Below are 115,343 nucleotides of genomic sequence, written 5' to 3' on the forward strand. Positions count from 1 at the left end.
CCGCCGCCGGCGGCGGGGCCCCGGTTCGGCGGCGGGGCGGGGGGGGGGGGGGGGGGGGGGGGCCGCCCCCCCCCCCCCCGCGCCCCCCCCCCCCCCCCGGCCCCCCCCACGGCCGGATCACCTCCCCGTCCCCTCCCCACCCCCTCCGCGTCCCCTCCCCACCCCCTCCGCGTCCCCTTCCGGACCTCTTCCGGACCTTTTATGAACATCATCCGGAAACGTCCCTGCTGCCGTACCGGTAAGTAGGTCTCGGTAGGCTTCTGAGGCAAACTGTCCTGCGACTTTAGGAGCGCTTCGTGGCTTCCATCGAGGGCGTCACCGCCCGAGAGATCCTTGACTCCCGGGGCAACCCGACGGTCGAGGTCGACATCCTCCTGGACGACGGCAGCCAGGGGCGTGCCGCGGTTCCCAGCGGCGCGTCCACCGGCCAGTTCGAGGCCGTCGAGCTGCGTGACGGCGACGAGCGCTACGGCGGCAAGGGCGTCGAGAAGGCCGTTCTCGGCGTGACCGACGAGATCGCCGACGAGATCCTCGGCTTCGACGCCGCCGAGCAGCGCAGCATCGACCAGGTCATGATCGACCTGGACGGCACGCCCAACAAGGCCCGCCTGGGCGCCAACGCGATCCTGGGCGTCTCGCTCGCCGTGGCCAAGGCCGCCGCGGAGAGCGCCGAGCTGCCGCTCTTCCGCTACCTCGGCGGCCCGAACGCGCACGTGCTGCCGGTGCCGATGATGAACATCCTGAACGGCGGCGCGCACGCCGACAGCAACGTCGACATCCAGGAGTTCATGATCGCCCCGATCGGGGCGGAGACGTTCCGCGAGGCCGTGCGGATGGGCACCGAGGTCTACCACGCCCTCAAGTCCGTGCTGAAGGAGAAGGGCTACGCCACCGGCCTCGGCGACGAGGGCGGCTTCGCGCCGAGCCTGCCCTCCAACCGCGACGCGCTGGACTTGATCCTGGTCGCCATCGAGAAGGCCGGGTACGTCGCGGGAGAGGACATCGGGCTCGCCCTCGACGTGGCCGCCTCCGAGTTCCACTCGGACGGCGTCTACACCATCGACGGCAAGGGCCTGTCCGCCGCCGAGCTGATCGCCTTCTACGAGGACCTGGTCGCGAACTACCCGCTGGTCTCCATCGAGGACCCGCTGGACGAGAGCGACTGGGAGGGCTGGAACGCCATCACCCGCGCCCTGGGCGACAAGGTCCAGCTGGTCGGCGACGACCTGTTCGTGACGAACCCGGAGCGCCTGGGCCGCGGCATCGCCGAGGGCACCGCCAACGCGCTGCTGGTCAAGGTCAACCAGATCGGCACCCTGACCGAGACCCTCGACGCCGTGGACCTGGCCCACCGCAGCGGGTACCGCTGCATGATGAGCCACCGTTCCGGCGAGACCGAGGACACCACGATCGCCGACCTCGCCGTGGCCACCAACTGCGGCCAGATCAAGACCGGCGCCCCGGCCCGTTCCGACCGGGTGGCCAAGTACAACCAGTTGCTCCGCATCGAGGAGCTTCTGGACGACGCGGCCCGTTACGCGGGTCGCGCCGCCTTCCCGCGCTTCCGGCGGTAGTTTCGTCTGACGGCCCGCGCCCGCCCGGGCGCGGGCCGCACCGCGGACGAGCGCCGTTCCCCCGCCCCGATCCCGAGGAGGGGCCGGCACGCGGGGACCGGCGCGAAGAGGCCGGAACCGAAGATCGGCACCGGTGATCGGCGTCGGAGGCCGGGGCGCCGGAGATCGGTGCCGGAGATCGAGACCGGATCGACGCGGGGAGATCGTTCCCCGCCGGTGTCGCGTCCGCCGTGCGGGGCACGGCGGACGACGCCACGAGAGCGTGGAGACGGAGGAGGGCGCATGGCGACACGGCCGCAGCTGACGGGACGGGCCGCGGTGCTCGCGATCGTGGTGTGCGCGATCGCGATGAGCCTCGCCTACCCCATCAGGGAGTACGTCGCCCAGCGCCGCCAGATCGCCCAGCTGGAGCAGGAGAAGGCCAGGGAGATCGCCGCGATCAAGGCCCTGGACGACCGCGCCAAGCAGCTCCTCGACCCCGGTTACATCAAGCGGCAGGGCAGGGAGCGCCTTTTCTACTGCGACCCCGGGCAGAAGTGCTACGTCGTGATGGGAGGCTCTCCCTCGCCGGGCAAGGGCACGGCCGGCGAGCGGAAGGCCGTCGCCAGGCCACCGTGGTACGAGACGCTGTGGGACTCGGTCAAGGCCGCCGACAGCGGCGGGGGACAGAAGGCGGCCAAGGACGCCGGGTGACGCCGATACCCTGGGTGTCGTCTTTCAGGGGGTGTCACGAATGGTCGACGACCACGACGTGGCGGCGGTGGAGCGACAGCTCGGCCGGACGCCGCGAGGACTGCGCGCGGTGGCGCACCGCTGCCCGTGCGGGCTTCCCGACGTCGTCGAGACCGCCCCGAGGCTGCCCGACGGCTCGCCCTTCCCGACCCTGTTCTACCTCACCTGCCCCAGGGCCGCCTCGGCCATCGGCACGCTTGAGACCTCGGGGCTGATGCGGGAGATGCAGGCCAGGCTCGCCGACGACCCGAAGCTGGCCGAGGCCTACCAGGCCGCCCACGACGACTACGTGGCGCGCCGCGACAGGGCCGCCGCCGAGGACGGCCTGGAGCCGCTGCCCCGCGACATGCAGAGCACCGGGGGCATGCCCACCCGGGTGAAGTGCCTGCACGCCCTCGTCGGGCACGAGCTGGCCGTTCCGGGGAGCAACCCCTTCGGCCGCGAGGCCCTCGACGCGCTCGGCGACTGGTGGTCCGCCGGGCCGTGCGCCGCCCCCGCCGTCGCCCCCTGTGCCCAAGCCACGGCACCGCCCGCAGAGCCGACACCCACCGAGGCACCGGCCATAGAGCCGACCACAGCACCGGCCACAGCACCCACCGAGGCACCGGCCGTAGAGCCGACCACAGCACCGGCCACGGCATCGACCAAGGCACCGACCACGAAGGAGACCGAGTGATCCGCGTCGCCGCGATCGACTGTGGCACCAACTCCGTCCGCCTGCTCGTCGCCGACATCGGCAGGGACAGGCTGATCGACCTGGAGCGTCGGATGGAGATCGTCCGGTTGGGCCAGGGGGTCGACGAGACCGGCAGGCTGGCCCCCGAGGCCCTGGAGCGCACGTTCGCCGCCATGCGCGGCTACGCCGGGCTCATCGACCGGCACGGGGCCTCCTCGGTCCGCGTGGTCGCCACCAGCGCGACGAGAGACGCCGCCAACCGGCAGGACTTCGTGGACGGCGTCCGCGACATCTTCGGGGTGGAGCCCGAAGTGATCACCGGTGCGGAGGAGGCGGAGCTGTCGTTCGCCGGGGCCACCCGCGACCTGATGCGGTTCTCGCCCGAGACGGGCCTGCCCGCCCCCGACGGCACCCGCCCGCCGTACCTCGTGGTCGACATCGGCGGCGGCTCGACCGAGTTCGTGCTCGGCTCGGCGCGCGTGGAGGCCGCGCTGTCGGTCGACATCGGGTGTGTCAGGCTGACCGAGCGCCACCTGCGCGACGCGGGCGACCCCCCGTCGGCGAAGGCGATCGAGGCGGTGACCGCCGACATCGACGACGCGCTCGACCGGGTCGCGGCCGAGGTGCCCGTGGAGCGGGCGCTGACGATGGTCGGGCTCGCCGGATCCGTCACCACCGTCGCCGGAATAGCGCTCGACCTGCCGGAATACGATCCGAAGAAAATTCACCACTCGCGAATTACCGCAGGTCAGGTGCATGACATCGCCGAGCGCTTGCTTGGAATGACCGTTGAACGGCGGGCGGCGATTCCTCTCATGCACCCAGGAAGGGTCGACGTGATCGGAGCGGGCGCGCTCATCCTCGACCGGATAGTGACCCGGTACGGTTTCGGCGACGTGGTCGCCAGTGAGCACGACATCCTCGACGGCATCGCGTGGTCACTCTCTGATTCATAACAAGACCTAGACAATTCGCCTGTTTAAGGAGTATTGAGGAAAGCTTCCCGTTTATGGTTAGGTAAAGAAGCTTTAGTGAGGCTTTGCCGTGGGGCCCGGCACAGCTGTTGCCGGCCCGGCAACCGTCTCCTGAGCGATCTTGCTTCCCAACGAACGGAGCATCCCCTCATGAAGTCCGGACTAGCCGGCAAGCTAGCCGCAGCAGGAGCCAGCGCGGCCATGCTGGCAACCATGGCAGTAGGCATGCTGGCCACGCCCGCAGCGGCGGCCAGTGGTTCGAGCCAGGCGGGGAAGGTGGCCTCGGCCGCCGCCAAGCCGCGGCCGGCCGTCTCTGCCGGAACCCCCAAGGCATCCCCCGCGAAGTACGCGGGTGAGTGCCCCGTCAACGTGACCTTCTCCTCGAAGATCAAGGTGAAGGCCGTCAAGAGCAAGACCACGGTCGCCTACCGGTGGCTGCGCGGCGACGGCTCCAAGAGCAAGGTGAAGTCCTTCACCTTCCGCGGCAAGGGCGTCAAGAGCTTCACGGTCAAGGAGAAGGCGACCTTCAAGGGCAACGTCAAGGGCTGGCAGGCCGTCCAGGTCCTGGCCCCGCGCGCTGTGAAGTCCTCGAAGGGCTACTTCTCGGTCTCCTGCGGGTCCAGCGAGGACAAGCACGAGGTCATCACCCCCCGCGTCAGCGCCCAGGTGTGGGTCGACGAGAGCAACTGCAAGGCTGTTCTGGTCGGTCGCATCAACGCCTCCGGCGTCCGCTGGGTGCACTACCGCTGGGTCGTGAACGGCCGCGTCGTCGACCGTGACTCCGTCCGCGTCGACGACTCGCGCAAGGTCTTCCACGTGATCAGGCCCCGTGACGACTTCAGGGGCTGGGCCTCGCTGCAGATCGTCGGCCCGGTGGAGGCCTCCTCCAACCGCGCCTACTTCAAGATCTGGTGCAAGGACACGTCGCCGAAGGTCTGGGCGTCCGTCGACACCCCGGCCGCCTACGAGGGCACCTGCCCGACGACCCGTACGTTCACCGGCACGATCAGCGCGACCGGTCGCACCACGGTGAAGTACCGCTGGATCCGCGACGGTGTGGCGGGCGACTGGAAGTACGCCCACTTCAGCGGTCACGGCCTGCAGCGTGAGGGCGTGTCCGACAGCTGGAACGCCACGGCGACCGGCGAGTCCAAGCGCGCGATCGAGATCGCCGGTGGCTCCACCACCGGCGCCGCGGTGGCCAAGGTCGTCTGCAAGGTCGCTCCGACCCCCACGCCGACCCCCACTCCCACCCCGTCCCCCTCTCCCTCCGCGACCACCACCAACACGTGATGGCACGTAGGTCGAGGTAGCGCGCGCCCGGCGGCTGACGCCGGGCCGCGTCCCGAGTGAGACGGAAGGCGGCGTCCGCACCCAGCGGACGCCGCCTTTCGCGTTCCCGCGCCCGTCCGCCGGGTCCCGTGGCCCGTACGGAGCGAGCGGCCGGGCGGGATCGTGGGGCACCATCGAGGGATGACCCACGTTCCTCCCGGATCCGGCTGGCCCGACGATCCCGCCCGGCCCGACACCCCCGTCGCGCACGACCCCGCCGAGGTGCGGAAACTCGCGGGGGAGAGCCGTACCCTCGCGGAGCTCACGGCCGCGCAGTCGGTCTGCCGGGCCTGCCCGCGCCTGGTGGGGTGGCGCGAGGAGGTGGCGACGGTCAAGAGGCGGGCGTTCGCCGAGGAGACCTACTGGGGCCGGCCCATCGCCGGATGGGGCGACGAGAGGCCCGAGATCCTCATCGTCGGGCTGGCGCCGGCGGCGCACGGCGGCAACAGGACCGGCAGGATCTTCACCGGCGACCGCAGCGGCGACTGGCTGTTCGCCTCGCTGTACCGGACGGGCCTGGCCGTACAGGAGACCAGCCTCCGCGCGGGCGACGGCCAGCGGCTCGTCGGCGCGCGGATGGTGGCGGCGGTCCGGTGCGCTCCCCCCGCCAACAAGCCGGAGCCCGCCGAGCGGTCCGCCTGCCTCCCCTGGCTGTCCCGCGAGGTCGCGCTGGTCTCGGCGGACGTACGGGTGGTCGTCGCGCTGGGAGGCTTCGCCTGGCAGGCGATCTGGCCCGCGCTGAGGGACGCCGGGTACGCCCTGCCGCGGCCGAGACCGCCCTTCGGGCACGGCGCCGAGGTGGAGATCACCTCGCCGGGGGGAAGTTCCGTGCATCTTCTCGGCTGCTACCACCCCAGCCAGCAGAACACCTTCACCGGCCGGGTGACCGCCCCGATGCTCGACGATCTCTTCACCAGGGCGAACGCGCTCCGAGCCTTGTGAACTCGATCACAAAGAGAAGATCGGCGGGAATTCTGCCGAGAAGACCAGATGTTTCTAGCCGTTAGCGGAAATTCCGGTCAGGTTGCCAGATGGACGGCTGGCGTGATCGGAGGCCCGAGCGTATGCTTGTGAAAGGTTTCACAAGCTATGAAACTAAGGATGGCGTCGAAGTGAACCGCAACTCCAAGCACATCGTGGTCGTCGGTGGAGGCTACGTCGGCCTCTACACCGTGCTGCGTCTGCAGCACACCCTCCGCAGGGAACTCCGCGAAGGAAGCGTGCGCATCACCGTCCTGACCCCCGAATCCCACATGACCTACCAGCCCTTCCTCCCCGAGGCCGCCGCCGGGAACCTCTCCCCCCGGCACGTGGTCGTCCCCCTCCGCCGCGTGCTCTCGAAGGCGACGATCCTCAACGGCAAGGTCTCCAAGGTCAACCACGCGGCCAAGTCCGTCACCTTCGCCCCCAACGTCGGCACCCCGCACGAGATCGGCTACGACATCGTGGTCATGGCCGCCGGGTCGATCTCCCGTACGCTCCCCATCCCCGGCCTGGCCGACTCCGCGATCGGCTTCAAGACGGTCGGCGAGGCGATCGCGCTGCGCAACCGGGTGCTGGAGCTCCTCGACCGGGCCGAGAGCGACGAGGACGAGGAGCTGCGCAGGCGCGCCCTGACCTTCGTCGTGATCGGCGGCGGCTTCGCGGGCGTCGAGGCGCTCGCCGAGCTGGAGGACATGGCGGTCGACGCCACCCGCTACTACCGCAACATCTCCCGTAAGGACATGCGCTGGATCCTCGTCGAGGCCACCGACCGCATCCTCCCCGAGGTCGGCCCCGAGATGGGCGCGTGGACCGCCGAGCAGCTGCGCGAGCGCGGCATCGAGGTCAAGATGAACACCCGCCTCGAATCCTGCGTGGGCGGCGTGGTCAAGCTCTCCGACGGCGAGGAGTTCCAGGCCGCCACCATCGTGTGGACCGCCGGGGTGAAGCCCAGCCCGGTCGTCAACGCCGGGGACCTGCCGCTCGACGAGCGCGGCCGGATCAAGACGACCTCCCGCCTGACCGTGGTCGGCGTCGAGGACGCCTACTCGGCCGGTGACGTGGCGGGCGTGCCCGACCTGACCAACCCCGGCCAGTACTGCGCGCCCAACGCGCAGCACGCCGTACGGCAGGCCAAGGTCCTCGCGGACAACATCACCCGGAGCCTGCGCGGGAAGGATCTCGCCGACTACCGGCACAAGTACGTCGGCTCCGTCGCCGGGCTCGGCCTGCACAAGGGCGTCGCCAACGTCTACGGGATCAAGCTCCGCGGGCTCGCGGCGTGGTTCATGCACCGCACCTACCACCTGTCGCGGGTGCCCACCGTCAACCGCAAGGTCCGCGTGACGGCCGACTGGACCCTGGCGCTCTTCTTCAAGCGCGAGACCGTCTCCCTCGGCGAGATCGAGGAGCCGCGCACGGAGTTCCGCGCCGCGGCGTCCAACTGAACCCCCGCCCGCGGAGCGGGTCCGGCTCCCGAACCCGGAGGTGGGCGACGAGGCCCACCTCCGGGTTCGCCGTTCCCCGCGGTGTGCTATTCCTTGACCGGGTCCCTCCGAAGCCAAGGCGATCCACGGGTTTCCAATGGAAGTGATGCGACGGTTGCCTTGAGCAGTTACGCATGAGTGGTCCGTTACGTATGATTACGGCGCCCCCGTAGCCCAATGGCAGAGGCAAACCCCTTAAAAGGGTTCGAGTGAGGGTTCGAGTCCCTCCGGGGGCACTCATGGCGATCTGCCGAACAAGGCCCATGACCAGTGAAAACGCGGTCGTGGGCCTTTCCTCGTTATCCCGCTCTCCAAGGCCGGTGCCGAACGGCCGCGTCCGTCCATCCCAAATGCCGCCGCGAAACTTTCGGGGTTACCCAAATGTGATCAGTTTCCCTGGGGTGCTCGGGATTCGCCCAGGGGAGGCGCTTCCGCCCTTCGCGCCGTTCGCGTGGCCGGATGTGGCCAGATGCGGCCGGATGCGGTCGGATGCGTCCCAGTGCGAGCGGGTTCGGGATACGGAGCCGCCGTACCTCGCCCGTCCGGTGACCCGGGCGGCGGGCGCGTCGGCGAGGCCGGGCGCCCTCGCGCTTTCCCTTTCAATGGAGCTGACCGTAACTTAGCAATATGGACGGTGATAATCCGCTCGGAGAGTTCCTCCGCGCCCGCCGCCAGGTCACGACCGCCGACCAGGTGGGACTGCCGAGCACCCCCCGCCGGACACCCGGGCTGCGCAGGGACGAGGTCGCGATGCTGGCCGCCGTGAGCACCGACTACTACATCCGGCTGGAGCAGGGACGGGAGCGCAATCCCTCGGCCCGGGTGATCGAGGCCCTGGCCCGGGTCTTCCGGCTCGACGCCGAGGCGACGGGACACCTGCACGATCTCGTACGCCGGAGACCCTGCCAGGGACCGGCCGGCTGCGGCGACCTGCTGCGCCCGGACGTGCGGCGGTTCATGGAGGGCTGTGATCACGCGGTCGTGTTCGCGCTGAACCGCCGGCTCGACGTCCTCGCCAGGAATCCCCTGGCCGACGCCCTCTACCGGGGGCTGGGCGACCGCGACAACGCGCTGCGGCTGGTCTTCCTCAATCCCGCCGCCCGCGAGTTCTACGTGAACTGGGAGCAGCAGGCCCACGTCCTGGTGGCCCACTTCCGTGCCGCCGGGGGAGTGAGCCGCGCGGACCCGTTCGTGCTGGAGCTGGTCGAGGAGCTCTCGCGCGAGAGCGAGGACTTCCGGCGGATATGGGCCCGCCACGACGTCCGTACCAGGACGCACCGATCCGTTTCCTACCGCCACGGCGAGGTCGGCGAGCTGACCCTGCACAACGAGGTGTTCCGCGTCGGCGCCGCGGACGGCCAGCAGCTCGTCGTCGGCCAGCCCGAGCCGCGCCCCGCCTCCGAACGCGCTTTCGGGGCCCTGGGCCGGCTCGCCGGCGTCGGGACCGGCTGGCGCTGAGGGGACCCGCCCGTCCGGCGGCCGGGTGGGCGGTGCGGACGCGATCACGGTCCGATGCGCCGCGCCGCCTGGGCTTCGTGTGGGACCCAGGTATAAAATAGTAACCATGAGGAACGAGGCGAACCTGGAGCCCATGCTCCGGGCCAACGGGATCGCCCGTCAGGTGATCGCCCACATCGGGGACAAGTGGTCCCTGCTGGTGATCGCTGCGCTGGGGCCCGGGGCCCAGCGCTTCTCCCGGCTCAAGGCGCGGATCGAGGGCATCAACCAGCGCATGCTGACCCGGACGCTGCGGGCGCTGGAGCGCGACGGCATCGTCGAGCGCAACGTCTATCCGACCTCGCCGCCCACGGTGGAGTACGTGCTCACCCGGATGGGGCGCGACCTGTCGGTGGCCGTGACCGGCATCTGCGAGTGGGCGCGCCACAACCTCGACGAGGTCGAGGCGTCGCAGCGGCTTTTCGACGAGCGATCGGCGAAACAGGCGTGATGGCCGGGAACCGGGCGTGCTACCCGTTCGTTGACAACATCGGCGGTAGCCGTACGGCCACTTGGACAACATAGATATCAGCACGATACGGCCGTGTGACAACCGATCTAATACGCTGATCGCGTAGGTCGCAGCGTGGAGGCAGCGATGGAGAGCAAGAACCCCGTATTCAGTCGGCAGGGCAAGAACCAGCAGCAAGGCTGGGGCTCGCCGACCCCCACCCCTGAGCAGCTTCAGGGCATGTACAACACGCCGTCGTACGCGCCGCCCGCGCAACGGACGATGACGATCGACGACGTGGTCGTGCGTGGTTTCATCACGCTTGGCACGCTCGTGGTCTCGGCGGCGGTCGCCTGGGCGCTCAACCTCGGCATGGTCGCGGCGATCATCGGTGTCATCGTCGGCCTGGTGCTCGCCCTGATCATCTCGTTCAGGTCCAGCACCAACCCCGTGTTGATCCTCGGCTACTCGGTCGCCTACGGCGTCGCCGTCGGTGTGATCAGCCACGTCTACAACGATCTGTACAGCGGAATCGTCTTCCAGGCGGTGGTCGGTACGGCTCTGGCGTTCGCCGCGATGCTGACCGTTTACTCGCTGCGCATCATCCGCGTGACGCCGAAGTTCACCAAGTTCGTCGTGGCCGCGGGGCTGGGCCTGATGGGCCTCGTGCTCATCAACCTGGTCGCCGGTTTCTTCATCGAGGACGGCATCGGCATCCGCTCCGGTGGCGTGCTGGCGTACGTGTTCAGCATCGCCGCGATCCTCATCGGCTGCTTCTTCCTGCTCCTCGACTTCGACGAGGTCGAGCGCGGCGTGCGGAACGGCGCCCCGGAGAAGTACTCGTGGCTGATGGCCTTCGGCCTGACCATGACGCTGGTCTGGATCTACCTGGAGATCCTGCGCCTGCTGAGCTACTTCTCGAGTAGCGACTGACACCGACGCCGAGAGGCCCCGCCGGACACGTTCCGGCGGGGCCTCCCGTTTTTTCCGGACGGACACGTGAGTGAACGGAAGGCAACGGGGGATAGACGAACCGCGACGGAAGAGAGCATCTCGGGGCTTGCTATCTGGGCTTTCGTGATGCACTGTCGAGCAAAGGAGCCTATCCGTGGAGGTGCCCATGTCGTTGAACCACTCACTGGAGACGCAGAGCAAGCTGATCGCAAGGGTCCCGGACATCACGGGACGCGCACTCCCAGAGTGGTTCCAAGCAATCGACAACGGCCCGTCGTTCCTTCGCTGTGACGAGCGCGCCACCTGGCTCGCCGACGAGCACGGGCTGACCCACGGCTACGCCGCCGCCATTGTGCACGAGCACGAGCGGCATCGCCGTACCCGTTACCTGTAAGTCGCCTATCTCCGTGAAGCCCGCGCCACCCCGGTGGTGCGGGCTTTGTTGTGCGCGCCATGATGGGTTCATGGATCACGACAAGGCACGCGAGTTCATCCGCGCCAACCACCGCGCGGTCATGCTGACCTCGCACGCCGACGGACGCCCGCAGCTCTCCCCGGTCGTCGTGGGGCTCGACGCGGAGGGGAACGCGATCGTCAGCACCCGGGAGACCGCGGCGAAGGCGCGCAACCTGCGCAGGAATCCGCAGGTCTCGCTCTGCGTGACGACCGACGGGTTCTTCGGCGGGTGGATCCAGGTCGACGGCGTCGCGGAGATCGTCGCGCTGCCCGAGGCGATGGATCTCCTGGTCGGCTACTACCGCGACATCTCCGGCGAGCACCCCGACTGGGACGACTACCGGGCCGCGATGGAGCGGGAGCGGCGGGTGGTCCTGAGGATCGCGATCACCCGCGCCGGGCCCGACGTGCACGGCTGACGGGTCGTCCGGCCGTCCTCGGCCACGGCTGACCGGCCGTCCTCGGGCACGGCCGTCCCCGTTACGGCCGTCCGTCCGGCCGGCTGTCCTCGGCCACGGCCGACCGGTCGTTCCCGGGGCGGGGACACCGCGGCCGGGCGTCGGGGGCTCCGATCGCCCGGCCGGTCCGGCGGGTCCGGCGTCTCAGCTGAGGCGCTCCAGGACCAGGGCCATGCCCTGGCCGCCGCCGACGCACATGGTCTCCAGGCCGATCGACCTGTCGTGGAAGGCGAGGCTGTTGATCAGCGTGGAGGTGATCCGGGCCCCGGTCATCCCGAAGGGGTGGCCGACCGCGATGGCCCCGCCGTTGACGTTGAGCCGGTCGATGTCGATCCCGAGCTCCTGGTAGGAGGGGATGACCTGGGCGGCGAACGCCTCGTTGATCTCGACGAGGTCCACGTCGCCGATGGCCATGCCCGCCCTGGCCAGGGCCTGCTTGGAGGCCTCGACCGGGCCCAGGCCCATGATCTCGGGGGACAGGCCGGTCACCCCGGTGGAGACGATCCGGGCGAGCGGGGTGATGCCGAGCTCGGCGGCCTTGGTGTCGCTCATCACGATCACGGCGGCGGCGCCGTCGTTCAGCGGGCAGCAGTTGCCCGCGGTGACCGTACCGTCCGGCCGGAAGACCGGCTTGAGCTGGGAGACCGCCTCGTAGGTGGTCCCCGCGCGGGGGCCGTCGTCCTTGCTCACCACGGTCCCGTCGGGCAGGGTCACCGGGGTGATGTCCCTCTCCCAGAAGCCGTTGGCGAGGGCCTTCTCCGCCAGGTTCTGGGAGCGGACACCGAACTCGTCCTGCTCCTGCCGGGAGACGCCTTTCAGCCCGGCGAGGTTCTCCGCCGTCTGGCCCATCGCCACGTAGACGTCGGGCAGCTGGCCGTCCTCGCGCGGGTCGTGCCAGACCCCCTTGCCGCCCTCGGCCGCGCTGACCGAACGGGCGTGGGCGTCGCCGAACAGCGGGTTCAGCGTGTCGGGCCCCTGGTCGGAGCTGCCGTTCTTGAGGCGGGAGACGCACTCCACGCCCGCCGAGACGAACACGTCGCCCTCGCCGGCCCTGATCGCGTGCAGGGCCATCCGGGTGGTCTGCAGCGAGGACGAGCAGTATCGGGTCACGGTGGTGCCCGGCACGTTGTCCAGGCCGAGCAGGGTGGCGACCACCCGGCCCATGTTGAAGCCCTGCTCGCCGCCCGGCAGGCCGCAGCCCAGCATGAGGTCGTCGATCGTGGTCGGGTCGAGCTGGGGGACCTTGGCAAGCGCGGCCTGGACGATCTGTACGGTCAGGTCGTCGGGGCGGATGTCCGTGAGGGACCCCTTGAAGGCGCGTCCGATGGGCGAGCGCGCGGTCGCGACGATGACTGCCTCGGGCATGTGGCTCTCCTGGGTTCGTGTCTGCTCCTCAAGCGGAGCGTACCGCGCGGTATGCCGGAAGCCACGCCCGGGGGGCGTAGAAACAGAACTTTGTACGGTAAGCACAAGGCCCCGTCCGGTCCGGAGGCGGGACGGGGCCTCGCCGCGCGCCGACGTCCCGCCCGGCCGCGAAGTCCGGCCGGGCGGAAGCGGTGGCGGATGCCGGATGATCAGCCGTGCGTCCGGGCGGTCAGGCGTGCGTCCACATGGACAGTCGTGCGTCCAGGCGGTCAGGCGTGCGTCGGGCGGTCGGCCGTACATGCGGATGGCCAGTGGTTCGTCCGGGGGGACGGTCGTGCGTCCGGGCGGTCGGCCGTACATGCGGACGGTCGGTGGTCCACCCCGGGGGACGGTCGTGCGTCCGGGGGTCAGCCGTACATGCCGGGGAAGGTGCCGTCGCCGTCCTTGATCCCGTGGAGGCCGCCCTTCTCGTCGCGCCACATCCGCCAGCCGTTCTGGCTGCCGGTGAACCACAGGGGCGGGGCGCCCGAGCCGGACACCCGGGTGCCGTCGGCGAGCCTGAACTGGCACAGCGAGGCCACCGAGTAGAAGCCGGAGTTCTGGCCCTTGAGCGCGAGCGGCTTGGGGTCGGTCACGCAGAAGGACCAGGCCCGCTCGTCCTTGACGTCGGCGTTTTGGCCGGTGGGCAGGTCGAAGGCGTTGCCCGGCTTGCCGTGCCGCAGGAAGCCGACCTTCTCCATCCGGGGCGGGAAGGCCAGCCACCAGCCCGACTCGGGAACCTGCTCGGCGGAGATCTGGCCGAGCACCCGGCCGCTGCCGGCCTCCAGCCGGGCGAACCCGCCGTAGCGGCCCTCCTGGTCGACCGGGCGGACCACCGGCGCGAAGCCGGGGCTGCCGCTGGGGTAGACGCGGACCACCGACGGGCGCATCCAGTTGACCGTGCCGTCGGCGAGCTTGACGGAGAACAGGCCGAAGGCGGAGACCTTGCTCGTCTTCGGATTGGTGTAGGGGGCTACGTATCCGACGAGGTTTCCCCCCGTCGCGCCGAAGGACCAGCCCCCCGACAGGTCCACCCCGGAGCCGAGGGGCTGCTCGACGGGGGTCCGCCAGATGGTCTTGCCCGTCCTCAGGTCGTGCGCCTCCAGGACGGGGTGGCGGGCCAGGCGGAGGAACACCACGCGCGAGGCGTCGGACCACTCGGCCTCGGCGATCCCGGGGATCTTCCACATGACCTTGCCGGTCACCGGGTCGAGGACGACGACGCGGGCGCTCGCGAGCGCGGTGTTCTCGGGCACGCACACGAACGCCCCGCACCGCTGCGGGCCGAAGGTGGAGTGCACCGGGCGGCTCCACCTTCGCGCCCCGGTCCTGCCGTCGAGGCCGACGAGCGTGGCCTTCCAGCGCCCCCGTCTGGCGGGGTCGATCGTCACCGCGACGGCCTGCCCCGCGGCGGTCTCGACGATCGCGGGGGCGGGCACCCCCATCCCCGGCAGGCGGCCCGCCATGGTCGAGGGGTGGGCCCACAGCTTCCTGCCGGTGGCGAGGTCGAGGGCCACCGTCTCCAGCGTGCCGTCGGCCCTCATGGAGGTCGTCGTGGCGACTCCGGCGGCGGTGGTGGTGCGGCTGACCGCGTTCGTCTCGGTGTTGTGCCAGGTGGGATGGTCCGGGGTGGCCGCTTCCGTCGTGCCGGAGCAGCCGCCCAGGGCCAGAGCTCCGGCGAGCACCAGGGCCGGGTTCGCGAGGGGCCGGATCACGGGTATTCCACTCCAATGCGGGCGAGGCGTTACGGCTTCGCAGCGGAGGGTGACCGTGTTCAGGCGTCGTTGGGCCGCATCCCCGGCCTGCGGCCGAGCATGGTCACCCACCGTCCGTGAGGTCCGGTCGCTCGTCCGGCGACACGGGTCGCGGAGACCTCGGCGCCGGGCTCCTCCGCGGCCTTGGCCGCCGCGAGGTAGATCGACTCAGTGCGCCGGGCCCGGGGCTCGGGCCACAGCTCCAACGCACTGCATACGGACGGTAGCACCGCGTAAGCGATCTGGAGATAGCCTTGGGCAGATGGGTGATAACGATCAAGGCCGAACATCTCCGCGGGGTTCGTGTCGAACTCGGGCCCCAGCAGGTCGGCGAAGGCCACCGTCCGCCCACCGGCCTCGACCACGGCGACGGTCTGCGCGGCGGCCAGCTGGCGGCTCCAGCGCCGTGTCACCCAGCGGAGCGGCTGCGCGATCGGCCGGACCGTCCCGAGGTCGGGGCAGGTGCCCACGACCACCTCCGCCCCCGCCTCCCGCAACCGCCTGACCGCCTTCTGCAGGTGCCGTACGGCATGGGCGGGCCTGCTCTGGGAGGTGACGTCGTTGGCGCCGATGAAGACGACCGCGATCTCGGGACGTGCCTTCAGGGCCTTGTCGACCTGCTCGCCCAGCTCCGCGGAGGTCGCCCCCGACATGCCCGCCACGGTGAGCCGCACCGGCCGCTCGGCGATCACGGCCAGCCCGTTGGCGATCAGCACGGCGGGCGTCTCCGCCGGGTCGGAGGTGCCCAGGCCGACGGAGGTGGAATCGCCCAGCATGACCATCCTGAGTGGTTCGCCGCCGAACGCCCCGTACACCCCGTCCGAGGGCGGTCCCTCCATGCCGTGCGGGCGGCCGACGGCGCGCCGGGCCACCAGCGCCTCGGCCAGCAGCAGGCCGTAGGTCGCCGCGCCGAGCGCGGTGAGGCCCCCTCCGCCCAGCGCGGCCGCCGCGGCGATGCGGCGGGCTGTTCTCGCCACTCCAGGTGTCCAGATCACGTGGCGTCGCTCCCTCCGTACGGGGCGGTAGCGTTGCCTTTGGTAACACAGCCGAGTCCCCGCACCCCCATGGGATCACGGTGACCACAACAACAAGCCGACCGAGCTTTGGTATTTCGAGGTGATATCCCGGTGCGCGTACATGACTCGCTCGTCGAGCTGATGGGCAACACCCCTCTCGTCCGACTGAACAAGGTGACGGAGGGCATCTCCGCCCAGGTGCTCGCGAAAGTGGAGTACTTCAACCCGGGCGGGTCGGTCAAAGACCGCATCGCGGTCCGGATGATCGACGCCGCCGAGCGGTCGGGGGAGCTGCGCCCGGGGGGCACGATCGTGGAGCCCACCTCGGGCAACACCGGGATCGGCCTCGCCATCGTGGCCCAGCAGCGGGGATACCGTTGCCTGTTCGTGGTGCCGGACAAGGTGGCCCAGGACAAGATCTCGGTGCTGCGCGCCTACGGTGCCGAGGTCGTGGTCTGCCCGACGGCGGTCTCCCCCGACCACCCCGACTCCTACTACTCGGTCTCCGACCGGCTGGCCAAGGAGACGCCGAACGCCTGGAAGCCGGACCAGTACTCCAACCCGCACAACACCGAGAGCCACTACCACTCCACGGGCCCGGAGGTCTGGGAGCAGACCGAGGGTAAGATCACCCATTTCGTGGCGGGCGTCGGCACCGGGGGCACGATCAGCGGCACCGGCCGCTACCTCAAGGAGGTCTCCGGCGGCCGGGTCAAGGTCATCGGAGCCGACCCGGAGGGCTCGGTCTACTCCGGTGGCACCGGGCGGCCGTACCTGGTTGAGGGGGTCGGCGAGGACATCTGGCCGGCCAACTACGACACCACGATCTGCGACGAGGTCATCGCGATCTCCGACAAGGACTCCTTCAACATGACCCGCCGCCTGGCGCGCGAGGAGGCGCTGCTGGTGGGCGGCTCCTGCGGCATGGCGACGGTCGCGGCGCTGCGCGTGGCCGAGCGGGCCGGGCCGGACGACGTGATCGTGGTGCTGCTGCCCGACGGCGGCCGGGGCTACCTGTCGAAGATCTTCAACGACGAGTGGATGGCCGACTACGGCTTCCTGACCACCTCCAGCGAGGAGGGCCTGGTCAAGGACGTCCTGACGCGCAAGAGCTCGGGCATGCCGGAGTTCGTGCACACCCACCCGCACGAGTCGGTCGACACGGCCATCTCGATCATGCGCGAGTACGGCGTGTCGCAGCTTCCGGTGATGAAGGAGGAGCCGCCGGTCATGGCCGCCGAGGTGGTCGGCTCGATCCTGGAGCGCGACCTGCTCGACGCCCTCTACCGGGGCCGGGTGCGGCCGACCGACCCGCTGGCCGCCCACATGTCGCAGCCGCTGCCGACGATCGGCGCGGGGGAGCCGGTCTCCATCGCCGTCGAGGCACTGGAGAAGGCCGACGCCGCGGTCGTCCTCGACGACGGCAAGCCCGTCGGCCTGATCACCCGCCAGGACCTGCTGGCCTTCCTCGCCAACCACTAGGGCCGTGCCCTCCGGCCGGTCTCCCGGCCTTTCCGCCTTCCCGCCTTCCCGCCCTCCGGCTCCCGGGGGACGCGAGGGGATCCCGGCCCCGCGTCCCCGGAGATCCGGGGGGCTACGGGGGGCTCCGAGGGGCTCCGAGGGCGCGGCGTCCGAGGTCTGGCGGGGGCACCGGCAGGGGCGGGGGCGTAGGTCTCCGGGGTCGGAGTCTCGAGGCTCAGAGTTTCCGGGGGCAGAGTCTCCGGGGGCAGAGTCTCCGGGGTCAGAGTTTCCGGGGTCAGAGGGGGAACTCCGCCATCACCTCCCAGGCCCCGGAGGGGGTGGGCCCGGCCATGAGGCGCCCGCCGAGCGCCTCGACGCGCTCGGCCATGCCCACCAGGCCGAAGCCGCCGCCGAGGCGGGAGATCCTGACGTCGGCCATCGAGCCGTAGTTGCGCACCCGCAGCCGTACGGCGCCCCCGGTGGCCGAGGCGGCGGAGGCGCCCATGCCCCCGCCGGCCGAGGTGGCCGAGGTGGCCGCGGAGGCGTAGGCGGCACGCCGGGCCCGGGGGTCCTGGCCGTTCCTCGCGCGTACGCTCTCGGCCCACGCGCGCAGGTCGGAGCCGTCGGTGAGCTTCAGGTCCGCCTCGACCCAGCCGGTGCCCGGGGCGTGCCTGCGGACGTTGGTCAGCGACTCCTGGAGGACCCGGTGGAGGGTGGTCATCACCTCCGGGGCCACGCTGCCGTCGGCGATGCCCTGGCCGATGTCGAAGGTGACCTGGGGACCCGCGGCGGAGAAGCGTTCGACCATCGTGCGCATGTCCATGAGGGTGCTGCCCGGTGAGCGGGCGGCCTCGTCCTCCGCGCGCAGCACGCTGACCAGGCGGCGCATCGAGGTCAGCGCGTCGGCCCCGGCGTTGGCGATCGCCTCCAGGGAGGGGACCACGGCCTCCGGTTTCTGCTCGGCGACGACCTTGGCGGCCTGCGCCTGCACCACGATCCCGGTGATGTGGTGGGCGACCAGGTCGTGCAGCTCCCTGGCCAGCTCCAGGCGCTCGGACCGCCGTACGGTGTCGACGGCCTCTCTGCGGCGCTCCAGCTGGAAGCGGAGGTAGGCGCCGATACCGGCGGCGAAGGACCAGCAGACGAAGAGCAGGAAGCCGACGGCCACCGCGGGCTCCGGGCCCATGGTGCTCAGGCGGATGGCGGAGGCTTCGAGCACGACCATCGCCGTCAGGGAGAGCAGCGCGGCCCGCCGTACCGGCTCGATCGCGCGCAGCCCGCCGACGGTGAGGACCAGCAGCGACCCGATCTCGGCCGCGCCGGGGCTGCCCCCGCCACCGGCGATCCCGATGACCAGGGAGGACAGGAACGACACCGTCATCAGGGTGACGAGCCCGCCGACCCGCCAGCGGCGGCGGCGCACCACCGCCACGACGCCCACCAGGCCGCAGATCGGGCTCGGCAGGATCGCCGGGTTGAGGTTGGCCGTCGCCACCACGTCGATCAGCAGGAGCAGGACGAGCCAGCCGATCAACGCGATCTCGCTGAGGCGTTTGATCCAGTAGACCAGCCGGCTCGTTTCTCCCACGGTCCCCGAGCCTAGGCCTCGCGGAGGAGAAGTCATATCGGCCGTTCGGCCGAACAGCCCTCACCGGGACCGGCTCTTCAGCGGAGGCGGCGGGCGGAGCCCGTGACCGACTCTTGAGAGGTCGAAGGGGGAAAGAGATGACCGTCATAGGAATGGTGCTGCTGGTCGCCGGGCTCGTGGTGGGTGCGGCCCTGACGCTCGCCGACCCGGTCCTGCTCTCGCGGATCAACAGGGAGCGCGCCGAGCAGGCCGAGTAGGCCGGGTAGGTCGGGTGGGCGGCGGAGGGCCGCGGCGAGTGGTTCCCCGCGGCCCTGGTGCCGGCGTGAGGGGTGCGGCGTTAGGGGTTCCCGCGGCCCTGGGGTCCCCGCTGCTGCGAGTAGCGTTGACCCCATGAACCATGGATTCGAGACGCTGGCCATCCACGCAGGTCAGGACCCCGACCCCGCCACCGGGGCCGTGGTGCCGCCGATCTACGCGGTGTCCACCTACAAGCAGGACGGCGTGGGAGGACTGCGCGCCGGATATGAGTACAGCCGGTCGGCCAACCCGACCAGGACCGCGCTGGAGGAGGCCATGGCCGCCGTCGAGGGCGGCAGCCGTGGCCTGGCCTTCGCCTCGGGGCTGGCGGCCGAGGACGCGATCCTCCGCACGGTCTGCGCGCCGGGCGACCACGTGATCATCCCGAACGACGCGTACGGCGGCACCTACCGCCTCTTCGCGAAGGTCAACGAGCGCTGGGGGCTGCACTACGACCCGGTGCCGCTGGGCGACCTGGCGGCGGTGGCGGCCGCGGTGACCCAGAAGACCAAGATCATTTGGGTGGAGACGCCCACCAACCCGCTGCTCGGTATCGCGGACATCGCGGCCCTGGCCCAGCTCGCGACCGAGTGCGGCGCGCTGCTGGTGGTGGACAACACCTTCGCCTCCCCGTACCTGCAGCAGCCGCTGGCGCTGGGCGCGGACATCGTGGTGCACTCCACCACCAAGTACGTGGGCGGCCACTCCGACGTGGTCGGCGGCGCGCTCGTCGCGCGGGACGCCGGGCTGGGCGAGGAGCTCGCCTACCACCAGAACGCGATGGGCGCGGTGGCCGGGCCGTTCGACGCCTGGCTGACGCTGCGCGGCCTCAAGACGCTCGGCGTGCGGATGGACCGCCACTGCGACAACGCCGAGCGGGTGGTGGACCTGCTGCTCGCCCATCCGCGGGTGACCTCGGTGCTCTACCCGGGCCTGGCCGACCACCCCGGCCACGAGGTGGCGGCCAAGCAGATGAGGCGCTTCGGGGGCATGGTCTCCTTCCGCGTCGCCGGGGGCGAGGCCGAGGCGGTCGAGCTGTGCGACCGGACCAGGCTGTTCATCCTGGGCGAGTCGCTCGGCGGCGTGGAGTCGCTGATCGAGCACCCGGGCCGGATGACCCACGCCTCCGTGGCGGGCTCGCCGCTGGAGGTCCCCGGAGACCTGGTGCGTCTCTCGGTCGGCATCGAGTCGATCGACGACCTGCTGGCCGACCTCACCCAGGCGCTGGGGTAGGGGAAGCCGGGGTAGGGAAAGAGGCACGGGCCGGGGGCCGTGAGGGGTTCGGGTGGGGTGCGTGTTCGGCGGGCTCCGGCTGGGCTCGGACGAGTTCGCACCGGACCACCGGACCACCGGACCACCGGATCGCCAGATCGCCGGCCCGCCACCTCACTGGACCACCCGATCGTTGGGTCAGGGGCCGATCATCGGGTCGACGGGCCGCTCAGACCGGGTCGCCCCAGACCATCAGCACCAGGATGACCATCCAGATCAGCACGATCACACCGGAGAGCGCGGCGATCCGGCCCACCTGCACCTTGGCGTCGTCGTCCGGGTTCTCGCTGGCGAGGACCCGGATGGCGGTGCTCTGGTCCCGGTCCACCATGATCAGCAGCACCGCGGCGACGATGAAAAGCGTCATGGACACCGACAGGTACGGCTTCCCGAGAAATTCGCGGCCCAGCAGCAGCCCGAACAGGAAGACCCCGACGGACGCGAAACCGTAGAGGCGCGTGGTCTTGTGCAGATAACGCAGGACCCCGACGTTCTTGGCGCGGATGAATCGGGGAGTGGACATCGTGGCGGCGGTGATCGGCCCGAGAGCGAAGATCGCAAAACCGATGTGCAGCCATAGCAGCAGGTCTGTCATGCGCCAGACATTAGTGGCCGGTTATCTCGTCTGGGTACGGCTCGCACGGCGCCAGCGCCCGGCCGGGCCTTTCCTAATGATCGTTTGCCGGATATTCCGGGGTGTCGTGCCCGTCGCGCGTGGGCGGGACCATGCACAACTCGAAACAGACGCAGACGATGAGCATCAGCGCCACGAGAATTCCCGCGAGCATCGGACTCACTTCCTCCCCTTCCAGGAACCGTGTCTTTCCATTACTGGGTAGACGGCGTTTGTTTCGGGGTGGTTGTTACGGAAGGGTCACGGTTGAGGCGGGGCGATGTTCGGCGTACAAGATTGCCGATCTTCGCATTCCGCGCGGAGCACGTCCGCGGGGTCAGTAGGATCGTGGGCGAGCTCGTTCCCGTGTGATGAGACCGGCGGCGGTTAAGCCGTGGTCGTGCCGGGCGGGCGTTCCATCCGGACAGAGTCAGACGGCACAAGGGAGTGCCCGCCGTGGGTGTCAAACATGTTGAGCCGTACACCGAGGAGTGGCGGGACCAGCCGTCCCACTACGCCGGTCTCGTCGTCGAGGCGCTGGGCGACCAGGTCGAGAGCTGGTGGCGGGGTCCCTGCGACCCGCGCACCGTCACCGTCCGCCTGACCGGCGGCGACGCGCTGGTCTGGGACGAGGAGAGCGGCTGGCGCCGTGGCCGCTACGCGAGCGGCGACCCCGTCACCCCCACCGTCCTCACCGACGACCGCTATCTCGGCGGCGGCCTCCTGCCCTCCCCCTCGCGGGTCCCCTCCGCGATCGCCGACGCCCGCGCGGGCGTCGGCAACAGCACGGCGTGGCGGCCCTGCTACCGCTCCCACCGCCACCACCGCGACGGCTTCGACCTGGCGCTCGACGGCTACGCCGCCTACGTCCACGCCTGAGCCCCGCGGGGCCCCCGCGAAGCCGGGGACCCTGAAAGCCCTGCGGGACCCAGGGCTCAGCGGGTGCGGCGGGCCCGCAGGAAGTCGCTGACGACGTACTCTCCCAGGCGGTCGGCGCCGGTGGAGAAGACCCGGCCGCCGTTGCGCCGCCCGACCTCGTTCACGAACTCCTTCAGGCGCTCGTCGTCGGCGAGCATGAAGACGTTGAGGGTCGCCCTGCGCCGGGTCATCTTGTCGACCTCGGCGAGGGTCAGCTCCAGCGTCTCCTGGGTGGGCGGCCACTCGAAGGCCGCCGAGCCGTTGCGCCGCAGGTGGGCGGTGGGCTCACCGTCGGTGACCACGAGCACGACCGGCTCGAAGTCGGGGTGGCGGTCGAGGTGGCGCCCGGCGATCAGCAGGGCGTGGTGCAGGTTCGTCCCCTGCACCATGTCCCACTCCAGGCCCGCCAGCTCGTCGGGCTGCAGCACCCGGGCGTAGTTGGAGAAGCCGATGATCTGCACCGAGTCCTGGGGGAACTTCGAGGTCACCAGCGCCTGCAGCGCCATCGCCGTCTGCTTGGCGGCGGCCCAGGTCCCGCGCAGCGCCATCGAGTAGGAAAGGTCGACCAGCAGGCACACCGCCGCCGCCGTGCGCCGCTCGGTCTCGGCCACCTCGAAGTCGTCGACCGACAGGGTCACCGTGCCGCCGCTCCCGCCGCGCCGGACACCGTTGATCACCGTACGGACCACGTCGATCGGCTGCTCGTCGCCGAACCGCCAGGGCCGGGTGGAGCCGGTGAGCTCACCGGCCGAGCCCGCGTCCACCTGGTCGTGGTCGCCGCGGCGCCCGCTCTCCAGGGAGGCGAAGACGCGGCGCAGCGCGGTCTCCCCCAGCCGCCGTACGGCCTTGGGGGTGAGCTCCAGCTTGCCGCGCCGGCGCAGGAGGTAGCCCTGCTGCTCCAGCTCGCGCTCGATCTGCTTGAGCGCCTCCAGGTCGTCGACGGCCGACCGGCCCAGGGCGCGCCGGATCGCCGCCTCGTCGATGTCGTCCATGCGGGCGCCGGGGTAGTCCTGGCGGAGCGCGGCCTCCAGCTGGGTCAGGTCGGCGAGCTCGTCCAGCGCGCCCACCGCGTCGGACATCCCCATCGGCTCGTCGCCGCTCAGCCGCTCCGGGGTGTTCCAGGCCAGGTCGGGGCGGCGGGCGTAGAGGGACTCGCCCAGGCGGCGCATCTGCTCGTCGAGCCCGGCCTGCTGGAGGGTCTGCTCGATCAGCTGGTCGAGCTCCTCGCGCTGGGCCGGGGTGAGGGAGGCCAGCAGGCGCTGGGTGGCCGCGGCCCGCCGGGCCAGGGCGTCGACCAGCTCCTCCAGGTTCCGGGGCGACTCGGGGAACATGTCCCCATATTTCGACATGAACTGCTCGAAGTCGGCCTGGGTGTGCTCGCCCCGGGAGTCCCGGTCGAGCATGTCGTTCAGATCGGACATCATCTCCCTGACCCGCTCCATGGCGGCCGGGTCGGGGTTGGCCAGCGACTGCCGCATGCCGCGGAACTGGCTGTCGAGCACCTCCCCGCGCAGCAGGTCGCGCAGCTCCTCGAAGGTCCGCCGGGCGGCGGCCGAACGCCACTGGTAGGTGCCCAGCTCCCGGATGGCGCTCGCGGTGTCGTCGGGGAGGGCGGCCAGCTCCGCCTCGCGCAGCCGGGCCTCGTCGGAGGGATCGGGGAACAGCTCGGCCCGCTCCTGGCCGATCGCCTTGTCCAGCAGCGCCCTGGCCCGCTCCAGCGTGCCGTCGAGACGGCCGCGCTCGCGCAGCTCGCGCCGCCGCCTGCGCACCTCGCGGAGAAGGTCCTCAAGGCCGCGACGGTCTCCCGCGCCCGGCAGGCCCTCCTTGAGCAGGTCGCGCAGGGCGTGCGCGGGGTTGGAGCCGGACAGGATCGCGTCGCCCATCCGGTCCAGCGCCGAACGGACGTCGTACGGCGGGGCGAGCGGGTCGGGCCCGTCCCGGTATTCGCCATAGCGATAGCTCATGCAGACACCTCAGGTGCGGTAAACCGTCGTGCCGTCCACCTCGTCCTTGGACAGCCGGCGCAGGAGGTAAAGGCCCTCCATGGCGAATTCCAGCGCGGCGGCGGCGTGCCCGGGGGACTCGTCGCCGATGCCGAGCTGGGACATGATCTTTGCCAGGCCGGAGACCGGGCCGATCCTGCGCAGCAGCTCGGCCGCGGGGACCGTCACCCCCGACTCCACCTGGATGCCCTCGGAGAACTTCTCCAGGAGCGGGTTCAGGTCCGTGCCGCCGAGCGTGCCGCGGAACGTCTCGGCCGTCGCCCTGCGCAGCAGGTGCGAGAGCACCTCGGTCTCCCGGCCCTCCTCGCTGACCTCGAACTCCACCTTGCCGCGCAGCGTGTGCACGATCCCCGGCAGGTCGGCGACCCTGGCCACCGCGTGGTCCTCGCCGGTCAGCGCCGCCCGCCGTACGGCTGAGGCGGCCGCGGTCTCGGCGGCGGCGATGGAGAAGCGGGCCGAGACCCCCGAGCGGGCGTCCACCGCGGTGGACTCGCGGACCAGCCGGGTGAACCGGGCGATCACCTCGATCAGGTGGTCGGGCAGGTCGGCGCCCACCTGGCCGAGCGCGGCCTCCTGGCGGATCAGGACCAGCTCGGTCTCGATCGAGAGCGGGTAGTGGGTGCGGATCTCGGCGCCGAAGCGGTCCTTCAGCGGGGTGATGATCCGGCCGCGGTTGGTGTAGTCCTCGGGGTTGGCGCTCGCGATCAGCAGGATGTCCAGGGGCAGGCGCAGGTTGTAGCCCCTGACCTGGATGTCGCGCTCCTCCAGCACGTTGAGCAGCGACACCTGGATGCGCTCGGCCAGGTCGGGCAGCTCGTTGACGGAGAACACCCCGCGGTTGCTCCTGGGGACCAAGCCGTAGTGGACGGTCTCCGGGTCGCCGAGCGTGCGCCCCTCGGCGATCTTGATCGGGTCGATGTCGCCGATCAGGTCGCCGACGGAGGTGTCGGGGGTGGCGAGCTTCTCGCCGTACCGCTCGTCCCGGTGCTTCCAGGAGATCGGCAGCTCCTCGCCCGCCTCGGCGGCCAGCCGGCGGCAGCGGACGCACGAGGGTTCGTAGGGATGGTCGTTGATCTCGCAGCCCTCGACGACGGGGGTCCACTCGTCGAGGAGCCCGGTCACGGTGCGGATCAACCGGGTCTTGCCCTGACCCCGCTCGCCGAGCAGGACCAGGTCGTGCCCGGCGAGCAGCGCTCGCTCCAGGTATGGCAGGACGGTGTCGTCGAAGCCCACGATGCCGGGGAACCGCGGCTCTCCTGCCCGCAGGCGGGTCAGGAGATTCTCACGGATCTCGGCCTTTACCGTACGGTGAATATGGCCGCTCGCGCGCAGCTCGCGCAGAGTTCGTGGCTCTGGGATGTGAGGCACGGGATCGAGCCTACGTCCACAACGCCCGTTCCGGCACTCTCATCCCTCTTTCGGATCTTGACTAATGCCTGAGGGACAACGCGAGTGCTTGTGCCCCCAGTGGGGAGAATCGCTCCAAGACAAGGCGTCGCCCCGGCTCCCCGGCCGGGGGCCTCCGAAGGGACCGCGACGTGGGATCTCCGGCGTTCACGGTTCCGCGGCACCGAGGGACCTCACGGCCCCGCGGCGGTTCATGACAGACTTCACGGCGTTCAAGCAGGATTCACGGCTTCACGGTGAGTTTCGGGTGTGATCCGGGCACTCTCCGGCGGGCCGCCGGACAAGGGATCGAGAAGGAGAGGCGAGACGAGTGGCGCTGATGACGAGCCGTTTCGCCGACGGCCTCGCGGTGGGGTCCGATCTGGTCTCCGCGGCCGAGACCGCGGTGCGCCAGGCCCTGTCCGGCCTCTCCGGACCGGCCGACCTGCTCTGCTTCTTCATCTGCGGGGACGACCCCGACGACGTCTCCCGCGCCGGGCTGCGCGCGATGAGCATGGCGCCGGGCGCCGCCGTCCTCGGGTGCAGCGCCACCGGGGTCATCGGCGACGGGCAGGGAGTCGAGGTCACCCCCGCGGTGAGCGCCTGGGCCGCCTCCCTGGGCGGGGCCCGGCTGACGACCTTCGCGCTCGACACGCTGAGGACCGACGACCGGTTCGTCGTGGTCGGCCTGCCCGACCGCGCCCCCGACGACCACGCGGCCATCCTGCTCGCCGACCCCTACAGCTTCCCCACCGACGGTTTCGTCGAGCGCTCCGAGGAGGTCATGGGCAACCTCCCCCTGATCGGCGGCCTGGCCAACGCGATCCAGGGCCGCGGCGCGGTCCGGCTGTTCGCCGACGGGGAGATCCACACCGAGGGGGCCGTCGGGGTGCTGCTCAGCGGCGCCCTCAACGTCAGCACCGTCGTCAGCCAGGGCTGCCGCCCGATCGGCCCGACGATGGCCGTCACCTCCGCCGAGGACAACCTCCTGCTCGAACTCGCCGGGCAGCCCGCCCTGGCACGGCTGGAGGAGATCGTCAGCGCCCTGGACGAGGACGACCGCGACCTGGTCGCCTCGGGGCTGCAGATCGGCATCGCCATGGACGAGTACGCCGAGAAGCACGAGCACGGCGACTTCCTGATCCGGGGCGTGCTCGGCATCGACCCCGAGCGGGAGGCCGTGGCCATCGGCGACGTGGTCGAGATCGGCCGTACCGTCCGCTTCCAGGTCCGCGACGCCGCCACCGCCGACGAGGACCTGTACGAGCTGCTGGACGCCCACCGCGAGGAGTTCGGCCGGGTGGACGGCGCCCTGCTGTTCTCCTGCAACGGCCGGGGCTCGGCCATGTTCGGCAGCGCCGACCACGACGCCGTCGCCGTCCGTGACACCCTGGGCCCCATCGGGGTGGCCGGGTTCTTCGCCGCCGGTGAGGTGGGCCCCGTGGGCGGCCACAACCACGTCCACGGCTTCACCGCCTCCGTCCTGGTCTTCTCCTCCCACCAACCGGCCGAGAGCTCGTGACGTCACCTTCCGTTCACGGGACCGCGGGGGCCGGCTATGGGTGAGTGATCTTCGCTGTCGGGGGGAGGCCGAAGGCCCGGCGGGCCTCGTCGCGGGTGCTTTCCGTCAAGCCGGGGGAGCCGTTACCGCTGAGTTCGTGTGCCCTGGGGGCGCCGTCGGGGGAGAACATCGCGCGGACGGAGGGCAGGTTCATGGCGCCGTCCCCGGGCTCCTCGACGTGCCGGACCTCGAAGCGGCCCCCGGTGGCCTCCAGCGTGACGAGCAGCGGGCTCCTGAAGCCGGTGCCCGTCAGGAGCACGTCGCCGGAGCGGGCGAACTCCTCGCACGTGGCCACGACGCCGACCAGGTAGGCGTTCGCGCTCTTCCTGCGGATCTCGACGAGATCCTCGTGGCAGAACGTCCGTGGATCGAGCTCGGGTTTCTCCTGAGCCAGGAAGGTGTTCCCGACCCGTTCGGGAGCCGTCCGCAGGTAGTCGTCGATCACCCGCAGGAAGGTCGCCCGCGTGGAGGCGTCGAGGGTGAGGACCTCCTCGCGCGCCAGCCCTGTCAGATCCGGCCGCCGCGACTCCAGCGCCCACCAGCCCACCACTCCCAGAACGATCGGAAGGCAGACCGCCGCCACGACGAGCCGTTTCATGAGAAGATCATCGCCCGGTCCACCGAGGGACTTCCACCGGTTCCGTTCGGAAACTCACGACCCGCTCCGCGCTGGAGAGCGCTCTCGCACGTCGGCATGACCGTCGGGCGAAACCGGGCGAGAAGCGGTGGACAGCTGACCCCAGACGGCGTGGCCGACGGCCTGGGTGCCCCGGTAGCCGAACCGGGAAGCGACGGCGGCGACGGTCGCCAGCCCCCGGCCGCTTTCGTCGGTGGTGTTCGGACGTCGTTTGAAGGTGGGGGTGCCGCCCCAACCACAGTCGTAGACGGTGATCCGGATCATGTCGGGCTTGCGGGTGACCTCGACGACGAAGGTGCCATGAGGTTGCCCGCTGGCGGTGTGCCGCAGAGCGTTGCTGATCAGTTCCGCGGCGATGAGTTCGGCGTCGTCGCGGTACGGGGAGTCGTCGAGCAGGAGACGGACGAAGCGACGAGCGGGCGATGCCTGATCCGGGCGGCCCGGGAAGGTGCGTCGCCAGATCATCCCACCAGGCCTGAGTCGGATCATCGCGTCGATCAACTCTGGGTTCAGGTCGTATCCCACCGGTTGTTCCTTTCCCGGGAATCTCCTGCCTGTCATGCCTGTTATAACAGGCATGACAGGCAGTGTTCAGGGGAATTCGATAACCGAGAAGACGCGACTCCCTACTCTTGGTGATCGACGATCCGGTGTGTCCGGCGTGATTGGTCTACTCGTAGACGCAGGAAGGAGGTGACCACATGGCTCGCTGGACCGGGCTTCCGGCCTATCTCCAGATCGCCAATGACTACCGGGGGCGTATCTTCGACGGCGCGTTGCCACCCGGGGCGAAGCTGCCGTCCGAATCCGAGGTGATGGCCGAGTACGAGGTCTCGCGCATCGTCGCGCGCAAGGCGATCGAAATGCTGCGCAACGAGGGGCTGATCGTCAGTCACACGGGCAAGGGCAGCTACGTCAAACAGATCACCCGCATCGTGCGCGACGCCACCACCCGCTACTCACGATCGGCGCGAAGCGCCTCACCTTTCGCGAACGACGCCTCCCGCGCGGGGCAGGGTGGCGGATGGGATCACGAGAGTCACCGGGCGAAGGCCAGTGCCGCCGTCGCCGAACGCCTGATGATCGCCTCCGGTGACCCCGTGATGGTGACCGCCTATCTCTTCCGCGCGGGAGCCGAGCCCGTTCAGCTCTCCACGTCCTACGAACCGTTGGAGATCACCGCGGGGACGTCGGTGGAGTATCCGGAAGACGGTCCTGTCACCGGTGTCATCGCCAGGATGGACACCCTCGGCGTCCACGTCGATCACGTGATCGAGCGCGTCACCTCACGTGCCGCGCGTCCCGAGGAGGCCGAGCGCTTACACCTCACCCAGCCCTCTCAGGTCATGGTCGTCAGCCGCACGCACCACGCGGGGGACCGCCCGGTCGAGACCTGTGACATCGTCGTGCCCGGTGATCGCTACGAGTTGTCGTACCGGATCGACGTCCACTGACGGCCGGTCGGCGGGAGAGCCTTTTCCTCACCTTCCTCACCGAGCCGGGGCGGTCCGGCCCAGGGGCGCGCACGTCGTACGATGATCCGCATGTCAGACACCCAGGTGACCTACGACGACGTGGTCGCCGCGCGGGAGCTGCTGGCCGACGTGGCCCTGCGGACCCCGCTGCTCCACTCCCACGTGCTCTCCGAGATCATCGGCGGGCCCGTCCACCTCAAGTGCGAGAACCTGCAGCGCTCGGGTTCGTTCAAGATCCGGGGGGCGTACGTCAGGATCGCCGGGCTGACCGCGGAGGAGCGGCTGCGGGGGGTGGTCGCGGCCAGCGCGGGCAACCACGCGCAGGGGGTCGCGCTCGCGTCCGGCCTGGTCGGCGCCGGGGCGACGGTCTACATGCCGCGGGGGGCGCCGCTGCCCAAGGTGGCCGCGACCCGGTCGTACGGCGCGGAGGTGCTCTTCGCGGGCGACACCGTGGACGTCGCGCTGGAGCGGGCGAGGGAGCACGCGAACCGGACCGGGGCCGTGTTCATCCACCCCTTCGACCATCCCGACGTCGTCGCCGGGCAGGGCACGATCGGGCTGGAGATCGTGGAGCAGCTGCCCGAGGTCGGCACGATCGTGATGTCGCTGGGCGGGGGCGGGCTGGCGGCCGGGGTGGCGCTCGCGGTCAAGTCGCTGCGGCCGGGCGTGCGGATCGTCGGGGTCCAGGCGGAGAGGGCCGCCGCCTACCCGGCGTCGCTGGCCGTCGGGCATCCGGTGGAGGTCAGGCCCGCCTCGACGATGGCCGACGGCATCGCGGTGGGCCGTCCGGGCGAGCTGCCCTTCGAGCTGATCCACTATCTGGTCGACAGCGTCGTCACCGTCAGCGAGAGCCAGATCTCCCAGGCCCTGGTGCTCTGCCTCGAACGCGCCAAGCAGGTCGTCGAGCCCGCGGGCGTGGCCGGGGTGGCCGCGATCCTGGCCCACCCGCACGTCTTCGAGCCGCCCGTGGTCGCCGTGCTCTCCGGGGGCAACATCGACCCGCTGCTGCTGGCCAAGGTCCTCCGGCACGGCCTGGCCGCCGCCGGGCGCTATCTCACCATGCGGGTCCCGCTCCCCGACCGGCCGGGCGCGCTCGCGGCGCTGCTGTCGAGGCTGGCGGAACTCGGCGCGAACGTGCTCGACATCGTGCACGAGCGGCTGGGCATGCACGTGGGGGAGGTCGAGGTCCAGCTCCAGCTGGAGACCAAGGGGCCGGTGCACTCCGAGGAGGTGCTGGGCTCCCTGCGCGTCGAGGGATACAAGATCGCCGTCGCGTGAGCCGCGAGGGGATGGAAGGTAAGGGGGCGATGCCTGTGCCGCCCCTCCGTTTTCCTGGTGCCCCGCCGCCCCCGCCGCCCCCGCCGTCTCACGGAGTCGCGAAGGGAGCGAGGGGCGACCGGTCACGTCACCAGGTGGTCGGCTTCTTCGCGGTGAACAGCCAGGCGTCGAAGAGGGGGCCGAGCTTCTTGCCGGAGATCTTCTCGGCCATCGCGACGAACTCCGGGGTCGTGACGCTCCCGTACTTGTGCGTGGCGTTCCACTCCTTCAGGAGCTTGAAGAACGCCGGGTCGCCGATCCGCTGCCTGAGCGCGTGCAGCGTCATGCCGCCCCGGGTGTAGACGGAGTTGTTGAACAGGTCGTCCGGCCTGGCCTCGCCGGGGGCGTAGCTCCAGATCGGGTCGTCGGCCCCGGCGCTGTAGTGCCTGCGGAAGAGCTGCTCCGCGGTGGCCTGGCCGTCGTGCTCCGACCAGAGCCACTCGGCGTAGGTCGCGAAGCCCTCGTTGAGCCACAGGTCCTTCCAGCGGGTGATGCTGAGGCTGTCGCCGAACCACTGGTGGGCCAGCTCGTGGGCGATGATGGCGTCGTCGGGGGCGAACCCGCCGTACATGGGCTTGGTCTGGTTCTCCAGCGCGTAGCCGGCGGGGAAGTCGTCGACCACGCCTCCGGTGGAGGAGAAGGGGTAGGGGCCGAAGACCGTGCTCCAGTAGTCGGTGACCCTTCCCGACACGTCGTACAGCTTCCGCAGCGAGCCCTGGAACCTCGGGTCGACGGCCGCGATGTTCTTCAGGCCTCCGGGGGTCCTGCCCTGGAGCATCTCGAACTTGCCCAGCGTCATGGTGGCGAGGTAGCTGGCCATCGGGTGGCTCTCCCGCCACCGGAAGGTCGTCTTGCCCCCGGCGGTCTTCGGCGTGCCGACGAGCTCGCCGTTGGCCAGCGCGGTCAGCCCGGCGGGCACGGTGATCGCGAAGTCGTAGCTCGCCTTGTCGGAGGGGTGGTCGTTGCCGGGGAACCAGGTCTTGGCGCCGTTGGGCTGACAGGTGACGAACGCGCCGTCCTTGGTCGGGATGAAGCCGTACGTGCCCAGGTTGGAGGAGCCCCGGACCGGTTCGGGCTCGCCGGCGTACGCGACCTCGACGGTGAACGCCGTGGCGTCCGGGATGGACGCGGCCGGGGTGACGCCGAGCTCGGTGCCCGTCCTGGCGAATTTCGCGGGCTTGCCGTTCACGGTGACCCGGCTCACGGTGAAGCCGGAGAGGTCGAGGTTGAAGCTCGCCAGGCTCTGGGTGGCCCGGGCCGAGATCCGGGCCACTCCCGACAGGTGCTTGGAGGCCGGGTCGTAGCCCAGCGTGAGCCCGTAGTGGCCGACGTCGTAGCCGCCGTTGCCGTCGGTGGGGAAGTCGGAGTCGCCGATCCCCGGGGCGCCGGGCGCGGCCTCGCGGCCGGTGGGGAGGTCGGAGGCGGAGGCGACCGGTGTCACGGGGCTCACGGCGGAGGCGTCCGGCTTCACGGGTGGGGTGCTCGCCCCGTTCGACGCCGAGCAGGCGACCGTGCCGATGGTGCCGAGCGTGCTGAGAAGAGCGGCGGTCGCCGTGGTGGCCAGCCGTTTGGACGCCATACGTTAAAGCCCCTTTCCCGGCCGGACGGCCGAGCCCGTGGAATGGCACACTACGCGACTGACCTGCGCCGATCAGGCGTCTGTGACAAGCGTTCTGGCCGCGAGGTCGTGTACGGCCCGCTTGCGTGAGTGGAAAAGGATGAAAGCTACATCTATCCAGCCCAGGCAGCAGGTGGAGTACATCAGCCACGTGATCAGCTCACGGAGCGCGATCTGCCCGACACCGGCCTTGTGCCCGCTGATGTCCGCCACGCGCAACCGGAAGATCCTCTTGCCGAGCGTCTGACCGTGCCAGAAGGCGGTCAGCAACCAGGAGTACAGGAAGCCGATGACCGCCACCAGGAGAGTCTCCGCGTAGGGTACCTGCACCGACAGACCACTCTCCGCGCCCGTGACGGTACTGACGGTCCGGTACGTGAAGGGTGAGGAGATGATCCCGATGACGAGAAGGTCGAGGATTCCCGCGAAGAGGCGGCGCCAGCGCCCGCCCAGCCTGATGCCGCCGGGCCAGGGAAAACCTCCGGGAGATTCTCCCGCGGGCGGGTGACCGAAGACGGGATAGTGACCTGTTTCACGGTCCCGGCCACGAACCACTTCATGATCGGGGCCGGGGCCGGGGTCCGATCCGTGGTCCGGGGGGTGACCTGGGCCGGGGCCGGGGTTCGGTCCGTGGTCCGGGGGGTGACCTGGGCCGGGACCAGGACCGGGACCGGGTCTGTGGCCCGCGTCGGGACCGGGGTCGGGCCCGTGACCCGCGCCGGGGCCCGGACCCTCGTAGCCCGGTCCGGGCGGGGCGGGATCGGACCAGGGGTCCGATCCCAGGTCCTCCGGCGGCGGCGGTGCTGATCCCATTCAAGGGTGATCGCCACAAGGCCGCCATCGCAAAGCCAAGGGGGGTTATGCGTTGCTCCCGAGCGGCCGGCTCCGGGCGTCCGGCCGGTTACAGGTTGCCGCGCAGGTCCTGCTCGCGCTCGATCGCCTCGAAGAGCGCCTTGAAGTTGCCCTTGCCGAAGCCGAGCGAGCCGTGCCGCTCGATCAGCTCGAAGAACACCGTCGGGCGGTCCTGCACCGGCTTGGTGAAGATCTGCAGCAGGTAGCCGTCCTCGTCCCTGTCGACCAGGATCCCGCGCTTCTTCAGCTCCTCGATCGGCGCGCGGACCTCGCCGATGCGGGCGCGCAGCTCGGGGTCGTCGTAGTAGGAGTCGGGGGTGTTCAGGAAGCTCACACCGGCCGCGCGCATGTGGTCGACGGTGCTGAGGATGTCGTTGGTGGCGAGCGCGATGTGCTGCACGCCGGGGCCGGCGTAGAACTCCAGGTACTCGTCGATCTGCGACTTCTTCCTGGAGATCGCCGGCTCGTTGAGCGGGAACTTCACCTTGCGGGTGCCGTCCGCGACCACCTTGGACATCAGCGCCGAATACTCGGTGGCGATGTCGTCGCCGACGAACTCCGCCATGTTGGTGAAGCCCATGACCCGCTTGTAGAACTCCACCCACTCGTCCATCTTGCCGAGCTCCACGTTGCCGACGCAGTGGTCGACGGCCTGGAACAGGCGGCCGTTGCGCACGTCGGGGGCCGCCACGATGGGCTCCGCCGCGACGTAGCCGGGCAGGTACGGGCCGCTGTAGTTGGACCTGTCGACCAGGGTGTGCCGGGTCTCGCCGTAGGTCGCGATCGCCGCCGACACCACCTTGCCGTGGTCGTCCTCGACCGCGTGCGGCTCCACCAGCCCCCGCGCGCCCTGGGCGAGCGCGTGGGCGTAGGCCGCCTCCACGTCGGGGACCTCGATGGCGAGGTCGATCACGCCGTCACCGTGCTCGGCCACGTGGCGGGACACCCCGGTGCCGGGACGCACCGCCCCCCGGAACTCGAACCTGGCCGAACCCGAGGTGAGGACGTACGCCACCTCGTCACGGCTGCCGTTCTCCGGGCCCCGGTAGGCCACGAGCCGCATGCCGAACGCGCTGGAGTAGTAGTGGGCGGCCTGCTTGGCGTTGCCCACCGCGAAGACCACACAGTCCATACCGTTCACAGGAAAGATGTCGCTCATGCGAATACTGTCTGATTTTCTGGTCGGTTTGTGCAACACTGTCTTCAAGTACTGCGCAAAATGCACATCTACTCGCCGGTCACCGCGGAGTATCTGTACATCATGACGATCGACCAGCTCGACGCCCGGCTCATCGCCCTGCTGGCGGCGGAGCCCCGGCTCGGGGTGCTGGAGTGCTCGCGGCGGCTCGGCGTGGCCAGGGGGACCGTGCAGGCGCGCCTCGACCGGCTGGCCGCTCGCGGGGTGGTCACCGGGTTCGGCCCGGACATCGCCCCCGCGGCGCTCGGCTACGACGTGACCGCGTTCGTGACCCTGCAGATCCGCCAGGTCAGCGGGCACGATCCGGTCGCCGACCAGCTCGCCGCCATCCCCCAGGTGCTGGAGGTGCACACGATCACCGGCGGCGACGACATGCACTGCCGGGTGGTGGCGCGCAGCAATGCCGACCTGCAGCGGGTAATTGACCTGATCGTTGACGTCCGGGGCGTGGTCAGGACCTCGTCGGTGATCGCCTTGGACACCCCTGTGCCATACCGTGTTCTGCCTTTGGTGGCCGATGTCCCGCGCAAGGGGAACAGCTAGCCGTACCATGCCAAGCAGGGGCCAGACACCGTTATCCATCGTTTACCCTTAACGGTCCGCAACCGTCGGGGGTCAGCGGCGGGTCCTATCGGGGGGTCACGCGTGTTAAAGGGCGGGACGGGCAGTCCCAGGAGGAAACTCCTGAGGATCACACTCGTTGTCTTCGGAGTCGGGCTGATCTCGGCGATCGGCCTGCTCGGGGTGGTGTGGGCGATCACCCCCATCCCCGACAGCACGCAGCCGAGAGCCACCGCACAGGGCTCGGTGATCTACTATCGCGACGGCAAGACCGTGCTGGCCAGGCAGGGCGTCAACCGCAAGAGCGTCGCCCTCGACAAGGTGCCGCAGAGCCTGCGCAACGCGGTCATCGCCGCCGAGAACCGCTCCTTCTACGACGACCAGGGCGTCTCCCTCTCGGGCACCTTCCGCGCCATGTGGTCCACGGTGAGCGGCCAGCAGCTCCAGGGCGGCTCCACGATCACCCAGCAGATGGTCCGCAACTACTACAGCGGCCTCAGCCAGGAACGTTCCATAGTCAGGAAGCTCAAGGAGGTCATGATCTCCTTGAAGGTGGATCAGTCGAAGCCGAAGGACTGGGTGCTGGAGCAGTACCTCAACACGATCTACTTCGGCCGGGGCGCCGACGGGGTCCAGGCGGCGGCCGCGGCCTACTTCGGCAGGGACGTCAGCAAGCTCACCCTCGCCCAGGGCGCCTACCTCGCCGCGGTGATCCAGCAGCCCTCCAGGTTCGCCGACCCGCAGGGCCCCGACCTCTACGCGGCGAGAGACCGCTGGAGGTCGGTGATCGACGGGATGGTGGCCACCGGGGCCATCACCTCCCAGGAGGCCGCCGAGGTGACCTTCCCCACCCTCCGCAAGCCCAAGGCGATCTTCGCGCCCAAGGGGCAGGAGGGCTACATGCTCGACCAGGTGACGGCCGAGCTCAAGAGCAGGGGATACACCGACGAGGTCATCAACCAGGGCGGCCTGAAGATCGTTTCGACCTTCGACAAGAACCTGATGGCCGCCGCCGAGCGCGCCGTCACCTCGGTCCTGCCGGACGGCACCCCCAAGAAGGTCCGCACCGGGCTCGCCGCCGTCGACCCCGCCACCGGTGAGGTCGTGGCCTTCTACGGCGGGCGCAGCTACACCGCCAACAAGTTCGACAACTCCTTCTCGGCCAAGGTGCAGGCCGGGTCGACGTTCAAGGCCTACACCCTGGCCGCGGCCCTGGACAACGGCTTCGGCCTCGACACCAGGGTCGACGGCAACTCGCCGCTCCGGATCGCCTCCGCCGACATCCCCAACTCGGGCGGCTACTCCTACGGCGAGGTCAACCTCGTGAAGGCGACCCAGAGCTCGGTGAACACCGCGTTCGTCGACCTCGCCCAGAAGGTCGGCCTCAACAAGGTCGTCAAGCTCGCCGAGGAGGCCGGGATCCCCGCCGCCCAGCTCGACCCGCACCGGGGCGCCGCCACGCTCCCGCTCGGCGTGGCCTCGGTGAGCGCCGTCCAGAACGCCTCCGGCTTCGCCTCCTTCGCGGCCGAGGGCGTCCACCGCGAGGCCCACGTGATCCGCTCGGTCACCGACGCCGAGGGCAACGTCGTCAAGAGCTCCACCAAGGGCAAGCGCGCCTTCGGCGAGCAGGCGGCCATCGACGCCACGTACGCGCTGACCCAGGTCGTCGAGGGGGGCACCGGCTCCGGAGCCCGTCTCTACGACCGTCCCGTGGCGGGCAAGACGGGCACCACCGACGAGTCGGCGGCCGTGTGGTTCGCCGGGTTCACCCCGCAGCTCGCCGTGGCGGTCGACATGTTCCGCGACGACAACAAGCCGGTGACGGTGAACGGCAGCGCCCTGTACGGCGGCTCCTACCCCGCGCAGATCTGGCGGGCCTTCATGACCGAGGCGATGGAGGGCAAACCGGTCAAGGAGTTCAAGGAGCCGTCCAACTACGGCTACTCCGAGACGTACGGCGACTACGGTCCCGACGACGAGTACGGCGACCAGCAGGGCGACGGCCAGGACAGGAGCACGCCCGGCCCCGAGGAGACGGGCACTCCCGGCCCTGACCAGAGCGCCACCCCCGACCAGCAGACCCCGGGGCCCGACCAGCCCCCGGCGACCCCCGACGACGTCGGCGAGGGGCCGGGCGGTCCCGGCGACAACCCCGGGCCCGGCCGGGGTGACGTCCCCGACGGGCGCGGCGGGGACGGCGGTGACAGGGGAGGCGAGGACAGGGGCGGCGGCGATTTCGGCGTCGAGGGCCTGGGCCACAGACTCGGCGACCCCTTCCAGGGCAACTGACCCCGTTCGGAGCGACGCCTCCCGGCCGCTCCGAACGGATCTCGCCCGCTCCCTCACGCCTCACCCGGCTCGTTTACGCCTCGCCCAGGTCCCGGGGTCTCGCCCGCTTTTTACGCTTCGCCCAGGTTCTCAGGTCTCGCCCGGTTCGTTACATCTGGCCGAGGTTCTTACGCTCGGCCTGGTCCGTCACGCTCCGCCTGTCAGTTCGGCTCGCAGGGCCGCCGGGGTGGTGACGGGCATCCTGCAGGTGAAGCCCCGGCACACGTAGGCCGCGGGCTCGCCGCCGACCAGGCCCCTGCCGACCAGCAGCGGGACCTCCCCGGAACCGGAACCGGCATCGGCATCGGAACCGGCATCGGCATCCGCGTCAGGACCGGTGGCGGAAGCGGGTTCGCCGAGGGCGAGGACCAGGCCGGGCAGGGGTGACAGCAGGGCCGCCCTGTGCAGGGCCGTCGTCGCCGGATCACCCGCCGGGCCCACGATCGCGACCTCGATCGGGCCGGACAGCGCGGCCTGGGCCGCGGCCAGCCCCCACCCGGCGAACCGCGCGTGCTTGTCGGCCAGCACCGTGACCGTCCCCAGGGCCGCCTCGGCCGCCTCCCGGTGCCGGGCCGAGCCGGTCAGCGCGGCGTACGAGAGCAGCGCGCCCGCGGCGGCGAACTGGCCGGACGGGGTGGCGTTGTCGGTCGCGTCCCGGGGACGCTGGAAGAGCCGTTCGGCGTCGTCGGCGGTGTCGTAGAACCCGCCGGAGCCGTCGGAGAACCGCTCCAGGACGGTGTCGAGCAGCGCCCCGGCCCGCCGGAACCAGCGGATCTCCCCGGTCACCCCGTACAGGGCGAGCAGGCCCTCGGCGAGGTCGCCGTAGTCCTCCAGGACTCCGGCGTTGGTGCCCGGCCTGCCGTCGCGGGAGGTGCGCAGCAGCCGGTCGCCGTCCATGTGGAGCTCGTCGACCAGCACGGCCGCCTCGCGCGCCGCCTCGACGAGGTCCGGCCGCTCGAACAGGGCACCGGTCTCCGCGAGGGCGGCGATGGCCAGGCCGTTCCAGGCGGCCACCACCTTGTCGTCGCGCCCCGGCCGTACCCGGTGGGCCCGCGCGGCCAGCAGCGCGGCGCGGACCCGGGCGAACCGTTCGGCCTCGCCGGGGCCGGGGTCGGCGAGGAGCTGCAGCACCGAGGTGCCGTGCTCGAACGTCCCGGTCACCTCGAACAGCTCGATCGCCCAGAGCCCGTCGTCCTCGCCGAGGGCCTCGCGGATCTCCTCACGGGTCCAGGCGTAGAACTTGCCCTCCACGCCCTCGCTGTCGGCGTCCAGGGCGGAGGCGAAGCCCCCCTCGGGGGTGCGCATCTCGGCCAGCAGCCAGTCGGCCGTCTCCAGCGCGACCCTCCTGCCCAGGGCGGAGCCGGTGGAGCGCCACCAGTGCGCGTAGACCCGCAGGAGCAGGGCGTTGTCGTAGAGCATCTTCTCGAAGTGCGGGACCACCCACTCGGCGTCCACGCTGTAGCGGGCGAACCCCCCGGCGAGCTGGTCGTAGATGCCGCCGCGCGCCATCGCCTCCAGCGTCCGCCCGGCCATGGACGTCGCCGCCTCGGCGGTCGCCCGCCGCTCTCCGTCCCCGATGTCCGGCGCGTCCCCGACGGCCGCCGAGCCGTAGCGCAGCAGGAACTCCAGGGCCATCGACGGCGGGAACTTGGGCGCTCCGCCGAAACCGCCGCGGACCGGGTCGAAGGACTCGGCCAGGCTGTGCACGGCCCGGGTGAGCGTGTCCGGCGTGGGCAGCGGCCCGGACGGCAGCGCCGACCGCTCGTTCAGCGCCTCCACGATCTTCGAGCCCTGCTCCAGCACGGCCTCCCGCTCCTCGGTCCAAGCGCTCGACACCCCGGCCAGCAGCCGCTGGAACTGCTGCCTGGGGAAGTAGGTGCCGGTGTAGAAGGGGTGGCCCTCCGGGGTGGCGAAGACCGTCATCGGCCACCCGCCCTGACCGGTCATGGCCTGGGTGGCGGCCATGTAGACCGCGTCGACGTCCGGGCGCTCCTCGCGGTCGACCTTCACGTTGACGAAGCGCTCGTTCATCAGCGCGGCCGTGGCCCGGTCCTCGAAGGACTCGTGAGCCATTACATGGCACCAGTGACACGCCGAGTAGCCGACGCTGATGAGCAGCGGCACGTTCCGGCGGACGGCCTCGGCGAACGCCTCCTCACCCCATTCGAACCAGTCGACGGGATTGTCCGCGTGCTGGAGCAGATAGGGACTCGTCGCGTCCTTCAAGCGGTTCATGGAAACCTTTCCTGCGTACGCGGTGCGTGCGTGCTTCCCACGAGGTGCGTTCTTCCCGCGAGGGGCGTGCTTCTCACGAGGTACGCGCTTCTCACGAGGTGCGTTTCTCCTGCTTCCCACGAGACGCGGGCTTCCCGCGAAACGTGTTTCCCGTGGGACGCGCGCCTCTCGTGGAACGTGAGCCTCCCGGAAACGCGGGCTTTCCGCGAGGCGCGCCCGCGGCGGAGCGCGTGGAGATCGCGCGTCGCGGTTCGGCCCACCCGGTTCCCTCTCACACTAAACCGGGAGCGGGACGGCGCCGCGAGCGCGGGCGGGCGGGCCGCCCGTCGCGCGGCCGCCGGTGCCGTGGTCACTTCCCGTCGCTCCCCGCGGTCGTGGCCGAAATTTTAGGCCGTGGATGACGTGCGCGGGTGCGTCGCTCCCGTACGCCCGCCGGTGGCTCTGGTGGGGTTTGGCGGAACGGGGTCCGGTGTCGCCGGCGCCGGGCCCGGACCGGGGACGAGGGGGGCCGCGATGACGGGCAGGTCGGCGAGGAGGGACGGCGCCGGGCGGATCGCCGTGCCCGGCACGATTCTGGGCATCGGGCTGGGAGGGTTCGTCGACGGCATCCTGCTGCACCAGATCCTGCAGTGGCACCACATGCTGTCCAGCACGAACACCGACAACATCGGGGTGAGGTACTACCCGGTGGACACCGTCCCCGGGCTGCGGATGAACACGCTGTGGGACGGCCTGTTCCACGCGTTCACCTGGCTGGCGGTGCTGATCGGCCTCGGCCTGCTGTACTCGCGGGTCCTGGGCTCCCGCGGCCGGGTGTGGAGATCGCGGGAGCTGTGGGGCTGGATCCTCGTCGGATGGGGGCTGTTCAACCTGGTGGAAGGCGTCGTCGATCACCACCTGCTGGGAATCCACCACGTGCGGACCGGCCCGTACCAGACCTGGTGGGACCTGGGGTTCCTGCTCCTGGGCGCGGTGCTCGTGATCGGCGGGTGGCTGCTGCAACGCGGTGGTGGCGGCGGCCCGGTCGAGCTGTGCGACCAGGGCGGACGTGACCAGGGCGGGCATGACAAGGATGCGCGCGACCAGGGCGGGCGTGACCAGGGTGGGCGTGACCGGGGCGGGCGTGACGAGGGCGGGCGTGACGAGGGCGGGCGCGCCCCCGCCGCGCCGGTGTCATGATCACCCTGGCGCACGAGGCCCACCGGCACGGCGACGGCCTGGCGTCGGCGCTGCCGCCGGCCCTCCTGGCCGCGCTGGCGGGCGGGTACCTGCTGCTGGCGGTACGGCGCGGTCGTGAGCCCAGGGGCTGGAGCCGGTGGCGGACGGCCGGTTTCCTCACCGGTGCCGCGCTGGTCGCCGCCGCCGTGACCGGGCCCGTCGCCGCGTTCGCCGCGACGGACTTCCGCGGGCACATGCTGCAGCACCTGCTGATCGGCATGCTGGCACCGCTGGGCCTGGTGCTGGGCGCCCCGGTGACGTTGCTGCTGCGCTCGCTGCCGCCGGTCCACGGGCGTCGCCTCGGCGCCGTGCTGCGCTGCCGGGCGGCGCACCTGCCGGCCAATCCGTGGGTCGCGCTGCTGCTCAGCGTGGGAGCCATGGTGGCGCTCTACTGCACCCCGCTGTACCGGATCGTCTCCACCGGCGCGCTGCCGCACCACCTGGTGCACGTGCACTTCCTGCTGGCCGGCTGCCTGTTCGCCTGGGCGATCGCCGGTCCCGACCCGGCGCCCCGCCGCCCCTCGGTCCCCGTCCGGCTGGTCGTGCTGGGGGTGGCGATCACCGTGCACGCCGCGTTGTCGCAGCTGATGTACGCGGGGCTCGTCGTCGACGTGCCCGTGCCGGTCGCGCAGCTGCGCGGGGCCGCGGAGATCATGTACTACGGCGGCGACATCGCCGAGCTGCTGCTCGCCTTCGCGCTGGTGAGCACCTGGCGTCCCGTCCGGGCCACCGCCCCACGCCGTACGCGTGCCCCGGCCGTCGCGTCCGGCGTCTCCTGACCCCGTCCCCTTGACCTCCCGGTGGCGTGTCGCGAGCGCGCCGTACACCTGCCAGGGCCCCTGAGACGGGCACGGTGCGTCAGGTGCGCGAGGTGACACCGGGCGGGAAGGTGTGTTCGCCGCGCTTCCGGCGTAGGCTCACTGGGCGTGGATCTCGACTTCGTCTGTGTGCACGCCGGAAGGGCGGCTTCCGAGCTGACCCGGCGTGATGTTGCCCGTGCGCTCCTCGCCGTGCCGTCCGGCGTGGCGCTGGTGGCGCTGCCCGACCTGAGGCGGGCGATGCTGGCGGCGGGCAACCCGCTGTCGGTGCCCTTCTGGGACTCCGCGAAGGCGACGCTCAGCGCGATCGAGTCCGGCGGCGCGACCGTGGGGGACGTGCAGCGCTGGATGGAGTCCACCGGCACCGAGCCGCTCCTGCTCACCCCGAGCTTCTTCGTCTGGCCCGAGGAGGACGAGCGAGGGCCGGTCGGCGAGGAGATGTTCCACGGGCTCGTCGCCTACCTGGAGGAACGGGTCGCCGCCGGGGAGATCGACCCGGACGCGCTCGCCCGGGGCGACGAGGGGGCCAGGGAGGCCTACGCGGACCTCCAGGAGCGCTGGCTCACCGGCCCGCTGCCCGACGGGCGGATCCCCGGCACCGCGGTCTCCGACGAGCAGGACGAGGAGCTGTTCGCCGCCTGGGACGAGGAGGAGGCGTTCGCGCTCGCCGAGCTGCGGCGCATCCTGGCCGAGCTGCCCGACCCCGAGCGGCCCGTGCGGGAGCTGCGGGCCGCGGCCACCCGGCTGCGCGAGGTGCTGGGCAGGCCCGGCTATCCCGGCAACGTGCTGCGGGCCTGCGCCGGGTACGAGGGGGAGCCGCTGCCGGCCGACGACGAGGAGCTCTGGCTGACCGTCACGGCGGGCATCGCGGGGCCGATCTCCGACCTGCCCGACGAGGAGGACCGGCTGGAGGTCTTCTCCGACCTGGACGGGGAGCTCAGCCACGAGGACTCGGTGCTCGCCGCCCTGTGCGCGATCCACCACGCCGACTGGCTCGCCGTGGTCGCGGCCCTGGCCAGGCGCGGCCCCGGGGTGCTGGCGTCACCGGAGCGGATCGCGAGGCTCATCGCCGAGTCGGAGGACATCGACGTCGACCTGGACGAGCCGGAGGACCTGGAGGCGGCCGAGACGCTCTTCAGCTCGGTCACCCCGCTCTGGGCGTGCCTCGGGATCGTCGACAGGACCGAGGTGCTCACCTCGCTGGGCCGCTGGGGGCTGCCCAGGGCGCTGGAGCGCGCCTGGTCCTCGACGGACACCCTCGGCGACTGACGGGCCTCCCCCCGGTACGAGGGACTGACGGGCCTCCCCCGTACGGCCGCCGGGGGTTTCGGCGCGACCGCGGCTCCGGGCCGGGGCCGCCCGGTCAGCCCTCCTCGTCGAGGAGGTCGAGGTAGCCCTCGGGCACCAGGTCCCTGTACTCGGGGTGGCGCCGGATGTAGCGGGAGACGAACGGGCAGAGCGGCACGACCGCCCGGCCGGAGGAGCGGCTCGCGTCGAGGGCCGCGGAGGCGAGCCGGCCGCCCAGGCCCTTGCCCTCGTGCTCGGGGAGGATCTCGGTGTGGGTGAAAATGATCTTCCCGGCGCGCAGGCGGTACGCGGCGAACCCGGCGACCTCGCCGTCCAGCAGGATCTCGAAGCGCGAAGCCTCGGGGTTGTCGGAGATCTCGATGTCGTCGGCCATGATCGTCCTCGTTCGCTCTCGGGGTTTCGGATCGGCGGACAGAGCCCTTCGCGCGGGTCGCGCGGTGGCCGGTCGGGACCGTGGATCCGGCGGGGCTAGGGAGCGGTCGGCGTCGTCGTGGTGGCGGTGCCGTTCCGCTCCCTCAGCTCGGCCTCGGAGGGGACCTCGATCCTGGAGATCTGCTTCCTCATCGACTTGACCAGCACGTAGAGGGCGAACCCCAGGCCGGCCACGACGAGGAAGCCCAGGAGACCCGGGCTGACGTCACCTTTGGTGACGGTGTCGAATGCAATCACACGTCAAGTTTGCCACCGCCACCCCATGGTCGCGTCAGTGGCAGGCGTGCGAGACCGTGTCGGCCGGGACCTCCGCGAGGACACCGGTGAACAGGTCGTCCTCGGGAGTCTCGACGTCCACGAGCGAGCGGGCCAGGTGGTAGTCCTCGGTCGGCCAGACGTCGCGCTGCAGGTCGCGGGGGCAGACGAACCAGAAGCCGTCCGGGTCGACCTGGGTGGCGTGCGCGAGCAGCGCCTCGTCGCGGAGCTCGAAGTAGTCGCCGCAGGGCACGCGGGTGGTCACCGCCCACTTCTGCGGCCGGTCCTCCCAGCGGGAGATCCAGTCGGCGTACGGGGAGCCGATGCCGCGGGCGTTCATCGCCTCGTGCAGCGCCTCGAACCGGTCCTTGGTGAAACCCATGTGGTAGTAGAGCTTCAGGGGCTGCCAGGGCTCGCCGGTGCCCGGGTAGCGGTCGGGGTCGCCGGCCGCCTCGAAGGCCTCGACCGAGACGCGGTTGGTCATGATGTGGTCGGGGTGCGGGTAGCCGCCGTCGTCGTCGTAGGTCAGGATCACGTGCGGTCTGAACTCGCGGACGGCCGCCACCAGCGGCTCCGAGGCGATCTCCAGCGGCTGCAGCGCGAAGCAGCCCTCGGGCAGCGGCTCGCTCTCGTCCTCCGGCAGGCCGGAGTCGACGAACCCCATGAAGCGCTGCTCCACGCCGAGGATCTCCCGGGCGCGCTCCATCTCCAGGCGCCGGACCTCGCCGATGTTCTCAAGGATCTCCGGGCGCTCCATTTTTGGGTTCAGGATCGACCCGCGCTCGCCTCCGGTGAGCGTACAGACCAGCACGTCCACGCCCTCGGCCACGTAGCGCGCCATGGTGGCGGCGCCCTTGCTCGACTCGTCGTCGGGATGCGCGTGAACGGCCATCAGCCTGAGCGGTGCACTCACGGGCTCGGTGTCTCCTTATGTCGGTCGCGCTTCGGATCGTCGTCGGTCGCCTCGCGGACGGCCCGCCTGGCCGTGTGTCCCGCTCCGCTCGACGTGGGTCCCCGCGCGCCCTCGGCTTACGTCACTCTAGAGAGAGGTTAGTTTCTCTTGGGCGGTCGCGAGGGCGAGGCCCCCGCAGGGGACAATTGTCTCGGATAACACCGAGGTAGTGCAGGGAGATTCCGTCATGGCCACCAGCGAAGCCGAGAAGGGCCGTCAGGACGGTCCCGTCCTCGGCACCCCGGGCGACTTTCCCGACCGCCCGGAGCGCAGGGGGCGCTTCGTCGTGCACGTCGTGATCGCGATCCTCTGCGCCGTGTGCGCGGGGGGATGGGGCTACGTGATGTGGGCGGCGAAGGGCAACACGGAGGTCATCGACCAGGTAATCGCGTTCGACACCAGCCGCGGCGATTCTGTGCAGATCACCTTCGAAGTGGTCAAACCCTCGGATCGCGCGGCGCTCTGCCGCCTGCGGGCCACCGATGTCAGCCACGTGGAGGTCGGCAGCAAGGAGGTCAATATTCCGGCTGGTGAGGGGTATGTTCGGCTTACCGAACGGCTAGAGACCAGTGCTCCCGCCACTTCCGGCCATGTCCAGTACTGCTATCTCGTATAGTGAGACATTTGGGGAGGCGGTCGAGGGGTTAACTTGTTAGCCTTTCGAAATTCGACCGACCGCAACCCCCAGGCACCAAGCACGAAGCCCCCGAGGAAGCAAGGAGAACCCGTGGCCGACTCCCACAGCGAGAGCGTCACCTGGCTCACTCAGGAGGCGTACGACCGCCTGAAGGCTGAGTTTGAGCACCTCTCGGGGCCCGGGCGCGTCGACATCGCCAAGAAGATCGAGGCGGCACGCGAAGAGGGCGACCTGAAGGAGAACGGCGGCTACCACGCCGCCAAGGACGAGCAGGGCAAGATGGAGGCCCGCATCTTCCACCTCCGCCAGATCCTGGACAGTGCCAAGGTCGGCGAGGCGCCCCGCACCGAGGGCGTGGTCGGTCCCGGCATGACGGTCACCGTCCGTTTCGAGGGTGACGAGGAGGAGGTCGCGTTCCTGCTGGCCTCGCGCGAGGAGAGCGGCGCCCCGATCGACGTCTACTCGCCCAAGTCGCCGCTCGGCGCGGCGATCAACGGCAAGAAGATCGGCGAGAAGGCGAGCTACACGATGCCGAACGGCCGCTCCAACACGGTCGAGATCCTCGAGGCCGTGCCGTACATCGGCAACTGACCTCCCCACACTTCTGGCTCACACTCCGATCGACTCGCTGATCCGCCGGGACGGGCGTCCCGGCGGATTGCCGTGTGTCAGAGGGTTTGGTGGGGTTTCGCAAGTCTTGCGGCCACATTGCAGATAGGGCGCTTTTCAGTGGGTTCGCGTGCATCCGGGGACGGTCTACGGCACCCTCGTAGGGCTGGAGTCGGCAGGGAAGGGGAGATGTCGTGTTCGAGCGGCGGCCACGTGTCTCCGACCTGATCCGGGAGGCCCGGCAGGATCTCGCCTACAGCCCCCGTCCCCGCTACAGCCGCCGCACCGCCCGCCTGATGAGGCGGGCCGTCCCGATCCTGGCCGTCGTGCTCGTCGGCCTGCTGGCCACCGGCCTGATGGTCTTCACCCAGATGCCGGAGGCCGAGCCGGAGACGATCACGATGCGCAGGTCCGTCGCCACCGCGCCGGCCCAGGCGGCGAAGCCCGCCCAGGACGGGCGGGCGGCGGCCCCCGAGCCGGTGGCGCCGCTCGCCTCGATGCGGCAGCCGCACCTGTTCGTCGTCGCGCACCGGCCGCTCAGCGCGACCGTGGTCGCGAGGATCGCCCAGCTCTCCGGGGTACGGGCGGTGGAGCGGGCCGACGCCGCGGAGGTCGTCCTGGACGGCAAGCCGGTGCAGACGCTCGGGGTGAACCCCTCGACGTTCCGCGCGTACACCCCCAAGCCGACCGCGCGCTCCGACAGGCTCTGGCGGAACGTCTCGGCGGGGGAGGTCGCCGTCTCCTTCGTCCTGGGCAACGACGGGGGCATGCCCCTGGGCAAGACCTTCACCACCGCCGGGCGCAACCTGCGCGTCGGCGCCTACGCCACGATGGGCATGGGCGCCATCGACGCCGTGGTCTCCCGGCCGACCGCCCGCGCGCTGGGCATCCCGGAGAACAACGCGCTCGTGGTGAGCGCGCCGAAGGCCGACTCCGCGCGGCTGCGCCTCACCCTCCTGCGCGCCCTTCCCAAGGGGGCGCAGGTCGCGGTGATCAACCCGGTGCTGACGGCCCCCGGCAAGACGGCCGCCGAGACCCCCGCCAAGGCCGTGACCTGGTCCGCGAACTCCTTCATGACCGCCCCCCAGGTCACGACCGCGCTCACCGCCGCGATCGGCAAGCTCGGCCGCCCGTACGTGTGGGGTGCCGAGGGTCCCGACAGCTTCGACTGCTCGGGCCTGGTCCAGTGGGCGTACGCGCAGGCGGGGATCAAGGTGCCCCGGGTGACGCACCAGCAGTTCGTCTCCGGCCCGCAGATCCCGCTCGCCCAGGCCCAGCCCGGTGACCTGCTGTTCTGGCGGCACGACCCCACCAACCCCGGCTACGTCTCGCACGTGGCCATCTACTGGGGCGACGGCAAGATGCTGCACGCCCCCAGGACCGGCGACGTCGTCAAGCTCGTCCCCGTCACCACCCGCAACTTCGCCGGTGCCGTGCGGATCAGCCCGCAGGTCGCCGCCCGGGTCCGCTAGCCCCTCACCACCGGCGGATCGCTCTCACCCGTGTCCGGCGTCACACGATGCTGGCTTCGTTCGATGAAGCGTTGTAATCTAAATTACATGGAAAAGGATGAAGCAGTAGCGAAGCTGCGCGGCTGGTTCGCGGGGAGGCTGCCCGAGGAGTGGTTCGAGGGCGCGGTCGAGATCGTGTTGGACCGCGAGGAGATCGCGGTGGTCGGCAGGCTCCGGCCTCCCGCGCTCGACGACGACGTCTCGGAGGTGGAGCGCTCCGCCGCCGTGGAGGGCGGCGTCCTGCGTTTCCGCGAGGAGACCAGGGAGCGGCGCGTCGAGATCGCGCTGGAGGCCGAGCGCCGCTTCCGCAGGAAGGTCTCCTGGGGGGTCGCCGTCGGCGACGAGACAGTGATGTTCACCACACTCTCGGTGCCTGTCATGACCCGGCTCAAGCAGTCGGAGCGTCAGGTGCTCGACACCCTCGTGTCCGCCGGGGTGGCCCGCAGCCGCAGTGACGCGCTCGCCTGGTGCGTGCGGCTGGTGGGCAACCACACCGACACCTGGCTGGCGGATCTGAGGGACGCGCTCCAGCACGTCGACCGCGTCCGGGCGGCGGGTCCGGACGTGAATTCCTGAGTCTGGTCAGCGGAAATGGTCAGGAAATTGGTCTGAACCTGTTCGCGGATTGGTTTAGACCTTTCTCATTGGCCTATACCACTGCCGGGACGGGCTTTTTTAGATTCACTTCTTTTGGGTAGGGGTTTCAAAAGCTCACGTCTCCTGCCAGGCCATACGTGGCCGGAGGCGTCGGGACCGAAGCGCCGTGACGTGTGATCGCGCTAATTCACTGGTCTATGCCAATTGGATCGGGCGTGGTCCGTTCGTCAATGATGTTTTGGCCCCGAGAAGTGTAAAGGAGCCCCAGTAGTGTCCGTTACCGCAGATGTCACCACCGTCAGCCCGACCAGCCACGAGGAGCTCGCCGGGTGGGTCAAGGAGATCGCCGATCTGACCCGGCCGGACCGGATCGAATGGTGCGACGGCTCCGAGGCCGAATGGACCCGCCTGACGAACCTGCTGGTCGAGCAGGGCACGTTCACCCGCCTGTCCAAACGGCAGAACAGCTTCCACGCCACCTCCGACCCGACCGACGTCGCCAGGGTCGAGGACCGGACCTACATCTGCTCCGAGCGCGAGGAGGACGCGGGACCGACCAACAACTGGATCGCCCCCGCCGAGATGCGCCGTACCTTCGGCGAGATCTTCAAGGGCAGCATGCGCGGCCGGACGATGTACGTGGTGCCGTTCTGCATGGGCCCCCTGGGCGGTGAGATCTCCCAGCTCGGCGTGGAGATCACCGACTCGCCGTACGTGGTCGTGTCCATGCGCGTCATGACCCGGATGGGCGACGAGGCCCTGCGGCTCATCGAGGAGCGCGGCGGCTACGTCAAGGCCGTCCACTCGGTCGGCGCCCCCCTGGAGCCCGGCCAGGACGACGTGCCGTGGCCGTGCAATCCCACCAAGTACATCAGCCACTTCCCCGAGACCCGCGAGATCTGGTCCTACGGCTCCGGGTACGGCGGCAACGCCCTGCTCGGCAAGAAGTGCTACGCCCTGCGCATCGCGAGCACGATGGCCCGCGACGAGGGCTGGCTGGCCGAGCACATGCTCATCCTCAAGGTCACCCCGCCCTCCGGGGAGACGCGCTACGTCGCGGCGGCCTTCCCGAGCGCCTGCGGGAAGACGAACCTCGCCATGCTCCAGCCGACCCTTCCCGGATGGAAGGTCGAGACGATCGGCGACGACATCGCCTGGATGCGCTTCGGCGACGACGGGCGGCTGCGCGCCATCAACCCCGAGGCGGGTTTCTTCGGCGTCGCCCCCGGAACCGGGGAGTCCACCAACGCCAACGCGATCAGGACGCTCTGGGGCAACAGCATCTTCACCAACGTCGCCCTCACCGACGACGGCGACGTGTGGTGGGAGGGGCTCACCGACCGGCCCCCGGCGCGCCTGACCGACTGGAAGGGCCGTGCCTGGACGCCGGACTCCGGCGAGCCCGCCGCGCACCCCAACGCCCGCTTCACGGTCCCGGCCGCGCAGTGCCCGACGATCGCCCCCGAGTGGCAGGACCCGGAGGGGGTGCCGATCTCCGCGATCCTGTTCGGCGGGCGCCGGGCCAGCGCTGTCCCCCTGGTGACGGAGTCGACGAGCTGGCAGCACGGAGTCTTCGTGGGGGCCAACATCGCCTCGGAGAAGACCGCCGCCGCCGAGGGCAAGGTCGGCGAGCTGCGTCGCGACCCGTTCGCGATGCTGCCCTTCTGCGGCTACAACATGGGCGACTACTTCGCCCACTGGCTCGCTGTCGGCCGGCGGGAGAACGCCCGGCTGCCGCGCATCTACTACGTGAACTGGTTCCGCAAGGACGACGAGGGCAGGTTCGTCTGGCCCGGCTTCGGCGAGAACACCCGCGTGCTCAAGTGGATCGTCGACCGCCTCAACGGCCGGGCGGAGGCGGTGCGGACCCCCATCGGCCTGCTCCCCGCCGAGCTCGACACCGAGGGCCTCGACATCTCCGACGAGGACATGCGGACGCTGCTGAGCGTCGACGAGGACATCTGGCGGCAGGAGGCGTCGCTCATGCCCGCCTTCTTCGAGACCTTCGGCGACCACCTGCCCAGGGAGCTCTGGGAGGAGTACGAGGCCCTCGTCGCCCGCCTGGGCTGAGCGCGCGAACGGCCGGGCACCGGCGTCGAGGAGGGCGCGCCCAGGGTCACCGGTTCGGTCATGTCCGGGCCGGTGACCTCGCGTTTCGCCTGGTGACCGACATCTCACCGGGTCGCCGTCGAAGTCGGGCGAAACTTCTGCCAGGCTGTGCGCGTCTACCTGGGTACACGGGACGTCACTCCTGTGGCCCACCTTTCCCCCCAAGGAGGCGGACATGGTGCTCTCGCTGTTCGTCATCGTCCTCGTCGTCAGCCTGGTCATCCTCTCCACGGCCGTCGCGTTGCACCGCGAGCACCGGCGGGTCCGCTCGGCCATGATCGGCCACTACGGCGGGCCGCCGAACCCGTACGAGCTCGCCTACCTCTCCGGAGGGCCGCGCCGTGTGATCAACACCGCGCTCGGCCTGCTGGCCAGGGCCGGGGCGATCCGGATCTCGCGAGGCGGCCAGGCAAGCCTGGTCGCCGGGGCCCGGCCGTCTCCCGACCCGATCGAGTACGCCGTCATGGAGTCGCTCCACCAGCGCGGAGGCTCGGCCCCGGTGGGCGAGGTCCGCCGCGCGGTGGCCGAGGGAAAGAGCGTCGACGGCCTGCGCTACCGGCTGCTGGGGCTCGGCCTGCTCGTGCCCGAGGGCGCGCTCGACCACGCGCAGGCGCTGCTGAGCCGGCTCCAGATCGCCTCGATCATCGAGGTGGTCGTCGTGGCGGGCATCCTGCTCGCGGGGGCCACCGGGGGACTCGGCACCTTCGCGCTGCTGCTGGGCCTGTTCTCGGTGGTCGGCGGTTTCTCCGTCTACGCGCGGCAGAAGCGGGCCCTGCGCGACGTCCTGAGCCACGCAGGTCACGAGGCGCTCGCCTCCGCCCGCCGGACCTACGCGCGAGGCGCGCGTCCTCTCACACCCGATCTGGCCTTCGCCGTCGGCATTCCCGTCGCCCTGTACGGCCTGGGCGAGCTCAACGAGCCCGGCCTGGAGGAGGAGCTCCAGCGCCAGACCGCGAACAGTTCGAGCAGCTGCGCCTCGGGCGCCTGCGGCGGCGGTTCGAGCTCGGGGGACGCCTCGTCCTTCGGCGGCGGCGGTGACTTCGGTTCCGGCGGCTGGGGCGGGTCGAGCGACGGCGGCGGGTCGGGTGACGGCGGTGGCGGGTCCAGCTGCGGCGGAGGGTGCGGCGGCGGCGGTTGCGGTGGGTGAGCGGCACCCGGCCCCGGTGCCGAGAACGGCCGGAGCCGCCGGAGTCTCCGGAGCCACCGGAGTCTCTGGAGCGGCTATAGCGGCTATAGCGGCCGGAGCCACCGGAACTTCCGGGGAGGCGGCGGCGGTGGCCCGGCGGCGGGCGGGGCTGAGCGGAGGTGCCCCCGATGGCGGCTGAGTTCCCGGCGCTGGGGGTGGGCATCGGCTGGCGGCCGGAGATCGACCTGACCGTGGAGCGGCTGCCCGGGGTCGACTTCGTCGAGGTCATCGCCGAGAACGTCGACCCCGCCCGGCTCCCCGAGTCGCTGCGGGTGCTCCGCGCCCGCGGGATCCCGGTGATCCCGCACGGCGTCGGGCTGGGCGTCGGCGGTGCCGAGCCCCCCGACCCGCGGCGGCTGGCCCACCTGGCCGACTGCGCCCGCGCCCTGGACGCGCCGCTGGTCAGCGAGCACCTCGCCTTCGTGCGGGCGGGCGGGATGGAGGCCGGGCACCTGCTTCCGGTGCCGCGCACCCGGGCCGCGCTCTCCGTCGTCGCCGAGAACGTGCGGCGGGCGCAGGACGCGCTTCCCGTACCGCTGGCCCTGGAGAACGTCGCGGCCCTGTTCGGCTGGCCGGAGGACGAGATGACCGAGGCCGACTTCCTCGGCGAGCTGGTGGAGAGGACCGGCGTCGGGCTCCTGGTCGACGTGGCGAACCTCTACACGAACCAGGTCAACCTGGGCCTGTCGGCCACCGAGGCGCTGGACGGCCTCCCGCTGTCCGAGCTGGCCTACGTCCACGTCGCCGGAGGCCACTCCCGCCAGGGGGTGTGGCACGACACCCACACCGCCCACGTCCCGCAGGACGTGCTGGACATCCTCTCCGAGCTGTGCGCCCGGGTCGATCCGCCCGGTGTGCTGCTCGAATGGGACGACGACTATCCCAGCGACGGCGCCCTGGAGGGGGAGCTCGGCCGGATCCGCGGCGCGATGGCCCGTGTCTGACGACGCGGCCCGCGACCCGGTGCCCGGGGGCTCCACCGGCCGGGTACGGGAGACGAACGGCCCCGAGGAGCGGGAGGCCCTCGAAGGGGCCCGGGAGGCCACCGCGGGGGCGATGGCGGGAGAAGTGCCAAAGGCCGCCAGGGGGTGGCAGGCGGCGGGGGAAGCGCCGGAGGCCGCCGGGGGACGAGGAGCCGCCGGAGGGACACTGGCCGCCCCCCGGAGCTGGGAGGCCACCGCGGGGACGGCGGCGGGGGAAGTGCTGGAGGTCACCGAGGGGTGGCAGGTGGCGGGGGAAGCGCCGGAGGCCGTCGGGGGACGAGGAGCCGCTGGAGGAGCACCACTGAACGCCCCTGGGGGCCGGGAGGCCGCGAGAGGGGCGCTGGAGGCCGGGGAGGGGCGGGAGGGCGTCCGGGAGCCGGAGGCCGGGGACACGGCGCGTGAGGCGCTGGCCAGGGCTCAGGCGGTCCTGGTGGCGGCCCTGGTGGCCGGTGAGGAGGCGCCCCGGGGTTTCGACCGGGAGCGGCTGCGGATCCAGGAGTCCAGCCTGATCTCCAAACGGCGCAGGACGGTGGCCAGGCTACGGCCCGACCTGGCCGCGCTGCTCGGCGACGGCTTCGCCGGGGAGTTCGACGCGTACGCGAGAGGCCGTCCCAAGCCGCAGGGCGGCTCCCACGCCGACGCCCGCGACTTCGCCGACCACCTCCGCGCGGTGGGACGGCTGCCGGAGGAGCCCCGCCCCGATCCCGCCCCCGAGCCTGATCCCGCCCCCCGCCGCTGGTCGCTCTTCGGCAGACGCCGTTGAACCCCGTTGAACCCCGTTGAACCCCGTTGAACCCCGTTGAACCTCGCTGAATCCCGCGCTCCGAGCCGGATGCTCCGAACGGGGGCCTCGGCCCGCGTGTCACCGAACCGGATGTCGCCGAACCGGGCGCGTCGGATTGGGTGGGTCGCCGAGCCGGATCAAGCCCGGGGCGTCGCCGGGGCGGGTGCGCCGGATCAGGGTGCTGAACAGGGTACTGAGCAGGGTGCCGTCGAGCCGGAGGCGCCGAACCGGGCGTTCCACGTCGGGCGTCGTGCCGGAACCGGTATCGCTGAAACTTCTGGCCGTCTCCGTTCGTCCACTGGGTAGGGAAGCTCATCCAGGGACGTCATCCCGGAGGCCGCGTCATGCAGAGCGTACAGATCGTCGTCGTGGTGGGTGTCGCGCTTCTGGGGGTGGCCGCGCTGATCGCGATGCGCCTGGCCGTGCGTCCCGCCCGCGTCTACGAGGGGCCCGAGCTCACGCCGTACGAGCTGGCGCTGCTCGCGGGCGGCCGGTCCCGGGTGGTCGACACCGCGCTGGCCTCGCTGACCGGGGGCGGGGTGGTCAGGGCGCAGCGCGGCGGGTGGCTGACGCGGGTGTCCGGCCAGGTCGGCGTGCTCACCCAGCCGGTGCAGACCGAGGTCCTCGACCGGCTCGGGGGGCCGGAGGGCGGGGCGCCGGTCTGGGCCGTCAGGAACAGGGTGGCCCAGGGGGCCGCGGTGACCATGCTGATCGCGCGGCTGAGGGACCTGGGGCTGATCGACGCGCCCGGTTCCGGCCGGGCCGACCCCACCCACCCCAACCGTGCCGGGAAGGCCGCGCTGGCCCACTACCGCTTGCGCCACCGCGAGGACAGGTCCCTGCCGCCCCGCGCGGGCGATCACGTCGACCACGACGAGCTGAACATCATGGGCGTCGCCCTGCACGGCCTGAAGCAGTGGCAGGAGGGTCAGCTGGCGGCCATCCTGTCGATGGACGGCCCGCCGCCGCCTCCCGCGGTGCGCCGGGGCTCCTCCCGTTCCTCCCGCCACAGTTCCTCCGACGGCTCGGCGGGCGCCTACTACGGGGGGTGCGGCACGGGCGGGGGCGGTTCCGACTCCGGCTCCGGTTCCAGCTGCGGGGGCGGAGGCGGCTGCGGCGGCAGCTCCTGATGGTCCCGCTCGGTCTCGACCTCCCACTCCGGTCTCTCGGCCGATAAGGCGGCCGGGAGACCGGAATGGGGCGGCAGGGGGTGTCATCTGGCGGGCGCGCGCGGTCCCGCGCGAGGGACGGGACGGCGGTCGGGGGGTCCTGTCCGGTCAGGGTGTGGTCGGTTAGGTTGGGCCGACACGTGCCGGTACGTGCCCGGCCGACACAAGCCGACACAAGCCGACATATGCCGACACAAGTCGATACATGATCGGGCGCCTGCATCGGAGTGACCGTGGGAAAGTTCGTCGATCACGCGACGTGGCCGTTGCGGCCCGAGGACGAGGGGCCGCATCAGGCGGGCCCCGAGCCGCTGTGGAGCGAGTCCGTCTATCTCGACTTCGCGGCCGAGGACGGCTCGGTCGCCGGTTACGTCCGGCTCGGCCTGTACCCCAACTGGAACCGCGCCTGGTACTGGGCGTGCCTGGTCGGCAGGGACCGGCCCGCGGTGCTGCTCGCCGACCACCACGTCCCGCTGTCCGTCCCCGGCCCGCCCGAGCCGGACGGGGCGGGGACGCGTCCCGGTGTCCACGCGGTGCGCGGCGAGGGGTTCGGGGGGTTCCGGGCCGTCCACGACGTGACGGCCCCCATGCGGTCCTTCCGGGTGACCCTCGACGCCGGGGCGGCGGCCGTCGTGGACGACCCCGCCACGGCGTACGGGGACCTGGGGAGCGCCGGGACGACCTCGCTCGCGTTCGACCTGGAGTGGCGGAGCGGCGGCGACCCGTACCCCTACCGCTTCATGTCCCGGTACGAGATCCCCTGCGAGGTCGCGGGGACGATCAAGGTCGGGACCGAGGAGATCGCCTTCTCCGGGTACGGCGAGCGCGACCACAGCTGGGGGGAGCGCGACTGGTGGCGGCTGTCGTGGCTGTGGAGCTCGGGGCGGCTCGACGACGGCACGTTCTTCCACGGCATGCGCGCCAACGTCGGCTTCGAGATGCCCTGGCCGTGCTTCACGGTCCCGCCGGGCGGTGAGACCGAGGAGCGGGAGGGGTTCACCGCGGCGAGCGAGTTCGGGGAGGACGGCTTCCCGTCCGGGGCGCGGCTGGAGGTGCCCGGCCTGCCGATGACGGCCGTCCCGGTCGCCTTCGCCCCGGTCGCGATGACGTCCCCCGACGGGGAGGTCGCCCGCTTCCCGCGTGCCCTGTGCCGGTTCGAGACCGAGGACGGGCGGTCCGGATACGGCTGGACCGAATGGCATCAGCCGCCCGGCTGGCGGGGACATGGATGGCGTTGATCGTGTTTTGGCGGACTGGGCCGGGGATACCCTCTCTGAGGTGGGGGGACTGCGTTGTCTTGATGGTTCTTATCTGACCGTTACGCCGGTGGCGTGCCGTGACAGTGTCGGCATGCCGTACGAGATCACCCTGCAGTTGCACCGCGACGGCGCGCTGTACGGGACGGTGGGCGAGCGGTGCGGCTGGTTCCTCACCCGGCTGGCGCGGGGGGTCGCCGAGGCCCGCGCGGGTCACGAGGCGCGGTGGCCCGACCCCGACGACCGCTTCCCCGCCGACACGGAACTGTTCGCCTTTCGTTACCGGGCCAGGAACGGTGTCGTCGGCGGCGGCGAACTCCGCTGCCAACTGCGGACCATTCCGGTCTGGGTCCCGGGGGCGCGGGGGCCCGGCGGGGAGTGGCGGCTCACCAGAAGGGCCTTCCTGGAGGCCTGGGGCGGCGGCGGGGTGGGGATGCGTGCCATCCTGACATCCTCTGAGCTGGGTGTTTTCGTGGAGGCGCTCGTCGCGGAGGCCGAGGACTGCCTGGGGTCCCACAAGCCGGGCAAGCCCGCCAGATCCCTGTAGAGGGGGCGGAGGGGTCCGCGGGGCGGCGATAATTGCCTGTCAGTGCCCATTCGTGGTGGGTGCTGAGGGAGGGGCTTCAATGGGCGTGCGCGATCTCGTCTACCGGGTGTACGAACGCAGGCTTGAGGCGAAGCTGTCCCGTCAGAGGGAGATGGCTCCCCGGCACGTCGGCGTGATCGTCGACGGCAACCGGCGCTGGGCGCGCTCGATGGGCATCGACGACGTGAGCCGCGGGCATCGCAAGGGCGCCGACAAGATCTCGGAGCTGCTCGGCTGGTGCCGGGAGGCCGGTGTCGAGGTCGTCACCGTGTGGCTGCTGTCGAGCGACAACATCAACCGTTCCAAGGACGAGCTGGACCTCCTGATGAAGATCATCGAGGACGTGGTCCAGGAGCTCGTGGCCGACGGATGGCACATCAAGCCCATGGGAGCGCTCGACCTTCTGCCCGATCACACGGCCCGGGTGCTCAAAAACGCAAAAGAAGCGACATCACATCGTCCCGGTTTGATTGTGAACGTTGCTGTTGGGTATGGAGGAAGGCGTGAGATCGCTGATGCGGTGCGCTCCCTTCTCCAGGAGCACGCGAGCAAGGGCGCGAGCATCGAGGACCTTGTCGAGGTCCTCGATGTCGAGCACATCGCGGAGCATCTCTACACGCGCGGCCAGCCCGATCCGGATCTGGTCATCCGGACCTCGGGAGAGCAGCGGCTCTCCGGCTTCCTGCTCTGGCAGAGCGCTCACTCCGAATTCTACTTCTGCGAGGCCTACTGGCCTGACTTCCGCAGGGTCGACTTCTTGCGGGCTCTCCGCTCCTACGCCGCGCGGCACCGCAGGTACGGTTCCTGAAACTCCACATGAACGGCCCCTTTCGGTCAGTCTTAAGCAGTTGGAAGTCGGGCATTCAGGACGTACCGTAAGAAGTAGGAGAGCACAGCTCACCTACGCCGGAGAGGGCCCGCCTTTGCGTCACGACCTGCTGAGGAGGGCCGGTCAACGGTCCCTGCTCGACGTTCTCGTGAGCGGGCCCGGGGCCGGTCCGCATCCCAGCTCATGGCAGGGCGCCGTCCATGGCGCCCGGGGGAGAACGCGTGGCAAACCCTTCGTCCTCACCCACGTCGCCGGCAGTGCAGCGGCGCACGTACGTCCTGGACACCTCGGTGCTCCTGGCGGATCCAACGGCGATGAGCCGTTTCGCCGAGCATGAGGTCGTCATCCCGATCGTCGTCATCACCGAGTTGGAGGGCAAACGCCATCATCCAGAGCTCGGATACTTCGCGCGCAAGGCGCTAAGGTCCCTCGACGAACTCCGGGTGACGCACGGACGACTGGACGAGCCCATGCCGATCGGCGAGGGCACCATCCGGGTCGAGCTCAACCACAGTGACCCGTCCATCCTGCCCGTCGGGTTCCGGCTCGGCGACAACGACACCCGCATCCTGACCGTGGCGAAGACCCTCGCCGCCGAGGGCAACGACGTGGTGCTGGTCTCCAAGGACCTGCCGATGCGGGTGAAGGCCGCCTCCATCGGGCTCGCCGCGGACGAATACCGCGCCGAACTCGTGGTGGAGTCCGGCTGGACCGGCATGGACGAGCTCCAGGTGACCTCGGAGGACGTCGAGACCCTCTTCGAGCACGGTACGGCCGACCTGGCCGACGCCCGTGACCTGCCCACCCACACGGGTCTGCGCCTGCTGTCCAGCAGGGGCTCCGCGCTGGGCCGGGTGCTGCCCGACAAGTCGGTGCGGCTGGTGCGCGGCGACCGCGAGGTGTTCGGCCTGCACGGCCGTTCCGCCGAGCAGCGGATCGCGCTCGACCTCCTGATGGATCCCGAGGTCGGCATCGTCTCGCTGGGCGGCCGGGCGGGCACCGGCAAGTCCGCGCTCGCCCTGTGCGCGGGCCTGGAGGCGGTCCTGGAGCGCCGCCAGCACCGCAAGGTCATCGTCTTCCGTCCCCTGTACGCCGTGGGCGGCCAGGAGCTGGGCTACCTGCCCGGTTCCGAGAACGAGAAGATGGGCCCGTGGGCGCAGGCGGTCTACGACACCCTGGGCGCGGTCACCACGCCCGAGGTGATCGAGGAGGTCATGGACCGGGGCATGCTGGAGGTGCTCCCGCTCACCCACATCCGCGGCCGGTCGCTCCACGACGCCTTCGTCATCGTGGACGAGGCGCAGTCGCTGGAGCGCGGGGTGCTGCTCACCGTGCTCAGCCGGATCGGCGCCAACTCCCGGGTCGTCCTCACCCACGACATCGCCCAGCGCGACAACCTGCGGGTGGGCCGCCACGACGGCGTCGTGGCGGTGGTGGAGAAGCTCAAGGGGCACCCGCTGTTCGCGCACGTCACCCTGACCCGCTCGGAGCGCTCGCCGATCGCGGCGCTGGTCACCGAGATGCTGGAGGACATCACGATGTGACGGGCAGCTGAACGCCACCGCCGGAGCGCGGTCGCGGGTGCCGTACGAGCACCCGCGACCGCGCTCCGCGCGTTGCGGCCCGGCTCTCCGGGCTTCCCGTGGCTTCCCGTGGCGGTGACCGGGGCCCGCGGGCGCCGTAGGCCCGGTGACCGCGGTGGCCGGGAAGGGACTGTCAGGGGGGCAGCCGCACGCCGGGGGCCGCGAGGTTGCGGTACTCGAAGCAGCCCCGGTCGCCCATCGTCTCCGGGGTGCCGGGGAAGAGGCGGGTGACCTCGACGCTCCAGATGCTCTCCTGCTTGTTCTGCCGGATGGTGCAGGTGATCTGGGCGAGGGCCTCCTCGGTGACCTTGCCCTCGCCCGTGATGATCACGTTCAGCCGGTAGCCCAGGTTGTCGTCCGGCTCGTTGCGCTGGTCGGTGTTGTCCGAGTAGCGGGTCGTCTTGGTGTCGTAGTGGCTGAAGTCGTTGAGCGCGCTGGTCAGCCCCGCCTTCGGCGGCTGCTTCCCGGCCCGGAACAGGGTGTCGATGATGTTCTTGGCCGAGTCGGAGACCACCGGGACCTTGACGGGCTCCAGCCGGTTGTCGCGGAGCAGGTAGACCGTCACCCACGTGGGGCTGTAGCTGATCACCGGCGGGCGGCCGTAGTCCTGGACGTCGGTCGGGGAGAGGCCGCAGCCGCAGAGCATCAGGGCCGCGACGAGCAGGCAGGCGAGCCACCTCACGCCGGAGGGCCGTCTCCCCCGGGGGCGGGCCGGGCCGGTGGACGGGCTCATACCGGAGACGGCCCCGGTGGGCCGGCTCGTGCCGGGAGGGGGCGGGGTATGCGGGCGGGTGGGCCGTCCCATGACCCGTCTCGTGTTCTGGCTCATGCCGGGGGGAGCCAGACCGTGAAGAGGGTTCCCGGCCGCTGCGCGCGGACCGAGATCGTGCCCCCGTGCAGCTGGGCGTTGGCCCGCGCGATGGACAGGCCGAGCCCGCTGCCGTCGCCCCGGGCGCCGGCCTTGTAGAAACGGTTGAACACGAAGGGCAGGTCCTTCGCCGGGATGCCCTTGCCGTGGTCGCGCACCTTCACCTCCAGGCCGTTCGGTGTGCTGCGGGCGGTCACCATCACCGGAAGCTCACCGTGGCGCAGGGCGTTGCCCACCAGGTTGGCCACGATGACGTCGAAGCGCCGGGGGTCGACGGAGAAGGCGAGCCCCTCGGGGACGTTCACCCGCACCTGGTCCGACCAGCCGCGCATCTCCAGGCAGTCGCAGACCACGTCGACGATGTTCACGGTGTCCACGTTCAGCGTGGCCGTCCCCGAGTCGAACCGGCTCGCCTCGATGAGCTGCTCGATCAGGGTCCGCAGCCGCGCGATCTCGCGCAGCACCAGCCGTACGGCCGCCGCGGGCTCGGGGGGCAGCCGGTCGGCCTCCTCGGAGAGCATGTCGGTGACCGCGGTCATCGCGGTCAGCGGGGTCCTGAGCTCGTGGGAGACGTCGGCGACGAAGCGGCGGGACATCGCCTCCAGTGCGCGCAGCTCGGTGACACTCCGTTCCAGGGCGGCGGCGGTGTCGTTGAACGTCGCGGTGAGCTCGGCGAGCTCGTCCTGGCCGTGCACGGGCAGGCGGGTGTCCAGGTGGCCGGCGCCGAGCGCGCGGGCCGCCGAGCCGAGCCGCCTCACCGGGAGCAGGAGCTGCCGGGCCGACACCAGTCCCAGGGACAGCGCGATGACCAGCATGGCGGCGCCGGCGAGGGCGAGCGGCTGCCGCAGGCCGCTCAGCAGCCGTTCCTCCTCGATCAGGGGGACGAACACGAAGACGGTCATCCCGGTGGGCTGGGCGGTGTGGATGGGCTCGATCCGCCACACGGGGGTGCCGATGAGCAGCCACATGTCGCCGCCGATGGTCATGCGCTTGGCGACCAGCCGCTGGGTGGCCCTGGCGGCGAGGTCGCCGGGGACGTCCTTGGGGCCGAAGTCGCCGTCGGGGTAGGGGTAGTTCTCGTAGCGGACCACCACCCTGCCGCCCTGGGGGCGCAGGCTCCTCTGCAGCGCGCTGATCTCCTCGTCGGTCGGCGGGCTGTCTCCCGGCCAGAGGGCGCCGACGGGCAGCCTGCTGCCCTCCAGGATGTCGCGCACCTCGCTCACGGCCACGTGCTCGGCCCGCCTGATCATGCTGTTCTTGACGAACTCGTAGCCGATCACCGCGACGACCGCGGAGGCGGTGACGGCGATCAGGGTGAAGGTGATCACCAGGCGCCCGCGCAGGCCGGTGTACATCCGCCGCGTCGAGGGAGGGAGGAGCCGCTTCACGGCGGGCTGAACCGGTAGCCGAATCCCCGTACCGTGTGGATGAACTCGGGCTCGGCGGGGACCGCCTCGATCTTGGCGCGGACCCGCTGGACGCAGGCGTCGACCAGCCGGGAGTCGGCGACGTGGGTGTGGTCCCAGACGGCCCGCAGCAGGTATCTGCGGTTGAGCACCTGGCCGGGGTGGCGGACGAGTTCGAGCAGGAGACGCAGCTCCGTGGGGGTGAGGTGGACCTCGCGGCCGCCCAGCGCCACCTTGAGGGCGCCCCGGTCGATGACCAGGTCGCCGAAGGTGATGCGGTCGGAGGCGACCGACTCCATCCGGCGCAGGACGGCGCGGATGCGGGCGTCCAGCACCCGGGGCTCGACCGGCTTGACCACGTAGTCGTCGGCCCCCGCCTCCAGTCCCACGACCACGTCGAGGTCGTCGCCCCTGGCGGTGAGGAGGATCACCGGCAGCTGGTCGAGCCTGCGGATGCGGCGGCACACCTCGACGCCGTCGATGCCGGGCAGCATGACGTCCAGGATGGCGATCTCGGGACGACGGGTCCTGATGTGCTCCAGGGCCTCCTCGCCGCTGGCGTACGCGGTGACGGAGTGGCCCTGCCGGGTGAGCGCGAGCTCCAGCCCGGTACGGACCGAGGGGTCGTCTTCGACGAGGAGGATGCCTGCCACCGGGTAATCATTCTCCCAAGGCTCGGATGGATCTGCTGGGTCACAAAACCCAGACATAAGGCAAACAGTACCTGAATGAGGTGGTCAGACCACGATTCGGGCAATTCCATGATCGCTAAAGCGGTCTACATGGCACCGTACGGTAAAATGTGAGCAAAATCACTCCCAAGCTTTCCTCGCCGGGAAAGTGCTCGTGGCCTGGCGGTTAGGACGCGAGGAGCCCCGGCGGGCACGGGCGGACGCGGACCGGCGCCGACCAACTCCGCCGTTCCGGTTGCGGACCACCCCCCTCCGCACGGCAAGCTCATAGGTCGTGAGTCCAGGATCACAGCAACTGAAGGAACGCTCGGCGCCCCGCGCCCGCCGCTCGAACCGCAGGGCGGGCAGGGGGAGGGCCCCCGAGGGGCCCGCCGGCCCCAGTTCCAAGCGTGGCATGACCTCCAAGCGCGTGCTGATCCTGGGCGCCGCGCTCGTGGTCCTCGTGGGCGGAGGCGCCTTCACCGCCTACACCGCCGTCCAGAACGCCTCGGCGCCGCCGACGCAGCCGCTCACCCTGGACGAGATGGCGAAGATGCTCGGCTCCGACCCGTTCGGCTCCGACCTGGAGTCCGACATGCTGAAGGCCCAGGCGGCCCAGGCGCTCAAGGCCGACAAGATCGCCGCCGAGCGCGACAACCGCAAGGCCCTCAACCAGGTCAAGATCGTCGACGAGGCGCCGGGCGGCGGCGGGTTCAACCCGCAGCAGCTCCCCCCGGGCACCTCCAACCCGACCGGCAACAGGGCGCTGGGCAAGCAGATGCTGGAGTCCAGGGGCTGGGCGGGCGAGTGGGGCTGCCTGGAGAAGCTCTGGATGAAGGAGAGCGGCTGGAACGAGCGCGCCATGAACACCTCCAGTGGCGCCTACGGCATCCCGCAGTCCCTCCCCGGCCACAAGATGGCGAGCGCAGGAAGCGACTGGCAGACCAACGCGGCCACCCAGATCGAGTGGGGGCTCACCTACATCAAGGGCCGGTACGGCTCGCCCTGCGGCGCCTGGGCCCATTCCCAGGCCAAAGGCTGGTACTGAGAGACCAGGAGTCGGCAAGTCTGATCGTCTCCCGGCGCCGCGCGCCGCACCCTTGGCCGCATGGATCTGAAGGTCAGCGTGGTGGTGCCGGTGCACAACCCCGGTGATGGCGCCGACGCCTGCATCCGGTCTGTGCTGGAGCAGTCGATGGCCTCCGAGGACTACGAGGTCATCTTCGCCGACGACGGGTCCGACGACGGGATCCAGCAGCGCCTCGACACCCTGGCGACGGTGCGGCCGAACGTCAGGGTGCTCCACCTCGAACGGACCGGCTCGCCGATGCGCGGCCGCAACGTCGCCCTCATGGTCGCCCGGGGCGAGTACGTCTACCTGCTGGACCAGACCGACCGCCTGGAGCGGACCGCCCTGGAGCGCATGTACCTGCGGGCCGTGGAGACCGGCGCCGACATCCTCCTCGGGCGGCTGGGCAGCGACCAGAGGCCGCCCGTCGCGATCTTCGACACCGACCGCGAGCACGCCGACGTCGTCAGGGACCGGCTGCTCACACTGCTCACCCCGCACAAGCTCCTCCGCAGGGCCTTCCTCGACGCCGAGGCGCTGAACTTCCCCGACCCCGGCGGGTGCCTCGCCGAGCAGGCCTTCGTGCTCCGCGCCTACCTGCGGGCCGGGAACGTCGTGGTGATGGCCGGACCGATCTGCTGCCACGTCACCGAGCGGCCCGACCCGCCGGAGGACCCCTACGTCTGGGCCGCGGAGCTGCGCGAGCTGCTCGACATCATCGACGACGAGGTGCCCGAGGGCCGCAGGCGCGACCGGATGTACGCCCAGTGGTTCCGCACCGCGGTGCTGCGACGGCTCGGCGGGGGCGGGTTCGCCACCTCCTCCGCGGGCCGGGCGGCCACCTTCACCACCCTGCGCGAGCTGGTCGTCCAGCGCTTCCCCCCGCGTCTCGACCTCCTGCTGCCCGTCCCGCTGCGGGCCCGCGCCGCGCTGCTCCGCGCGGGCAGGCTCGACCAGCTCGTCGTCCTGGCCGGGGCCACGCGCGGCGTCCGCCTCCAGGCCGACCTCGACGGGCTCACCTGGGACGACGGCGCGCTCACCATGGGGCTCACCGTGGAGATCATGCAGGCCGACGGCACCCCGATGCGCTTCGTCCCGTACGGGGAGGACGGCCTGCTCTGGCAGCCCCCGGTGCCCCTCGAAGGGCTCCGCCTGCCGCCCGAGATGGCCGACGTGAGCCAGGCCGCCGCCAGGGCGCGCTTCGAGGTCTACGTCAGGAACGAGGACACCGGGGTCGTCCACTTCCTGCCCTCGGAGTGCTCGATGATCCGCAGCCGTCACCGCAACGGGGTGCGGCTCCAGGTCACCGGCGCGGCCCGGCTGGACATCGACTCGGCGGCGACGGGCGAGCCGCTGCCCCCGGGACTCTGGGAGATACACGTGCGCATGTACGGGGGAGCGCAGCAGGCGCGCACCCGGGTGACCGGGTCGCCGCTGAACTGCACCGGGATGGTCGCCGACTGTTCCAGGCGGCTGATCGTCCCCTGGTGGTCCGACCGGGGGGAGCTGGGGATCTGCGTGGAGCCGCGCTCGTTCCCCGAGTCGATCGTCCTGGTCTCACCGGGGACGACGGTCATCAGGCAGCGCAAGCACGTCTTCGTCGTCGTGCCCGTGCCGTACGTGCCGCCGAGCGGGGGGCCGCCCGCGGAGCTGGTGTTCCGCCAGACCGCGGGCAGGGAACGCGAGGTCGCCGCGCCCGCGCTGGTCGAGCCCGGCGTCCCCGGGGAGCTGGCCGGGCGGCTGATCGCCAAGATCCCGACCCGGCTGGCGTACCGGGAGGGGTTCCTCGCGCCGGGCGTCTGGGCGCCGTTCCTGCGGGTGGACGGCGAGGAGACCGGGCTCCGCTTCAAGGTGGAGATGAACCGCGGCGGCCGGGTGGAGATCCACCGGGCCGCCGCCGCCAGGCTCTCCGAGCCGTGGTACCCGCTGCTGAAGCGGGTCGCGCTGCGGATACCGCTGGTCAGGAACGCGGTCCGGGTGACCAGGACCGTCCAGCGGCGCTACATGCTGAACTGACGTCCGGGGTCACCCGTCCCGGACCGCGCGACGGCGCCGCACGCCCTGTCGGGGCGGTGCGGCGCCGTGCGGTCATACGGCCGGTGTCATGGGCTCAGGCGGCACTCGTTGGGCAGGTCGCCGGTCGAGGGCCTCGGCAGGGTCGCGCTCGGCGGCGGGTTCTGCCCGCGCTCCACCCAGCCCTCCAGGGTCTCGAACGCGCTGCGGAAGCACGGCAGCAACGGGCGGAGCCTGTCGGGGTAGGTGGCGTAGAGGCTGTCCACGTGGGTGCCGTCGGTGATCCGGTAGTAGCGGAACGGCCGGTGCCTGCCGACCATGTCCGCGTAGACGTCACCGGAGCGGGAGATCGGCAGCAGCGTGTCCAGCGTGCCGTGGATCGTGATCAGCGGCTTGCCGATCCGGCCGGTGAGCCCGATCTTCTTCACCGCCGCGTACGGCTTGCGCGCGTCGTAGTCGTAGTCGGCGTCGCAGGCCGGGGTGCCCGAGGCGCAGAAGGGGGTGCCCGCCTCGGTGTCGCCGTCGAAGGACGGGTCGAGCTCCTCGCGGTAGAGGCGCTGGGTCAGGTCCCAGTAGTACTGGTAGTGGAACGGCCACAGGAACTCCGAGCCGCGGGCGAATCCCGCGTCGTACATCGCCTGGGTGTCGCCCGCCGGGTAGGCCCGCAGCGCCGGGGGCAGGTAGTTGACCAGGTTGTCGCCCTTGACCCGCCAGAGCGTGCCCTCCCAGTCGATGCCGCCGTCGTAGAGCCAGGCCCGGTTCTCCAGCTGCCAGCGGACCAGGTAGCCGCCGTTGGAGATGCCCGCGGCGTAGGTCCGCTTGGGAAGCCTGCCGTAGCGCTGGGCGACGACGGCCTTGGCGGCGATCGCGATCTGCGTGACCCGGTCGTTCCACTCGGCGACCGCGTCGCCGGGCTTGCGGCCGTCCTTGTAGAACGTGACGCCGACGTTGCCCTTGTCCGTCACCGCGTAGGCGTAGCCCTTGGCCAGCGCCCAGTCGGAGACGGTGAAGTCGTTGGCGTACTGCTCCCGGTTGCCCGGGGTGCCGGTGACGACCAGGCCGCCGTTCCAGTTGTCGGGCAGACGTAGGACGAACTGCGAGTCGTGGTTCCAGCCGTGCGTCGTGTTGGAGGTCGAGGTGTCGGGGAAGTAGCCGTCGACCTGGATGCCGGGCACGCCCTTCGGGTTGACCGCCCCCGCCGGGTGCAGGCCCGCCCAGTCGGCCGGGTCGGTGTGCCCGGAGACGGTCGTGCCCGCCGTCGTGAGGTCGTCCAGGCAGGCCTTCACCTGGCGCTCGGCACCCGGCACCGACACCCGGTCCAGCCGGGCGCAGTGCGCGGGTGAGGTCCCCGCGCTCGCCGCCGGGGCCCCGGTCAGGGCCAGCAGGGCGGCGAGCCCGACGGCGGCGAACCCCGCCGTCACCCTGACACCGCTCCGTGGGGCCGCGCCGGGGACCGGACCGGGAGACGAGGGAAGGAGCCGGGTTCGAGCGGTCTCGCCGTGAACCCGTACGGCCGGACCGCGACGCGAGGCGTCGCCATGGGTACTGCGCATCGGTCAGCTCCGCTTCAGGTGGTCGGAGAGAGCGGCGCGGAACTCGGCGGGCCGCTCGATGTGCGGGCTGTGGCCCGCGTCCAGGACGGTCTCGGTGTACGGGCCGTACCGCTCCAGGGCGGCGCGGGTCTGGGTGACCATCGGCTGCGCGGGGGTGCCCGGCGAGCCGGGGACGGCCCCCAGGGCGCCCAGGTGGGCCAGGTCGAACAGCGAGGTGTCGGAGACGATCACGTCGGCGTCGCCCCTGATCCACAGGATCGGCGGCTTCGGGTCGATCGTGTGCAGGTCGTCGATCCGGAAGTGCGTCGGGGCGAACGAGTTGAGCACGCCCCGCGTGCCGGGACGGACCCCCGGCCACTCCTCCGACGCCACCGCGTCACCCGGGTAGTGGTCCTCGCCGACCCTCGTGGACAGCATCGACGCGACCAGGGCGTCCTCGTCCTCGATCACGGTGCCGGGCTTCACGTACGTGGTCCGCATCACGTTCCTCGGCGAGGCCGGGGAGTCGTCCGAGGTGTCCCCCGCCGCGAGCAGGCTCACGAAGTCGGGGTTGGCCGCGCCCGCCCCGCCGCCCGTGCCGTCGGGGTGGTTCAGCACGCCGTCTGCGCCGTGCGTGCCGCCGAAGCCGTACGGGGAGATCGGGTTGACCAGGGTCACGCTCCGCACGGCGGACGGCCGGTCGCGCAGCGCCTGGAGCACGACCCCGCCGCCCATGCTCCAGCCGACCAGGTGCACGCCGTCCAGCCCGAGGGCGTCGACGAGGGCGAGCACGTCGTCGGAGTAGTCCCGCAGGCCGCGGGTGGCGTCGACCGGGGCGGGCTCGGTGTCGCCGAAGCCCCGCAGGTCCACGGCGAGCGGCCGGTGGCCCTCCTCCGCGAGGGCGAGCAGCGTGTCCCGCCAGAAGGCGGAGCTCGACACGTTCCCGTGCACGAACAGCACGGTCTCGCCGCCCTCCGGGGCGCCCTCCGTCACGGACAGGACGTTCTGGGTGATCCGGCCGGTGGGCACCGGCCGGTTCTCGATGCGCATCAGATGTTTCTCCGTACGGTTCAGCGAGTGGTCTTGGCCTCGTCGCGGGTGCCGATGGTGACGAGGTCGCGGCCACGGGTCTCACGCGAGACGTACACGGTGATCAGGGTGAGCACGGCGGCCCCGGCCACGTACAGCATGATGGGGAACGACGACTTGTAGGTGTCCAGCAGGGCGACCGCGATCAGCGGGGCGAGGGCGCCCGCGACGATCGAGGCGAGCTGCGAGCCGATCGAGACGCCCGAGTAGCGCATCCTCGTGGCGAACAGCTCGGAGAAGAACGCGGCCTGCGGGCCGTACATCGCGCCGTGCAGGATCAGGCCGACGGTCACCGCCAGGGTGACGGCGAGGAAGTTCTTGGTGTCGATCAGCGGGAAGAACGCGAAGGACCACAGGCCCACCCCGGCGGCGCCGAGCAGGTAGACGGGCCGGCGGCCGAGCCGGTCGGAGAGCGCCCCCCACATCGGGATCGAGACGAAGTGGATGGCCGACCCGATCAGCACCGCGTTGAGCACGACGGGCTTCGCCAGCCCGGCCTGCGCGGTCGCGTAGACCAGCACGAACGCGGTGATCACGTAGTAGGAGACGTTCTCCGCGAAGCGGGCGCCGATCGCGATGAGGACGTCCCGCCAGTGGTACCTGAAGACCTCCACGATCGGCAGGGACGCCGAGGGCTTCGCGTTCGCGACGGCCTGCTGGAAGACCGGCGACTCGCTGATGGAGAGCCGGATCCACATGCCGACCAGCACCAGCACGCCGGACAGCAGGAACGGGATCCGCCAGCCCCAGCTCACGAACGCCTCGTCCGTCTGGACCGCGGCGAGCACCGCCAGCACGGCGGTGGCGAGCAGGTTGCCGCCGGGGGCGCCCGCCTGCGGCCAGGAGGCCCAGAAGCCCCGGCGCGCGGCGTCGCCGTGCTCGGAGACGATGAGCACCGCGCCGCCCCACTCGCCGCCGAGGGCGAAGCCCTGGACGAGCCGGAGCAGGGTGAGCAGCAGCGGCGCAGCCATGCCGATCGCCGCGTGGGTCGGCAGGCAGCCGATCAGGAAGGTCGCCCCGCCCATCATCAGCAGGCTGACCACCAGCAGCTTCTTGCGGCCGATCCGGTCGCCGAAGTGCCCGAAGACCAGCGCGCCCAGCGGGCGGGCCACGAAGCCCACCGCGTAGGTCAGGAACGCCAGCAGGGTGCCCGTCAGCGGCTCCGACTTGGGGAAGAACAGCTGCGGGAAGACCAGCGCGGCGGCGGAGCCGTACAGGAAGAAGTCATACCACTCGATCGTGGTACCGACGAGGCTGGCACCGACGATCTTTCCGATGGGGGTACGGGTTTTCTCTGCCATCTCACTCACCAAGGGGAATCGCTGTTGGGGGGATTTCGGCTACCGTACGTAGTGACCGGCGTCACTCCTATGGGTACGACCGCCATAGCCGACCGGCGCCCTATGTGGATGCGTGCGAGCGCCCGCCTCAGCCGCTGAGGCGGTGCAGGCGCAGGGCGAGCTGGATCTCCAGGGCCCGCTCCGGAGCCTGCCAGTCGTCGCCGAGCAGCTGGCCGATCCGGTCCAGGCGCTGGGTGACCGTGTTCACGTGGATGTGCAGGGTCTCGCTCGTCCGCGACAGCGAGCCGCCCGTGCCGAAGTACGCGGTGAGCGTCTGGACCAGCGCGGTGCCCCTGCGGGCGTCGTAGTCGATCACCGGGCCGAGCGCCGTGACGAGGAATGCCCCGATGTCGCGCCCGTCGCCGACCAGCAGGCCGACGAAGCCCAGCTCCCTGGCCCCGGCGCCCTCCCCGGCCCTCCCCAGGGCCACCAGGGCGTCGGCGCAGCGCTGCGCCTCCCGGTGCGCGGCGGCCACCTCGGCGGTGCCGCGCACGGGCCCTCCGGCGCCCGCGGTGGCCGGGTGGCCGAGCGAGGCGCTCAGCTCGGCCGCCACCCGCTTGGCCAGGGGGCCCGGCCGGTCGCCGGGAAGCAGCAGGACCACCTCGTCTCCGCGCTGCGCGGCGAGGCCGTGGTGCAACGTCGCCTGGGACGACGCCCAGAACGCCGCCCGCTCCCGCCCGCCGCCGTGGCGGACGACGACCACCACGTGGTCGTGGTCCAGGTTCACCCCGACCCGCCGGGCGCGGTCGGCCAGGCCGTCGAGCGCGGGCCGCGAGATCAGGTCGTCGAGCAGCTCGCCCCTCACCCGGCCCTCCGCCTCGGCCACCGTACGCCTGAACAGCAGCAGCAGCGCGGTCACCAGCGCGGCCCGCTCCAGGATGCGCTGGTCGGCGTCCGACACCTGGCCGCCGTTGCGCAGCACCAGCGTGCACAGCGGCTCCGCGCCCACGTCCACCGACGCGACCAGCAGGTCTCCCTGCCGCACGGTGCGCCCCAGCGCCCTCGACGACCGCGCGGCGTCCGCGATCACCTCCGCGACCTTCCGCGCCCCCCGCCTGGCGCCCTGCTTCGCCCCCGGCCTCCTGCCCGTCCCCGGGCTCGTTCCCCGGCCGTACGCCGAGTCCGTCCCCGGTCCGGGCGCCGGCTGGTCGAACGCCGCCTCGCCCAGCGCGCCCTCCTCCAGCACGCCCGCGTCCCCGGCGATCGGGCGCCCGGCGTCGTCGAGCACCGTGAGCGAGCCGCCGAGCACCTCCGTCACCACCGCCGCCACGTCCTCCACCCCGCCGCCGCGCAGCACCAGGCCGGTCATCCGGTCGTGCGCGAGCGCGGCGCGCTCCACCGCCTGGCTGTGCGCGTTCACCTGCCGGTTGGCCTCGCTGAGCTCCTCCAGCGCGTTCCTGGTCTCCTGCAGCAGCCGGGCGTTGTCGATAGCCACCGCCGCGTGCGCCGCCAGCGAGCCCAGCAGCACCACCTCGTCCTGGGTGAAGGGCCGCACGCTCCGGTTGGCCGCGAACAGCACGCCGATCACCCGCGCGCCCAGCTTGAGCGGCACGCCGAGGATGGCGACCAGTCCCTCTTCGAGCACCGCGTCGTCGATGTCGGTCTTGTGGCGGAAGCGCTCGTCGGCGAAGTAGTCGGCGGTCGAGTACGGGGTGGCGGTCTGGGCGACGAGCCCGCCGAGCCCCGCGCCCATGGCGAGCCGCAGCGCCCGGAACTTCGCCGACACCGAGCCGTCGGTCACCCGCATCCAGGTGTCGCCCCGCTCGGGGTCGTGCAGCGTCATGTAGGCCGCGTCGGTGCCGAGCAGCTGCCTGGCCCGGTGCACGATGGCCTCCAGGACGGCGTCCAGGTCCCGCAGCCCGGCCAGGTCGCCCGCCGTGTCGAACAGCGCGGAGAGCTCCGCCTCCCGCTTCGCCCTGCGCCGCAGCAGCGCCCGTACCTTCAGCGCGGCGAGCTTGGCCTCCTCCAGCTCCGCCAGCGCCTCCGCGCCGGCCCCGCCGCTCCTCGCCGCGAGAACGGGCCCCTCGAACTCGACCGCCGAGGCCTCCCTGGCCAGCAGTTCGAGAAAGACCCGTGTGCTCATACCGACCATTCTCCGTTCATGGCGACACCGCCCGTCGCGGTGAGCCCCCTGGGGCCCGGCTCCCTCCCTCGCCGGTCCGGTCCCGGCTCGGTCTCGCGGGTCCAGCGGTCTTCGCCGGGTTCAACGGGCGGTCCAGCCGCCGTCTATGGGGAGGGAGGTGCCGGTCATGAAGGAGCCGTGCGGGCCGCAGAGGTAGGCGACGAGCTCGGCGACCTCCTCGGGTTCGATCAGCCGCTTGACGGCGGCCGGGGCGAGCATGATCTGCTCGACCACCTCGTCCCTGCCGATGCCGTGGGTGCCGGCCTGGGCGCCGATCTGGTTCTCCACCAGGGGGGTGCGGACGTAGGCGGGGCTCACGCAGTTGGAGGTGACGCCGTGCGGGGCGCCCTCCAGGGCGATCGTCTTGGACAGCCCTTCGAGGGCGTGCTTGGCGGTGACGTACGCCGACTTGTAGGGAGAGGCGCGGAGCCCGTGGACCGAGGAGATGTTGACGATCCGGCCCCAGCCGCGCTCGTACATGCCCGGCAGGACCTCCCTGACCAGCAGGAAGGGCGCCTCGACCATCACTTTGAGGATCTTGGAGAACACCTCCGGGGGGAACTCCTCGATCGGGGCGACGTGCTGGAACCCGGCGTTGTTCACCACGATGTCCGTGCCGGGCGGGATCGCCCGGACGAAGTCCGGTTCCGACAGATCCGCGACGACGGGTGTCCCCGAGATCTCCGCGGCGACCTTCGCCGCCGCCTCGGCGTCGATGTCGACCACCAGCACATGCGCCCCGGCCGCGGCCAGCCGGTGCGCGCAGGCGCGCCCGATCCCGCTGCCCGCCCCGGTCACCACGGCTCGCCGACCCGCTAGGTCAATCATGCTGCCGAATCTAGGCAATGACCCGAATCCCGGCCCATGTCGCCCACCCCCACACTCCACCGTACGTTTATGTGGAGAGCCTCCGCTCCGGCGGAGGAGCCGCTTTCCTCCCGCGCCCGTTCCCGGGAACGCCCTCGCGTGGCGGGGTACGAGCGTCCGGAGCCGGTCCCCGCCGGGGTGCGGTCCCGGCGGCCGGGGCGCGCGACCCTCAGATGGTGACCGGGTACATGAGCGTGAGCTCGTCGCCGGGGAGGCCGCGGATGCCCCAGTTGACCTTGGGGGACTCCATGATCACGATTTCCAGGTCCTCGGCGGGGAGGTCGAGCGCCTCCCCGGTCCTGGCGAACAGGGCGCGGATCAGCGAGCGCTTGGCCTCGTCCGACCGGCCGCTGAAACAGGCGATCTCCACGATGAGGTACCGCTCGCTCCGCTGCGGGCAGATCATGTCCTCGGCGTCCAGCAGCAGGAACCGGTGGAACCGCTTCTCCTCGGGAAGCTGCCAGACGTCCACCAGGCAGCCGTGGACGGTGTCGGAGAGCTCCTGGCGGCGGTCGGACCACACGTCCCTGCGGCCGTAGAACTTGATCTGGGTCATGCCCCGAGTCTCCCAGGCGGCCGATCTACGGCGCCGATCGGGTCCCGGTCCGGTCGCCGGCCGGCGCGTCGGCCGGTTCGACGGCCGGTTCGTCGATCGGCGCCCGGTGGCCGGGACGCGGTCTACGGGGGCGGCCGGGTCGTCTACGAGGGCGGCCGGGTCATGGACAGCACGTCGAGCAGCTCGTCGAGCCGTTCCTCGGTGAGGGTGCCGTTGGCGACGTGGCCGCGCTCGATGACGACCTCGCGGATGGTCTTGCGCTCCGCCAGGGCCTGCTTCGCTATCTTCGCGGCCTCCTCGTACCCGACGAACGGGTTGAGCGGGGTGACGATCGACGGCGACGACTCCGCGTACTCGCGCATGCGGTCGACGTTGGCGGTGATGCCGTGCACGCACCGGTCGGCCAGGAGCCGGGAGGCGTTGGCGAGCAGCCGCACCGACTCCAGGATGTTGCGCGCGATGACCGGGAGCATCACGTTGAGCTCGAACGTGCCCGAGGCGCCGGCGAAGGCGATGGCCGCGTCGTTCCCGATAACCTGGGCGGCGACCATGGTCACCGCCTCGGGGACGACCGGGTTGACCTTGCCCGGCATGATCGATGAACCGGGCTGCAGGTCGGGCAGGTTGATCTCGCCCAGTCCCGCCCGGGGGCCGGACCCCATCCAGCGCAGGTCATTGGCGATCTTGTTGAGCGAGACCGCGACCGTGCGGAGCTGGCCGGAGAGCTCGACGACGGCGTCCCGGGCACCCTGGGCCTCGAAGTGGTCGGGAGCCTCGGAGAACGGCAGCCCGGTGGCCTCGCGCAGCCTCTCGATGACCTTGGCCGCGAAACCGGGCGGGGTGTTGACGCCGGTGCCGACCGCGGTGCCGCCCAGGGGCAGCTGGGCGAGGCGCGGCAGCGCGCTCCGCACCCGCGCGATGGCGTTCTCGACCTGCGTGGCGTACCCGCCGAACTCCTGCCCCAGCGTGACCGGGGTGGCGTCCATCAGGTGCGTGCGCCCGGCCTTGACCACGCCGTCGAACTCCAGCGACTTGTCCCGCAGCGCGGTGGCCAGGTGCCGCAGCGAGGGGATCAGGTGGTACGAGACCTCGGTCGTGGCGGCGACGTGGATGGAGGTGGGGAACACGTCGTTGGACGACTGCGAGGCGTTCACGTGGTCGTTGGGATGGACGGGACGGCCGAGCCGCTCCTCGGCGAGGGTGGCGATCACCTCGTTGGCGTTCATGTTGGAGGAGGTGCCGGAGCCGGTCTGGAAGACGTCGACGGGGAACTCGCCGTCCCACTCGTTCTCCGCGACGTCGGTGGCGGCCTCGGCGATGGCCTGCGCCATCTCCTTGTCGAGCACCTCCAGCTCCGCGTTGACCTCGGCGGCGAGTGCCTTGATCAGGCCGAGCGCCGCGATGTGCGGGACCTCCAGCCCGCGCCCGGAGACGGGGAAGTTCTCCACCGCCCGCTGGGTCTGCGCCCGCCACTTCGCCCCCGCGGGAACCCGTACCTCACCCATCGAGTCATGCTCGATCCGATACTCGCTCATGAACCCAGTCTGCGTCCTGGAGGGGGAATCAAACCGGGGAGGGGGCGGTGGGTACGGGGGTCCTCCTCGCGGGCCGCTCTCGTGGCCGCTTTCGCAGTCGTCTTCGTGGCCGCTTTCGCAGTCGTCTTCGTGGCCGCCTTCGTGGCCGTCTTCGGGTTCGTGCTCGGGGCTGTCTTGGAGGCCGTACGCAGGGGCCTTGTCCGGGCAGGGCCCCGGGGTTGGCTCCGGGCCGGGCTCAGAAGAAGGCGGCCACCGTCAGGATCATGATGACCACGAGGGCGATCGCCGCCACGCCCATGAGGACGAGGACGCCGATCCGGGCCTTCTGCGACGGCGGCTTCCTCGGCCCCGGGCGGCCGGGGTCGGGCCGGGCGTCCTGGTTCGCGATCGCGAACAGGTCGGTGCCCAGGCCCGGGGAGCGGTAGGCGCCGTCGGACGCCTCGGGACCCGGCGGACGCCAGGGCTGCGCGGTCCCCGGCCCTCCCTGTCCGGGCGGGACACCGGGGCCGCCGGGGCCGGGCCGGTTGTCGGGGAAGAGCCTCAGCGGCGGAGGGAGCGTTTCCGGGCCGGGCGCCCCCGGGCGTCCCTCGCCGGTCGCCGCGAGCTCCGGGTCGACCGGGGGGAAGCCGTGCGGCGGGGTGGCGGAGAGATCGGGTCTGCCGCTCACCGGGAACCCGTGGGGCGGGGTGGCCGCCGACTCGGTTCCCGGACCCCCGAAGGCCGCCGTCTCCTCGGCGGGCTCCTCGAAGGCGCCCGCCCCGAACGCTCCCGGCCTGGACCCGCCGGGCCCGGACGCCCCCGGCCCGCCGAAGGCGCCGGGGGTCGCGGGTCCCCGCGCGACGGGGGTGCCGAGACCGGACGGACCCTGCCGTCCCGCGACCGGCCTGCCCGGTTCCGCGAGGGGCGGCCGGTCCGGGTAGGGCGAGGTCGTCGGACGGCCGGAGGCCGGTGCGGGCTCGGCGGGCTCGGCGGGCTTGGCGGGCGCCGTCCCGCCGGGGATGCGCAGACCGTCCTTGGGACGGATGACCACCATGGTGCGATCGGCGTCGAAACCGCCGCCGTCGGGGTCCTCGGGGTCGTCGGGGTCTTCGCGCTTCTGCTCGACGGCCCCGATGAAGCCGATGACCCTGGCGTCTTCGGCGTCCTCGGCGTCCTCGATGTCCTCGGAGCCGGCGTCCTCCACCAGGGGGATCTCGGAGGCCGGGGGGGACGGTACGAAGGCGGTGGGCGCCGGAGGCGGGGGGATGGAGTCCGCGAGGTGCGAGGGGGTGTCGGCCACCGCCCGGAGCAGCACGCCCGCCTGGACGGCCGTCAGCCGCGTCGTGTGGTCCTTCTCCAGCAGCTGTTCGAGCACCGGGCGCAGCGGCCCCGCCTGGGTCGGCGGGTCGACCTGCTCGCTCATCAGCGCGGCCAGGGTCTCCGCCACCGAGGACCGCTCGTAGGCCGGACGGCCCTCGACCGCGAAGTACAGCGTCGCGCCGAGGGACCACAGGTCCGACTCGGGCCCGGTGTGCTCGCCGCGGGCCCGCTCGGGCGCGGTGTATCCGGGGGAGCCGATCACCATGCCGGTCTTGGTGAGGCTCACGTCGCCCTCCGCCTTGGCGATGCCGAAGTCGGTGAGGACCACCCGGCCGCTCTCGGTGATCAGCACGTTGCCGGGCTTCACGTCGCGGTGCAGGACCCCCTGGGCGTGGGCCGCGCGGAGCGCCCCCAGCAGGTCGGCCCCGATCTCGGCGACGAGGCGGGGCGGGAGGGGACCCTCCTCCTCGATCACCTGCTCCAGGGAACGCGCCTGCACGAGCTCCATGATGATCCAGGGGCTGCCGTCCTCGACGATGGCGTCGTGGACGGTGGCCACCGAGGGGTGGCTGATGCGGGCGGCCGTACGACCCTCGCGGATCATCCGTTCCCGAAGTTCGGTGCGCTGTGCCTCGGTGAGGCCGGGCTCCTGGCGGATCTCCTTGATGGCGACCTCACGGCCGAGGGAACGGTCGTGGGCTTTCCAAACGGTGCCCATCGTGCCCCGGCCGAGCGGCGCGATCAGCTCGTAACGGTCCGCGAGCACACGCGTCTGCTGTTCCGGCATGAGAAGAAGATAGCCATTCCACCTTGAGAAGCGCTTTACCCGCGCTTACGGAGTTCCCTCGGCCAGAGAAGACGCGGGAGGACCAACCTTATGAAGGGTGTCATAAAACGGACAAATGGGCGATAGGTCGGTGAAATATCCGTCGGCTTACGGTGAACGCCCTCGCCGGGCCGCCGGTGTGAGCGAAGCTGGGGTGTCGGCCCCGACGCGGGCCCCGACGGCGGTGGGGGTGTCCCCGGCGACGAGGGCCGCGGCGCCGGTGGCGGTGCGGAGCCGACCCGGTGCGTCCCGCGATGCTGCGAGCGGCGGCTGAACGGCGGAGCCGACGCCCCGTCGGACCCGCTCGCGGACGGCCTGCCGTCGGGCCGCGCCGGGGGCCTGGAGAAGGACTCCTCGACCATCCCGCCGGCCGCCACCCTGGCGAGCATCATCGAGGCCCGCCCCGCGTCGAGCCGGGCGTTCGGGTCGATCGTGAGGAGGCCGCGCAGCACCGGCGTCAGCGGCCCGGCCCGCTCCATGGGGATCGGCTCGCCACTGGTCAGCGCGGCGAGCGCGGCCGCCGCCGTACGGCGCCCGTGCAGGCCCCGGCCCTCGACGGCGGTGTAGAGGGTCGCGCCGAGCGACCACAGGTCGCCGGACGGGCTGGCCTTGGCCCCCAGCACGCGCTCGGGGGCGATGTATCCGGCGGAGCCCAGCACGATGCCCGCCTGGGTGATCGACACGTCGCCCTCGAGCGCGGCCAGGCCGAAGTCGGTGAGCACGGCCCGGTCGTCGGTCACCAGGACGTTGCTCGGCTTCACGTCGCGGTGCAGGATCCCCTTGGCGTGCACGGCGCGCAGCGCGCCCAGCACCTGCCGGCCGATCTCCGCCACCTGGCGCGGCGGCAGCGGGCCGTGGTCCTGGAGGAGCTGCTCCAGCGAACGGGCGCGGAGCAGCTCCATCACGATCCAGGGGCGCTCGTCCTCGGTGACGACGTCGAAGACGGTGATGACGGAGGGGTGGGCGACCATCGCGGTCGCGCGCCCCTCGCGCTCGGTCCTGGCGCACAGCTCGGCGCGAAGCTCCTCGTCGAGGACGAGGGGCAGGCGCACCTCCTTGACGGCCACCTCACGGTTGAGCAACTCGTCGTGAGCCCGCCAAACGGTGCCCATGCCGCCGCGCCCAACCGGTTCTGACAGCCGGTAGCGCGCTGCGAGAAGGTATCCGGGCGGCGCACGCATGTGGTGCAGCTTACCGATTTGCGTAATGCGACCAGTAGAGACCCGGCCGAATCTTCTTGCCAACTTGGGTCAGATTTTCGCGCTTGTAACTGTTGAGAAACGGTGCGTCACATCCGCCCAGTTGACCAGACCCCACAGTTTCTCCACGTAGTCGGGCCGTACGTTGCGGTACTGGAGGTAATAGGCGTGCTCCCAGGCGTCGAACACCAGCAGCGGCGTGGAGTTCGTCCCGACATTGCCGTGGTGGTCGTAGACCTGCTCGACGACCAGGCGGCGGCCCAGCGGTTCCCAGGCCAGGATGCCCCAGCCGGAGCCCTGCACCCCGGCGGTGGCGGCGGTGAGCTGCCTCTGGAAGGCCTCGAAGGAGCCGAAGTGCTCGTCGAGGGCCGCGGCCAGCTCGCCGTCGGGGCGGTCGCCGCCGTCCGGGGAGAGGTTCTCCCAGAAGATCGAGTGCAGCACGTGCCCGGACAGGTTGAAGGCGAAGGTCTTCTCCAGCCCGACCAGCCCCCCGAACTCGCTCCTGTCGCGTGCCTCGGCCAGCCGCTCCAGGGTGTCGTTGGCGCCCTTGACGTACGCGGCGTGGTGCTTGGAGTGGTGCAGTTCCAGGATCTCCCCGGTGATCGCGGGCTCCAGGGCCGCGTAGTCGTAGGGCATGTCGGGCAGGACGTACTCACCCATGCGGGTCGCCTCCTCGTTGATCACCTTTCCTCCGGACACTATTGCAAGTGATTTGCATCTGCATCAGTCTTGCGACCTAGGTCTCCGCCTATTGCGAAAGAGTTGCAGTTGCAGCATGATGGCGGGTGTCAGTTTGGTCCAGGAGGTCTCGTGCCACTAGTCCTCGACGACGCGGTGCCCGGCATCGCGGCGCCGAGGCCGATCTACGCGGCGGCGGTCACGCCACCGCCGTGGCACGAGACCCCCGACCGGATCGAGGCCTTCGCCGAGCGCCTCCCTGCTCCGCCGCGTCGTCGCGGACGCGGGCCCCTCCTGGCTCGTCACCTCACCCGCGGCCACCGCCGCCGTACGTCTCTGCGAGCGCCTGGGCTGGTCCCTGCTCCGCGAGTTCGACGCCCCCCGGCCGTTCCAGACCTTCCGCGTCTACCTCTCCCCTGAGCCCCCGGGATCCCCCGCCTCCGGGTAGCGGATCGAGCATGACGACGAGCGGTCGTGGCGGCCGTCCGGCCCGAGCTCCCGTCGTTCTCCTGGGCGGGCTTCACCGCCGACCTCGCGCGCACCGCCGCGCGGCGCTCCGACGTCGAGCTCGTCGACCTCGGGCGCCTGTACGGCGGATCCTGACGGGGCGCCCCTCAGCGGCGGCCGATGGTGAGGACGGGGCCGGTGGAGTCGGTGAAGAAGTCCTCGCCCTTGTCGTCGACGACGATGAAGGCGGGGAAGTCCTCGACCTCGATCTTCCAGACGGCCTCCATGCCCAGCTCGGGATACTCCAGGACCTCCACCTTCTTGATGCAGTCCTGGGCGAGGCGGGCGGCGGGGCCGCCGATGGAGCCGAGGTAGAAGCCGCCGTGGGCCTTGCACGCGTCGGTGACCTGCTTGGAGCGGTTGCCCTTGGCGAGCATGACCTTGGAGCCCCCGGCCGCCTGGAAGCGCTCGACGTAGGAGTCCATCCGCCCGGCGGTGGTGGGACCGAAGGAGCCCGAGGCGTAGCCCTCGGGGGTCTTGGCGGGCCCGGCGTAGTAGACCGCGTGGTTCTTGAGGTACTCCGGCATCTCGCCGCCCGCGTCCAGCAGCTCGCCGATCTTGGCGTGCGCGATGTCGCGGGCGACCACGAGCGGCCCGGTGAGCGACAGGCGGGTCTTGACCGGGTATCTGGTCAGCTCGGCGAGGATCTCCGGCATCGGGCGGTTGAGGTCGATCTTGACGACGTCGTCCGAGAGGTGGTCGTCCGTGGTCTCCGGCAGGAACCTCGCCGGGTCGGTCTCAAGCCGCTCCAGGAAGACCCCCTCGGGGGTGATCTTCGCCAGGGCCTGGCGGTCGGCGCTGCAGGAGACCGCGATGGCGACGGGGCAGGAGGCGCCGTGGCGGGGGAGGCGGATGACGCGGACGTCGTGGCAGAAGTACTTGCCGCCGAACTGCGCGCCGATGCCGAGCTTCTGGGTGAGCTCGAAGACCTTCGCCTCCAGCTCGGTGTCGCGGAAGCCGTGGCCCGAGGGGGAGCCCTCGGTGGGGATGGAGTCCAGGTAGCGGGCGCTGGCGTACTTGGCGGTCTTCAGGGCGAACTCGGCGGACGTGCCGCCGACGACGATCGCCAGGTGGTACGGCGGGCAGGCGGCGGTCCCGAGCGAGCGGATCTTCTCCTCCAGGAACCGGAGCATCCGCTTCTCGTTGAGCACCGCCTTCGTCTCCTGGTACAGGAACGACTTGTTGGCGCTGCCGCCGCCCTTGGCCATGAACAGCAGCTTGTACTCGTCGGGGTGGCCGCCCGGGTCCTCGGCGTAGAGCTCGATCTGCGCGGGGAGGTTGGAGCCGGTGTTCTTCTCCTCCCACATGGTGAGGGGCGCCATCTGGGAGTAGCGCAGGTTCAGCCGGGTGTAGGCGTCGTAGACCCCCCGGGAAATGTGCTCGGCGTCGGCGCCGTCGGTGAGGACGTGGCGCCCGCGCTTGCCCATCACGATCGCGGTGCCGGTGTCCTGGCACATCGGGAGCACGCCGCCCGCCGAGATCGACGCGTTCTTCAGCAGGTCGAGGGCGACGAAGCGGTCGTTCCCGCTCGACTCGGGGTCCTCGATGATCTTGCGGAGCTGGGCGAGGTGGGACGACCGCAGATAGTGGGAGATGTCGTGGATCGCGTTCTCGGTGAGAAGGCGCAGCGCCTCGGGCTCGACCTCCAGGAACCTGCGGCCCGCGGCCTCGACGACCCGTACCCCCTCGGTGGTGATCAGACGGTACTCCGTCTCGTCCGGTCCCATGGGAAGCAGGTCGGTGTAGTCGAACTCGGGCATCGTCGTCGATCCTCCGTGCGGGCGTGTTTTCCCTAGAGGGTACGGCCTCGCGTTCACGCTCCGGCCGCGCGGTCGGTGCGGCGGCCTTCCCCTCCGGGGCCGCGCGCAAGCCAGGAGACATATAGCGATAAATGAGCATATTTGGGACAAGCATTATTGGGCTATGCGTCTTTTATGCACATATATCCGAATTGACAGGGGAAGGTGGAAGGAGCCGGGCCGAGCGTCCGGCGGAAGCTGGGGGACAGAATGAACATCGGAAACGCCGTCCTGGCCGGGAACATCGTCCTGCTGGCGCTCGTGGCCCTCTTCGTGGTGGCCGGTCTCGGCGTGTCACTCATAGCCATAACGCTGACGAGCATCAAGGAGTCCGGCGGCCGTACGCCCCAGTGGCCGGTGAGCTGGCCGGAGCCCCCGCTGACCATCTCCCGGCAGCGGCTCGACGTCGCCTCCGGGCGGGCGAGCCTGCCCTCGCAGCAGGTGACCCTGCCCCTTCCCCTGCGGGAGGCCGGCGAGCCCGCGCGGCAGATCAACCTGCCCCAGCGGGTCGAGATCCCCCGGCAGCGGCCCGCCCCGCCCCAGCCGGTCGGCGTGCCCGCGCAGCGGGTGAGCCCGAGGAGCTGAGGCCGACGACGATGCCGGTGACCACGAGCGCGGCGCCGAGCAGGTCGGGCACCGAGGGCGCGCCCAGGCCCAGGACGGCACCGGTGACGATGGCGCCCACCGGGATCAGCCCCGCGAACAGCCCCGCCCTTCCCGGGCCGAGCCGGGGCAGGGCGTCGTACCAGAGGAAGAACGCCACGGTCGTCACGATCAGCGCCTGGTAGGCCAGGCCCGCGGCCTCGGGCACCGTCGGCACGCGGAACATCGCGGTGCCGTCCGCGAGCAGCCCGGCGACCAGCAGCATCGGCACGGCCAGCGTCACCGAGTACGCCGAGACGCGTACCGCGCCCAGCTTGGGCAGCAGCGGGATGGCGAGCATGGAGAAGCAGAGCTCGCAGCCCAGCGCGCCCAGCGACCAGAGCAGCCCGGCCAGGTCGCCGCTGCCGAGTCCGGCGGCCACCGTCGCCCCGGCGGCGACCAGCGTCGCCGCCCCGAGCAGCCGGGGCGAGGGGCGCCCGCCGAGCAGGGCCAGCGCCAGCGGCACGGTGCCGAGGACGGTACCGACCAGGGCGGGGCCGCCGTGCCGGGTCGCCTCGACCACGCACACGTTGAAGATCACCAGCCCCGTCAGGGAGAGCGTCGCGAGCAGCGCCGTCTCGCGGGCCGTGAGCCGGACGAACCGCAGCCCCGCCACCCTGGCGACGGTGAGCAGGGCCGCGGCCGCCAGCAGGTGGCGCAGGGCCTGGCCGCCGTAGAGCGGGTAGTCCCCGATCACCCCGGCGACCGCCGCCAGGGTGCCCACCAGGAACATCGCCGTCGCGGCCTGGACCAGGCCGCGCGCCTCCGGCCGGGCGGGGGAGCCGAGGCGGGGGGCGGTGCCGGGGTTGGCGCTGGGGTTGGCGCTGGGGTTGGTGCTGACATCCACGTTCATGTGCGGAATGCTAGGGAGCCAATGGCACCCCTGTCGGGTCCAATATGGCAGCGGAACAGAGGACCAATTGGCGGATCTCCACCTCGTCGTCGACCGGTCGGCGGGCGGCGTCGCCGCCCAGATCGCCCGCGAGCTCCGCGAGGCGGTACGGCGCGGGCGCCTGGCCGCGGGGGTCAGACTGCCCGCCAGCCGCGAGCTGGCCAGGGACCTCGGGCTCTCCCGCGGCGTGGTGGTCGAGGCGTACGAGCAGCTCGTCGCGGAGGGGTTCCTGATCTCCCGGATCGGGGCCGGGACCACCGTGGCCCCGGCGGCGAGCCGTCCCGCCCTTCCCGCCTTTCTCGAAAACCTTGATGACTCCGGTGCCCCCGGTGATCCCGGTAAGCCCAGTGATCCCGGTGACCCTTCCCGGACGCGTGAAGACCCGCGACGCGCCGCGAAGGCCCGCGGCCGGGAAGCGGGGGCGCACGGCCGGGAAGCGGAGGCGCGCGGCGGGGAGGCGGAGGCGCGCGGTGGGGAGAGGGAGCGCGAGCCGTACCACGGGCGCCGTTCCACCGCGCCCGACCTGGCGGCGTTCCCCCGGGAGCGGTGGCTGGCCTCGATGCGGAGGACGCTCGCCGCGCTGCCCGCCGACGCCCTGGACTACGGCGACCCCGGCGGGGTCCCGGCGCTGCGCGAGGAGCTGGCCGCCTACCTCGGGAGGGTGCGGGCGGCCGACGTGGGCCCGGACAACCTGGTGATCGTGGGCGGGGTGGCTCAGGGGATCAGCCTCACGATCCAGGCGCTCGCGGGAAGGCTGCCCCGGGGCCGGTCGCCCCACGACCTCGGCTGGTTCGTCCGGCGGGCCGCGCGTCCGGCGCCGTCCCCCGGCCGGATCCGGCTGGCGGTCGAGGACCCGACCGGGGGGCGCCAGCTCCCGCTGCTGCACGCGGCGGGCGCGGACCTGGTCGCCGTACCCGTGGACGACGAGGGGATCGACGTCCGGGCCCTCGCCGCGACCGGGGCGCGCGCGGTGCTGCTCACCCCCGCGCACCAGTACCCGACGGGCGTCGTGCTCTCGCCCCGCCGCCGCGCCGAGCTGATCGAGTGGGCCGCCGGGACCGGGGCGGCGATCCTGGAGGACGACTACGACGCGGAGTTCCGCTTCGACCGCGACCCGGTGGGCTGCCTGCAGGGCCTCGCCGCCGACCGGGTGATCCTGGTCGGGAGCGTGAGCAAGTCCCTCGCCCCCGGGCTCCGCCTGGGCTGGGTGGCCGCCCCGCCCGAGATCGCCGAGTCGCTGCGGCTGGCCCGGGGCGAGCTGGACCTGGGGTCGCCCGTCCTGGAGCAGTACGTCCTGGCCGACTTCGTCACGACCGGCGGCTACGACCGGCATCTGAGAAGGATGCGCCGGGAGTACCGCGCCCGCCGCGACGCCCTCGCGGTCGCCCTCGGCGAGCACCTTCCCGAGATCACCGTGCGGGGCGTCTCCGCCGGGCTCCACCTGCTCGCCGAGCTGCCGTACGGCTGGGACGAGGCGGCGGTGGCGGAGACGGCCCGGGAGCGCGGGCTCGCGGTCGAGCCGGTGGGCCCGATGCGGCACGCCCCGGGCCCGCCCGCGCTGGTGGTGGGCTTCGCCCGCCTGCCCGCCCGCCGCGCCGACGCGACGATCCGTGCCCTCGCGGACGCCCTGCGCCGTCGTCCCGCCCCATGAGTACGCCTCCCACCTGCGGATATGTGTCCGGTGCGGCCTGCGGAATCGTCCTTATGTCCTGACAAATTCTTGACGGCTCCCAGCTCGTCGCCTAGAACTGGAGATCGGCCGCTTTCTTCTCCTCCGGAGGCACGATGCGTGTTGGGCTGCTGGGACTCGGCAGGATCGGGGCGTTCCACGCCGCGACCCTGGTGGCGCATCCCGGGGTCGACGAGCTGGTGGTGAGCGACGCGGACGGCGGGCGGGCGGCGGAGGTGGCCGCCCGGGTGGGGGCCCGGGTGGGAGACGCGTTCGACAGCGACGCGGTGGTGGTCGCCACCCCCACGGCGACCCACGCCGAGCTGCTGATGCGCGCCTGCGACAAGGGCGTGCCGGTGTTCTGCGAGAAACCGGTGGCGCCCGGCGTACGGGACACCCTCCGCGTGCTCGACGCGGCCAGGCGGAGCGGCACGGTCGTGCACATCGGCTTCCAGCGGCGTTTCGACGCCGGGTACGCCGCCGCGAGGAGGGCGCTGGCCGGGGGCGAGCTGGGCGAGCTGTACCGGGTGCACATGGTGAGCGCCGACCCCCACCCGCCCGACCCCGGATACATCCCGCTGTCCGGGGGCATCTACCGCGACTGCCACATCCACGACTTCGACATCCTGCGCTGGGTGACCGGCAGGGAGGCCGACACCGTCTACGCGACCGGGGCCAACCGGGGCGAGGCGTTCTTCGCGGAGGCGGGGGACGTCGACACCAGCGCCGCGCTGCTCACCATGGACGACGGCACGCTCGTCACCCTGCAGGGTTCCCGGTACAACGGCGCCGGGTACGACGTGCGGATGGAGCTGGCGGGCACCCTGCGCACCTGGGCGGTCGGCCTCGACCCGCGTGTCCCGCTGACCAGCGTCGAGGGCCTGCAGCCGCCGGGCGAGCCCTGGCCCGACTTCGCGGCGAGGTTCGAGCCCGCCTACGTCGCCGAGCTCGACGCGTTTCTCGGCGCGGCGCGGGGGGAGACGGAGAGTCCCTGCACTGTCGAGGACGCCCTCGCGGCGCTCTACCTCGCCGAGGCCGCGGAGCTCTCCCGGCGCGAGGGCCGTCCGGTGCGCGTCACGGAGGTGATCGTGTGAGAAGAGGCGGCCCTGTGCGAGAGCCCGGTGGCTCCGGCCCGGTCCTGACGGCCGGAGCGCCCATCTCCTGGGGCGTCTGCGAGGTCCCCGGCTGGGGACGGCAGCTGGATCGTTCCCGGGTGCTCGCCGAGATGAGGGAGCTGGGCCTGACGGCCACCGAGCTCGGCCCCGACGGGTTCCTGCCGCCCTCGCCGACGCGCTGCCGCTCCCTGCTCGCGGAGTACGGGCTGCGGGCGGTGGGCGGGTTCGTCCCCGTCGTGCTGCACGAGGCCGACCACGACCCGCTCCCGGTCGTCCGGGCCGCGATGCGCGCCTTCATGGACGGCGAGGTGGACGTGGTCGTGCTGGCCGCCTCCACCGGCGGCGAGAGCTACGACGCCAGGCCGGAGCTGGACGCGGCCGCCTGGAAGATCCTCATGGGCAACCTGCGCCGGATCCTCAAGAACGCCAAGGAGTTCGGCAGGACCGTCACCCTGCACCCGCACATCGGGACCGTGGTGGAGAACCGGGAGGAGGTCCAGCGGGTGCTCGACGACAGCTCCATGCCGCTCTGCCTCGACACCGGCCACCTCCTCGCGGGCGGCACCGACCCCGCCGAGCTGGTCTCCCGGGCCGCGGGACGGATCGCGCACGTCCACCTCAAGGACGTGGACGCCGCCATGGCCGGGCGGGTCAGGGCGGGCGAGCTGACCTACACCCAGGCTGTGAAGGACGGCCTCTACCTGCCGCTGGGCCGGGGCGACGTGGACCTCCCCGCCATCGTCGGCGGCCTGACCAGGGCAGGGTACGACGGCTGGTACGTCCTGGAGCAGGACGTCGTGCTGGGTCCCTCCGACGGCGATGCCGGTTCCGGGGGTCCCATGGAGAACGTCCGCGAGAGCCTGGCGTACCTGAGGAACCTCACCGGCGACGAGACCGGGCCGCCCGGGGGCGGCGCACCGGGACACGGCGTACCGGGACACGGCGGATCGGGAGGCGGCGAGCCCGGGAGCGGCGTGACCGGGAACGGCGGTCCGAAGAGCGACGGTCCGGAGAGTGGCGTGCCGGGACACGGCGGGCCTGGAGGTGACGGGTCCGGAAGCGGCGGGCCGGGGAGTGACGGGTCCGGAAGCGGCGGGCCGGGGAGTGGCGGGCCGCCCGGCGGGGGGCGCGCATGATCGAGGTTCTGGCCATGGGACGGGCCGGGGTGGACATCTACCCGCTGCAGGTGGGGGTGTCGCTGCGCGAGGTCGAGACCTTCGGCAAGTATCTGGGCGGCAGTCCCACCAACGTGGCCGTGGCCGCCGCCCGGCTGGGCCGTTCCAGCTCGGTGATCACCAGGACCGGCGACGACCCGTTCGGGCTCTTCGTGCACGACGCGCTGCGCGAGTACGGGGTCGACGACGGCTTCGTCACCCCGGTCGCGCACCTGCCCACCCCGGTGACGTTCTGCGAGATCCGGCCGCCGGACGACTTTCCCCTCTACTTCTACCGCTTCCCCAAGGCCCCCGACCTGGAGATCTTCCCCGAGGAGCTGGACCTGGAGGCCGTCGCGGGGGCCCGGCTCTTCTGGGCGACCGTCACCGGGCTGTCCCAGGAGCCCTCCAGGAGCGCGCACCTCGCGGCCTGGCGGGCCAGGGGGCGCGCGCCGCACACCGTGCTGGACCTCGACTACCGCCCGATGTTCTGGTCCGGGGCGGAGGAGGCCCGCGAGCAGGTGCGCGAGGCCCTGCGCCACGTCACGGTGGCGGTGGGGAACCTGGACGAGGCCGAGGTGGCGACCGGCGTCCGCGAGCCGCGCGAGGCCGCCGAGGCGCTGCTGGACGCGGGCGCCGAACTCGCGATCGTGAAACGGGGCGCGGACGGGGTCCTCGGCATGACCGCGGACGAGACGGTGGAGGTGCCGCCGGTGCCGGTGGAGGTGGTCAACGGCCTCGGCGCGGGAGACGCCTTCGGCGGCGCCCTCTGCCACGGCCTCCTCGAAGGCTGGCCGCTGGAGACCACGCTGCGGTTCGCCAACGCGGCCGGGTCCATCGTCGCGGGACGGCTGGCCTGCGCCCCGGCGATGCCGCGGATCGACGAGGTGATGGACGTGCTCGGCGCGAACGGTGGCGGCCCGGCAGGGGTGGGAGAGACATGAACGAGCGAGAGCACCGGACGCTCATCGACACGCGGGCCCGCTTTCCCGGGCGGATCGCCGAGGCGGCGGAGGCGCGGCGGCGCGGGAGGCCGCTGGAGGAACGCGACCGGCTCCTGATCGTCGCCGCCGACCACACGGCCAGGGGCGTCGTCGGCGTCGGAAGCCGTGCCGGGGCGATGGAGAGCCGCGTCGAGCTGCTGGAACGCCTGTGCGTGGCGCTGGCCAGGCCCGGCGTGGACGGCGTGCTCGGCACCCCCGACGTCGTCGAGGACCTCCTGCTGCTCGGCGCGCTGGAGGACAAGGTCGTGATCGGGTCGATGAACCGGGGCGGCCTGCACGGGTCGGCCTTCGAGTTCGACGACCGCTTCACCGCCTACGACACCTCCTCGATCGTCCGGGCGGGTCTGGACGGCGGCAAGATGCTGTGCCGGATCGGCATGGACGACCTCACCACCGCCCGCACCCTGGAATCGTGCGGACGGGCCGTCACCGAGCTCGCCTCGCACGGCCTGGTCGCGATGGTCGAGCCGTTCTGGTCCCGGCGGGCGGGCGGCGCGATCACCCACGACCTGTCACCCGAGGGGGTCATCCGGTCCATGCACGTCGCCCAGGCGCTCGGCGCGACCTCCGCGCGCACCTGGCTGAAGATCCCGGTCGTGGACGGCATGGAACGGGTGATGCGGGCCACCACCCTGCCGACGCTGCTCCTGGGGGGCGACCCGGGCGGCACGCCGGAGCTCACCTACGCGTCCTGGCGCGAGGCCCTGCGACTTCCCGGCGTGCGGGGTCTGGTGGTGGGCCGCGCGTTGCTGTATCCCTCCGATGACGACGTGGCCGCGGCCGTCGACACCGCCGCGGCGATGCTGGAGGTGACATGAACGGTGCCGTGAACGCGAGACCGGGCCGGGGCCGCACCCGTGAAGGAGCGGACGGGAGACCGGGCCAGAGCCGCATCCGTAAGGGAACGGACGGGAGACCGGGCCGGAGCCTCACCCGTGAGGGAACGGACGGGAGACCGGCGGGCCGGGGTGGCGGCGCAGGGAAGGAGCGGTCATGACCTTCATCCCCGCGGGAAGCACCGCGCGGGCGCCGTGGGCGCTGTCGATCACCCCGGAGGCGGCCGGGTGGACGTACGCCGGACTCCGCGTGCTCTGCCTGTCCGGTGAGGGCGTGGAGTTCGGCACCGGCGACGAGGAGATGCTGGTCCTGCCGCTGTCGGGCGAGTGCGTGGTCGAGTGCGACGGGGAGCGGCTCGCGCTGGACGGCAGGACCTCGGTCTTCCACGCGGTCACCGACTTCGCGTACCTGCCCGTCGGCGCGACCGCGCGGATCACCGGCGAGGGCCGCTTCGCCCTCCCCGCCGCCCGCGCGACCAGGCGCCTCCCCGTGCGGTACGGCCCCGCCGAGGCCGTCCCCGTCGAGGTGCGCGGGACAGGCTCGGCGAGCCGCCAGGTCAACAACTTCTGCGCCCCCGGCGCCTTCGACTGCGACAAACTCGTCGCGGTGGAGGTGCTCACCCCCGGCGGCAACTGGTCGTCGTACCCGCCGCACAAGCACGACACGGCCTCCGAGCACGAGGCCGTGCTGGAGGAGATCTACTACTTCGAGGGCGGCCCCGGCTACCAGCGGGTGTACGGCACCCACGACACCCTGGCCGAGGTCTCGGGGGGCGACGTGGTGCTCGTCCCGCACGGCTACCACGGCCCGTCGATGGCGGCCCCCGGCTACGACCTCTATTACCTGAACGTGCTGGCCGGGCCCGCGCCCGAACGGTCGATGGCCTTCTGCGACGACCCCCGGCACGCCTGGATCCGCTCCTCGTGGGCACAGCAGCAGATCGACCCGAGGCTCCCGATGACGAAGGCCCTGTAGGGCCCTGTCGGGCCCTGTGAGGAGTTGCGATGAGACTCACCGTGGCACAGGCGCTCCTGCGGTTCCTCGCGAACCAGTGGTCGGAGCGCGACGGCGTCGAACACCGGCTGGTGGCCGGATGCCTGGGCATCTTCGGCCACGGCAACGTCGCCGGGATCGGGCAGGCCCTCGCCGAGCGGGGCGCGGGCACGGACGGCGACCTCCCGTACTACCTGGCGCGCAACGAGCAGGCCATGGTGCACACCGCCGTCGGCTACGCGCGGGCCCGAAACCGGCTGTCCACCCTCGCCTGCACCTCCTCGATCGGCCCCGGCGCCACCAACATGGTCACCGGGGCGGCGCTGGCCACGATCAACCGGATCCCGGTGCTGCTGCTGCCCGGCGACGTCTTCGCCACCCGCGCCGCCGACCCGGTCCTGCAGCAGCTGGAGGACCCCCGCTTCCCCGACGTGACCGTCAACGACGCGCTGCGCCCCGTCTCCCGGTTCTTCGACAGGATCAACCGGCCCGAGCAGCTCCTCGCGGCCCTCCCCGCCGCGATGCGCGTGCTCGCCGACCCGGCCGAGACGGGCGCGGTCACCCTGGCGCTGCCGCAGGACGTGCAGGCGGAGGCGTACGACTGGCCGGAGGAGCTGTTCGCCCGCCGGGTGTGGCACGTGGCGCGTCCCGTCCCCGAGCCCGCCGCGCTGGCGCGGGCGGCGGCGCTGGTGAGGCGGTCGCGGCGGCCGCTGATCGTGGCGGGGGGCGGGGTGGTCTACAGCGAGGCGTGGGAGACGCTGGCCGCGTTCGCCGCCGACCACGGCGTCCCGGTGGGGGAGACCCAGGCGGGCAAGGGGACGCTGCCGTACGACCACCCCTGCGCGGTCGGCGCGATCGGGCACACCGGCACCGCCGCCGCCAACGACCTGGCCCGCGACGCCGACCTGGTCATCGGGGTCGGCACCCGCTACACCGACTTCACCACCGCCTCCCGCACGCTCTTCGGCGAGGCCGCGTTCCTCAACGTCAACGTCGCGGCCTTCGACGCCGCCAAGCACTCCGGCGAGACGCTCGTCGCCGACGCCCGCGAGGCGCTGCGCGCCCTGGACCTCGGCGACTGGAGCGCCGACCCCGGCTGGACCGCGAGGGCGACGCGCCTGACCCACGAGTGGCAGGAGCAGGTCTCCCTGCTGACGACCGGGGACGCGCTCACCCAGCCGGTGGTGCTCGGCATGGTCAACGAGGTGGCCCGGCCCTCGGACGTGGTGGTCAACGCGGCCGGGTCGATGCCCGGCGACCTGCACAAGCTGTGGCGGGCGAGCGACCCGAAGTCCTACCACGTCGAGTACGGCTACTCCTGCATGGGCTACGAGATCGCCGGAGGGCTCGGGGTGAAGCTGGCCGCGCCGGAGCGCGAGGTGTTCGTGCTGGTCGGCGACGGGTCCTACCTGATGATGGCCCAGGAGATCGCCACCGCCGTGCAGGAGGGCCTCAAACTCGTCGTGGTGCTGGTCGACAACCGCGGCTTCGCCTCCATCGGCGGCCTGTCGGAGGCGGTCGGCGCGGGACGCCTGGGCACCGCCTACCGGATGCGCGGGGCCGGGGGCGCGCTGGACGGCGCCCTCCTCCCGGTCGACCTGGCCGCCAACGCGGCCAGCCTGGGCGCCGACGTGATCCGCGCCGACGGCCCCGAGTCCCTGCGGGTCGCGCTCACCAAGGCGAGGGAGGCCGTCGGCACCACCGTCGTGTACGTCGAGACGGTCCCGGGTCCCGGTCCCCGGACCACGGCCTGGTGGGACGTCCCGGTGGCGGAGGTGTCGGGGCTGCCGGAGGCCCGCCGGGCCCGCGCCGCCTACGAACAGGCCAAACGGGACCAGCGCACCTACCTGTGAGGTCCTCCCTGTGCGGTCCTCGCGCGATTGTGGCCGTGGGTACCTTTGAGGTCCTTGTGCGGTTGTGGCCGTGGGTGCCTTTGAGGTTCTCGTGCGGTTGTGGCCGCGGGTGCCTGTGAGGTCCTCGCGCGCCAGCGCCCGCGAGTGTCTGTGAGGTTCTCCCGGGGCTACGGCTTCGCGGCGGGTTCCGGGTCCGGCTGGAAGCCCCTGGCGAGGAACACGATCAGGGCCACCAGGACGACGGCGGGCACGAACGCCACCCGGATGTCCACCGTGTCGTTGAGCGTCCCGACCACGGCGGCGCCGACGAGGAAGCCGACGTAGTTGAACAGGTTGACCCGCGCGATCGCGGTCTCGGCCCCGGCGCCCAGCCGGCCCGCGGCCGAGAACGACTGCGGGGCGATGACGGACAGGCCGATGCCGATCAGGCCGAACGACACGACGGCCACCGCGATCCCGGGCGCGACGACGACCCCCAGCGTCCCCACGGCCGCGATCACCGCGCCCGCCCGGACCACCGGCGCCGGGCCGTACCTGCGGACGGCGAGGTCGCCGGGGACCCGGGCCAGGAGCATGGTCGCCTGGTAGACGAAGTAGGCGAACGGCACCAGCCAGCCGCTCGCCGCCAGCGCCTTCTCCATGTAGACGGTGCTGTAGTTGGAGACCGCCGCGTCGCCGACGTACAGGAAAGCCATCGCCAGGCAGAGCGGGATGATCGGCCGCCACGGCACCCGGGCCGCCACGTGCGCGGCCTGTTCGGCGGACCTCTCCTCCTCCCGCCCGTAGAGGCGGGGAAGCATGGTCACCGAGATCGTCGCGCCGATCAGCACCGGGACGGAGAAGGACCAGCGAAGCTCCACGCCGAGCTCGCTGAAGACGGAGTTGAACCCGGCCCCCAGCATCGAGCCGACGCTCCACACGGCGTGGAAGCCGGTCAGCACGCTCATGCCGTACCGGCGTTCGACCGCGACCGCCTGCATGTTCATCGCCGCGTCCACCGCGCCGACGAAGAGGCCGAACACGGCGCTGAGCGCGTACAGGCCGGCGAGCTGGTCGTTCCAGCCCGACAGGATCACCGCGGTGCAGACGCCGACCTGGGAGATCCGCAGGACCGGGGCGCTGCCGTACCGGCTCGCCAGGAGACCCGCGACCGCGCTGCCGACCCCGGCGATCACCGGTACGAGCAGCAGGACCAGGGTGAGGTCGCCGTCGCTGAGCCCGAACCTGTGCTGGAGGTCGACCACATGGGTGAGCAGGGTGGCGAAGCAGAGGCCCTGGACGAAGAAGGCCGCCCAGGTCGCCACGCGCGCCTGCCGGTCACGTGGGGTCGGCATGACGACCTCCGGGGAACATGAGGGAGATTCAAGTTCCGCCAGGTTATGGGCGGGTTACTCACGGGTCAATGGCCGGTCACCCGCCGGTTCCACCGGCACGGCCAGCGGCGGGGCGAGGTGGGGCGAGGCGGGGCGGGACTGGCTCACGGTGCCGCGGGCCCGGACCTCCGGGACGTGCCTACGCTCTCGTGCCGCCGCCGGGGGTTCGAACCTCGGGGACGTGCCGTGGCTGTCGCGTCGCGACGTGGGGTCCGGACCTCCGGGACATGCCGTTGCTCCCGTGCCGCTGACGGAGCCCCGGCAGGGATTATGGTCGAAGGGTGGAGAGTCCCCGTTCCCCAGCCGTCCGCCGCCACGCCCCCGAGCCACGTCCCGCCGACCTGAGGGCCGGGGACACCGACCGCGAGAGGGTGGCCGCCGTGCTGGGCGACGCGCTCGCCGACGGGCGCCTCGACCACGAGGAGCACGACGAGCGCGTCGAGGCCCTCTACCGCGCCCGCACGCTGGGAGAGCTCTCCGCGCTCACCGCCGACCTGCTGCCGCCCGAGGCGCAGCCGCTCCGCACCGACGTCCGCCCGGTGGCGGCGTTCTTCAATTCCGAGGAGCGTTCGGGCCGCTGGGTCGTGCCGACCCGGTTCACGGCCACCGCGATCTGCGCCAACGTCAAGCTCGACCTGCGTGACGCGCTGCTCCAGTCCAGCCACGTGACCCTGCACGTCACCGTGATGGGCGGCACCCTCACCCTGATCGTCCCCGAGGGCGTGCGGATCGAGATGCCCGCCTCGGCGTTCATGGGCGGGAAGAGGAACCAGGTCCCGGCCTCGCCCGACGGGCCGGTCATCGAGATCACCGGCGTCGTCACGTTCGGGAGCATCGTCGCCAAGTCCCCCAAGCGCCCGCGCCGCTCCTGGTTCCGCCGCTGACGCCGTCTCCGGGTCAGCGGCCGGCCCCCGGTCCTCAGCGGCCGGCCCCGCAGTCCCCAGCTGACGGCCCGCGGTCCTCAGCTGGCGCTGTCGAAGTTGATCGCGCTGTAGGCCCGGAGCTTCCAGAGCTGATGCTCGCTCTCGATCTTCCGTATCGTCCCGGAACGGCCGCGCATGACCAGGGAGTTGGTGATGGCCCTCCCCGCGCGGTAGCGGACGCCCTGCATCAGCTCGCCGTCGGTGATCCCGGTGGCCGCGAAGAACACGTCGTCGGACCTGACCAGGTCGTCGGTGCTCAGCGTGGCGTCGAGGTCGAGGCCCGCGTCCAGTGCCCGGCGGCGCTCGGCGTCGTCCTGCGGCCAGAGCCTGCCCTGGATGACGCCGCCCAGGCACTTGAGCGCGCACGCGGCGATGATGCCCTCCGGGGTGCCGCCGACGCCGAGCATCAGGTCGACGCCCGTACCCACCCGGGCCGCCATGATCGCACCGGCCACGTCGCCGTCGGTGATGAGCCTGATCCGGGCGCCGGTGTCCCGGATCTCCCGGATGATCTTCTCGTGGCGGGGGCGGTCGAGGACGACCACGGTCACGTCCGAGGGCTCGCCGCCCTTGGCGCGGGCCACCGCGGCGATGTTGTCGGCCACCGGGGCGTTGATGTCCACCGAGGAGGCGGCCTCGGGGCCGGTGACCAGCTTGTCCATGTAGAAGACGGCCGACGGGTCGTACATCGAGCCGCGCTCGCTGACCGCGATCACCGAGATGCCGTTGGGCATGCCGAGCGCGGTGAGCCGGGTGCCGTCGATCGGGTCCACGGCCACGTCGCACGCCGCGCCGCTGCCGTCGCCCACGTGCTCGCCGTTGTAGAGCATCGGCGCGTTGTCCTTCTCACCCTCGCCGATCACCACCACGCCGCTCATGGACACCGTGTTGATCAGCTGGCGCATGGCGTTGACCGCGGCGCCGTCGGCACCGTTCTTGTCACCTCGCCCGACCCAGCGGGCACCGGCCATCGCGGCCGCCTCCGTGACCCTGACCAGCTCCATGGCGAGGTTGCGATCGGGTGCGTGCTCTCCCGCGGCGAGGGCGTCGGGAACGGACGTCTCATCGGACATGGTGGGAAACCCCTCTCGTGGTTAATGCAACGATCGTAGTTGGCACCCCTCTGACCGGTCGGCGGAGGATAATGTGCCCACCATGAGCAGCGACACGGAACGACTGGTGAAAGGCGTGGGTGCGCGGACCTCCGAGCGGGGTGCCGCCACGCGCGTCGCGCTCCTGTCCGCCGCGAGGGAGATCTTCGTCACGAGCGGTTTCGCCGAGACCGGGGTCACCGACGTGGTCGCCCGCGCGGGAGCGAGTGTCGGAAGTCTTTACCACCACTTCTCCGGCAAGGCCGACCTCTACCTCACCCTGTTCGAGGAGTTCCAGACCCGTCAGACCCAGCGGACCAAGCAGGCGGTCCAGGATTCCCGGGCCGACGGCGAGAGCGACCCGATGCGGCTGTTCATCGCGGGGGCCCGCGCCTACCTGGAGGGCTGCCTCGCCGAACGGGAGATCTCCGCGCTGTTCCTGCGCGGAGACGGGCCGCCCGGGTTCGAGCTGATCATGCGCGACCGGCTCCGGCAGTGGGCCAACCGCAACGCGGCCCTGTTCGAGGGCGACGAGGGGGCGCTGGTCGTGGTCCTCACCGGCGCGCTCGCCGCCGCGGTCTCCGAGGTCGCCCTGTCCGACGACGAGGACGCCTCCCGGGCCCTGGCCGAGGACGTGCTCACCATCATCGCCCAGATCCGCCGCCCCTGAAATCGCCCGGATCCGTCACCTCCGAGGATCGCCCGGATCCACGGTCTCCGAGGACCGCTCGGATCCGCCACCTCCGAGGAGCGCCCGGATCCACGGTTTCCGAGGACCGCTCGGATCCGCCACCTCTGAGGATCGCCCGGATCCGCGGCCCCTGAGGCCGGACCGCCCTCCCGAACGGATAGTGTCGGCAGTCGTGCAAAAGTTCACTCAGGGCTTCTACGGCTACGTGTTCGCGATGGCGGTCTGTCTGGGCGCCGTCGGCCTATTTCTGCTGGTCACGCCGCAGAGCAGGACCGAGCACATCCCCAGGGTCGACTACTCGATCGCCCTGGCCGACCTGCGCCGTACGGCGCCCTTCCAGGTGTGGGCCCCCGAGCCCGTCGCCGCCGGATGGGTCCCGAACAGCTCCCGGAACACGAACACCAACGGCGTCACGACCTGGCGGCTCGGTTTCGCCACGGCCAAGCGCTTCCACGCGATGCTCGCCCAGAGCAACGAGAAGCCCGCGGCCGGGTTCGCCAACCGGCTCTCCAACACCTCCACGGTCACCGGCACCGTCCAGATCGACGGCGTGACATGGGAGCAGCGCCTCCGCGAGGACAAGGACCAGCGCTCCCTCGTACGGTTCCTGCCGGACGTCACGATCGTCGTCACCGGCACCGCCCCGTGGGACGAGCTGTCGGCCCTGGCCGGATCCCTCAAGCAGCAGCCGAAGGTCACCTCCTGAGGTCCGCCGGCCGGGCCGCTGCCAGGCCGCTGCCGGACCGTTCAGGCTGCCGGGCCGCCGCCGGATCGTTCAGAAGGGGGCGTCTCCGGCCGGGTCGGGCTGCCGCCGCTGCGCCATGGCCGCCGCGAGCTTCACCCTGGCCCCCTGGAGCCACTCCTCGCAGACCGCGGCCAGCCTCTCGCCGCGCTCCCAGAGCTCGATCGACTGTTCCAGGGTGAGCCCGCCCGCCTCAAGACTGCGGACCACCTCGGTCAGCTCCTCGCGCGCCTGCTCGTACGACGGTGTCTTCTCATCGGCCACGCACCCCACCTTAGAACGTGCCCCGGGGATCTTCGGCCCGTGACATCCACCCGGCGCCTCGCCGTACCGTCCGCGTCCCGGCCGGAGGTGATCCGCGGGTGCCTCCCCGGTCGCTCCACCGTGGCGCGGGGCTGGGAGGATGCTCGGATGAGCGTTCGCGACGCGACCCCGGAGGACATCCCCGAGCTGGTGCGTCTCCGTGAGGTCCTGGCCGACCGGATGGCCCAGGACGGCAGCTATCCGGTCGAGGAGGAGTGGCAGGGGGCCTACGCGGAGAGCCTGGAGGAGCGGCTGGGCAGCTCCGACACGGCCGTCTACGTGGTGGACGCCCCCGGGCGGGGGCTGGCGGCGTGCGGGATCGGCCTCATCTTCGACCGCTTCCCCGGGCCCAGCCTTCCCGATGGCCGCTACGGCTACGTCCAGGGCATGGCCACCGACCCCCTCCACCGGCGCCGGGGACACGGCCGGGCCATCATGGGCGCCCTCCTGGACTGGTACCGCGACAGCGGGGTCCGCAGGGTCGACCTGCACGCCACCTCCGACGCCGAGCCCCTCTACCGGCAGCTCGGCTTCGTCGACGACGGCTATCCCTCGCTCACGTGGCGGCCTCGCTCCTGACCGTCACCCGGTCGTCGGGGAAGCGCACCGTCAGCTCGTCGCCGGGGGAGACCTCGCTCGCGAGGCGTACGACATCGCCCGAGGGGCGCTGCACGATCGCGTAGCCGCGCTCCAGCGTGGCGGCCGGGGACAGCGAGACCAGGCGGGCGCGCAGGTGCTCCAGCGAATCCTGGGCGCGGTCCAGGGAGGCGGTGAGGGAGCGTCTCGCCCGGTCCCTGAGCTGCTCGGCCTGCTCGGCCCTGCGCTCGACCTCGCGCACCGGGTCGGCGAGGGAGGGCCGGGAGCGGGCCGCCGCCAGCCAGGCCGTCTCGCGGTCGAGCCAGCCGCCCGCCACCCTGCGGCCCCGGTCGCGGAGCTGGCGGATCAGCGTCATCTGCTCGCCGACGTCCGGGACCACCTTCTTCGCCGCGTCCGTCGGCGTGGACGCGCGCACGTCGGCGACGAGGTCGAGCAGCGGGTTGTCCTGCTCGTGGCCGATCGCGCTGACCACGGGTGTGCGGCACGCCGCGACCGCCCGGACGAGGGCCTCGTCGGAGAAGGGCAGCAGGTCCTCCATCGACCCGCCGCCTCGCGCGACCACGATGACGTCGACCTCGCCGTCCGCGTCGAACTTGCGCAGCGCCTCGGTGACCTCGCCGACCGCGTACGGCCCCTGCACGGCCACCGGCTCGACCTTGAACCGCACGGCGGGCCAGCGGCGCCGCGAGTTCTCCAGCACGTCGCGCTCGGCGGCCGAGTCGCGACCGCAGATCAGCCCGACCGTGCCCGGCAGGAACGGCAGCCGCCGCTTCCTGTCGACACCGAAGAGCCCCTCGGACGCGAGCAACTGGCGCAGCCGTTCCAGCCGCGCCAGCAGCTCGCCGACCCCGACGGGCCGCAGTTCCAGCGCGGTGAACGCGAAGGAGCCCTTGTTGACCCAGAAGTCGGGCTTCAGATGGGCCACGATCCTGGCGCCGTCGACCGGCCTGGGGAGGGTCGCCTCGTACACGCCGCGCGGGCAGGTGACCCGCGCCGACACGTTGGCCACCGGGTCGCGCAGGGTGAGGAACACCGTGCCGCCGCGGGCGGTCAGCTCGGTGATCTGCCCCTCGACCCAGACGGTGCCGAGCTTGCCGATCCAGCCGCCGACCATCTGCAACACCGTGCGGACCGGGAGGGGCTGCTCAGGGGTGGTCTTCGAGCTCATGGCCGGGAGCCTACGCGCCGGGCGTGACTATTCCGCGGCCTCCAGCTTGGCCAGGCGGTTCTCGTACATCCGCACGACGGCCTCGCGGTTGCCGGTGGCCCGCTCGTAGGTGATCAGCTCCAGGATCTGCCCGGCCGTCCTGCCCCGCATCCGCGCCCGCAGGGACGCGACCGTCAGGTCCGCGTAACCGGGCAGCGGCTCGGTGAGCGCGGAGGCCGTCCCCGAGGAGGCGCCGGTCGCCGTGGCGGCCGTCACCTCGGAGAGCCCGGCCGCCTCGGGAGCCGCGGCCCTGGTCTCCGTCACCTCGACCACCGCGGCGTCCGAGCCCTCGGGCTTCGCGGTCTCGATCTTCGTCACCTCGACCTTCACCGCGGAGGGGGTCTCCAGCACGGCCTCCACGGGGGCGTTCGCCGTGCCGTTCGCCGCGGCGCTCGTCAGGGCGCCGCCCTCCTCGCTCCCGGCCGCGCTTTCGGTCACGTTCTCCGTGGTGGCGGCCTTGGTGGTCTTACGGGTCCTGGTCGCCCTGGGCTTCGGAGCGGGCTTGGCGGTCTCGGACGCGGCGGCTTCGGAGGTGGTGGTCTTGGACGCGGTGGTCTCGGGCGTGGTGGTCTCGGACTCCGCGGTCTTGGACTTCGCGGCCCTGGACTTCACCGTCTTGGAACCCGTGGCTTCGGAGGCCACGGTCTCGGAGGCCACGGTCTCGGGCGTGGAGGTCTCGGGTGTGGCGGTCCCGGCGGCCGGGGCCTTCCCGGCGGCCGGGGCCTTGGCCCGGGTGGCCCTGGGCTTCTTGGCGGGGGCCTCGGCGACCGCGCCCGCCTCTGCGGCCTGGGACTCCGCGGTCTGAGACTCGGCGGCCTGGGCCTCGGTGGCCTCGGGCTTCGCCGCCTCCGGCTTCGCGGCGGGAGCCTTGGCGCGGGTGGCCCTGGGCTTCCTGGCGGGGGTCTTGACCTCGGGAGCAGTGGCCTCCGCGGCCTCCTTGACGGCCTCCTCGGTCTCCTTGACCTCCGGGGCCTCGGTGGCCTTCGTGGAGTCAGTGGGTTCGGCGGCCGGGGCCTCCGCGACCTTGGCTTCCGTGACCTTGGCTTCGACGGCTTCGGCGGCTTCGGCGGTGGCCGGGGCCTTCTCGGTCTCCGTCTTCGGGGTGGAAGGGGCCTGCGTGGCCTTCGCCTTCGTGTCGGCCGGGGCCTCCGCGACGGCCGGGGTTTCGGTCTCCACGGCGCCGGAAGCCTTCACGGCCTTCGCCCCCGTCCCCGCCTCAGCCTCCGAGGCGGTGGGAGCTTCCACGTCGGCGGGAGCCTTCGCGGTGGTGGAGGTCTCAGCGGCGACGGCCTCGGCCTTGGTCTCGGCGGGCTTCGCCGTGGTGGTCTCGGACTCCGGAGCGGCGGGCGCCTCGGTGCTTCCGGCGGTGGCGGCCGGGGCGTCGACAGCCTCGGCGCTGGCCTCGGGAGCCTTCACCTCGGGAGTGGAGGGCGTCGCGGTGTCGGGCTTGGTGGGGCTGAAGATGACAGGGTCGGGAGTGGTCTTGGTCCCGTTGCTCTCGGCGGCGGGCCTGCTCGCGGCCTTCTCCGGGCGCGGCGCGAAGATGACGGGCTCGCGGCGGGTGGGCTGCCCCGCCTGGTCCGTGGCCTTCTCACCGGTCTCCGCGGGCGTGTCGCCGGCCTTCCCGAAGGGCGTGTCGGCCTCGCCCTGGCCGGAGCCGCCCCTGAACCTGGTCCGGACGCGGTCGCCGAGGAGCAGAGCCTGGCCGACCCCGCTCAGCGCGCTCTGCAACATGTGCAGCGGCAGGTCTTTTGCCTTTTGTGTGACATTGCGAATCATGTCGGGGACTGACATATCGTCTCCCTGGGAGGTCTGTATCGAGAAGGCTAGTGTGGCAAGACTTGTGCCGCATGAGCTCGTGGGACGTATGGGCTGTCTCGCGGACGTGTCCACGTAGCATAAGAGCATGACCTCAGACACCCCCGCGACCCGACGCGTACTAGTGGCGAAGCCCCGTGGTTACTGCGCCGGGGTCGATCGCGCGGTCCAGGCCGTGGAGAAGGCGCTGGAGCAGTACGGCGCCCCGATCTACGTCCGTAAGCAGATCGTCCACAACACCCATGTGGTCAAGACGCTGGAGCAACGCGGGGCGATCTTCGTCGAGGAGACCGAGGAGGTGCCCGAGGGCGCCATCGTCGTCTTCTCCGCCCACGGGGTCTCCCCGGCGGTCCACCAGGAGGCCGCCCTGCGCGGTCTCAGGACGATCGACGCCACCTGCCCCCTGGTGACCAAGGTGCACAACGAGGCCAAGCGCTTCGCCTCCCAGGACTACGACATCCTCCTCATCGGCCACGAGGGCCACGAGGAGGTCGAGGGCACCGCGGGCGAGGCGCCCGACCACGTCCAGCTCGTCGACGGCCTGCACTCGGTCGACACCGTGCGGGTCAAGGATCCCGAGCGGCTGGTCTGGTTGTCGCAGACCACGCTGTCGGTGGACGAGACGACCGAGACGGTCACCCGGCTCAAGGAACGCTTCCCCAATCTGATCGACCCCCCGAGCGACGACATCTGCTACGCCACCCAGAACCGCCAGGTCGCGGTCAAGGAGATCGCCGCGCAGGCCCAGCTGGTCATCGTCGTCGGCTCGGAGAACTCCTCCAACTCCAAGCGGCTGGTCGAGGTCGCCCTCGACCACGGGGCCGACGCCTCCTACCTGGTCGACGACGCCTCGCTCATCGACGACGCCTGGTTCGACGGCGTCACCACGGTCGGCGTGACGAGTGGCGCCTCTGTGCCCGAGGAGCTCGTCGCCGAGGTCCTGGCCCGCCTGGCGCGCAACGGCTTCGGGGACGTCGAGGAGATCGAGTCCGTCCACGAGAGCGTGCGCTTCGCGCTCCCGCACGAGCTGCGCAAGGACCTGCGCGCCACGGTCTGAGCCCGGCCACGCCGCCCCGAGACCGGGCGCCTCCCTCGGAAGGTCCCCTCCCCTGAGGGACCTCGTCATCAGGCGCCCTCTCGGGAGACCCCTACCCGAGGGACACCCGTCGTCAGGTGCCTCCCTCGGGAGACCCTCACCCGAGGGACCCCGTCATCACCCGTCATCAGACGCCTCCCCCAGCGGATCCCCCTCGAGAACCCATCCGTGGGCCCGGGGATCCCGTCACAGGTGAGATCCGGCCGCTACTGGCCCTCGCGCGGGGTGCCGTACACCTTGGGCTCGAAGTATCCCTCCGGCTCGGGGGCGAAGGCGGTGCCGTCGCCGTCGCCTCCGCTCCTCGGGCGGGGGACCGAGGCCTTGGTCGCCCTGAGCTCCTCGCGCAGCTCGCGGACGCAGCGGGTCAGGCCACGGCGCCAGGCGATGACCAGCACCAGGAACGAGCCGCCGAACAGCCACGGGGCTCCCTGCGACAGCGCCGTGTACATGCCCAGGCCGAAGGCCTGGACGGGGGTGGCCGCGAACAGGGAGCGGACCGCCTCGATGAACGTGGTGGTCACGAAGAAGACCAGGGGCGGGGACACCACCAGCGACAGCAGGTCCCGGCGGTTCACGAGCGCCGCGGCGGCCACGCAACCGGCCACGAACGCCGCCCCGGTCAGCGCCGCCACTCCCAGCAGCGCCTGCAGCACGCTGCCTGCCAGCGTGGACGCCAGTACGAAGGCCAGCGCGCCCCGGACGGTCAGCCGGATGCCCGCGGCCCGGTCAAGCTCACTCATGCGATCACCCCGCCGGCCGGCTGCACGCCGCCTCGCTCGTTCACCACTCGCCCCCTCGACCCATGCCTCGCGGGACCCCCGCGTCGTCGACCGCGCCGCTTCCAGTGTCCGGCCGTCGGAGCCTTCAGGGAACAGTTTCTAGGGCAGGTCGTTGGCCAACCTACCGTTCAAGCGGGATACGAGAGGTGAGCTTGGCTCCTCTTGCCCGAGTAGTTCCGGCGAGGTCAGGGCGCGGGGCAGGTCCTCGACCGCCTGCGGGGTCTCCAGGTCGGTCTCGACCAGCCCCAGATCGTTCAGCTTGCGGGCGCTCACCAGCACCCGGGTCTCCAGCGAGCCGACCGTCCTGTTGTACGACTCCACGGCCCGGCTCAGCGAGCGTCCCAGGGCGTCGACGTTGCGCCCCATGCTGCTCAGCCGCTCGTACAGCTCCTTGCCGACCTCGAAGATCGCCCGCGCGTTCTCGCCGAGCGCGGCCTGCTGCCAGGCGTACTGCGCGGTGCGGAGCATGGTGATCAGCGTGGTGGGGGTGGCGATGTGGACCCGGCGGCGCATGGCGTACTCCAGCAGGGCGGGGTCGCGTTCCAGCGCCGGGGCGAGGAACGCCTCGCCGGGGATGAACAGCACCATGAACTCCGGCGCCGGGCTGAACGCCTGCCAGTAGGGCTTGGAGGCGAGCCGGTCGACGTGGTCGCGTACGTGCCGGGCGTGGGCGTCGAGCCGGACCGACTGGTGGTCGGGGTCGGCCGACTCGGCGGCCTCCAGGTAGGCGGACAGCGACACCTTGGAGTCGACCACGATGTTCTTGCCGCCGGCCAGCCGCACGATCATGTCGGGACGCAGGACACCGTCCGGCGTGGTGACGCTCACCTGCTCGTCGAAGTCGCAGAACCGCTGCATCCCGGCGATCTCGGCGACCCTGCGGAGCTGGAGCTCCCCCCAACGGCCCCTGGCCTCGGGCCGCTGCAGGGCTCGTACCAGCGAGCTCGTCTGGGCGCGGAGCTGCTCGTTGCTCTCGCGGACGACGTCGATGTGCTTGGCCAGCTCGGCGTGGGCGGCCCGCTGGCCCGTCTGGGTGTCGCGCAGCTGCGTCTCGACGCGGGCCAGGGTGTCCTTGAGCGGCTCGATCAGGTGCTCGACGGCCTGCTTGCGCTGCTCCAGCTCACCGGCCGCCTCGGCCCGGTTGGCGGCGAGCCTCGTCTCCGCCAGCTCCAGGAACCGCAGGTTGTTGACGTCGAGGGCCCGGCTGGACAGGGCCTGGAACCGTTCGGAGAGCTGTCCCTCGATGTAGACGACCTTCTCCTCGGCGATCTTCGCGCGGGCCTCGGCGTCGGCCAGGCGCGCGACGACGTCGGCGGCTCCCGAGGAGGCGCGCGCCCGGCCCAGCAGGAACCCGATCGCGAGTCCCGCGGCGAGGCCCACCGCGAGCTGGAAGGAGAGCGCCATGACATCCACCCCGGCATGATCCCAGGCCCGTCCACTCCTGGCGCGCCGACACGCTCCCGAAGCCCCGCTCCTCGAAGCGGTCACGCTCCCGAAGCCCACGCTTTTCGAGGCGATCACGCTCCCGAAGCCCACGCTTTTCGAGGCGATCACGCTCCCGGAACCGACGCTCCTCGAGGCGGTCACGCTCCCGGAACCGGCGCCCCTGGAGCCGGCCCGCTCCCGGAACGGGCACGCTCCCGGACCGGAACCGGCCCCGTTCGCACCGCGCGACTCGTACCTGTGACCTGACCGTGGCGGGTAGCAGTGGGTCATTCCGCGTAAACTCGGCTCACGTGAGCCTGAGCATCGGCATCGTCGGATTGCCCAACGTCGGCAAGTCAACGCTTTTCAACGCGCTGACGAAGACCGCCAACGCCCTGGCGGCGAACTACCCGTTCGCCACCATCGAGCCCAACGTGGGCATCGTCGGCGTTCCCGACCCGCGTCTTGAGAAGCTGGCCGAGATCTTCGGATCCGCCAAGATCCTGCCGGCGAAGGTCGAGTTCGTCGACATCGCCGGTCTGGTCCGCGGCGCCTCGGAGGGACAGGGGCGAGGCAACCAGTTCCTCGCCAACATCCGTGACACCGACGCGATCTGCCAGGTCATCCGGGTCTTCGACGACCCCGACGTGACCCACGTGGACGGCGGCGTCGCCCCCGGGCGCGACATCGAGACGATCAACACCGAGCTGATCCTCGCCGACCTGCAGACGCTGGAGAAGGCGATCCCCCGCCTGCAGAAGGAGTCCAGGACCAACAAGGACCGCAAGGCCGCGCTCGACGCGGCGGAGGCGGCGTTCAAGCTCCTCGACGGCGGCACCACCCTGTACGCCGGGGCCAAGGGCGCGGGCATCGACCCGAAGGACCTGCGCGAGCTGCACCTGCTCACGGCGAAGCCGTTCCTGTACGTCTTCAACCTCGACGCCGACGAGCTGGTGGACGCCGACCTCCGGGCCAAGCTCTCGGCGCTCGTCGCACCGGCCGAGGCCGTCTTCCTCGACGCGAAGATCGAGTCGGAGCTCGTCGAGCTCGACGACGCCGAGGCGCTGGAGCTCCTGCAGTCCGTCGGCCAGGAGGAGTCGGGCCTGACCCAGCTGGCCAGGGTGGGCTTCGAGACCCTGGGGCTGCAGACCTACCTGACCGCCGGTCCCAAGGAGACCAGGGCCTGGACGATCCGCAAGGGCGCCACCGCCCCCGAGGCGGCCGGGGTCATCCACACCGACTTCCAGCGCGGCTTCATCAAGGCCGAGATCGTCTCCTTCGACGAGCTCGTGGAGGCCGGCTCCATCGCCTCCGCCCGCCAGGCGGGCAAGGCCCGCATCGAGGGCAAGGACTACGTCATGCGCGACGGCGACGTGGTGGAGTTCCGCTTCAACGTCTAGCGCGCCGACCACGAGCGGGGCCTTCCCGCCAGGTCGAGGATGGCGGCACCCCCGCCGATCCGAACGGCTCACCGGGACGGCGTCCCCGCGCCGAACTCCGTCGCGCCCGGTGGTTCGGCGGTGGTGATCGACGACTCGGGCCGCGTTCCTCCGCACCGCCGACGCGACGGCGGGCTGTGGGCGCTGCCCGGCGGAGTGATGGATCTGGGCGAGAGCATCGCCGACGCCGTGACCCGCGAAGTCCGCGAGGAGACCGGTGTGACCGTGGAGATCATCGGCCTGGTCGGCATCCACAGTGATCCGCGGCACGTGATCGCCTACAGCGACGGCGAGGTTCGCCGGCGGTTCAACGTCTGCCCGCGAGCCCGGCCGGTGTCCGGTACCGCTCACGCCACGGACGAGGCGAGCGAAGTGCGGTGGGTGTCTCCCGCGGAGCTTGATGCGCTCGACATGCACCCCACACAGCGGTTGCGCATCGGCCACGCTCTGGACGAGGCTCTCGACCAGCCGTTCCTCGGCTGAACACCGGACTGCGTTCCAGGACCGGATGTCTCGCTGGACTCCTGGGGTAGTGGGACGGCCACCCGTGGTTCCGGCTCGCCGCCCACGTCACGGTGGGCGGGACCCCTGGCGGGGCTCAGTCTGGCCGGGGGAAGAAAGTCCATTTCAAGGGGTTGTCACCCTGGGTGACGTATTTAGTGTTAAATGCGCAGGTCGCGACAGTCCGGGGGCCGTCCAGTTAGCAATGGGTGGCGTTTGAGTAATCAGCCCACGCGCTGGCCAGGGGTAATGCGCTTTTCGCGGGTCATCGGCGGCATCGGCGGCCTCGTCGGCGATCCAGACCCGGTTTGCTCAGTCATCGCGATGCCTGCAGCATAGGCGTGGCTTTCCTGGAAGAATCGGCTGGGCGGCTAGAGTAAGTGCGTCACCATGGCCAATGGGATCGGCGGCGATACGACCCCGTGCCGGTCAAGGATTGACGCGAGCGGAGGCGTGATGGCTCGAAGGTCGACGGTCCAGCGTGATCCCCGGATCGCTGGCGACCCTGAGCTGTCGGCATACCCGGACTTTCCCGACGATTCCGATCTCGATCGCGCTCCGGCGCGCGGCCGGGGCGGGTCACGCGGACGCTGGTCCGGTGGAGGCGGTCGCTGGCTGATCTGGACCGGCCGTGCCGTGCTCTGGGCGCTGATCATCGTCATCGTGGTGAACGGGGTCCGCGCGCCCTTCGAGCGCTTCACCCAGCAGAACACCCCCTCGGGCGCGGTGGCCGCGCCGGACGACGGCTTCCCCAGGGTCCAGGCCTCCGCCTTCGCGGCCCAGTTCGCCGGGGTCTATCTGAACTTCGACGGCGCCCGCCTCGCGGAGCGGGAGTCGAGACTCGCCCCCTACCTGCCCGAGGGCGCCGAGGCGCAGTTCGGCTGGGACGGTTTCGGCAACATGGTCGCTGGAGCGGTGCAACCGTACGGGATCGAGGTCGTCGACACCGACAACGCCGTCGTCACCGTCGCCTACCAGTCGGAGAACCGCCGCCAGCTCCTTTCGGTGCCCGTCTACCACGACCGGGCCTCGAAGAGGTTCGTCGTCGCCGGGCGTCCGGCCATCCTGCCCGCGCCGAGGGCGGCCGACCTGCCGCCCAAGGCCGCGCCCGAGCGCGACCGCGCCGCCGAGCAGGAGCTGCGCACCACGCTGGAGGACTTCTTCAGGGCGTACGCGGGCGACACCACCGCGCTGCAGCAGTATGCCGACGCCGGAGTCACGCTGCAGGGGTTCGGCGGCGCGTTCACCTTCCTGCAGCTCAAGGACCTCGCCGTCCCCGTCGCGGGGGGGACCGCCCGCGAGGTGACCGCGACGGTCACGTGGGGTGTGCCGTCGAAGGCGCCCCCGTCCGACGAGCCGGAGCCCGCCGACCCCGGCCAAACAGGAGGCAAGCTGGAACAGTCCTACTTGCTCACCATGGTCAAACAGGGCGATAAGTGGTTCGTCAAGGACATCCGCGGCGCATACCGATCTGTGGCGGGGTAGCGCATGATCGAATGGTGCCGGTCCACGGTGAGCAGACCCCCCTTGATCGATGAGTCGCCGGTCCGGGTTCCCGCGCCTACGCGCCGCGGGCCCGTCCCCACCCGGCGGGCACGATCGTGAGTACGGAGGACAAGAAGTGATTCTCAAGACAATGTTGCTGAGCGCGATAGAGCTCGCTCAGCCCACGGCTCCTCCGGCGGGTGTCAACACCGAGGGCCTCGCTGACTTCCTCCGCAGCTTCTTCGCACCGCTCTTCCTGGTCATCGTCTCGGTGGTGGCCCTCTTCTTCCTCTTCACCCGTGAGATCACGCGATTCGTCCAGTTCATCATCCTGGCGATCGCCATCGGAGTGATCTTCTACGTTCCGAACATCATCGAGGTGACTGCCAAGGCGATCGCGGGCGCGCTGGGCATCTCGGGGGGTTGAGACCGGCTTCGAACGGTCAAACAAGGAGAGGCGGAGAGGAGGATCACGTGGATCTGCCCACGTACACCAATATCTGGAGGATCGAGAAGCGGCTCTACAAGCTGTACGACCTACGGCTGCCGATGCCGCTCCCGATCGTCTGGATCGGTGGGTTCGTGGGAGTGCTGGCCCCGTGGTCGCTGCTGCTCTATCTTCTCGGCCTGCCCTTCGCCGCCCCCTGGCACGTCCTCTACCTGGTGCCGCCCGGTGTCGTCACCTGGCTCTCCACCCGGCCGGTGATCGAGAGCAAGAGGCTCACCGAGCTGCTCCAGTCGCAGGTCCGCTACGTGGGGGAGCCGCGCACCTGGTGCCGGATGGCCCCCCTCTCCGAGCCCGCCGAGGTCACGCTGAACGGCCGGATCTGGCGGGCCGCGCCGCAGCGCGCGACCGTGAAGGTCAAGGCGTCGCGCAAGGCCAGGCACGCCCAGTCCAAGCGCGCCGCCGCCCGTTCGCGCGAGGTGCGTCCCGCCGTGGCCGCCGCCGCGGCGGCCGCCGCCACTGCTCCGGTGGCCCGCGAGCGCGTCGCCTGGGCCGAGGTCCACGCGCCCCGCCAGGGCGCCGCCCCGGCTCTCGGCCAGGCCTCGGCCGTCGAGGCGTCTCGGGCCGTCGAGGCTCCCCGGGCCGTCGAGAGGCCCTCGGTCATCGTTCCCGTCGTTCCCGCCGTTCTCCCGATGCCCCCCGCGCCCTCTGTGTCTTCCGCGACCTCTCCGTCCTCCGTGCCTTCCGCGCCGCGCGCGCCCCGGCCCGTCGTGTCGTCCTTCTCGGTGCCCGCCGCGACCCCGGCCGCCGATCCCGCCGAGCCGGTGGCCGCCTCCGAGCTCGCCGCCTCCGAACCCGCCTCCGCCTTCGAGCCCGCCGCGCCCGCCGGATCCGTGTCCGGTACGCCGGTCGTGGGCACGGGCTCGCGACCCTCCGTCGAGCGCTCCGTCGAGCGCTCCGCCGGACGGTTCGAGGAGCGGGAGGACCACGCTCCGGCGGCCGGATCCGCCGCCGAGGGGCACGCGGGCGATTCGAGCGACGAGGCTCCGGCCGCGTCCGGCGCGACCGCGGCCCCTGCGGCCCCGGGCGCTCCCATCGGCACCGAGGCGCTGCGGCGCCTGCGCAGGCTCGCGGCCTCCGCCGAGGCCCAGCGCGCCGCCACCGCCCCGGCCGTGGCGGACACGCCCCCGGCACCGGCCGTGCCTCACGTGCCGTCCGTGTCTCCCGCGTCGACCGTGCCTCACGTGCCGTCCGTGCCGTCCGTGCCGTCCGTGCCGTCCGTGCCGTCCGTGCCGATCGTGCCGTCCGTGCCGGTGGCGCCCCCCACGGTGATCGCGCCCGCAGCGTCTTCCGAGGCTCCCGCGTCTTCTGAGTCTTCCGCGTCTTCTGAGTCTTCCGAGACCGCCGCCCCCGCCCCGAAGGCTCCCGCCAGGCAGCGGCCGGAGGCACCGGCCGTGCCGCCGCCCTCGGTTCCCGAGCCGCCCCGGGTGGAGCGGCCCCGGGTGGAAGCACCCTGGGTGGAGGCGCCCGCCGAGCGGCCGGCCGTCGTGCCCGACCCCGCCCAAAAGCCTGCGGCCCCGGACGTGCCGTCCTTCGTGCCGAGGTTCGTCGGACCGGCGCCGATCGGGCGCCGCACAGCGGAGGCGGCCGGGCTCCCACGGCAGGACGAGCTCCCACGGCAGGACGAACACGACGAGGAGAGCGCGCGGCGCCAGCACCGCAAGGGGCAGCCCGCGCCGATCGGGCGTTCGGCCGGCACGTCGCAGGCGTGGCCGCCGGAGAGGAACGCGGGCGAGCGGGGAGGGCCCGGCGCCCCCTCGGCACCCGGAGTCCAGGGAAGCGGCATGTCGATCCGCGCGGTCCCGTCGGGATCGGCCACGGCGGATCCGGTCACCCCCGCCGTACCGGTGACCGGTCCCTCGCGCGGTGAGGCCGAGACCAGGGTACGCCGGGTGGAGTCGGTGGTCGGCCGTGACTCCTCGGGCGGCTGGCGACGGCTCGCCCAGGTGGTGATCGGACCCGGCGGCGGTGGCCGTACGGACGGCTCGGAGATCGACGAGGCGCGGGCCAGGGCGGTGTTCAGCGGCAGCCGCCGGGTGGTGGTCCTGGGATGCACCGGCGGCGCCGGGCAGACCACGACCGCGCTCATGCTCGGCCACACCCTCGCCCGTTACCGGGAGGACCGGATTCTCGCGGTCGACGCCAGCACCGGCTCGCACGCCCTGTCCAGCCGGATCCAGGGCGAGTCGCCCGAGACACTGAGCTCCCTGCTCTCCGGGCTCGACAACGTCCAGGGATACCTCGGCATGCGCGCCTACACCAGCCGCTGCGCCTCGGGGCTGGAGGTCCTCGCCGGAGACAGCGACGCCGGTGCCGAGCAGCGCCTGTCCGACCGCACGCTCTTCTCCGACCGGCGGCTCGGCCAGACGATGGACATGCTCGACCGGCACTACAAGACGATCGTCGTGGACCCGGCGGCGGCCCTGGCCGCGCGGGTCCTCCCCTACGCCGACCAGCTCGTCCTCGTCGTCCCGGCCAGCGAGGACGGGCCGGACGCGGTGGCCATGACCTACGAGTGGCTCGACGGGCACGGCTGCGCCGACCTGCGCCACCGGGCGGTCATGGTCGTCAACGGGGTGAGCCGCCGCAGCATGGCCGACGTGGAGCAGGCGGAGGCGGTCGCGCGGGGCAGGTGCCGGGCGATCGTCCGGGTCCCCTGGGAGGACGCCCTCGCTCCCGGCAGGGCCGATCGGGTGGAACCGTCCCACCTGAGGGCACCGGGCCGCCGGGCGTACCTCGCCCTGGCCGGTGTCGTCGTGGCGGGCTTCGGAACGGTTCAGGCGGGTCGACCCAGCGAGGAGGAACTAGCCCAGTGATCCCCCGGGCGCGAGGAGATGTGGTGAGCGGGCGAGACGAGGTGCAGGTGGTGAGCGGGCAGGCCGGCGTCCGGGTGAGCGGGTTGGACCGGGCGTGGGTGAACGGGCCGTACGAAATCCGTACGAGCGGGTCGTACGAGGTCCGTACGAGCGGGCCGGACCGGGTCGATGCGGGTTGTTTCGAGAGGATCGGCGAGGTCCGGGCGGGTGGACGTCGTGGGATCCGGGCCGGCGAGGGGTCCGGAGGCCACGAGGGTCGCGCAGACCACAGGGGTCACGAAACCGCGCGAGCGGCGGGGGAGGGGCTGTGAGCCGCGCCTCCCGGACGCGCAGCCGCCTGGCCGTCCGATACTTCGACGATCGGATCCTGCTGACCGACTCGTCGGTCTGGGCCTACTTCAGGCTTCCCACCGTGAGCTACGAGTTCATCACTCCCGAGGAGCGGGAGGCGCTGGCCACCAACATCACGATCGCGCTGGCCGCCATCCGCATGCCCGACGCCGAGGTCCACCTCCGCGTCGCGCACCGCACCTACCCCGCCGCCGAGTGGGCGATGGCCCTGAACTCCACCTCCGACGAGGGGCCGGGCTGGCGCGACTACCTGGAGGACATGTACCGCCACGTCTGGGCCAAGGACTTCTGGACCAAGGAGGTCTACCTCGGCGTACGGCTCGGCACGCGCGGGCGGCAGCTGGGCACCGGGGTCCTCTCGCAGCTCTTCGGCTTCTACCAGCGCAGCGAGAAGGCCCTGGGCATCGAGGACGACCACGTCCCCAAGGCGGAGATCGCCAAGTGGTCCGAGCAGGCGGAGCGGCTGGGCAGGGCGCTGTCCGCCAGCGCGCTGTACGCCAGGCACGCCACCTCCGTCGAGCTCGCCTGGCTCTTCCAGCACGCCACGACCGGCTCCCTCGGCGACCCCCCGGCCTCGGCGAGCCCCAAGCGCCGGTGGGGGCAGGGGGAGATCGAGTCCCTCGTCGAGGGGCAGATCCACAACGGCAGGGCGCTGCTGCGCATCGAGCAGCCGCAGGGCGACTCCTACGTGGCGCACATGTCCTTCGCCCGCTTCCCCGACCTCATGCCCTTCCCCGACGGCGAGCCCTGGATGCACTTCGCCGACCAGCTGCCCTTCCCCGTGGAGATCAGTTCGAGGATGCGGCTGATCCCGCCGATCAAGGCGAGCAAGGACGTGGCGCGCAAGCTCGCCCACGCCCGCGACATGGACATCCACATCCGCGAGGCGGGCGCGGAGGCGCCGCTCGCCCTCGCCGAGCAGATCGACGCGGCCCGGATGCTGGAGCACGGCATCACCAAGGAGCGCCTGCCGTTCGTGTACGGCTGGCACCGCCTCATCGTGTCGGCCCCGACCGAGGAGATCTGCGTGCAGCGGGTCGAGGCGGTCGTGGAGCACTACCGCGACATGGGCATCGACATCGTCAACTCCACCGGCGACCAGTTCTCGCTGTTCTGCGAGACGCTGCCGGGGGAGCGGGTCCGGGTCAACGCCTACGCGCAGCGGCAGCCGCTGCGCACCATCGCGGGCGGCATGGCCACCGCCACCGTCGACCTGGGCGACCGGGTCGACGAGAGCGCCTCGGGCTGGATGGGCCCGTACGTCGGGGAGACCCTGGGCCGGGCCCGGAGCATTGTGCACTTCGACCCGCTGGTGGCGGCGACGCGCAACCGGCCGACGGCCATCGCCATCACCGGCGAGCCCGGCGGCGGCAAGACCACGCTGGCGCTGCTGATGATCTACCAGATGGCGCTGCGCGGGGTGACGGTCGCGGTCATCGACCCCAAGGGCGACGCCGACTCGCTGGTGCAGCTGCTGCGCAAGCGGGGCAGGAAGGCACGGATCATCCCGCTGGGCTCGGCGGCCCCCGGCCTGCTGGACCCGTTCTCGTTCGGCGACGACCTCGCGGCGAAGAAGACGATGGCCACCGAGACCCTGCGGCTGCTGCTGCCTCGCATGTCGGAGGAACGCGAGTCGGCGATGATCCAGGCGGTCGCGGCGGTGTCCAACGCCGAGGACCCGTCGCTGGGCAAGGTCGTCGACTACCTGGAGCGGACCGAGGACGCCGCCTCCAAGAACCTGGGCGCGGTGCTCCGCTCCATGTCGGACATGCATCTGGCCAGGCTCTGCTTCGACCCGTCGGGCGGCGACCAGATCGACACCGAGGGCTGGACCACGGTCTTCACCCTGGGCGGCCTCACGCTGCCCGACGCCTCCACCGGCCGCGACGACTACTCGTACGAGCAGAGGCTGTCGGTGGCGCTGCTCTACCTCGTCGCGCAGTTCGCGCGGGGTCTGATGAACGGCCTGGACCGGCGGACGCCGAAGGCGATCTTCCTGGACGAGGCGTGGGCGATCACCTCCACCCCCGAGGGCGCGAAGCTGGTGCCCGAGGTGAGCCGGATGGGCCGCTCCCGCAACACGGCGCTGGTCCTGGTCTCGCAGAACGCCGGGGACCTGCTGAGCGAGCAGGTGACCAACTGCCTGTCGTCGGTCTTCGCGTTCCGCTCCACGGAACGGGTCGAGGTGGAGCACGTGATGGCCCTGCTCGGGGTCGAGCCGTCGGAGGAGCACAAGGCGGTGCTGCGCTCGCTCGGCAACGGCGAATGCGTCTTCCGGGATCTGGACGGTCGCGCGGGCCGTATCGGGGTGGACCTGATCTCGGACGAGCTGCTGCGCTGGCTGGACACGAATCCGACCCACGACAAACCCGACGAGAAAGTGCATGATCTTCCTGGGGGCGACAGAGTCGGTAGGCCGGGGGCTGCGGCGCTGGAGGTGCGGTCATGAAAGGCTCCCGCAAGGGGCTTGAGGGCTCTCGTGAGAGACGGTCCTTCAAGGGCTTCGAGGGCTTCAAGGGACTCGTGAGTTTCAAGGGGCTCAGGGGCTTCGCAGGTTTCAAGGGACTTGAGGAGCCGAAGGGGCCTCGCGAGGCGGGAGGCCCTCGTAAGAGGGGTTCCCGCAGGGCGCGGCTGGGCAGGCGGGCCGCCATCGGGCTGGTGGCGCTGGTCGCCTTCCTCGCGCTGCCGCTGGCGTTCCCCGACGACACGTCCACGGCCGTCGCCGCGGCTCCCTGCGACATGTCACCCGACCTGTCTCCAGACATGGTCGCCGGAGGCGTCGACGGCCTGATCCAGCCGCCGCTCCCCGACTCCGCCCAGCCGGGAGCCCAGCCGGGAGCTCAGCCGGGCGCCCCGGCGGCGCAGGCCCCCGCGCAGGCCCCGGCGGTCCAGGGCAACTACGCGACGTACGGCATGAGCGGCCAGTTCTGGCACACCCACCTGCTCGGCTGCGACGACATCGCGGCGGTGATGGGCAACGCGATGGCCAACACGGTCTTCCTGTGGGCGAAGGCGCTCGACCGGCTGACCATCACGACCTACCAGGCGGCGGCCACCGAGGGCCCGCTGGAGTCGATCAAGAACGTCGTCGACGACATGGTGGTCCGGCTCGCCGACGCCATGTACTGGCCGTACCTGCGGCCGCTGGTGATCCTCGGCGCCATCTGGCTGGCCTGGTACGGGCTGATCCGCAAGCGCGCCACCACCACCGCCGAGGGCGTCATCTGGATGGTCCTCGCGGTCACCGTGGCGGTCTGGTTCTTCAGCCGTCCCGGCGACCTCACGGGGCTGGGCAAGGTCGTCACCGACAAGACCGGCGAGGTGGTCAACTCCGCCTTCTCCGGGCTGCCCGGCGCGGGCGGGACCTCCTGCCTGCCGGCCAAGGGCGACGCCAACCCGCAGGTCGAGGCCGGTGGGTACGGCCAGAGCGGCGTGCCCGGCGTCGAGCAGAACTCCGACGCCCTCTGGTCCACCCTGGTCTGCAAGCCGTGGCTGATGGGCCAGTTCGGCACGGCCGACGCCGACGCCCCCATCATCAAGGTGTTCGGCGCCAAACTGCTGGAGATCCAGACGATCGACGCGGCCGAGATGAAGGCCGAGCAGATGCCGGAGGCGAACTCCCACCAGGCACGATACGAGACGGAGATCGCCGACAAGCTGCAGAACACGCCGATGTTCCCCCTTTTCCAGGGCAAGGACTGGACGAGCCGCCTGGGGGTCGCGATCGGCGCCTTCATGGCCGCGGTGGTCGCGGGGCTGCTGATCTTCCTGGTGGCGGTCTCGCTGCTGGTCCTCAAGGTCGGGTTCCTGCTGTTGCTGATCCTCGCGCCGGTCTTCCTGCTGATCGGCGTCCATCCGGGGTCCGGGCGGATCATCGCCATGCGCTGGGTGGAGATGCTGATCGGCACCCTGCTCAGACAGGCCGTGCTCGCCCTCGTCCTCGGCGTGCTCGTGTACGGCTATGCCCTGATCATCTCCACGGCGATGCCGTGGGGCATGCAGGTCATGTTCATGGCGATCCTGACGATCGCGGTGTTCTTCTACCGGCGGCCGTTCCAGCACCTGTTCTCGTCCATGGACGGGCACACGCTCACCACCCGGATGCTCGGCGACGCGGCGACCGCGCCGACCCTGCAGCGGGCCGCGTCCGTGCTACCGCCGGTCGCGGCGGCGCGGGCGGGCCGGTGGGGCATGCGCAAGGCCGAGCCGATGCTGCAGGCGGCCGCGATGGCCGGCGGGGCCTCCGTCGGCGCCGCCGCGGCGGCGGTCGCCCAGGGCAGGGTCCGCGGCGAGGACGGCGGCGCCACGCCGACCACACCGTCGGGCAGCCGGGTCCCGGTCGGCGCGCAACCGGCGCCGCTCGACACCGACTCCCAGGCGACCGGTCGGCGCAGGGGCACCGGCAGGCCGGTCACGGCGGCCCGCCCCGGCGCGGCGCCGCCGCTCAACCTCTCCGGAGCCGGTACGGGAGGCGGCGCGCCCCCGACCAGGTCCGGAGGCTCCTCCGGGCGCGGCTCGGGAGGGTCCGGTTCCGCTTCGGGTGGCTCGGGTGGTTCGGGCGGCTGGTTCGGCGGCCGTTCCGGCGGCTGGGCCCCGCAGGGCGGCTCGGGGGGCCGGTCCTCCTCGGGCGGCGGGTCCTCCTCGGCGGGCAGGTCGTCCGGTTCCCCCTCGGTCAGGCCCTCGGCGCCCTCTCCGGGCAGGTCCTCGGGATCCTCGGGGTCCTCCGGCGGTGGCGGTCGCTCGGGCACGAGCATCTTCGGCGGCGGTGGCTCCTCCCGGGGCTCCTCGGGCTCCGGCTCCTCGCGGGGCGGCTCGGGCTCGGGATCGCGTAACGGCGGGTCCTCGCGGGGTTCCTCGGGTTCCGGCGGCTCCGGCGGCTCCGGTGGCTCGGGCGGTTCCGGCGGGAGCATCTTCGGCGGCGGCTCCTCGCGGGGCTCCGGCGGCTCTCGTAACCGGGACTCCGGGGGCAGGTCGTCCGAGGCGCCCCCGCTCTGGATCACCAGGCGGGCGGAGCGCGGCGGGGAGGCCGGTGAGCCGCCGCCGTTCTGGCTGCGCCCGTCCAACCGCGACAAGGACTGACGATGGTCGAGGCAGGCAGCCGGCGGGGGGTCGTCTTCGCGGTGCTGGTCGTGGTAATCGCCGCGGTCGGCATCTACGTGACGATGTGGTCGGACACCGGGCAGGGTCCGGGGACCGGGTCGGAGCCGGCCGGCGTCACCCGTACGGTGGCGTCGGGGCAGGAGCCGGCCCCCGAGCCGGCGCGCCCGGCGGCGACGGCGAGCGACGCGCCCTTCGACGTCTACACCTACCTGCCGATGACCAAGCAGGAGCTGGCCGCGGCCGCCGACTACGCGCAGCGGTTCACCGCCGAGTACGGCACGTTCAGCTACGACGAGGACCCGGCGGTCTACGGCGACCGCCTCAAGGGATACGTCACGGAGGAGTTCTCGGGGGCGCTGCTGCGGACCGTCACCTCACCGGGCACCGTCGAGGCGAACAGGGCCGACGAGGTCGTCTCCGTCGGGGCGGCGCGGGTGAAGGGGATCCGGCAGATCGACAGCGCCTCGGTGGTCTTCGTGGTCGTCGGCACCCAGAACGTCACGGCGAGGAGCGGGGTGAACGAGCGGACCGCGGAGTACGCCGTCACGCTCATCCAGGTCGGCGCCGAGTGGCGGGTCCACGATCTCCAGCCCGCCGACTCCGGCCAGGAGGGGGACGACCAGCCCTCCGAGACCGGCGCTACCGGATGACCGGCGGCACCGCGTACGACCGGGAGTGGACGGGCGTCGGGACCGCGCATCGGCGGGCGCGGACGACGAGCGGGATCACACGTCGCCGGACGAGCGGGATCACGCGTCGGTGGGAGCGGACACGCGGCGGGACGGCGTACCGGCGTGACGGGACCGCGTGCGGACGGGAGCGGATGGGCGGCGGGAGCGCGTCTCGGCGTGACAGGATCGCGCACGGCCGCGCCGGGACGAACGGCGAGATCACGTACGGGCGGGATCGGACGGGCGGCGAGACCGCGCATCGGCGGGCGCGGACGGGAGGGGAGGGCGGATGAGGGACAACAAGCACCTCCGGCTCGCGCTGATCCTCGGGGTCGCCGCGCTCTGCCTGATCACGCTGATCATGGCGCCGATGATGATGATCAGCGGGTTCCCGTCATTCCCGTCGATCACCGGGGAGTCGCAGCCCGAGTGCGGCGAGGACGCGCAGGCGGCGGAGGACCAGTCGGAGACCGCGACGTCCGACATCCCCGAGAACTATCTGAAGTTGTACCGCGAGCACGGCAAGAAGGTCGGCGTGCAGTGGAACGTGCTCGCCGGGGTCGGCAAGCGCGAGACCAACCACGGCCGTTCCACACTCCCCGGCGTGCGGAGCGGCACCAACTACGCGGGCGCCGCCGGGCCGATGCAGTTTCTCATCAGCACGTGGGGCGGCAAGGCCAAGATCAAGATCCCGTCCACGTTCAACGGCTACGCCTCCGACGGCGACGGAGACGGCTGGGCCGACGTGTACAACCCGGCGGACGCCATCCTAGGCGCGGCGAAGATGCTGAAGCGGAACGGCGCGCCGGAGGACGTGCGGCGTTCGCTGTTCGTCTACAACCGCGCCTGGTGGTACGTCGACCAGGTCATGGAGATCGCCGGGAAGTACGCCAAGGACGGCGAGGTCACCACCCCGCCCGAGGCGGACGACAGCTGCGACGAGCCCATGCTGGAGGCGGCGCCGACGAGCACGGTGGCCGCGATCCTCGAGTACGCGCTGGCCCAGC

At 71.6% G+C, this 115,343-nt stretch carries 98 protein-coding genes, 1 tRNA gene and 1 pseudogene (1 of these 100 running past the window's edge); 62 read left to right on the forward strand and 38 right to left on the reverse strand.

All coding sequences use genetic code 11. From position 1 onward, the window contains the following. Positions 1-296 precede the first annotated feature (296 nt). The 13 genes and pseudogenes from eno to ABT053_RS24985 all read left to right on the forward strand — a co-directional run bounded on the left by eno (position 297) and on the right by ABT053_RS24985 (position 11,533). The gene (eno, locus tag ABT053_RS24925) at positions 297-1,574 is read left to right on the forward strand and encodes a phosphopyruvate hydratase (RefSeq protein ID WP_350971782.1); all 1,278 of its coding nucleotides are present in this window, start codon (positions 297-299) and stop codon (positions 1,572-1,574) included. A 282-nt stretch (positions 1,575-1,856) separates the two neighbouring features. Continuing rightward, entirely contained in the window at positions 1,857-2,267 is a 411-nt protein-coding gene (locus tag ABT053_RS24930) for an FtsB family cell division protein (RefSeq protein ID WP_350971784.1), read from the forward strand. Positions 2,268-2,307: 40 nt separating this feature from the next. After that, positions 2,308-2,793 (forward strand): annotated as a pseudogene (locus ABT053_RS24935) (DUF501 domain-containing protein); the annotation flags it as partial. Between the two features lie 185 nt (positions 2,794-2,978). Beyond that, positions 2,979-3,938: a Ppx/GppA phosphatase family protein gene (locus ABT053_RS24940; protein WP_350971786.1), complete on the forward strand. Its 960-nt coding sequence runs from the start codon at positions 2,979-2,981 to the stop codon at positions 3,936-3,938. Between the two features lie 231 nt (positions 3,939-4,169). After that, on the forward strand, positions 4,170-5,249 hold the full coding sequence (locus ABT053_RS24945) for a hypothetical protein (protein WP_350971788.1): 1,080 nt from the start codon (positions 4,170-4,172) through the stop codon (positions 5,247-5,249). A 180-nt stretch (positions 5,250-5,429) separates the two neighbouring features. Next, positions 5,430-6,230 carry a uracil-DNA glycosylase gene (locus ABT053_RS24950; protein WP_350971790.1) on the forward strand — a complete coding sequence of 267 codons (801 nt, stop codon included), beginning with the start codon at positions 5,430-5,432 and terminating at the stop codon, positions 6,228-6,230. A 170-nt stretch (positions 6,231-6,400) separates the two neighbouring features. After that, positions 6,401-7,717, forward strand: coding sequence for an NAD(P)/FAD-dependent oxidoreductase (locus ABT053_RS24955; RefSeq protein WP_350971792.1), 1,317 nt, complete (start codon positions 6,401-6,403; stop codon positions 7,715-7,717). 202 nt (positions 7,718-7,919) lie between these two features. Beyond that, positions 7,920-7,992: transfer RNA gene (locus ABT053_RS24960), tRNA-Leu, on the forward strand. A 391-nt stretch (positions 7,993-8,383) separates the two neighbouring features. Further along, positions 8,384-9,214, forward strand: a complete 831-nt coding sequence (locus ABT053_RS24965) for a helix-turn-helix domain-containing protein (protein ID WP_350971794.1) — start codon at positions 8,384-8,386, stop codon at positions 9,212-9,214. A gap of 106 nt (positions 9,215-9,320) precedes the next feature. Further along, positions 9,321-9,704 (forward strand): winged helix-turn-helix transcriptional regulator, encoded by a 384-nt coding sequence (locus ABT053_RS24970; RefSeq protein ID WP_350971795.1) that lies wholly within the window; start codon positions 9,321-9,323, stop codon positions 9,702-9,704. Positions 9,705-9,851: 147 nt separating this feature from the next. Next, complete coding sequence (locus ABT053_RS24975) at positions 9,852-10,637, forward strand: Bax inhibitor-1/YccA family protein (protein WP_350971797.1); 786 nt, start codon at positions 9,852-9,854, stop codon at positions 10,635-10,637. A 187-nt stretch (positions 10,638-10,824) separates the two neighbouring features. Beyond that, positions 10,825-11,052 carry a DUF4287 domain-containing protein gene (locus tag ABT053_RS24980; RefSeq protein ID WP_329093696.1) on the forward strand — a complete coding sequence of 76 codons (228 nt, stop codon included), beginning with the start codon at positions 10,825-10,827 and terminating at the stop codon, positions 11,050-11,052. Between the two features lie 70 nt (positions 11,053-11,122). Further along, positions 11,123-11,533, forward strand: a complete 411-nt coding sequence (locus ABT053_RS24985; protein WP_350971799.1) for a PPOX class F420-dependent oxidoreductase — start codon at positions 11,123-11,125, stop codon at positions 11,531-11,533. A gap of 183 nt (positions 11,534-11,716) precedes the next feature. On the opposite strand, the gene ABT053_RS24990 is transcribed toward ABT053_RS24985, so the two are convergent. From ABT053_RS24990 to ABT053_RS25000, 3 genes are all read right to left on the reverse strand, one after another. Then, on the reverse strand, positions 11,717-12,937 hold the full coding sequence (locus ABT053_RS24990; RefSeq protein WP_350971801.1) for an acetyl-CoA C-acetyltransferase: 1,221 nt from the start codon (positions 12,935-12,937) through the stop codon (positions 11,717-11,719). Positions 12,938-13,344: 407 nt separating this feature from the next. After that, a complete protein-coding gene (locus ABT053_RS24995; protein ID WP_350971803.1) occupies positions 13,345-14,691 on the reverse strand; it encodes an outer membrane protein assembly factor BamB family protein in 1,347 nt (448 codons plus the stop codon). A 59-nt stretch (positions 14,692-14,750) separates the two neighbouring features. Beyond that, on the reverse strand, positions 14,751-15,725 hold the full coding sequence (locus tag ABT053_RS25000) for an SGNH/GDSL hydrolase family protein (RefSeq protein ID WP_350971804.1): 975 nt from the start codon (positions 15,723-15,725) through the stop codon (positions 14,751-14,753). Between the two features lie 132 nt (positions 15,726-15,857). On the opposite strand from ABT053_RS25000, the gene ABT053_RS25005 reads away from it, so the two are divergent. Further along, positions 15,858-17,228 (forward strand): cystathionine beta-synthase, encoded by a 1,371-nt coding sequence (locus ABT053_RS25005; RefSeq protein ID WP_350971807.1) that lies wholly within the window; start codon positions 15,858-15,860, stop codon positions 17,226-17,228. Between the two features lie 274 nt (positions 17,229-17,502). On the opposite strand, the gene ABT053_RS25010 is transcribed toward ABT053_RS25005, so the two are convergent. Then, positions 17,503-18,795 carry a sensor histidine kinase gene (locus tag ABT053_RS25010; protein WP_350971808.1) on the reverse strand — a complete coding sequence of 431 codons (1,293 nt, stop codon included), beginning with the start codon at positions 18,793-18,795 and terminating at the stop codon, positions 17,503-17,505. 390 nt (positions 18,796-19,185) lie between these two features. Here ABT053_RS25010 and ABT053_RS25015 point away from each other — a divergent pair, with 390 nt between their 5' ends. Next, on the forward strand, positions 19,186-20,325 hold the full coding sequence (locus tag ABT053_RS25015; RefSeq protein WP_350971810.1) for a cystathionine gamma-synthase: 1,140 nt from the start codon (positions 19,186-19,188) through the stop codon (positions 20,323-20,325). A gap of 208 nt (positions 20,326-20,533) precedes the next feature. Here the strand turns inward: ABT053_RS25015 and ABT053_RS25020 are convergent, their stop codons facing one another. Beyond that, complete coding sequence (locus ABT053_RS25020) at positions 20,534-20,959, reverse strand: hypothetical protein (RefSeq protein WP_350971812.1); 426 nt, start codon at positions 20,957-20,959, stop codon at positions 20,534-20,536. A gap of 474 nt (positions 20,960-21,433) precedes the next feature. On the opposite strand from ABT053_RS25020, the gene ABT053_RS25025 reads away from it, so the two are divergent. Further along, the gene (locus ABT053_RS25025) at positions 21,434-21,856 is read left to right on the forward strand and encodes a DUF6292 family protein (protein ID WP_350971814.1); all 423 of its coding nucleotides are present in this window, start codon (positions 21,434-21,436) and stop codon (positions 21,854-21,856) included. A 56-nt stretch (positions 21,857-21,912) separates the two neighbouring features. Here the strand turns inward: ABT053_RS25025 and ABT053_RS25030 are convergent, their stop codons facing one another. Continuing rightward, the gene (locus ABT053_RS25030; protein ID WP_350971815.1) at positions 21,913-23,859 is read right to left on the reverse strand and encodes a vWA domain-containing protein; all 1,947 of its coding nucleotides are present in this window, start codon (positions 23,857-23,859) and stop codon (positions 21,913-21,915) included. A 9-nt stretch (positions 23,860-23,868) separates the two neighbouring features. Beyond that, complete coding sequence (locus ABT053_RS25035) at positions 23,869-25,266, reverse strand: sigma 54-interacting transcriptional regulator (protein WP_350971817.1); 1,398 nt, start codon at positions 25,264-25,266, stop codon at positions 23,869-23,871. 358 nt (positions 25,267-25,624) lie between these two features. Here ABT053_RS25035 and ABT053_RS25040 point away from each other — a divergent pair, with 358 nt between their 5' ends. Further along, positions 25,625-26,806 carry an FIST signal transduction protein gene (locus ABT053_RS25040; protein ID WP_350972162.1) on the forward strand — a complete coding sequence of 394 codons (1,182 nt, stop codon included), beginning with the start codon at positions 25,625-25,627 and terminating at the stop codon, positions 26,804-26,806. 34 nt (positions 26,807-26,840) lie between these two features. On the opposite strand, the gene ABT053_RS25045 is transcribed toward ABT053_RS25040, so the two are convergent. Beyond that, positions 26,841-27,443 carry a hypothetical protein gene (locus ABT053_RS25045; protein WP_350971818.1) on the reverse strand — a complete coding sequence of 201 codons (603 nt, stop codon included), beginning with the start codon at positions 27,441-27,443 and terminating at the stop codon, positions 26,841-26,843. A 54-nt stretch (positions 27,444-27,497) separates the two neighbouring features. Beyond that, positions 27,498-28,007: an ATP-binding protein gene (locus ABT053_RS25050; RefSeq protein ID WP_350971820.1), complete on the reverse strand. Its 510-nt coding sequence runs from the start codon at positions 28,005-28,007 to the stop codon at positions 27,498-27,500. A gap of 176 nt (positions 28,008-28,183) precedes the next feature. Here ABT053_RS25050 and ABT053_RS25055 point away from each other — a divergent pair, with 176 nt between their 5' ends. Then, a complete protein-coding gene (locus tag ABT053_RS25055) occupies positions 28,184-28,936 on the forward strand; it encodes a GntR family transcriptional regulator (protein WP_350971822.1) in 753 nt (250 codons plus the stop codon). A gap of 90 nt (positions 28,937-29,026) precedes the next feature. Continuing rightward, positions 29,027-30,235, forward strand: coding sequence for a threonine ammonia-lyase (gene ilvA / locus ABT053_RS25060; RefSeq protein WP_350971824.1), 1,209 nt, complete (start codon positions 29,027-29,029; stop codon positions 30,233-30,235). Between the two features lie 127 nt (positions 30,236-30,362). On the opposite strand, the gene ABT053_RS25065 is transcribed toward ilvA, so the two are convergent. The 3 genes from ABT053_RS25065 to hppD all read right to left on the reverse strand — a co-directional run bounded on the left by ABT053_RS25065 (position 30,363) and on the right by hppD (position 33,876). Continuing rightward, the gene (locus ABT053_RS25065) at positions 30,363-31,853 is read right to left on the reverse strand and encodes a M1 family metallopeptidase (RefSeq protein ID WP_350971826.1); all 1,491 of its coding nucleotides are present in this window, start codon (positions 31,851-31,853) and stop codon (positions 30,363-30,365) included. A gap of 72 nt (positions 31,854-31,925) precedes the next feature. Continuing rightward, on the reverse strand, positions 31,926-32,705 hold the full coding sequence (locus ABT053_RS25070) for an RDD family protein (RefSeq protein WP_350971828.1): 780 nt from the start codon (positions 32,703-32,705) through the stop codon (positions 31,926-31,928). Positions 32,706-32,793: 88 nt separating this feature from the next. After that, positions 32,794-33,876 carry a 4-hydroxyphenylpyruvate dioxygenase gene (gene hppD / locus ABT053_RS25075; RefSeq protein ID WP_502991851.1) on the reverse strand — a complete coding sequence of 361 codons (1,083 nt, stop codon included), beginning with the start codon at positions 33,874-33,876 and terminating at the stop codon, positions 32,794-32,796. Positions 33,877-34,005: 129 nt separating this feature from the next. On the opposite strand from hppD, the gene ABT053_RS25080 reads away from it, so the two are divergent. Together ABT053_RS25080 and ABT053_RS25085 are read left to right on the forward strand one after the other, a co-directional pair. Continuing rightward, positions 34,006-34,485, forward strand: a complete 480-nt coding sequence (locus ABT053_RS25080; RefSeq protein WP_350972163.1) for an Lrp/AsnC family transcriptional regulator — start codon at positions 34,006-34,008, stop codon at positions 34,483-34,485. A 102-nt stretch (positions 34,486-34,587) separates the two neighbouring features. Then, complete coding sequence (locus tag ABT053_RS25085; RefSeq protein WP_350971832.1) at positions 34,588-36,792, forward strand: transglycosylase domain-containing protein; 2,205 nt, start codon at positions 34,588-34,590, stop codon at positions 36,790-36,792. 186 nt (positions 36,793-36,978) lie between these two features. On the opposite strand, the gene ABT053_RS25090 is transcribed toward ABT053_RS25085, so the two are convergent. Continuing rightward, positions 36,979-39,066, reverse strand: coding sequence for a thioredoxin domain-containing protein (locus ABT053_RS25090; protein WP_350971835.1), 2,088 nt, complete (start codon positions 39,064-39,066; stop codon positions 36,979-36,981). Between the two features lie 513 nt (positions 39,067-39,579). On the opposite strand from ABT053_RS25090, the gene ABT053_RS25095 reads away from it, so the two are divergent. The 3 genes from ABT053_RS25095 to ABT053_RS25105 all read left to right on the forward strand — a co-directional run bounded on the left by ABT053_RS25095 (position 39,580) and on the right by ABT053_RS25105 (position 42,371). Next, on the forward strand, positions 39,580-40,245 hold the full coding sequence (locus ABT053_RS25095; protein ID WP_350971837.1) for a DUF2243 domain-containing protein: 666 nt from the start codon (positions 39,580-39,582) through the stop codon (positions 40,243-40,245). Next, entirely contained in the window at positions 40,242-41,063 is an 822-nt protein-coding gene (locus ABT053_RS25100; RefSeq protein WP_350971838.1) for a cytochrome c oxidase assembly protein, read from the forward strand. Before ABT053_RS25095 ends, ABT053_RS25100 begins: the two co-directional genes overlap by 4 nt. 147 nt (positions 41,064-41,210) lie before the next feature. Continuing rightward, the gene (locus tag ABT053_RS25105) at positions 41,211-42,371 is read left to right on the forward strand and encodes a hypothetical protein (protein ID WP_350971840.1); all 1,161 of its coding nucleotides are present in this window, start codon (positions 41,211-41,213) and stop codon (positions 42,369-42,371) included. A gap of 94 nt (positions 42,372-42,465) precedes the next feature. Here the strand turns inward: ABT053_RS25105 and ABT053_RS25110 are convergent, their stop codons facing one another. Genes ABT053_RS25110 through mca form a run of 3 tightly spaced genes read right to left on the reverse strand, consistent with a single transcriptional unit; the run spans position 42,466 to position 44,010 of the window. Next, complete coding sequence (locus ABT053_RS25110) at positions 42,466-42,825, reverse strand: GNAT family N-acetyltransferase (RefSeq protein WP_502991856.1); 360 nt, start codon at positions 42,823-42,825, stop codon at positions 42,466-42,468. 53 nt (positions 42,826-42,878) lie between these two features. After that, positions 42,879-43,079, reverse strand: a complete 201-nt coding sequence (locus ABT053_RS25115) for a hypothetical protein (RefSeq protein ID WP_350971841.1) — start codon at positions 43,077-43,079, stop codon at positions 42,879-42,881. Positions 43,080-43,113: 34 nt separating this feature from the next. Next, positions 43,114-44,010: a mycothiol conjugate amidase Mca gene (gene mca / locus ABT053_RS25120; RefSeq protein WP_350971843.1), complete on the reverse strand. Its 897-nt coding sequence runs from the start codon at positions 44,008-44,010 to the stop codon at positions 43,114-43,116. 226 nt (positions 44,011-44,236) lie between these two features. Between mca and ABT053_RS25125 the strand changes: the two genes are divergently transcribed. The 13 genes from ABT053_RS25125 (at position 44,237) to phoH2 (ending at position 57,849) form a co-directional block, all read left to right on the forward strand. Further along, positions 44,237-44,665, forward strand: coding sequence for a DUF4307 domain-containing protein (locus tag ABT053_RS25125; protein WP_350971844.1), 429 nt, complete (start codon positions 44,237-44,239; stop codon positions 44,663-44,665). 111 nt (positions 44,666-44,776) lie between these two features. After that, positions 44,777-45,277 carry a transcription elongation factor GreA gene (gene greA / locus ABT053_RS25130; protein WP_350971846.1) on the forward strand — a complete coding sequence of 167 codons (501 nt, stop codon included), beginning with the start codon at positions 44,777-44,779 and terminating at the stop codon, positions 45,275-45,277. A 212-nt stretch (positions 45,278-45,489) separates the two neighbouring features. Continuing rightward, positions 45,490-46,767, forward strand: coding sequence for a C40 family peptidase (locus ABT053_RS25135; protein ID WP_350971847.1), 1,278 nt, complete (start codon positions 45,490-45,492; stop codon positions 46,765-46,767). 87 nt (positions 46,768-46,854) lie between these two features. Continuing rightward, a complete protein-coding gene (gene abmR / locus ABT053_RS25140) occupies positions 46,855-47,382 on the forward strand; it encodes an ATP-binding transcription factor AbmR (RefSeq protein ID WP_350971848.1) in 528 nt (175 codons plus the stop codon). Positions 47,383-47,673: 291 nt separating this feature from the next. Beyond that, positions 47,674-49,473 carry a phosphoenolpyruvate carboxykinase (GTP) gene (locus ABT053_RS25145; RefSeq protein WP_350971850.1) on the forward strand — a complete coding sequence of 600 codons (1,800 nt, stop codon included), beginning with the start codon at positions 47,674-47,676 and terminating at the stop codon, positions 49,471-49,473. Positions 49,474-49,687: 214 nt separating this feature from the next. Continuing rightward, a complete protein-coding gene (locus ABT053_RS25150; RefSeq protein WP_350971852.1) occupies positions 49,688-50,659 on the forward strand; it encodes a TIGR04222 domain-containing membrane protein in 972 nt (323 codons plus the stop codon). 167 nt (positions 50,660-50,826) lie between these two features. After that, positions 50,827-51,642: an MbnB/TglH/ChrH family RiPP precursor modification enzyme gene (locus ABT053_RS25155; protein ID WP_350971854.1), complete on the forward strand. Its 816-nt coding sequence runs from the start codon at positions 50,827-50,829 to the stop codon at positions 51,640-51,642. Then, positions 51,635-52,444, forward strand: coding sequence for an SCO6045 C-terminal-like domain-containing protein (locus ABT053_RS25160; protein ID WP_350971856.1), 810 nt, complete (start codon positions 51,635-51,637; stop codon positions 52,442-52,444). Before ABT053_RS25155 ends, ABT053_RS25160 begins: the two co-directional genes overlap by 8 nt. Before the next feature lie 365 nt (positions 52,445-52,809). After that, a complete protein-coding gene (locus tag ABT053_RS25165; RefSeq protein ID WP_350971857.1) occupies positions 52,810-53,595 on the forward strand; it encodes a TIGR04222 domain-containing membrane protein in 786 nt (261 codons plus the stop codon). 272 nt (positions 53,596-53,867) lie between these two features. Next, positions 53,868-54,872: a DUF7064 domain-containing protein gene (locus ABT053_RS25170; protein WP_350971859.1), complete on the forward strand. Its 1,005-nt coding sequence runs from the start codon at positions 53,868-53,870 to the stop codon at positions 54,870-54,872. Positions 54,873-54,984: 112 nt separating this feature from the next. Then, complete coding sequence (locus tag ABT053_RS25175) at positions 54,985-55,437, forward strand: hypothetical protein (protein WP_350971860.1); 453 nt, start codon at positions 54,985-54,987, stop codon at positions 55,435-55,437. 79 nt (positions 55,438-55,516) lie between these two features. Next, the gene (locus ABT053_RS25180; protein WP_344750149.1) at positions 55,517-56,284 is read left to right on the forward strand and encodes an isoprenyl transferase; all 768 of its coding nucleotides are present in this window, start codon (positions 55,517-55,519) and stop codon (positions 56,282-56,284) included. A gap of 221 nt (positions 56,285-56,505) precedes the next feature. Further along, positions 56,506-57,849 carry an RNA 5'-3' helicase PhoH2 gene (gene phoH2 / locus ABT053_RS25185; RefSeq protein ID WP_350971862.1) on the forward strand — a complete coding sequence of 448 codons (1,344 nt, stop codon included), beginning with the start codon at positions 56,506-56,508 and terminating at the stop codon, positions 57,847-57,849. 172 nt (positions 57,850-58,021) lie between these two features. Here phoH2 and ABT053_RS25190 read toward each other — a convergent pair whose 3' ends face one another. The 3 genes from ABT053_RS25190 to ABT053_RS25200 form a co-directional block, all read right to left on the reverse strand. Continuing rightward, complete coding sequence (locus ABT053_RS25190; RefSeq protein ID WP_350971864.1) at positions 58,022-58,570, reverse strand: hypothetical protein; 549 nt, start codon at positions 58,568-58,570, stop codon at positions 58,022-58,024. Between the two features lie 143 nt (positions 58,571-58,713). After that, complete coding sequence (locus ABT053_RS25195) at positions 58,714-60,144, reverse strand: ATP-binding protein (protein WP_350971866.1); 1,431 nt, start codon at positions 60,142-60,144, stop codon at positions 58,714-58,716. Beyond that, on the reverse strand, positions 60,141-60,815 hold the full coding sequence (locus ABT053_RS25200; protein ID WP_350971867.1) for a response regulator: 675 nt from the start codon (positions 60,813-60,815) through the stop codon (positions 60,141-60,143). The genes ABT053_RS25195 and ABT053_RS25200 overlap by 4 nt, the downstream gene beginning before the upstream one ends. Before the next feature lie 433 nt (positions 60,816-61,248). On the opposite strand from ABT053_RS25200, the gene ABT053_RS25205 reads away from it, so the two are divergent. Further along, entirely contained in the window at positions 61,249-61,881 is a 633-nt protein-coding gene (locus tag ABT053_RS25205; protein ID WP_350971869.1) for an aggregation-promoting factor C-terminal-like domain-containing protein, read from the forward strand. Positions 61,882-61,941: 60 nt separating this feature from the next. After that, positions 61,942-63,918, forward strand: coding sequence for a glycosyltransferase family 2 protein (locus ABT053_RS25210; RefSeq protein ID WP_350971871.1), 1,977 nt, complete (start codon positions 61,942-61,944; stop codon positions 63,916-63,918). An 86-nt stretch (positions 63,919-64,004) separates the two neighbouring features. Here the strand turns inward: ABT053_RS25210 and ABT053_RS25215 are convergent, their stop codons facing one another. The 10 genes from ABT053_RS25215 to ABT053_RS25260 form a co-directional block, all read right to left on the reverse strand. Next, complete coding sequence (locus ABT053_RS25215) at positions 64,005-65,336, reverse strand: tannase/feruloyl esterase family alpha/beta hydrolase (protein ID WP_350971872.1); 1,332 nt, start codon at positions 65,334-65,336, stop codon at positions 64,005-64,007. A gap of 135 nt (positions 65,337-65,471) precedes the next feature. Continuing rightward, on the reverse strand, positions 65,472-66,497 hold the full coding sequence (locus tag ABT053_RS25220) for an alpha/beta fold hydrolase (RefSeq protein ID WP_350971873.1): 1,026 nt from the start codon (positions 66,495-66,497) through the stop codon (positions 65,472-65,474). Positions 66,498-66,517: 20 nt separating this feature from the next. Next, entirely contained in the window at positions 66,518-67,837 is a 1,320-nt protein-coding gene (locus tag ABT053_RS25225; RefSeq protein WP_350971875.1) for an MFS transporter, read from the reverse strand. 127 nt (positions 67,838-67,964) lie between these two features. Next, positions 67,965-69,959, reverse strand: a complete 1,995-nt coding sequence (locus tag ABT053_RS25230) for a helix-turn-helix domain-containing protein (RefSeq protein ID WP_502991852.1) — start codon at positions 69,957-69,959, stop codon at positions 67,965-67,967. Positions 69,960-70,079: 120 nt separating this feature from the next. Further along, positions 70,080-70,826 (reverse strand): 3-hydroxybutyrate dehydrogenase, encoded by a 747-nt coding sequence (locus ABT053_RS25235; protein ID WP_350971878.1) that lies wholly within the window; start codon positions 70,824-70,826, stop codon positions 70,080-70,082. A gap of 208 nt (positions 70,827-71,034) precedes the next feature. After that, the gene (locus tag ABT053_RS25240; protein WP_350971879.1) at positions 71,035-71,421 is read right to left on the reverse strand and encodes a tautomerase family protein; all 387 of its coding nucleotides are present in this window, start codon (positions 71,419-71,421) and stop codon (positions 71,035-71,037) included. 143 nt (positions 71,422-71,564) lie between these two features. Beyond that, positions 71,565-72,956 (reverse strand): class II fumarate hydratase, encoded by a 1,392-nt coding sequence (locus ABT053_RS25245; protein WP_350971881.1) that lies wholly within the window; start codon positions 72,954-72,956, stop codon positions 71,565-71,567. A 235-nt stretch (positions 72,957-73,191) separates the two neighbouring features. Next, positions 73,192-75,042, reverse strand: a complete 1,851-nt coding sequence (locus ABT053_RS25250) for a serine/threonine-protein kinase (protein ID WP_350971882.1) — start codon at positions 75,040-75,042, stop codon at positions 73,192-73,194. Between the two features lie 35 nt (positions 75,043-75,077). Continuing rightward, the gene (locus ABT053_RS25255) at positions 75,078-76,262 is read right to left on the reverse strand and encodes a serine/threonine-protein kinase (RefSeq protein ID WP_350971883.1); all 1,185 of its coding nucleotides are present in this window, start codon (positions 76,260-76,262) and stop codon (positions 75,078-75,080) included. A gap of 69 nt (positions 76,263-76,331) precedes the next feature. Then, entirely contained in the window at positions 76,332-76,940 is a 609-nt protein-coding gene (locus tag ABT053_RS25260) for a superoxide dismutase (protein WP_350971885.1), read from the reverse strand. Positions 76,941-77,432: 492 nt separating this feature from the next. On the opposite strand from ABT053_RS25260, the gene ABT053_RS25265 reads away from it, so the two are divergent. Further along, positions 77,433-77,561, forward strand: a complete 129-nt coding sequence (locus tag ABT053_RS25265) for a hypothetical protein (protein WP_350971887.1) — start codon at positions 77,433-77,435, stop codon at positions 77,559-77,561. 11 nt (positions 77,562-77,572) lie between these two features. Here the strand turns inward: ABT053_RS25265 and ABT053_RS25270 are convergent, their stop codons facing one another. Further along, positions 77,573-79,225, reverse strand: a complete 1,653-nt coding sequence (locus tag ABT053_RS25270; protein WP_350971888.1) for a fumarate hydratase — start codon at positions 79,223-79,225, stop codon at positions 77,573-77,575. Between the two features lie 249 nt (positions 79,226-79,474). Here ABT053_RS25270 and ABT053_RS25275 point away from each other — a divergent pair, with 249 nt between their 5' ends. Continuing rightward, entirely contained in the window at positions 79,475-79,849 is a 375-nt protein-coding gene (locus tag ABT053_RS25275) for a hypothetical protein (RefSeq protein ID WP_350971889.1), read from the forward strand. Here the strand turns inward: ABT053_RS25275 and ABT053_RS25280 are convergent. Further along, complete coding sequence (locus ABT053_RS25280) at positions 79,755-80,759, reverse strand: DMT family transporter (RefSeq protein WP_350971891.1); 1,005 nt, start codon at positions 80,757-80,759, stop codon at positions 79,755-79,757. The genes ABT053_RS25275 and ABT053_RS25280 overlap by 95 nt on opposite strands. 67 nt (positions 80,760-80,826) lie before the next feature. Here ABT053_RS25280 and pdxR point away from each other — a divergent pair, with 67 nt between their 5' ends. The 7 genes from pdxR to iolD all read left to right on the forward strand — a co-directional run bounded on the left by pdxR (position 80,827) and on the right by iolD (position 89,423). Further along, on the forward strand, positions 80,827-82,449 hold the full coding sequence (pdxR, locus tag ABT053_RS25285) for a MocR-like pyridoxine biosynthesis transcription factor PdxR (protein WP_350971892.1): 1,623 nt from the start codon (positions 80,827-80,829) through the stop codon (positions 82,447-82,449). A 134-nt stretch (positions 82,450-82,583) separates the two neighbouring features. Beyond that, complete coding sequence (locus ABT053_RS25290) at positions 82,584-83,561, forward strand: Gfo/Idh/MocA family protein (RefSeq protein WP_350971894.1); 978 nt, start codon at positions 82,584-82,586, stop codon at positions 83,559-83,561. A gap of 14 nt (positions 83,562-83,575) precedes the next feature. Continuing rightward, on the forward strand, positions 83,576-84,718 hold the full coding sequence (locus tag ABT053_RS25295; protein ID WP_350971896.1) for a TIM barrel protein: 1,143 nt from the start codon (positions 83,576-83,578) through the stop codon (positions 84,716-84,718). After that, complete coding sequence (gene iolC / locus ABT053_RS25300) at positions 84,715-85,680, forward strand: 5-dehydro-2-deoxygluconokinase (RefSeq protein WP_350971897.1); 966 nt, start codon at positions 84,715-84,717, stop codon at positions 85,678-85,680. The genes ABT053_RS25295 and iolC overlap by 4 nt, the downstream gene beginning before the upstream one ends. Next, positions 85,677-86,558: a class I fructose-bisphosphate aldolase gene (locus ABT053_RS25305; protein WP_350971898.1), complete on the forward strand. Its 882-nt coding sequence runs from the start codon at positions 85,677-85,679 to the stop codon at positions 86,556-86,558. Before iolC ends, ABT053_RS25305 begins: the two co-directional genes overlap by 4 nt. Positions 86,559-86,733: 175 nt before the next feature. Next, positions 86,734-87,552 carry a 5-deoxy-glucuronate isomerase gene (gene iolB / locus ABT053_RS25310; RefSeq protein WP_350971900.1) on the forward strand — a complete coding sequence of 273 codons (819 nt, stop codon included), beginning with the start codon at positions 86,734-86,736 and terminating at the stop codon, positions 87,550-87,552. 29 nt (positions 87,553-87,581) lie between these two features. Continuing rightward, positions 87,582-89,423, forward strand: a complete 1,842-nt coding sequence (iolD, locus tag ABT053_RS25315; RefSeq protein WP_350971902.1) for a 3D-(3,5/4)-trihydroxycyclohexane-1,2-dione acylhydrolase (decyclizing) — start codon at positions 87,582-87,584, stop codon at positions 89,421-89,423. A 167-nt stretch (positions 89,424-89,590) separates the two neighbouring features. Here the strand turns inward: iolD and ABT053_RS25320 are convergent, their stop codons facing one another. Beyond that, a complete protein-coding gene (locus tag ABT053_RS25320; protein ID WP_350971903.1) occupies positions 89,591-90,757 on the reverse strand; it encodes an MFS transporter in 1,167 nt (388 codons plus the stop codon). Between the two features lie 320 nt (positions 90,758-91,077). On the opposite strand from ABT053_RS25320, the gene ABT053_RS25325 reads away from it, so the two are divergent. Next, complete coding sequence (locus ABT053_RS25325; RefSeq protein ID WP_350971905.1) at positions 91,078-91,680, forward strand: DUF1707 SHOCT-like domain-containing protein; 603 nt, start codon at positions 91,078-91,080, stop codon at positions 91,678-91,680. Positions 91,681-91,757: 77 nt separating this feature from the next. Here ABT053_RS25325 and glpX read toward each other — a convergent pair whose 3' ends face one another. After that, the gene (glpX, locus tag ABT053_RS25330; RefSeq protein ID WP_350971906.1) at positions 91,758-92,792 is read right to left on the reverse strand and encodes a class II fructose-bisphosphatase; all 1,035 of its coding nucleotides are present in this window, start codon (positions 92,790-92,792) and stop codon (positions 91,758-91,760) included. 82 nt (positions 92,793-92,874) lie between these two features. Here glpX and ABT053_RS25335 point away from each other — a divergent pair, with 82 nt between their 5' ends. Together ABT053_RS25335 and ABT053_RS25340 are read left to right on the forward strand one after the other, a co-directional pair. Next, a complete protein-coding gene (locus tag ABT053_RS25335) occupies positions 92,875-93,480 on the forward strand; it encodes a TetR/AcrR family transcriptional regulator (RefSeq protein WP_350971907.1) in 606 nt (201 codons plus the stop codon). A gap of 193 nt (positions 93,481-93,673) precedes the next feature. Beyond that, positions 93,674-94,207: a DUF4245 domain-containing protein gene (locus ABT053_RS25340; RefSeq protein WP_350971909.1), complete on the forward strand. Its 534-nt coding sequence runs from the start codon at positions 93,674-93,676 to the stop codon at positions 94,205-94,207. Between the two features lie 69 nt (positions 94,208-94,276). On the opposite strand, the gene ABT053_RS25345 is transcribed toward ABT053_RS25340, so the two are convergent. Then, positions 94,277-94,507, reverse strand: coding sequence for an exodeoxyribonuclease VII small subunit (locus tag ABT053_RS25345; RefSeq protein ID WP_350971911.1), 231 nt, complete (start codon positions 94,505-94,507; stop codon positions 94,277-94,279). 147 nt (positions 94,508-94,654) lie between these two features. Between ABT053_RS25345 and ABT053_RS25350 the strand changes: the two genes are divergently transcribed. Then, on the forward strand, positions 94,655-95,125 hold the full coding sequence (locus tag ABT053_RS25350; RefSeq protein WP_350971913.1) for a GNAT family N-acetyltransferase: 471 nt from the start codon (positions 94,655-94,657) through the stop codon (positions 95,123-95,125). Here the strand turns inward: ABT053_RS25350 and xseA are convergent. Continuing rightward, entirely contained in the window at positions 95,103-96,311 is a 1,209-nt protein-coding gene (xseA, locus tag ABT053_RS25355; RefSeq protein WP_350971914.1) for an exodeoxyribonuclease VII large subunit, read from the reverse strand. The two genes, ABT053_RS25350 and xseA, sit on opposite strands and share 23 nt — an antisense overlap. 27 nt (positions 96,312-96,338) lie before the next feature. Continuing rightward, complete coding sequence (locus tag ABT053_RS25360) at positions 96,339-98,129, reverse strand: hypothetical protein (RefSeq protein ID WP_350971917.1); 1,791 nt, start codon at positions 98,127-98,129, stop codon at positions 96,339-96,341. Positions 98,130-98,256: 127 nt separating this feature from the next. On the opposite strand from ABT053_RS25360, the gene ABT053_RS25365 reads away from it, so the two are divergent. After that, positions 98,257-99,225, forward strand: a complete 969-nt coding sequence (locus ABT053_RS25365; RefSeq protein ID WP_350971919.1) for a 4-hydroxy-3-methylbut-2-enyl diphosphate reductase — start codon at positions 98,257-98,259, stop codon at positions 99,223-99,225. Between the two features lie 245 nt (positions 99,226-99,470). Here ABT053_RS25365 and ABT053_RS25370 read toward each other — a convergent pair whose 3' ends face one another. Next, positions 99,471-100,004: a DUF6542 domain-containing protein gene (locus ABT053_RS25370; RefSeq protein WP_350971921.1), complete on the reverse strand. Its 534-nt coding sequence runs from the start codon at positions 100,002-100,004 to the stop codon at positions 99,471-99,473. Positions 100,005-100,142: 138 nt separating this feature from the next. Beyond that, positions 100,143-101,447 (reverse strand): DNA recombination protein RmuC, encoded by a 1,305-nt coding sequence (locus ABT053_RS25375; RefSeq protein WP_350972167.1) that lies wholly within the window; start codon positions 101,445-101,447, stop codon positions 100,143-100,145. A gap of 332 nt (positions 101,448-101,779) precedes the next feature. On the opposite strand from ABT053_RS25375, the gene ychF reads away from it, so the two are divergent. From ychF to ABT053_RS25420, 9 genes are all read left to right on the forward strand, one after another. Next, positions 101,780-102,868 (forward strand): redox-regulated ATPase YchF, encoded by a 1,089-nt coding sequence (gene ychF, locus ABT053_RS25380; protein WP_350971923.1) that lies wholly within the window; start codon positions 101,780-101,782, stop codon positions 102,866-102,868. 120 nt (positions 102,869-102,988) lie between these two features. After that, the gene (locus ABT053_RS25385; protein ID WP_350971925.1) at positions 102,989-103,390 is read left to right on the forward strand and encodes an NUDIX domain-containing protein; all 402 of its coding nucleotides are present in this window, start codon (positions 102,989-102,991) and stop codon (positions 103,388-103,390) included. A gap of 654 nt (positions 103,391-104,044) precedes the next feature. Beyond that, entirely contained in the window at positions 104,045-104,893 is an 849-nt protein-coding gene (locus tag ABT053_RS25390) for a conjugal transfer protein (protein WP_350971927.1), read from the forward strand. 151 nt (positions 104,894-105,044) lie between these two features. Beyond that, the gene (locus tag ABT053_RS25395; protein ID WP_329093688.1) at positions 105,045-105,320 is read left to right on the forward strand and encodes a hypothetical protein; all 276 of its coding nucleotides are present in this window, start codon (positions 105,045-105,047) and stop codon (positions 105,318-105,320) included. A gap of 47 nt (positions 105,321-105,367) precedes the next feature. Then, positions 105,368-108,214 (forward strand): TcpE family conjugal transfer membrane protein, encoded by a 2,847-nt coding sequence (locus ABT053_RS25400; RefSeq protein ID WP_350971928.1) that lies wholly within the window; start codon positions 105,368-105,370, stop codon positions 108,212-108,214. A gap of 307 nt (positions 108,215-108,521) precedes the next feature. Next, the gene (locus ABT053_RS25405) at positions 108,522-111,014 is read left to right on the forward strand and encodes an ATP-binding protein (RefSeq protein WP_350971929.1); all 2,493 of its coding nucleotides are present in this window, start codon (positions 108,522-108,524) and stop codon (positions 111,012-111,014) included. Beyond that, positions 111,011-113,644: a type IV secretion system protein gene (locus ABT053_RS25410; RefSeq protein WP_350971931.1), complete on the forward strand. Its 2,634-nt coding sequence runs from the start codon at positions 111,011-111,013 to the stop codon at positions 113,642-113,644. The genes ABT053_RS25405 and ABT053_RS25410 overlap by 4 nt, the downstream gene beginning before the upstream one ends. 2 nt (positions 113,645-113,646) lie before the next feature. Next, positions 113,647-114,315, forward strand: coding sequence for a hypothetical protein (locus ABT053_RS25415; protein WP_350971932.1), 669 nt, complete (start codon positions 113,647-113,649; stop codon positions 114,313-114,315). A 310-nt stretch (positions 114,316-114,625) separates the two neighbouring features. After that, positions 114,626-115,343, forward strand: partial view of a C40 family peptidase gene (locus ABT053_RS25420; RefSeq protein WP_350971934.1) — the 5' portion only. It continues 380 nt past the right edge of the window; 718 of the gene's 1,098 nt are visible here — the first part of the coding sequence; it begins with the start codon at positions 114,626-114,628; its stop codon lies off the right edge, out of view.

Origin of the sequence: Streptosporangium sp. NPDC002524, from assembly GCF_040295985.1 — a bacterium.
Taxonomy (GTDB): domain Bacteria; phylum Actinomycetota; class Actinomycetes; order Streptosporangiales; family Streptosporangiaceae; genus Streptosporangium.

Coding starts and splice junctions, on each gene's coding strand:
- ABT053_RS24930 (WP_350971784.1), top strand. CDS start 1,857: ATGGCGACACGGCCGCAGCTGACGGGACGGGCCGCGGTGCTCGCGATC.
- ABT053_RS24945 (WP_350971788.1), top strand. CDS start 4,170: ATGGCAGTAGGCATGCTGGCCACGCCCGCAGCGGCGGCCAGTGGTTCG.
- ABT053_RS24950 (WP_350971790.1), top strand. CDS start 5,430: ATGACCCACGTTCCTCCCGGATCCGGCTGGCCCGACGATCCCGCCCGG.
- ABT053_RS24965 (WP_350971794.1), top strand. CDS start 8,384: ATGGACGGTGATAATCCGCTCGGAGAGTTCCTCCGCGCCCGCCGCCAG.
- ABT053_RS24970 (WP_350971795.1), top strand. CDS start 9,321: ATGAGGAACGAGGCGAACCTGGAGCCCATGCTCCGGGCCAACGGGATC.
- ABT053_RS24975 (WP_350971797.1), top strand. CDS start 9,852: ATGGAGAGCAAGAACCCCGTATTCAGTCGGCAGGGCAAGAACCAGCAG.
- ABT053_RS24980 (WP_329093696.1), top strand. CDS start 10,825: ATGTCGTTGAACCACTCACTGGAGACGCAGAGCAAGCTGATCGCAAGG.
- ABT053_RS24985 (WP_350971799.1), top strand. CDS start 11,123: ATGGATCACGACAAGGCACGCGAGTTCATCCGCGCCAACCACCGCGCG.
- ABT053_RS24990 (WP_350971801.1), bottom strand. CDS start 12,937: ATGCCCGAGGCAGTCATCGTCGCGACCGCGCGCTCGCCCATCGGACGC.
- ABT053_RS25015 (WP_350971810.1), top strand. CDS start 19,186: ATGAACCATGGATTCGAGACGCTGGCCATCCACGCAGGTCAGGACCCC.
- ABT053_RS25020 (WP_350971812.1), bottom strand. CDS start 20,959: ATGACAGACCTGCTGCTATGGCTGCACATCGGTTTTGCGATCTTCGCT.
- ABT053_RS25030 (WP_350971815.1), bottom strand. CDS start 23,859: ATGAGCTATCGCTATGGCGAATACCGGGACGGGCCCGACCCGCTCGCC.
- ABT053_RS25040 (WP_350972162.1), top strand. CDS start 25,625: ATGACGAGCCGTTTCGCCGACGGCCTCGCGGTGGGGTCCGATCTGGTC.
- ABT053_RS25045 (WP_350971818.1), bottom strand. CDS start 27,443: ATGAAACGGCTCGTCGTGGCGGCGGTCTGCCTTCCGATCGTTCTGGGA.
- ABT053_RS25055 (WP_350971822.1), top strand. CDS start 28,184: ATGGCTCGCTGGACCGGGCTTCCGGCCTATCTCCAGATCGCCAATGAC.
- ilvA (WP_350971824.1), top strand. CDS start 29,027: ATGTCAGACACCCAGGTGACCTACGACGACGTGGTCGCCGCGCGGGAG.
- ABT053_RS25065 (WP_350971826.1), bottom strand. CDS start 31,853: ATGGCGTCCAAACGGCTGGCCACCACGGCGACCGCCGCTCTTCTCAGC.
- ABT053_RS25070 (WP_350971828.1), bottom strand. CDS start 32,705: ATGGGATCAGCACCGCCGCCGCCGGAGGACCTGGGATCGGACCCCTGG.
- hppD (WP_502991851.1), bottom strand. CDS start 33,876: ATGGACTGTGTGGTCTTCGCGGTGGGCAACGCCAAGCAGGCCGCCCAC.
- ABT053_RS25080 (WP_350972163.1), top strand. CDS start 34,006: ATGACGATCGACCAGCTCGACGCCCGGCTCATCGCCCTGCTGGCGGCG.
- ABT053_RS25090 (WP_350971835.1), bottom strand. CDS start 39,066: ATGAACCGCTTGAAGGACGCGACGAGTCCCTATCTGCTCCAGCACGCG.
- ABT053_RS25095 (WP_350971837.1), top strand. CDS start 39,580: ATGACGGGCAGGTCGGCGAGGAGGGACGGCGCCGGGCGGATCGCCGTG.
- ABT053_RS25100 (WP_350971838.1), top strand. CDS start 40,242: ATGATCACCCTGGCGCACGAGGCCCACCGGCACGGCGACGGCCTGGCG.
- ABT053_RS25125 (WP_350971844.1), top strand. CDS start 44,237: ATGGCCACCAGCGAAGCCGAGAAGGGCCGTCAGGACGGTCCCGTCCTC.
- abmR (WP_350971848.1), top strand. CDS start 46,855: ATGGAAAAGGATGAAGCAGTAGCGAAGCTGCGCGGCTGGTTCGCGGGG.
- ABT053_RS25150 (WP_350971852.1), top strand. CDS start 49,688: ATGGTGCTCTCGCTGTTCGTCATCGTCCTCGTCGTCAGCCTGGTCATC.
- ABT053_RS25155 (WP_350971854.1), top strand. CDS start 50,827: ATGGCGGCTGAGTTCCCGGCGCTGGGGGTGGGCATCGGCTGGCGGCCG.
- ABT053_RS25165 (WP_350971857.1), top strand. CDS start 52,810: ATGCAGAGCGTACAGATCGTCGTCGTGGTGGGTGTCGCGCTTCTGGGG.
- ABT053_RS25175 (WP_350971860.1), top strand. CDS start 54,985: ATGCCGTACGAGATCACCCTGCAGTTGCACCGCGACGGCGCGCTGTAC.
- ABT053_RS25180 (WP_344750149.1), top strand. CDS start 55,517: ATGGGCGTGCGCGATCTCGTCTACCGGGTGTACGAACGCAGGCTTGAG.
- phoH2 (WP_350971862.1), top strand. CDS start 56,506: ATGGCGCCCGGGGGAGAACGCGTGGCAAACCCTTCGTCCTCACCCACG.
- ABT053_RS25205 (WP_350971869.1), top strand. CDS start 61,249: ATGACCTCCAAGCGCGTGCTGATCCTGGGCGCCGCGCTCGTGGTCCTC.
- ABT053_RS25210 (WP_350971871.1), top strand. CDS start 61,942: ATGGATCTGAAGGTCAGCGTGGTGGTGCCGGTGCACAACCCCGGTGAT.
- ABT053_RS25220 (WP_350971873.1), bottom strand. CDS start 66,497: ATGCGCATCGAGAACCGGCCGGTGCCCACCGGCCGGATCACCCAGAAC.
- ABT053_RS25225 (WP_350971875.1), bottom strand. CDS start 67,837: ATGGCAGAGAAAACCCGTACCCCCATCGGAAAGATCGTCGGTGCCAGC.
- ABT053_RS25230 (WP_502991852.1), bottom strand. CDS start 69,959: ATGAGCACACGGGTCTTTCTCGAACTGCTGGCCAGGGAGGCCTCGGCG.
- ABT053_RS25235 (WP_350971878.1), bottom strand. CDS start 70,826: ATGATTGACCTAGCGGGTCGGCGAGCCGTGGTGACCGGGGCGGGCAGC.
- ABT053_RS25240 (WP_350971879.1), bottom strand. CDS start 71,421: ATGACCCAGATCAAGTTCTACGGCCGCAGGGACGTGTGGTCCGACCGC.
- ABT053_RS25245 (WP_350971881.1), bottom strand. CDS start 72,956: ATGAGCGAGTATCGGATCGAGCATGACTCGATGGGTGAGGTACGGGTT.
- ABT053_RS25250 (WP_350971882.1), bottom strand. CDS start 75,042: ATGCCGGAACAGCAGACGCGTGTGCTCGCGGACCGTTACGAGCTGATC.
- ABT053_RS25255 (WP_350971883.1), bottom strand. CDS start 76,262: ATGCGTGCGCCGCCCGGATACCTTCTCGCAGCGCGCTACCGGCTGTCA.
- ABT053_RS25260 (WP_350971885.1), bottom strand. CDS start 76,940: ATGGGTGAGTACGTCCTGCCCGACATGCCCTACGACTACGCGGCCCTG.
- ABT053_RS25270 (WP_350971888.1), bottom strand. CDS start 79,225: ATGCCCGAGTTCGACTACACCGACCTGCTTCCCATGGGACCGGACGAG.
- ABT053_RS25275 (WP_350971889.1), top strand. CDS start 79,475: ATGAACATCGGAAACGCCGTCCTGGCCGGGAACATCGTCCTGCTGGCG.
- ABT053_RS25280 (WP_350971891.1), bottom strand. CDS start 80,759: ATGAACGTGGATGTCAGCACCAACCCCAGCGCCAACCCCAGCGCCAAC.
- ABT053_RS25290 (WP_350971894.1), top strand. CDS start 82,584: ATGCGTGTTGGGCTGCTGGGACTCGGCAGGATCGGGGCGTTCCACGCC.
- iolC (WP_350971897.1), top strand. CDS start 84,715: ATGATCGAGGTTCTGGCCATGGGACGGGCCGGGGTGGACATCTACCCG.
- ABT053_RS25305 (WP_350971898.1), top strand. CDS start 85,677: ATGAACGAGCGAGAGCACCGGACGCTCATCGACACGCGGGCCCGCTTT.
- iolB (WP_350971900.1), top strand. CDS start 86,734: ATGACCTTCATCCCCGCGGGAAGCACCGCGCGGGCGCCGTGGGCGCTG.
- iolD (WP_350971902.1), top strand. CDS start 87,582: ATGAGACTCACCGTGGCACAGGCGCTCCTGCGGTTCCTCGCGAACCAG.
- ABT053_RS25320 (WP_350971903.1), bottom strand. CDS start 90,757: ATGCCGACCCCACGTGACCGGCAGGCGCGCGTGGCGACCTGGGCGGCC.
- glpX (WP_350971906.1), bottom strand. CDS start 92,792: ATGTCCGATGAGACGTCCGTTCCCGACGCCCTCGCCGCGGGAGAGCAC.
- ABT053_RS25335 (WP_350971907.1), top strand. CDS start 92,875: ATGAGCAGCGACACGGAACGACTGGTGAAAGGCGTGGGTGCGCGGACC.
- ABT053_RS25350 (WP_350971913.1), top strand. CDS start 94,655: ATGAGCGTTCGCGACGCGACCCCGGAGGACATCCCCGAGCTGGTGCGT.
- xseA (WP_350971914.1), bottom strand. CDS start 96,311: ATGAGCTCGAAGACCACCCCTGAGCAGCCCCTCCCGGTCCGCACGGTG.
- ABT053_RS25360 (WP_350971917.1), bottom strand. CDS start 98,129: ATGATTCGCAATGTCACACAAAAGGCAAAAGACCTGCCGCTGCACATG.
- ABT053_RS25365 (WP_350971919.1), top strand. CDS start 98,257: ATGACCTCAGACACCCCCGCGACCCGACGCGTACTAGTGGCGAAGCCC.
- ABT053_RS25370 (WP_350971921.1), bottom strand. CDS start 100,004: ATGAGTGAGCTTGACCGGGCCGCGGGCATCCGGCTGACCGTCCGGGGC.
- ABT053_RS25375 (WP_350972167.1), bottom strand. CDS start 101,447: ATGGCGCTCTCCTTCCAGCTCGCGGTGGGCCTCGCCGCGGGACTCGCG.
- ABT053_RS25395 (WP_329093688.1), top strand. CDS start 105,045: ATGTTGCTGAGCGCGATAGAGCTCGCTCAGCCCACGGCTCCTCCGGCG.
- ABT053_RS25410 (WP_350971931.1), top strand. CDS start 111,011: ATGAAAGGCTCCCGCAAGGGGCTTGAGGGCTCTCGTGAGAGACGGTCC.
- ABT053_RS25415 (WP_350971932.1), top strand. CDS start 113,647: ATGGTCGAGGCAGGCAGCCGGCGGGGGGTCGTCTTCGCGGTGCTGGTC.